We start from the raw sequence: 115,343 nt of genomic DNA on the forward strand, positions 1-115,343 counted from the left end.
GGTGCAAAGGTTTCGCTGATGCGTTTGCCGATGCCGAAAAACATCGGGTCACCGGAGGCCAGTATGACAATGCGGCGATCAAGACGCTCTGCTATCCAGCTCATCAGGCCGCTGATATCCGCATCGATGACGCGGGTTTCTGTCGTCAGCCCGGCAAATTCATCCAGATGGCGCTGACCGCCGATTAAAATGTCTGCACCGGAAATCACATCCGCTGCCCGCCGGGTCAGATATGCTTCTGAGCCGGGGCCCACGCCTGTCACATAAATCATCGGAATCCCTCCGTTATGGCGCTCAGCGGACGGTTGGTCCCCAGCACCTGATTATCAAACGAGAACAGAATGGCATCGCAGTGCGGCGGCTCATCGGAGAAACGCAGCATCTGATTAATCCGGTCACAGATTTTTTCTGCGATCCGCGGGTAAACAGCCTGCCAGCCCTGCGCATTGATCAGTTCAATTGCGGCTTCGGTGGTGGTGCAGCCGTCCACTTCCTGTAATAACGAGAGCGGGGCGCCAATCAGCGCGAGGTTGGCAATCAGGGTTTCCATCCGCGCATCCGCAATATGGCTGTGGGTGTGGAAAATCCCTGCGGCAATTTTGACCAGCTTGCCGAAATGCCCGAGGATCACCACCTGCTCAAACTTCAGCCGCGTGGCCTCCTGCAACATATAACCGACAAAGTTACTCATGGTGACGACATAGGCGCCGTCCAGTCCGAGCTGTTCGCTGACAAACCGTTCGCCGTGGTTACCCGGCACCAGGAAAACGCGGGTCATGCCCTGCGCGCGTTTCATTTCCAGCTCAATGGACAGGGAGCGTTTCCAGCTCTCTTCTGACATCGGCGTGACAATACCGCTGGTGCCGATAACAGAAATACCGCCGAGAATACCGAGGCGGCCGTTATAGGTTTTCTTCGCCCGTTCTTCCCCTTCCGGTGCGAAGATGGTGACATCCGCACCCCGGTTCGGGCCGATAGCTTCACGTACCGCTGCTTCAATGGTCTGACGCGGGGTTTTGTTGATGGCGGCATCACCGATTGGCAGTCCGACACCGACTTTGGTCACCCGGCCGACACCTTCGCCGCCGTCAAGGGTGATCACACCGCTGTCATTGAGCGCGACCCGGGCGAAAATCAGCATGCCGTGTGTGGCATCAATATCGTCGCCGCCATCTTTGCGGATAGCGGCAGTGGCGGATTGTCCGCAAATCAGCGGATCTTCCACATTCAGGTTCAGCGTCACGCCGGACGGTGTGACAATCGAAACCTGCTGAATTACTTCCTGACGCAACACCATCAGCGCCGCCACTTTGGCGGCGGCAGTGGCACAGGAGCCGGTGGTATACCCTTTTCTCAGTGCCTTGCCCTTGTGCCAGACGACGCCGGTGCCGTTATCGTCAGGGGCTGTGGTGTTTTCCTGCGTCATGATTACGCCTCCGGCATCCGGTAGAGAATGGCGTTGATAATTGCAGCGGCCACGTTACTGCCACCTTTGCGGCCGAGTGCGGCGATACACGGCAGAGAACTCTCCGCCAGGGCATCTTTGGATTCTGCCGCACCGACAAAACCGACCGGCACACCGACAACAGCAACCGGTTTTTCAGTATGTTCCAGCACGCGGAACAGGGCTGTCGGCGCATTCCCGAAAACAAAAATTTTCTCGCCCGGTTCCTGCATGGCGATATCCACTGCTGCCATGGAGCGGGTCATCTGCTGCTCTTTGGCGGCGGCGACCACACGCGGATCGCTGATGTAGCAGCGGCACTCTGAGCCGTATTTCGCCAGACGGGTTTTGTTAATCCCGGACAGTGCCATTGTGGTATCGGTATAAATAGTGCAGCCGCGCATAATGCCGTCACGGAGGGTTTCAATCACACCATCAGAAAAGTGCAGAATATCCAGCCAGTCAAAATCGGCAGTGGTATGGATAGCGCGTTTGATAATCGCCGCATGGTCATCACTGACAAAACGGTATTCCGGACGTGTTTCGCGGATAATGTCATCGATGATCAGAAAACTGTTTTTTTCGATTTCCTGCGGCTGTTGTATGTAACTCATAATTTTCCCTTACAAAATCCACTGTGCCAGAAGATGAATGACGGCAAATAACGCCAGTGCGGCTGAAGAGGCAACCCACATCAGCCGGATGGTTTTGAGAATATCGTCTGCATTGATGTCGCGGGTGTGGTCACCGATCCACGGTTTATCAACCAACTGCCCGAAATAGGTATTCGGCCCGCCCAGGCGCACACCCAGCGCCCCGGCGACCGTCGCTTCGGACCAGCCGCTGTTCGGACTGCGGTGATTCGCGTGATCACGTAACCCGGTGCGGTAAGCGTCCCGGTAACGGTATTTCAGAACAAAGGCGGCGAAAGTGAATAAAAGCCAGCTCAGACGCGCCGGGATATAGTTGGCGACATCATCCGCACGGGCGGAAAACATGCCGATGTCGCCGTACTTTTCATTTTTATAGCCGACCATCGAATCCAGGGTATTCACGGCCTTATAGGCCATCGCCAGCGGAGCGCCGCCCAGTAATAAGAAGAACAGCGGGGCGATGACACCGTCGGTGGTATTTTCCGCCACGGTTTCGGTCACGGCGCGGGTGATTTGCGGTGGTGTCAGTTCCCGCGTATCGCGCCCGACTATCCATGATAATTTTTCACGACTCTCTGCAAGGTCATCCGCTTTCAGCGCGTCATACACCCGCATTGCCGCATCCTGAAGACAGCGGGTGGCAAGCGCGGTATACGTCATCCAGACAGTCACGAGCCAGCCGAGACTGGTTTCCAGATAAAACGCCAGCGCCAGCACACCGTAACTTACCGCCCAGGTGCCGCCGGCGATCACTATCCACAATACGGCTCCGCCCCGGCGCAGTGCCGCGCCACTCTGACAGCGGCGGCGGATCATACCTTCGGTTTTACGGATGGCATTACCAATCCAGCGGATCGGGTGCGGCCAGTGCTCCGGGTCACCGAGGCGCCAGTCGAGCAGGAATGCGATCAGCCAGCTGAGCAGTGTCATAACACGCTCCGCGCCAGAGCAAACCAGTGATCCAATAACCCCGGGCGCTGGGCAAAATGCACATGCAGATACCCGGCAAAGGTATTACCGGCCTGATAACCGCCGTGCCAGCGTTTGAGGATTTCACCGTCGCGCTCTTTGACAAATTCAAAAGCCGGCGGCAGATCAGTGACAAAATCAGAATAATGGAACTCATGGCCGCGCAGGCGTTCACCGGTACGGACCAGTGTGGTGTCTGTCAGGGCAGTGCCTTCGCAGTAACCAAAGCGTTTCAGGCGGTTACCCATGGTGCTGTGCCCGGCGATGATACCGGTCATCGGGAAGGTATTGCCGCTGCTGTCTGTCAGTGTTTCACCGAGGTACATCAGCCCGCCGCACTCCGCATAAACAGGAATACCGCGCTGATGTGCCGCCAGCAGTGCGTTCCGCATGGCGGTGTTAGATGAAAGTTTTTCAGCATAGACTTCCGGATAACCGCCGCCGATGTAAATCATATGGCAGGGATCAGGCAGGGCGCGGTCATTCAGCGGACTGAATGTGACAATTTCCGCGCCGCTCTGACGCAGTAAATCGAGATTATCGGGATAATAGAAGTTAAAGGCGGCATCATCCGCCACCGCGACGGTCAGTCCGCGTCCGGCATCCGGAGTGGCCAGCGGCAGCGGCGTGCTCTCTGCCGGTGCCTGCCAGTGTGTCAGGGAAAGCAGCTTATCCACATCAACGGTTTTTTCTATCTGATCGGCCAGACGCTGCCAGCGCTCTGTCTGTTGTGCCTGTTCCTGCGGCGGGATCAGTCCCAGATGACGGGAAGGAAGTTCAATATCGTTCATTACCGGCACGTAACCGATCACCGGCACATGGCAGTAGTGTTCAATGGCGTGTTTCAGGAGCTGAAAATGGCTGTCACTGTTAACGCGGTTAATCAGTACCCCGGCGATATTCAGTGACGGATCAAAATGCTGAAATCCCATCACCGTGGCAGCAATAGAAGTGGAAACCGCTTTGCCGTCGACCAGCATAATGACCGGGCAGTCCAGCTGTTTTGCCATCGCTGCGGTGCTGCAATAGTGCGGGTCGGTGCCGAAGCCGTCATACAGCCCCATCACGCCCTCAATCACACCGGCGTCTTTGTCCTGCATATAGTGGCGGAATTGCGGGGTCAGAACAGACTCCGGCAGCATAAAGGCATCCAGGTTGCGGGAAGGCACGCCGGTGACGGCGGTATGCCAGCTGCTGTCGAGGTAATCCGGACCGACTTTGCAGGGCTGGACCCGCAGTCCGCGTGCACTCAGTGCCCGCATGATCCCGAGGGTAATCGTGGTTTTTCCGCAACCGCTGCTGGTGCCCGCGATCACGAAAACCTGTTTTTGTGCCTTATTCATACGCTACCTTTGACACGGTGTTGTTGCCAAAAAAACGTCCTGAGACCAGGAAAGCAAAAAAGGTTAATCAGATTAACCCGGTTAACTGTCTTTTTATTTTCATGATCATAAGCAGTACGAAATATTGCAGAACGGCAACATGAAAATCTTATGATCATTTAATTAACATTGCCGATTTTTGATATAGTAATTTTTTTGCGGCTATTTATATTTGTTTTTAATAAAACATAAAATGCTGTTTTTATATATCTGCTTATTACAGATTGTGAGTTTCTTCACATAAATACTTGATTTGTGATCAAGATAAATAAAAAGCAACTATTTTATTTTTATAAACATATGCAAATATGTTAATTAAATGATCTTGTTTTTATTATTTGTTAATGATAATTTCCAATATAGCGATTGTCTTGTTACGTATAATAACCTGTTTTTATGAGGTAAATGTAAAAAATCAATCATTTCAGTCTGTTGGAAGTGATTGTTATACTTGATTTTTTTTCATGAACTCTTCCGTTGTGTGAACGTATTATTGGGATATCAGTCATATATTTTTTTCTGTAATTATTTAATAATGCAAAATATTAAACAGAATTGTTTTTATTACGTATTTATCGTGAATAGATCAAAGAATAAAGTTCGTGGGTAATTAATACTGCTGTACAACGACAAAACATCATTAATAAATAGTGCTTTTTATCGCCACCAGGTATTGTGCATAACTAATAAAATGATGTGATTTTTTCATATTGATTAATCTGATTGATAAGGCAATAAAATGAGCAAAGGTAAAGTATGGCTGGTCGGAGCCGGACCCGGAGATGCATCATTAATTACCGTAAAGGGACTTCACTGTATACGTCATGCCGAAGTGCTGGTGCATGATCGTCTTGTCAATCCTGAGTTGATCGCCTGTGCCCCGGCTGACTGCAGAATTATAAATGTCGGTAAAACGCCGAATCACCATCCGGTGCCGCAGGAAGAAATCAATGCCATCCTGGTAAAATATGCCGCAGAAGGTAAAAATGTGGTGCGCCTGAAAGGCGGCGACCCGTATGTGTTCGGGCGCGGCGGCGAAGAAGCCGAATCCCTGGCGGAGAACGGCCTAGATTTTGAGGTTATTCCCGGTATCAGTTCTTCTATCGGCGGACTGGCGTATGCGGGCATTCCGGTCACTCACCGCGATCACGCATCAAGCTTCCATGTGGTTACCGGTCATATGTGTCAGGGGAATGAGCCGCAGAACTGGAATGCACTGGCTGCCCTTAACGGCACACTGGTTATCCTGATGGGAATGACCCGTCTGGCTGAAATCAGTCAGTTGCTGATCGACGGCGGAAAATCACCGGATACGCCGGCAGCCGTGGTGATGTATGCCAGCCAGCAGCGTCAGCAGGTGGTCACGGCCACCCTCGCCACATTACCGGAAGAAGCGGCGCGCCATAAATTACATCCGCCGGCGCTGATTGTCGTCGGCAATGTGGTGAATCTGCACCAGATTCTGGCATTTGCCGCCACACAAATTGATATTACGCAGGAAGCGCCATTAGAAGCTGCGTCATAGTATTATCCTTAAAATAATAAGCATCCGGCTGTATGCAGGTGATTCTGTGTGCAGCCCTTACATTTGGAGGAGGCTATGAGCGAACACGGTGGTAATGTGGTAGAGGTGGCTGAGCTCCTCGGGATCTCACCCGCATCTATCTTCGATTTCAGTGCCAATATTAATCCGCTGGGGCCGCCCGAGAGGGTTAAAGCCATCATCCGCGACAATCTGTCTGTTATTGAACGTTACCCGGATATTGAATACCGCTATCTGCATGCCGCACTGGCCCGTGGCGCGGGATGTGAGCTCGGGCAGGTCATTGCCGGTAACGGAGAGACAGAACTGATTTACTCACTGGTGCGTCATCTCAATCCGCACTGTGCATTATTATTAACCCCCGGATTTGCCGAATACCGCAGAGCACTGGAACAGCAGGGCTGCGATATTATTGAACACGCCCTGACAGAAGAAAATGATTTTCAGCCGGATGAATCCCTGCTGGCGGATATTGAAGCCCGCCGCCCGGACTGCGTCTTTATTGCCACGCCGAATAACCCGACCGGCCTGATGCCGGATACCGCGCTGCTGCACAAACTGGTATCACTGTGCGAATCCCGCCATATTCATCTGATTGTTGATGAAGCCTTTATTGATTTTATGCCGGAAGGATCACCGCTGACAGCGCGTCTGCCGGAAACCCGCTACCTTTATCTGTTACGGTCACTGACCAAATTCTTTGCGATCCCGGGTCTGCGTCTCGGCTATCTGCTGTGCGGTGACAGCCATATCATCAGCAATCTGAAAGCCTGGCGTGAGCCGTGGACGATCAACGGCCTGGCTGCGCTGGTGGGTGAGGTGCTGCTGGATGATGAAAACTATATCCGCAAAACTCAGGACTTTATTGCCGTACAGCGGGAATATCTGTGCAATGAACTGCGGCAGTTCCCGCTGCTGAAAATCCGGCAGCCGGTGGCGAACTATATCTTTATCCGCTGCCTTAACGGTGTGGAACTTCAGTCTGCCCTGCTCAAATATAAGCTGCTGATCCGCCGCTGTCAGAATTACCCGGGGCTGGATGGCTCTTACTACCGGATCGCTGTCCGCAGTCAGGCGGAAAACCGTCATCTTATCGGCGCATTAAAACAGGTATTTCAACATGGCTGAGGCACATTGTCCGGCATCCTGCGGAGAGCTGTTGCAGGGATGGGTACTCGGGGGCGAAAAACTGGTTTCCTGTCCCATCAACTGGTACAGCTATGTTTCTGTGGAAGAGGGCGTACCGCTGGGACTGGAGCGGCCCCGTATGCGGCAGATGCTTGAGCGGGTGCTGAAACATCTGGATATCGTGCCGGAAGCCACCGGTATGCTGCGGATCGAATATGAATCCACCATCCCTGTCGGCAAAGGGCTGGCCAGCAGTACGGCGGATATTGCGGCCACCGCTCAGGCGACCGCGCGTTTTTACGGCCATGAATTATCACCGGAAACCCTTGCCGAACTGTGCGTGGCGGTTGAACCGACAGACAGCACACTGTTTTCCTCCCTGACGCTGTTTGACCACCAGACCGCTCAGACTCAGATATCACTCGGCTGGGCGCCGGATCTGAAACTGCTGCTGCTGGAAAGCCCGGATGTGGTGCTGACCGAGGATTTCCACAAACGTGACCGCCGGGCCACCCTGCTGGCACGGGAACCCCTGCTTGCTCAGGCCTGGAAACAGCTTACCGCTGCCTGTGAGCAGCATGACCCGCAGCGCCTGGGCGAGGCGGCCACTCTGAGCGCGATCGCCAGTCAGGATCTGCTGCCCAAACCCGGTTTCAGCGAACTGCACGCCCTCGCAGATAAAGGAAAAATCTACGGCCTGAATGTCGCACACAGCGGCAGCGTGGCAGGGCTTATCTATGATGACACCCTGCACGACAAAGATTTTATTTATAACTGGATACAACGGCATCAGCTGGACAGATTCTACCCTCAGGTGCATGAGGTGAGTATGACGCGGGGCGGCGTCCGCTAATACTCTCCCATCTGCGTCATTCTTCAATCCGCAGCCGTGTTGGCTGCACTCAATAAACCGGGTCACATACTGGTGTATGCTCCCCGGTTTCTTTCGTTTGCCGCCTTGCTGCAAATTGAATAATTTAGCAGATGACCTCCGCGCTGATTTTTTCAAGGATCTTGCTGCCGGGCTGAATGATTTTGAGTATTTCCATCCACAGCCAAAGTAAAAGGCAGATAAGCGGCAAAGAGACGAAAAGCATGCGCGTCATGGATGACGCGCCTGAGCGCACAGGGAGGTGTTTACAGCGACTTTTCGTTTTGCCGGTTATCAGCCACGGCCCCGGTGCTGAGTATTTCCTTCTCTTTATTAATAGCAAACGTCCGAGCTGTAAATGGCTGAGAAACGAAAAGCATGCGCGTCACGGATGACGCGCCTGAGCGCACAGGGAAGTGTTCACAGCGACTTTTCGTTTTGCCGGTTATCAGCCCCGGCTCAAGTGCTGAGTATTCCGCCTTCTTTATTAACAACAGACGTCGGGGCAGGAATTCGCATCATTCTATCCGCAGCAAAAATAAAAGGCAGATAACCAGCAGAGAGACGAAAAGCATGCGCGTCACAGATGACGCGCCTGAGCGCACAGGGAAGTGTTCACAGCGACTTTTCATTTTGCCGGTTATCAGCCACGGCCCCGGTGCTGAGTATTTCCTTCTCTTTATTAATAGCAAACGTCCGAGCTGTAAAAGGCTGAGAAACGAAAAGCATGCGCGTCACGGATGACGCGCCTGAGCGCACAGGGAAGTGTTTACAGCAACTTTTTGTTTTGCCGGTTATCAGCCCTGTCCCCGGTGCTGAGTATTTCCCTCCTTTATTTACCGCGCGGCACCACAAAGTACGCGCCGCTTTGCTGCGTCCCGGCAACGGGCAGGATATGATTCAGACAACTGATTCTGACGCTGTCTGCAAAGGAGACACTATGCTGCGTTATCCGCTGTTTTGTGATTTACAGGGAAAGACCTGCCTGGTTGTGGGGGGAGGGGAAGTCGCCGCTCATAAATGCCGCACGTTGTTACAGGCCGGGGCCCATGTCACCGTCATTGCGCCCGGTTTCCACGGTGATTTCACCGCACTGGCGGAAAATCCTCACCTGACCCTGACAGAAGCTGCCTTTGATGCGGCACTGTGGCCGCAGGCGTGCTGGCTGGTGTTTGCCGCCACCGACTCGCCGGAAATCAATCAGCAGGTGCTGGAACAGGCCAATGCCCGCCACTGCTTCTGCAACGTCATTGACGCGCCGGAAAGCGCCTCATTTATCTCTCCGGCCACCATTGATGTGCCGCCGGTTCAGATTGCGCTGACCTGCGGCGGAAATCCTGTCTATACGCAGTTCCTGAAGCATCGTGTTATGCAGGCCATACCGGCAGATGCTCCGGTTAAACTGCGGGCTGCGGCACGGCTGCGTGAACAGGTGAAAGCCACCCCGGCCTCCCGGGATGCCAAACGACTGTTCTGGCAGAAATTCTTTACCGATACCGCCCTGGAACAACTCCTGCCGCTGGAAGATGATGAACTGCTGACAGATTATCTCAATTATCTGCTGGCGCAGTTTACCGAAGAGCACGGAACCCGCTGAAAAAATAAAACTCCGGAGTCGTAATAGCGGTTCCGGGGTAATTATGTGAGCTGAATGGCTTATTTCAGTGTCATAATAACAAAAGTAAATCAGCAGAATTATCATATTAATAATAAAGCATTTACTTTTTTGTATCATTTGATTTTTTATTTATCTGTGGCATCTCGTTACATACTTAAATAAGATGCGCGTCACACTATTTCGTCATTATTTATCAAAATATATTCATATGGAATATACTATAAAATATAGTTTAAACATTAAAAATTAATTGCTATTTATATTGACTTTAATAATATAACAATGATCACAAAATCAGGATTGATTTATTTATCATTAGGTTTAAATAATTGTTAATTAAAGTTTTTGTTTGTTGTTTTTAATGGTATTTAATTGATTTTAAAGGGAATTTAAGTGTGATCTGCATCTTGTTTTATCCTTCACTTAAAACCATTCCGTTTTTGCAAGATATCCTTACTTTATATCAATTGTTTTTAAACTCCCTGAATTGCACATTATCATCAGTGGAAAGTTAAGGAATTAAATAGGGATGAATACCAGATTTGTACTTAGATACTTTCTTAATTAATACCAAGCGGATTTAACCGGTTTTGTTTTAACTTTAATTCCGAATATTCAGTTTATTTAGAGGTATATCATGCAGAAGCCTACCATTGTTATGGGTGTAATTGGTGCCGATTGCCATGCCGTCGGTAACAAAGTTTTAGATCGCGTGTTTTCTCAGCACAATTTTAATGTGATTAACCTGGGTGTCATGGTCAGCCAGGATGAATATATCGATGCTGCCATTGAAACCGGTGCGCAGGCAATCATTGTTTCTTCTATTTACGGTCACGGTGAAGTGGACTGTTTAGGTATGCGTGATCGCTGCATCGAACGTGGTCTGGGTGACATTCTTCTGTATGTCGGCGGCAACCTGGTTATCGGTAAACAGGAACCGGCTGAAATCGAGAAAAAATTCTGCGACATGGGCTTTAACCGTGTGTTCTTCCCGAACACAGATCTGGAATATGTCTGCGATGTCATGAAAAAAGACATTGAAAAAAGCCCGGCACGTAAAGAAGGAATGACCGCGTAATGATCAACGTCTCGATAGATATCGGTTCAACCTGGACAAAAGGTGCCGTGTTCGACGTGGGAAGTGATGATCATATTGAATTAAAAAATTATGCCCTGACCCCCACGACGATAGAGCATCTGGCAGACGGATTTTTCACTGTACTGAATAAAATCCTCAATGTGTCCGATGCACGTCCTTTACTGGAAGCCGGGAAAGTTAACATTAACTATTCCTCTTCCGCCAAAGGCGGGTTAGCGGTAGCGGCACTGGGTCTGGTTCCGACGATTACCCTTGAGTCAGCAAAAGTTACTGCTCACTCAGCGGGCGCAAAAGTGTCTCAGCACTTTGCGTACAAGCTCAACCGGACTGACATCCGCAAACTCGAACAGACACCCCCGGATATTTTCCTGTTCACCGGCGGGACGGATGGCGGAGATGTCGGATACGGATTACAAAACGCGAAAATGCTGGCGGAATCCGATCTGAACTGCTCCATCATTTATGCGGGTAACCGTGATATTCAGGACGATATTGCTGAGATTCTCGGCCATAAAGAACTGACTGTCGTTGATAACATTTTACCAAGTCTGGATAGTCCGAACCCGTTTGATGCGCGTAAAGCTATCTGTGACATCTTTCTGAAGAAGATTGTGAAGGGCAAGGGACTGGACGTCATTGTTGAACAGACCGGCGAAGAGCCGCGTCCGACACCATTCTCTGTCTTTGAGTTAGTACAGCAAATCCGTGACAACGTTCCCGGCTGGGAAGAGTTTGTGCTGATGGATATGGGTGGCGCAACGACGGATATCTATTCGTCCTGCAACAACAGCTTACTGCCGGATACCATTTTACACGGAATTCCGGAGCCGAAAGTGAAGCGGACTGTGGAAGGTGACCTTGGCATGCGTGTTTCGGCGGTGATCGCCGGTGAGGCAGGCCGTGAATTAGCCGAAGCGCAGTTTGTGAATCATCCGGAGCAGCTGGATGCCTTTTACCGCTACACCCGTTACGTCAATGAGCACCCTGATTACCTGCCGCAGACAGACGAAGAACGTGTTTACGACCATCTGTTAGCCGGGATTTGTGTCGCACTGGGGACTGAACGCCATGCGGGCACAAAACAGCAGGTGACCACCTGTGCAGGTACAGTGGATTTGCAGATTGGCCGTGATTTATCACGGGTCAGAAAAATCATCGGTACCGGCGGCTGGTTGTCGCGGACCGCTGATTTTAACATCAAACAGTATATGCGGTACCGCAAATTCGATAACAAAGGCCGTCAGATTCTGCTGCCGGATGAATTTGAGTACTACCGGGATTCACAAGGGTTACTTCCTCTGTTAGCCAACGTCGCCTGCCGGTATCCGAAAGCAGCAGCTCAGACCGGCGTGCAGATTTTGACCAGATAGCAAGATTATTGGAGCCATTAAATGGAACTGAAGAATAAAAAAATTGCAATCGACGACTTTATGGCCGAGCGCAAAGACGTATTAAAGACCTGGGTGACAGGGAAAGACGTGGAAAACTTTGAAGATGGCGTCAAATATCAGGCGACTATCTCTGAAGATAAAAACTTTGCCAAAAAATTATTCGAAGCTGACCGCGATGGCATCACATTAAGCCAGCCGCGTGCAGGTGTTGCGTTAATCGAAGAGCACATCGAGCTGCTGAAAAAACTGCAGAAAGAGTGTGACCTGCTGCCGACCACTATCGATGCGTATACCCGTCTGAACCGTTATGAAGAAGCGGCTGTCGGTATCCAGAAATCTGTTGAGGCCGGTACCTCTAAACTGAACGGCCTGCCGGTGGTTAACCACGGTGTTGCAGCCTGCCGCCACATCACTGAATCTCTGGATAAACCACTGCAGATCCGTCACGGAACTCCGGATGCACGTCTGCTGTGTGAAATCTCCATGGCGAGTGGTTTCACCAGTTACGAAGGCGGTGGTATCTCTTATAACATCCCTTACGCAAAACGCGTCACCCTGGAAAAATCTATCCGTGACTGGCAGTACTGCGACCGCGTTATCGGTTTATATGAAGAAAACGGTATCCGTATCAACCGCGAACCATTCGGTCCGTTAACCGGTACGCTGATCCCGCCATTTATCTCCCACACTGTGGCTATTATCGAAGGTCTGGTGGCGCTGGAGCAGGGCGTTAAATCCATCACCGTCGGTTACGGTCAGGTCGGTAACTTAGTGCAGGATATCGCGGCAATCCGCTCCCTGCGTGAACTGTCTCATGAATACTTCCGTGCTTACGGCTACGAAGATTATGAACTGAGTACTGTATTCCACCAGTGGATGGGTGGTTTCCCTGAAGATGAATCCCGTGCGGCAGCAGTGATTTCCTGGGGTGCGGCGGTTGCCGGTATGTCCGGTGCAACCAAAGTTATCACCAAATCTCCGCATGAAGCATTCGGTATCCCGACCGCTGAAGCAAACTGCCAGGGTCTGCGTGCCTCTAACCAGATGCTGAACATGGTCCGTGACCAGAAATTCCCGCCGTGCAAAGACGTGGATCTGGAAGTGGAACTGATTAAACGCGAAGTCCGCGCAGTAATGAAGAAAGTCCTTGAACTGGGTAACGGCGATATTGCAGTCGGTACTGTCCGCGCATTCGAAGCCGGTGTTCTGGATATTCCGTTCGCACCTGCGATGTGTAACTCCGGAAAAATGCTGCCTATCCGTGACAACAACGGCGCAATCCGTGTGTTCGATGCAGGCGCGGTTCCGCTGCCGGATGATGTTCTGTCCATGCACCATGATTTCGTTGCGGAGCGTGCCCGCGAAGAGGGTCGTGAAGCTTCATTCCAGATGATTATTGATGATATTAACGCAGTATCTCACAGTAAATTAGTAGGAAGACCATAATGAAAATTAAACAGGCATTGTTCACAGCGGGTAACTCATCTTTCTATTTTGACGACCAGCAGGCTATCAAAGACGGCGCAGGTCACGACGGTTTCGTTTACACCGGTAAGCCGGTCACTCCGGGCTTTACCGCAGTGCGTCAGGCGGGTGAGTGTGTGTCAGTCCAGTTAATCCTGGAAAACGGTTCAGTGGCAATGGGTGACTGTGCCGCGGTTCAGTACTCCGGTGCAGGTGGCCGTGACCCGTTATTCCTGGCGGAAAACTTCATTCCGTTCCTGGAAAAACACATCAAACCGCTGCTGGAAGGCCGTGATGTCAGTGAGTTCCGCAACAACGCTAAGTTCTTCGATGAACTGAAAGTGGAAGGCAAACAACTGCATACCGCTATCCGTTATGGTCTGTCCCAGGCTCTGCTCGACGCCACCGCGCTGGCAAGCAACCGTCTGAAAGCAGAAGTCGTGTGTGACGAATGGCATCTGCCGGTTGTGGCTGACCCGATTCCTCTGTTTGGTCAGAGTGGTGATGACCGCTACAACGCTGTGGACAAAATGATCCTCAAACACGTTGACGTTCTGCCGCACGGCCTTATCAACAACGTGGATGAAAAACTGGGCCGTCAGGGTGAAAAACTGCGCGCTTATGTTGAGTGGCTGGCCAAGCGTATCGTTGAGTTACGCACTGAAGACACTTACAAACCGTCACTGCATATCGACGTTTACGGCACTATCGGTTTAATTTTCGACAAAGATCCGATTCGCTGCGCAGAATATATCGCAAGTCTGCAGGAGCAGGCCGGTGATCTGGAACTGTACATCGAAGGTCCGGTTGACGCAGGTAACAAACCAGACCAGATCCGCCTGATGAAAGGCATTATGGATCACCTGAAAAAACTGGGTTCCAAAGTGAAAATCGTTGCTGACGAATGGTGTAACACCTGTCAGGACATCATCGACTTCACCGATGCCGGCTGCTGCGACATGGTTCAGATCAAAACCCCTGACCTGGGTTCTGTTCACAACATCGCTGACGCGGTGCTGTACTGCCAGAAACACGGTATGGAAGCATACCAGGGCGGTACCTGTAACGAAACCGACGTCAGTGCGCGTACCTGTGTGCATATTGCGATTGCAACACGTCCGATGCGTATGCTGATCAAGCCGGGCATGGGCTTCGATGAAGGTATGAACATCGTTCATAACGAAATGAACCGCACACTGGCTGTACTGAAAGCGAAAGCATAAGGAAGCATTATGTCCAGGACATTTAAAATCCTGTCCCCTACTGCCATCCTGGGGTACGGATTTCCGGAAGAGAGTTTTATGAAGGCGATGGAAGAATCGCCGGATCTTATCGCTGTCGACGCCGGGTCTTCTGACCCAGGTCCTCACTACCTCGGTTCAGGTAAAGCCTTTACCGACCGTGCCGGGGTAAAACGCGACCTGCGCTATATGCTGAAAGCAGGTGTGAAAAACAATATTCCGGTTGTCATCGGTACTGCCGGTGGTTCAGGTGCACAGCCTCATCTGGAATGGTGCCGTGAAATCATTCTGGAACTGGCAAAGGAAGAAGGTCTGTCATTCAAGATGGCCCTGATCCCTGCGGATGTTGAGAAGAAAACGGTTCACGAAGCGCTGGATGCAGGCAAAATCACGCCGCTGGCTTTCGTGCCTGAACTGACGCATGAAGTGATCGACGAAAGTACTTATATCGTTGCTCAGATGGGTGTCGAGCCATTCCAGGAAGCACTGGCCGCCGGTGCGCAGGTTGTGTTGGCCGGTCGTGCTTATGACCCTTGCTGCTTCGCGGCTCTGCCGATTATGAAAGGGTTTGACGAAGGTCTGGCACTGCACTGCGGTAAGATTCTGGAGTGTGCGGCAATCGCAGCCACCCCGGGTTCCGGCTCCGACTGTGCGATGGGTATTATCGACGAAACCGGTTTCACCCTGAAAGCATTCAACCCGATCCGTAAATTTACGGATACCTCAGCAGCGGCTCACACCCTGTATGAGAAATCCAACCCGTATGTATTACCGGGACCGGGCGGCGTGCTGGATCTGAAAGAGTGTAAGTTTGAAGATCTGGGTAACGGACAGGTTCGTGTAACCGGTTCACGCCATGTATCAACACCGTATACCGTTAAACTGGAAGCAGCACGTCCGGTCGGTTACCGCACCATCACTATCGCCGGTACGCATGACCCTATCATGATCGCCGGTATGGATAAGATTCTGGTGGAAGTGCGTAAAAGTGTTGAGAAAAACCTCAGCATCGACCCTGATACCGTGAAAATGAATTTCCATCTGTACGGTAAAAACGGTGTGATGGGTGACGCAGAACCTGAAACTGTCACCAAGAGTTATGAGCTGGGTATTTTACTGGATGTTGTTGCTCCGACTCAGGAGCAGGCGGACAGTATCTGTTCCCTGGCACGTTCCACTATGCTGCACTACGGGTACGATGGCCGTATCGCCACCGCGGGCAACTTAGCCTTCCCGTTCTCTCCGTCGGATATCCGTGCCGGTAAAGTGTATGAGTTCTCCATCTATCATCTGATGGAATACACCCCGGATATTAAATTCCAGTTCCGTATGGAGAATGTAACACCTGAAGGAGTGGCGAAATGAAAAAGTCAATTTTAGAATTAGCCAAAGTTGTGCGTTCTAAAAACTCCGGTCCGTATGAAATTGTGATGGATATTTTATTCAAGGATAAAGAAACTTATACCGCGGTAAAAAATTCAAAACAATTTAATAAAGACTTAGTTGCCGGTCTGTATTGTGTGAAACCTGACTTTATCGATAATATTGTCTGGTTTGACCCGGCGAATGCTGTGAAAATTGTAATGCCGAGACATATTGTTTCTGGTGCTGTCGGAGATACCGATGTTTATGGTGCCCAGCAACACGCGCCTTTATTAAAAATGGAATTTGATATTTAACAATATCAGTCATTCAATATCTCATTAGTACGACAACTCGATGTGGCGTACGGGGCTTTCCTGTACTCCGCATCGATTTCAGAAACAGAAATCGTCATTTTTCTCAGTGTGTTGTATAAATTTATTTAATATTTAAAGCCACGGAAGGCTGGGTAAAAATAACTGAAATAAAATTTCAGAGGATATTAAGTAAGTTGAGAATAAATGCGACCCAACACAGAATGGAATTATTATGAAATCGAAGAGTTTAACCACTTGGATAGTCATTGGTCTTATTGTCGGTGTGATTGTCGGCTTCAGCTTTAATGAAATGGCATCAGCTGAATTTAATAAGGTCTATGCAAAAGATATCTCTATTATTACTGATATCTTCTTACGACTGATTAAAATGATTATCGCGCCATTGATTATATCAACACTGGTTGTTGGTATTGCGAAAATGGGTGATGCGAAAACGTTAGGTCGTGTTTTCTCTAAAACACTGTTCTTATTTATCTGCGCATCTTTTATCTCAATCCTGTTAGGTCTGGTTATTGTTAACCTGTTCCAGCCGGGCGCAGGTATTAACTTCGTTGCGGATACCGCCGCTGCGGTTGAAGGTATGGTGGAACCTGTTCCTTTCTCCTTCAAAACCTTTATTGCTCATGCGATTCCGACCAGTATCGTTGATGCAATGGCGCGTAACGAAATTCTGCAAATCGTTGTATTCTCAATCTTTATGGGTATCAGCCTCTCCGCTATCGGTGATAAAGGCCTGCCGATTGTGAATGTGCTGGAATCCCTCGTCAGCCTGATGCTGAAATTAACCGGCTACGTCATGCTGTTTGCTCCGCTGACTGTATTTGCCGCTATCTCCGGTATGATCGCCGAGCGTGGTCTGGGTGTACTGGTCAGTGCCGGTATCTTCATGGGTGAATTCTACTTCACACTGGCGATGCTGTGGGTGATTCTGATTGGTCTGGCTGCTCTGGTTGTCGGTCGTTGTATCTTCCGTCTGACCAAAGGTATCACTGAACCTGCACTGCTGGCATTCACCACATCAAGTTCTGAAGCGGCATTCCCGGGTACCCTGGAAAAACTGGAAGAGTTCGGTGTTTCCAACAAAATTGCCAGCTTCGTACTGCCAATCGGTTATTCCTTTAACCTTGTCGGTTCAATGGCTTACTGTTCTTTCGCAGTTATCTTTATCGCTCAGGCATGTAACATCACCCTGTCTATGGGTGAGCAGGTTACCATGCTGCTGATTCTGATGCTGACATCCAAAGGGATGGCTGGTGTACCGCGTGCATCTCTGGTGGTTATCGCGGCGACGCTGAACCAGTTCAACATTCCGGAAGCGGGTCTGATTCTGCTGATGGGTGTGGATCCGTTCCTCGACATGGGTCGCTCAGCCACTAACGTGATGAGTAACGCTATCGGTGCTGCAATGGTCGGCCGCTGGGAAGGTGAGCACTACGGTGAAGGCTGCCGCGGAAAACCAAAGTCAGTTATTGAACCTCCGGTGTCACAGGCAACATCAGCCTGACCGGGCGTTCAGAATAAACAAGACAGGCGCGGTACAGGGGATACCGGTACCGCGCAACAATAAAAAACCGTTTTATGTGTCATGTAATATGTATTAAGCGCAAAATGTCCTCAGTCATTTTGCGCTTTTTTTTGTACGGGGATTATTGCGGTACAGCGGAAACACTCACCGTACCGTCCGTCACCTTAACGGCAAAACGGGCAACGGAATACGCGGCATCTTCGGCGCACAGTCCGTCAGTCAGCCGGAAGCGCTGTTTTTTCAGCGGGCTGACAATCCACAGTTCACCGTCATGTTCCGCAATTAATCCGCGCGACAATACGCTGGCCTGCGCAAAGGGATCGATATTACTCAGGGCGAAAATACGGTCGTCCGGATAAGGACGAAACAGCGCTACCTGAGCATCACCAACCAGTGCACACACGCCGGTTCCGGGAGTGATATCACTGACCTGACAAACGGTTATCCATTGACTCATGATTATTCCTCTCCGATCAGTGTGACAGCAATCCGCTCTTCCGGTCTGGCCGGACGATGTTGTAAGCGCTCACTTACCATCTGAACATCCGGGTCCGGCAGCGGGCTGTTAACAAAGTGGCTGAAGCGTTTGCGGGCATGCGGGTTGTTCACTGTTTCCTGCCATTCGCAGATGACTTTTTCACGCAGTTGCGCCAGTTCCTGCTCCAGCTGTGCATTCAGCCCGAGTTTGTCGCTGACAATCACATCGCGCAGATAATCAATCCCGCCGTCGAGGTTTTCCAGCCAGGTGGATGTCCGGCTGAGTTTATCGGCGGTGCGGATGTAGAACATCATAAAGCGGTCGATGTAGCTTATCAGCGTCTCTTTATCGAGATCGGCCATCAGCAGATCACCGTGGCGCGGTTTCATCCCGCCGTTTCCGCAGACATACAGGTTCCAGCCTTTGTCAGTGGCGATAATCCCGATATCTTTTCCCTGTGCTTCCGAACATTCGCGGGTACAGCCCGAAATGCCGAACTTCATTTTATGCGGGGTGCGGATACCTTTATAACGGTGCTCCAGCTCAACGCCCAGCGCGGTGCTGTCACCGACCCCGAACCGGCACCATGCTGTACCGACGCAGGTTTTCGCCATCCGCAGAGCCTTGGCATAGGCGTGCCCGGTTTCAAATCCGGCGGCGATCAGTTTTTCCCAGATAGCCGGTAAATCCTGCTTTTGCGCCCCGAACATAGCAATGCGCTGTGAGCCGGTAATCTTGGTATACAGATGATATTCCTGCGCAATCTGACCGATGGTCAGCAGGCCTTCCGGGGTGATTTCACCCCCCGGCGAGCGCGGGATCACGGAATAGGTGCCGTCTTTCTGCATATTGGCGAGGAAGTTATCGTTGGTATCCTGTAATGACACCAGATCGTCCCGCAGAATATAGTCATTCCGGCAGGAGGCGAGGAGGGAACCGATAGTCGGTTTGCACACTTCACAGCCGTAGCCTTCACCGTAGCGGGCCAGTAATTCATCAAACGTACTGATTTTTTCCACACGGATCAGGTGATACAACTCCTGGCGTGAATACGCAAAATGCTCACAGAGGTGATGATTCACCTCAATACCCAGATTGGTCAGTTCTGCATTCAGTACCTGTGTGATCAGCGGAACACATCCGCCGCAGCCGGTTCCGGCTTTGGTTTCCGCTTTGATATCCGCCACCGTCTGGCAGCCGTTATGAATGGCCTGAATAATGTCCCCTTTGGTGACATCAAAACAGGAGCAGATTTGCGCGCTGTCCGGCAGGGACTCCACGCCGATTGCCGGTTTACTGCCGGCGTGGGCAGGCAGGATCAGAACATCCGGGTTTTCCGGCAATTCGATGCGGTTCAGTGCCAGTTGCAGCAGATTACCGTAATCTTCGGTATCCCCGACCAGCACCGCACCCAGCAGATATTTATTATCGTCACTGACAATCAGCCGTTTATAAATCTCATTGGCTTCATCAAGATAAATATAACTGTGGCAGCCGTTATCTGTCGCATGTGTATTGCCGATGCCGCCGACATCCACACCCAGCAGTTTCAGTTTTGCACTCATATCCGCGCCGGTAAACTGATTATCCTGCCCCAGCAGATGATCCGCCGCCACCTGCGCCATTTTGTAGCCCGGCGCCACCAGTCCGTAAGTCCTGCCGTGCCATGACGCACATTCCCCGATAGCATACACATCCGGGTCGGATGTCTGACACTGATCGTTGATCACCAGGCCGCCGCGCTCCGCCACAGCCAGTCCGCACTGGCGGGCAAGGCGGTCACGCGGGCGTATCCCGGTGGAGAAGACGACAAAATCGGTTTCCAGCGATGAACCGTCGGCAAAATGCAGCACTTTGCGGCTCTCCCCGTTATCGGATGCGGTGATTTCCGTGGTGTTTTTGCCGGTATGTACTCTCACACCCATCCGCTCAATTTTTTGCTTCAGCTGTTCACCGCCGAGCGCATCGAGCTGTTCTGCCATTAAGACCGGCGAAAACTCAATAACATGGGTTTCAATACCCAGGTTTTTCAGGGCACCGGCGGCTTCCAGCCCCAGCAGGCCGCCGCCGATCACCACACCTTTACGGCTGCGGCGGGCACAGGCTTCAATCGCATTGAGATCTTCAATTGTCCGGTACACAAAACAGTCGCGGGTATCACTGCCTTTGATCGGCGGAATCCACGGATAAGAGCCGGTCGCAATCACCAGCTTGTCATAATGTACGGTACGGCCGGTGTTGGTGTGCAGCACCTTTTCCTGCCGGTTAACGGTGATCACCCGCTCATTGGTCAAAACGGTAATATTGTGTTTTTCATGAAAACCGGGTTTGACCAGCGATAATTCTTCTGCCGTATGATGAGAAAAATAGGAGGAAAGATGCACGCGGTCATAAGCGACACGCGGCTCTTCGCAGAATACGGTGATATCGAACTGTCCGGCGCCCGCTTTATCGGTAAGCTCCTCGGTAAAGCGATGGCCGACCATGCCGTTACCGATGATTGCTAACTTGACGTTGCTCATTTCAGCCTCAGATTTTGTGTGGATTAAGGCTAAAAATACGGCGATCCGGGTTTTTCTCATTGATGTATATCAAATGCAGCTTAATCAATTCAGCTTGTATAAAACAAAGGTTTGATTATTTTTTGTCAATACCTCTCAGGTGGTAGATAAAAGGGCGGAATATGCCGCAGACCGGCTGCGGCATATCAGAGACAGTGGAAAAATTACTGAACGGCAGCAGCGGTCAGTGCTTTACGTTTTTTGATACTGATAATTAAAATACCGGAAGCGAAAGCCCCGCAGAACGCAAACAACGCCATCAGACCAAAGACAATTTTATAACCGGTCATGCCCGGATAACTATCCAGAATATGGCCATACAGACTGAAACAGAACATCGCAGGGGCGTAGCCGATAAAACTGCCGAGAGCCATCGCGGCACCGGTATTGGATTCTTTGATATTGGCTTCACCGATAGGCGCAAAGAAAATAGCGCGCTGGGTAAAGACGATTGTACCGAAACCTAATGTGCAGACCATGCCCAGATAAACCGGCATGCTTTCATGCGGCAGGAAAATAAAGGTTACCAGCACAATGACGCTGAGGATAAAGGTGTAAAACAGGTATCTGGTCGGTGACTGTAAAATCTTATCTGCAATAAGCCCGCCGATAGGTCCGCCGACCATTTTAAGGCAATATTGGTTAATAACACCGTAGATCCCCACCAATGCAATCGGCAGCGCATAAATATTACTGAGGAACGGAATAAAAAAGGTTAATCCGCAGTAAACCGCATAAACAAAGAATATACTCAGCGCGATCAGCCAGACGGTACGGTCTTTTAATACACTGCCGACACCGGCTTTTTCGGTAGTCTCTTTTTTATCTGTCTTTTCGGTCACAACAGATTTGTCATCTTTCAGGAACAGCAGAATAATGCCGCCGATAATAATGGCCATTCCGGAATAAAATAAGATCCCCATTTTAAACCCGAGATAACCACTGCCGAACCAGGCAAATACCGCGAGTGCGGAGAAAGCGACGACAGTATCGACCACACCACGGCCGGTTTCAAAGAAACCGAAAATACGGCCCTGCTGTGAGCTGTTACCGAGCAGGCTGACAGACTTTAATAATACCGGCCAGTTGAGCATGTCGCAGGTGACACCGAATAACGCCCAGACAAATAAAATACCCCAGTAGCCCGGCATTGTTGATAAATAAACACCCAGTAACCCGGTGGCAATTAATGAAAATGACATTGTCAGGCGGCGCGGCAATTTATCAGAAAAATAAATAGACAGAAAGAAGCCGATAGTGGTGACAATTGAGTTTACCGACATCGCATTACCAATCTGACCATTTGTCAGATGAAAGTATTCCTGCATAGGAACATAAAAGGCGTCTTTCAGTGACGGTAATTTATAGATAGTACCGCCGCATAAAACCAATAAGCTGAAAATAGCCCATCTTTTTTTGTCAAGCATAGTGCCTCCCGCCTGAGAATGAAATATTCTCAGTCAGTATGAAATGTTATTTTAAAATGCTGTGTTTATGTCAGATGCGTTTATTTACTGATGATCATGACTGCCTCTGTTTTTAATTCATTAATTATTTTCCGGACATAATGGATTTGATTAACAGCATCCTTTTTTTCACCGGCAAGACGTTCTGCTATTTCAGTTTCCGGTAACGGTGTTTCACTCATCTGACGCCACGGAATCCACGGGTCATTGCTCTCATTTTTAAAACGGAACGCCGGTGCGTAATAATCCACCTCCTCTTCCAAACCGTAAGAAATAACCTGTGGTTTATCCTCACCCAGACAAATCAGGGCGCGGAGCATGTCTTTAAACGGCAGATTGCCTTCTCCGGAACGGCAGGCTTTATGGCCGAAACCGTCACCTTCTTCCAGAATAACCGCATCTTTAATGTGCACCTGGGTAATGTATTCCTGCATATCTGCCAGGGCGTCCATCGGTAATTCACAGGCATTAATCATGTTGCCGAAATCGAATAACAGTGTCAGTTCAGGAAAATCAGCGTCTTTGATCAGACTGACCAGTTCATGGCCTTTTAAATCTTCATGTTGTTCCAGAACAAATGTCAGACCGCTGTGCTGATAATGTTCTTTTAAATACCGGATATCGGCGGCAATCAGGCGCAATACATCAGACAGCGCCCCTTCATAACGCGGATAAAACCGGACAGAGCTTGCACCGGTTTTTAATGCGATTCTGATGGCTTCATCGAGGGTTTTATTATCAGACGCACTGGTTTCAATATTAATATCGAGATGATAACGTTTTGCTTTCTCTGCAAATACCGCAAGCTGATCATCGGTCATAGCGGAAAGTGATTGGGTTTCACCATCCAGCACATGTATTTTGACGCCCGGCAAATGCTGTTCGTTTGCGATATCAAGTAAATCACCCGGTAATATTTTTTCAAAACGCATATTCAGATGATAAGCGTAAGCATGCAGATATAACGGTAACGTATCTGCACGTTCAATTATCCGGCGGGCGTCATCAGTATTCATGATTCAGATTCCTGTGTCTAAAGCTCAACAAAAAAATAAACAGATTCAAACCGCCAGTATTCAATGTCGATCTGAACAATGTTATGTGCTTCATCGCAACGGTATTTTTCCACCCGGATACCCGGGGAGTTTGCGGTACAGCCGATAGCCTTACTGGCTGCTTCCGGCATGCGTACCGGCTTAAAGGCCAGCCGGGCTGTCGTTGTGATGATGTTATATTCGTTTTCCCAGATGGCCGCAAAAGAGTGGTTATCCAGTTTCTCCGCAAAATCCGGGGCAACGGACGGATTGATGTACGTCTGGTGCCAGAAGACTTTGTGTCCGTCCAGAGCGCCCCATCCGCTGATACAGCAAACCGGTTCTCCGGTGGTCAGCCCCAGTGCCGCGGCAATATCTGCCGGTGCGCCGGTGAGCAGTTGTTTGTCAGTGTATTCCCACGACGGCAGACGGCCCTGCGCTTTGGCTGCCTGGTTGAAACTCGCCGGAGATTTCGGGTTGTAATTAAATTTCGGCAGTGCCGCGAACCAGCCACTGCGGTTTTTACGGAAAATTTTTCCGTCACCTTCCAGACTGAGCAGCGCCTGACGCAGTGACATCCGGTTGACACCAAGTTGCTCTGTCAGCGGGCGTTCGGCAGGCAGTTTATCGCCGGGGGCGATAGCACCGTTGCTCAGCAGGGTATCGAGTTGTTCTCTGGCAAGATCAGCAGCAGTTTGTGTGTTTTTCATTCGTTGCTCTATTTTTGGTTTAAACCAGATTGGTTTCTAAGTTACGTGAGTGTCATCTTTCGTTCAAGTGAGCTGCGCGGGGATAATGTCAATTTGAGAGTTACCTCACACAATGAAATACAGAAATAAAAAAGCAGAGCCGGTTTTAACAAGTGAATATTTTTACCGTTCCGTTTCTTATTTTCCGGAAAATGACGTAATGAGAATACCTTATTTTTCGTGAATTTATCTTTTTTGTCACAATAGCGCCATGGTCAGACCGTACTATTTCATGTCTGTGTTTTCCCGGTGTTAAAAATTAACAATTCTGCCAATTAGTGATCTGATTCAACATTTAATCGTGGTTGCCGATTTTTGTTATCCCCTTTTTCAGAGTGTGACTAGGATTGAATCAATTCTTATGAGGAGAGTGACGAGGTAAGTACGATGGAAAAGGAACGTATCATCCAGGAATTTGTTCCCGGCAAACAGGTCACGCTGGCGCATCTGATTGCGCATCCGGGCAGTGATCTGGCGAAAAAAATCGGGGTTCCCGGTGCCGAAGCCATCGGCATTATGACGCTGACACCCGGCGAAACCGCAATGATTGCGGGCGATCTTGCCACAAAAGCCGCCGGTGTGGACATCGGCTTTCTTGACCGTTTCACCGGTGCGCTCGTGATTTACGGCTCTGTCGGCGCAGTGGAAGAAGCATTGATCCAGACTGTTCGCGGGTTAAGCCAGCTCCTCAATTATGCCATTTGTGATATCACCCGCAGTTAACCGGGTGCAGTTAAGGATGCCGTCTGAATGAAACGAATTGTGTTTGTGGGTGATGTGGGTGCAGGAAAAACGACATTATTCAATGCGTTGCAGGGGGATTTTGACCTTGCGCGGAAAACACAGGCGATTGAATTCAATGATGAGGGCAGTGTTGATACACCGGGTGAATATTTCAGCCATCCCCGTCTCTACCACGCGCTGATTAATACGCTGGCAGATTGTGATGTGCTGGTTTATGTCCACGCGGCAAATAACCCGGAGTGCCGGATCCCTGCCGGATTACTTGATATTTATCCCCGTATGCGCCGCTTTGCGGTTATCAGCAAAGCAGATGCACCGGATGCGGATGTACCGGCAATACGCGAGCTGCTCTCCACCCGGGGATTTGAGGAACCGATGCTTGCCATCAACAGCCTTAATCCTGATGACGTCCTGAAAGTGAAACAGTTTTTGGCCACTGCCGACAGCCAATAAGAGGAATATCCGATGAAGAAATTAATAACGGCCAATGACATCCGGGAAGCACACGCAGCGGGCAAAACCCGTCTGGATGTGGTGCTGAAAGAGAGCATTGTCACGCCGGAAGCCCATGTTGTGGCTGAACAATTGGGCTTTGTGATTGGTGAGGTTGATACTGCGCAGAACAGCGCACCGGCTGCCGCACCGGTGGCAGCAACCGCCGGAACAGAACCCAATATTTCATCCGCAGAGCGTCAGAAAATCCGCGAATGCATTATCGCGCAGCTGCCTGACGGCAATGTTACCGAAACCCTGATAGCACAGCTGGTCGATAAAGTGGTGCAGGAGCGTATCGCGCAGATCAAGGCGAAAGTGGCAGCATTCAAACCGGCGGAAGAGAACACCGATACTCCGAATACCCAGAGCTACCGCAGTGTCACCGGCAAAGGCGGCATTAAAGTGGTCGACAGCAGTTCGGTTAAATTCGGTAATTTCGATGGTGCGGGTCCGCACCGTGTCGGGATTGCGGATCTGATCACCGCGCAGGACAACAGCAGCATGGCTGCCGGGTTTATGCAGTGGGAAAACGCATTCTTTCCGTGGACACTGAATTACGACGAAGTGGATCTGGTTCTGGAAGGCGAGCTGCATGTGCGCCATCAGGGCGAAACCATGATCGCGAAAGCCGGTGATGTGATGTTTATCCCGAAGGGCTCCGCGATTGAGTTCGGCACACCATCCACTGTCCGCTTCCTGTATGTGGCCTGGCCGGCTAACTGGCAGGATTGCTGAGGGGTATCGCCATGACCTTTATCACTGAAGACTGGCTGCGGGATAACTTTACGCTGAGCGACGGCAGTGAAATTCATCTGCCTGCTGACAGCCGGATGACACCATCCGCCCGTGAGCTGATCGAAAGCCGCCGTTTACAGGTGAAATTTCAGGATAAACAAGGTCGTCTGTTTGTGGAAACCCCGGATGAATCCGGTAAAACCGAAACGGCTGTCCCTGACCTGAAAGCGGTACACGGGTTAACCAGTAAGGATAAAGCGGATGTCGCGGCCTGCGAATTATGCCATCAGCCGGTGGCGAAAAAGCCGGACACGCTGACACACCTTAACGGTCACACCATGGTGGCAAAAAATGATCCGCGTCTGGCGTTCCGCGCCGCGCTGGATGCCACTATCGCTGAAGCCGTCTGGTTACAGACTGAATTTGCACAGACGCCGCTGAAAGGCTGGCTGGCGGATATCCGCTCTGTGCTCGGCAATATTATGCGTGCCGATGCGCTCAATGAGCCGCTCGCCGAGCAGAGTATTGCTGACCTGAACGCGGATGAGCTGCACAAGCTGTCTCATAACCCGCTGAAATACCTGGGCCATGACCATATCGTTCCGGATGTGAGTCACGGCCGTGATGCGGCGGCGCTGAATCTGCTGCGGACCAAAGTCCGTGAAACGGAAATCAGTGCGGCGCGTATTTATATCGATTGTTATTTTCAGGTCATCCGCCCTGACATTATGCAGGCGCTTAACCGCCTCTCCAGCGCGGTATATGTCCTGATGGTGATGGTAGTCCGCGAAGGCGGCATGATGACCACACCGGCACTGAAACAAGCTCTGATGAAAGGGGGAACACATGCTCATTGAACGATGCCGTCAGCAGGCACAACTTAACCCGCCGCGGGTGGTTCTGCCGGATGCGCTGGATGAGCGCGTGATCCACGCCGCCCGTTATCTGAAACAAAATGGCCTGGCGGAGCCCGTTCTGCTGGCGAACCCGTTTGCGCTGCGTGATTTCTCGCTGCGTACCGGTGTCATTATGGACGGCCTGACCACCATTGATCCGGACAGTGCGGATGAGTGGCGGGCAGAGTTTGCGGATGCCATCACTGCACGTCTCGGCGAAAAAGCCCCGGAAGATGCGGATGAGGCGATGCGTCAGCCGCTGTGGTTTGGTGCCGCGATGGTTGCCGCCGGAAAAGCGGATTTATGTGTGGCGGGGAATATCTCGTCAACCGCCGCTGTTCTGCGTGCCGGGCTGAAAGTCATCGGCCTGAAGCCGGGCGTGAAAACATTATCATCAATTTTCATCATGTTGCCGCCGGGAACGGAAGGCAATGTGCTGGGTTTCGCTGATTGCAGTGTCGTACCTCAACCCACTTCTGCACAGCTGGCGGATATTGCGCTGAGCAGTGCGGAAACCTTCACGGCAATCACCGGTGAAACCGCGCGTGTGGCGATGTTGTCTTTTTCAACAGCAGGCAGCGCGAAACATCCTAATGTGGCGATGGTGCAGCAGGCAGTGGAAATCATTCATGCGCGTGCCCCGCAGTTACAGGCGGATGGTGAACTGCAGTTCGACGCGGCATTTGTGCCGGGCGTCGCTGCGCAAAAAGCCCCCAACAGTGAGTTAAAGGGGCGGGCAAATGTCATGGTCTTTCCGTCGCTGGAAGCCGGCAATATCGGTTACAAGATTGCCCAGCGTCTCGGCGGTTACCGGGCACTCGGCCCGCTGATTCAGGGATTAAATGCACCGGTGCATGATTTGTCACGTGGCTGTAATGCCCGCGACATTATTGAACTGGTGCTGGTAGCACAAACACAGTTAGCTCAGGCCGGACAACCTGTCCGCCGCACTGAAGCAGAAAGCGTTATTTAAACCGGTCCCTGATGGGATCTCAATGAGAGGAAAATATCATGGAAGCATTAGGACTGATCGAAACTAAGGGTCTGGTTGCATTAATCGAAGCATCCGATGCGATGGTCAAAGCAGCACGCGTTAAATTAGTCGGTGTTAAACAAATCGGCGGTGGTCTGGTAACAGCCATGGTGCGCGGCGATGTTGCAGCATGTAAAGCAGCAACTGACGCAGGTGCGGCAGCGGCTCAGCGTATCGGTGAACTGGTCTCTGTACACGTTATTCCTCGTCCGCATGGCGATCTGGAAGAAGTGTTTCCTATCAAAATGTCCGGCGATAAATCAATCGATTAATCGTTGTTAGCGTGGCGTGCTTCTGACGCCACGCGATTTTAATCTCCCCGGTTTTTTTGCTGTCACACAGACGGCAGGGGATTTTTTTACCTGAAATCCGTAGCCGGCTGTATTCAGGCTGCTGAAATATAAAGAGAGGTGAACATGAAACTGGCTGTCGTTATCGGACAAATCGTGTGCACCGTGCGTCATCCCGGACTGGAATCCGACAAGTTATTGCTGGTGGAAATGATTGACCGCCAGGGGCGTCCAAACGGTGAGGTGGCCGTCGCAACCGACAGTATCGGTGCGGGTAATGGTGAATGGGTGCTGATCGTCAGCGGAAGTTCGGCGCGGCGTGCTCAGAGCAAAGAAGCGTCACCGGTCGATCTCAGCATCATCGGCATTGTGGATGAGGCCGTTATGGAAAGTCAGGTGATTTTTCATAAATAAATCGCCGCAACGAGTCACAGAAAGAGGCGTGGGTGAATATGGATCAGAAAGAAATTGAGAATGTGGTAAAAGCGGTTCTGGCCAGCATGAGTGCAGGCACACAACCGGCGGCTGCATCAGCGGCACCACAGCAGGCGGCAGCCTCACAGAATAACGGCTTCGGGGTATTCGAATCCCTGGACGATGCCGTCCTTGCCGCCAAAGAAGCACAGAAATCATTAAAAACGGTTGAAATGCGTAATCTCTGCATCGGCGCAATCCGCCGTGCGGCAACCGAGCATGCCCGCGAGCTGGCGGTTCTGGCTGTTGAAGAAACCGGCATGGGCCGTGTGGAAGATAAACTCGCGAAGAACTTAGCACAGGCAAACGGCACCCCGGGTGTTGAGTGTCTGCGTCCTGAAGTGTTAACCGGCGACCACGGTTTAACCTTAATCGAAAATGCGGCATGGGGTGTTATTGCCTCTGTCACACCATCCACTAACCCGGCGGCGACGGCAATCAACAATGCCATCAGTATGATCGCAGGGGGTAACAGTGTGATTTTCGCGCCGCATCCGGCAGCGAAAAAAGTCTCACAGCGCACTATCACCGTTCTGAACGAAGCCATTGTTGCCGCAGGCGGCCCGAACAACCTGCTGGTGACTGTTGCCAAACCGGATATCGAAACCGCACAGCGTTTATTCAAATATCCGGGGATCGGTCTGCTGGTCGTGACCGGGGGGGATGCGGTGGTGGAATCTGCCCGCAAACACACCAACAAACGTCTGATCGCGGCCGGTGCCGGTAACCCGCCGGTCGTGGTGGATGAAACTGCCGATATCGAACGTGCGGCGAAAGCCATTGTTCACGGTGCATCATTCGATAACAACATTATTTGTGCGGATGAAAAAGTGCTGATCGCGGTTGACTGCATCGCAGACAAACTGATCACCGAAATGCAGCGTAATCACGCGGTATTACTGACCCGTGAACAGAGCGAGAAGCTGATCCCGGTACTGCTGAAGAATGTCGATGAAACCGGCCACGGCACTGTCAGCCGCGACTGGGTCGGCCGTGACGCAGCGAAAATTGCCGCGGCTATCGGTATGACTGTCCCGGCAGATACCCGTCTTCTGATCGCAGAAACTGACTGCAAACATCCGTTTGCTGTCACGGAGCTGATGATGCCGGTTCTGCCGATCATCCGCGTGAAAGATGTGGATCAGGCGATTGACCTGGCGGTGAAACTGGAGGGCGGCTGCCATCATACCGCAGCAATGCACTCCAACAACATCAGCAACCTGAACCGCATGGCGAATGCCATCGACACCAGTATTTTCGTGAAAAACGGACCGTGTATTGCCGGTCTGGGACTGGGCGGTGAAGGCTGGACAACTATGACTATCACCACACCAACCGGTGAAGGTGTGACCTGTGCGCGGACCTTTGTCCGTCTGCGCCGCTGCACCATGGTGGATTCATTCCGCATCGTGTAAGCCGCTGCGGTGGAGCCTGCGGGCTTCACCGCCTTTTTCCCGGTTAGTGTGAGTCGCTCACGTTAACCCTGACGTTAGTTTTAAACCGGAGGAACCGATGGTTCAACGCAATCAGGAATGGCTGGCATCGCGCTTACAGCAGGCAGCGGAAATCTGTAATCAGCCGCAGGCGGGTGATCACAAAGATGCGCCGTTATGGCTGGGTATCGATCTCGGCACCTGTGATGTGGTGTCCATGGTGGTCAATGCGGATGGTCAGCCGGTCGCGGTGTGCCTGGACTGGGCAGATGTGGTACGCGACGGTGTGGTCTGGGATTTCTTCGGTGCAGTAAAAATTGTGAATAAACATCTGGATACGCTGGAAAAACAGTTCGGCTTCCGGTTTGAGGTGGCGACAACGTCGTTCCCGCCGGGTACCGATCCGCGTATCTCAGTGAATGTGCTGGAATCCGCCGGTCTGGTGGTCGCCAAAGTGCTGGATGAGCCGTCTGCGGTTGCTGACATGATGGGGCTGGATAAGGCTGCCGTTGTGGATATCGGCGGCGGTACCACCGGGATTGCGATTGTGCAGAAAGGTGAAGTGACCCGTTCCGGTGATGAAGCCACCGGTGGTCATCATATTTCCCTGACCCTGGCGGGCAATCAGCGCATTGAGCTGGAAGATGCCGAGCAGATGAAGCGCGAGCGCGGTGAAAGCATCTGGCCGGTTATTCGTCCGGTCTACGAAAAAATGACGGATATCGTCGACGATCATATCCGCGGTGAGGATGTGACTGAATTGTGGCTGGCGGGCGGCTCCTGTATGCAGCCCGGTGTGCAGTCTCTGTTTCAGGCGCGTTTCCCGCATCTTACCGTGGTACTGCCACAGCATTCTATTTTTATGACACCGCTGGCGATTGCCGTCTGTGGTGTATCTCAGGGAGAAAACCGTCATGCCGGATAATCGTTTACCCGCGGCTGAGGTTCAGTCCGCTATCTATCAGGCGCTTGATTTGGTGAATGCCCGTCAGGTGCGTGAATTTTCTGTCCCGCCGTCCACACTTATCGGTCCGGGTGCCGTCGGCCGCAGCGGGGATGTTCTCGCAGAGCGCGGAATTAAGCACGTTTTTATTATGGTGGACGGCATGTTGTTACAGGCCGGTCTGACCGATGTGCTGGAGCGCAATCTGAGCCGCAGCGGCATTGCTTATGAAATCTGGCCGTGCCCGCCGGGCGAGCCGATGGATAAAGATGTGTTCCGTACTGTTGAGCATCTGCTGAGTGTGCAGTGTGACGGTATTATCGCTCTCGGCGGCGGTTCTGTACTGGATGCGGCGAAAGCCGTGGCGGTGCTGGCAGCCAATCCGGATCTGCCGCTGGCAGATATGATGCCGGGTGCGGCGCTGAATCCGCGTCTGCCGTTTATCGCGATCCCGACCACCGCCGGTACCGGCTCGGAAGCAACCAACGTTTCCGTGATTATCACGGCGGAAAACCATATCAAACTGGTACTGGCACACAGCCAGTTACTGCCTGATCTCGCCATTATTGATGCCTGTCTGACACTCGGCGTGCCGCCGCATGTGACTGCAATGACCGGTATCGATGCCTTAACACATGCTATCGAAGCGTATGTGGCGAGCAACGTCACGCCGCTGACACAGGCGCTGGCACTGCGGGCGATCACCATGATCAGCCACGCACTGCCGATCGCTGTCGGTCAGGGGCATGACATCAAAGCCCGTGAGGACATGATGCTGGCTTCCTATATGGCCGGGATGGCGTTCTCCAATGCCGGTCTGGGGCTGTGCCATGCCATGGCGCATCAGATTGGTGCGGCATACAACATTCCGCACGGCAAGGCGAATGCCGTCATGCTGCCGCAGGTAATGCGTTTTAACCGCCTGGTCTGTAAACAGGCGTACAGCGAAATTGGTCATGCGCTGACTCAGCGTCCGATGACCGACACGGAGGCCATCGGAGCCGTGGAACAACTGATCAGTGACGTGGAACTTGCGCAGACGCTGCCATCCCTGGGCGGAAAGCGTGAGGATTTCGATGGTTTTGCCAAAGCGGCATTGCAGGATATCTGCATCAAAACCAATCCGCGCGCGGTCACAGCGGCTCAGATAACGGCGATTTACGAGTCAGCCTGAGTCAATCAATAAGAACAGCCTGCGCGACAGGCACGGAAGGAGAAGGGTATGGGCATTAATGAAATCATCATGTACATCATGATGAGTTTTATGCTGATAGCAGCCGTGGATCGTATCTTCAGCCAGTTCGGTGGCTCAGAGACAATTCTCGGTAAAATCGGCCTGGGTAAAGTCGGGAAAGGCATTGCCGGTTCCGGTGAACAGTTCGAAGAAGGCTTTATGGCAATGGGTGCGCTGGGTCTGGCAATGGTCGGTATGACTGCGCTGGCACCGGTTATCGCGATGCTGCTCGGGCCGGTGATTATTCCTGTCTATGAAATGCTGGGTGCGAACCCGTCTGTGTTTGCGGGCAGTATTCTGGCTATCGATATGGGCGGCTTCTTCCTCGCGAAAGAGCTGGCAGGCGGTGATGTGGCAGCATGGTTATATTCCGGTGTGCTGCTGGCGTCCATGATGGGTGCAACCATGGTGTTCTCCATCCCTGTTGCGCTGGGCATTATCGAGAAGAAAGATCGCCGCTTCCTGGCACTCGGTGTGCTGGCGGGTATCGTAACCATTCCGGTCGGCTGTATCGCCGGTGGTCTGGTGGCGAAATTCTCCGGTGTGGAAATTGACGGTCAGGTGGTGGACTTCAGTATGACCATGCTGCTGGTCAATATGATCCCGGTGATCATCGTGGCGGCGCTGGTGTGCCTCGGCCTGAAATTTATTCCTGAGAAAATGATCAACGGTTTCCAGATCTTCGCAAAAATCCTCGTTGGTATCATCACTATCGGTCTGGCGGCAGCAGTGGCGAAGTTCACTGTGGGCTGGAACCTGATCCCGGGCCTTGATCCGATTTTTATGACAGAAGGTGATGTGCCGGGCCAGGTGATGCGTGCCATCGAAGTTATCGGTTCTATTTCTGCGGTGCTGTTAGGGGCTTACCCGATGGTGCTGCTGCTGACCCGCTGGTTTGAAAAATCCTTTATGAAGATCGGCAGCCTGCTGAAAATCAACAACATGGCGGCGGGCGGTATGATTGCGACTCTCGCGAACAACATCCCGATGTTCGGCATGATGAAGAAAATGGATACCCGCGGCAAAATCATCAACTGTGCATTCTCCGTATCCGCAGCCTTTGCGCTGGGTGACCACCTGGGCTTCGTGGCCGCCAACATGGCTCCGATGATCTTCCCGATGATTGCAGGGAAAATTATCGGTGGTATCACTGCGATTTTCGTTGCCATCATGATGATGCCGAAAAATATTGAGCAGGAAGATGCGGCTGCAGCGGCTGAAGAAGCGGCTGAAAGTGTCGCGGAGGAGAAATAAGCATGAAAACCCTCGAACTCTTAAGTGTCGGTATTGACGTGGGCACCACCACCACACAGGTGATTTTCTCCCGTCTCGTTCTGGTAAACCGCGCGGCGGTGTCACAGGTGCCGCGTTATGAGTTTGTGGATCGCAACATTATCTGGCAGAGCCCGGTTCTGTTCACGCCGGTGGATAAAGACGGCCACCTGCGTGAGGAAGAACTGCTGGCGCTGGTGCTGGATCAGTACGCTGCCGCCGGGATGGACCCGGCGGCGATTGACTCCGGTGCCATCATCATTACCGGTGAAACCGCCAAAACCCGCAATGCACGTCCGGCAGTGGTCGCGTTATCCCAGAAACTCGGGGATTTCGTGGTCGCCACCGCCGGGCCGCATCTGGAATCGGTGATTGCCGGTTTCGGTTCCGGAGCCCAGACACTCTCTGAGCAGAAGATGGCGCGGGTACTGAACATTGATATCGGCGGCGGCACAGCAAACTACGTGCTGTTCGAAGCCGGTCATGTGGTCAGTTCCGCCTGTCTGAACGTCGGCGGCCGTCTGTTTGAAACGGACAGCAGCGGACGCGTCACTTATGTGCACGCGCCGGGCCGCCTGATCGCCCGTGACTGCTTTGGTGAGCAGACCGACCCGATGTCCCTGACGCCGGTACAGCTGAATACCATTGCCGATCGCATGAGTGAGCTGCTGTATGAAGTGATCAGCGGCAATCTCTCCCCGCTGGGACGTGAGCTGCTGATGACGGATGGCCTGCCTGCGGAAAGCAGTTATTACGCGGTCACACTCTCCGGCGGTGTCGGTGAGTGTTACAGCAATCCGGAAAGCGGCAACGATTTCCGTTTCGGCGATATCGGACCGCTGCTGGCACAGGCGATTCACCGTAATGCGGATTTCAGTGCGTTACCGATGCAGACCCCGGCACAGACTGTCCGTGCCACGGTGATCGGCGCCGGTGCGCATACGTTATCCCTGTCCGGCAGCACCATCTGGCTGGACAGCATCACACTGCCTGTCCGCAATATTCCGGTGGTACATCCGGCACTGGGCCGCGCGGATGATGAAGATCTGGTGAATACCTGGAGCCGCGCCCTGACGCAGATGGATCTTAATCCGCAGCAGGATCTGTACGCGCTGGCCTTGCCGGAATCACTGCCGACCAATTATGCCTCGGTACAGTATTGTATCGGCGCCCTGGAACGCTTTACCAAAACATACCCGAATACCATGCCGCTGCTGGTGATTGCGGGACAGGATTTCGGTAAGGCACTGGGCATGCTGCTGCGTCCGCTGATGAACGGCCGCGAACTGGCTGTTATCGACGAAGTTATCACGCACACAGGCGATTATATCGACATCGGCTCGCCGTTATTCAGCGGCTCTGTCGTCCCTGTTACTGTTAAATCACTCGCATTTCCTTCCTGAGGGAACGTAATATGAAATTAAAAACCACGCTGTTTGGTCAGACCTACCAGTTCCGGGACGTAAAAGACGTTCTCGCGAAAGCTAACGAACTCCGTTCCGGGGACATCCTGGCGGGTGTCGCGGCAAGTAACGCCCAGGAACGTGTGGCAGCAAAACAAGTGCTGTCCGAACTGACAATTGCGGATGTCCGCAACAACCCTGTCGTTCCGTATGAAGAAGACTGCGTAACCCGTCTGATCCAGGATGATATCAACGAAACCGAATACAACCGGGTCAAAAACTGGACTATCGGTGAGCTGCGTGAGCATGTCCTGAGCGACACCACCTCTCTTGATAACATCAATCTGCTGCGCAAAGGCCTGACCTCAGAAGTCATCGCCGGTGTGGCAAAAATCTGTTCCAACGCAGACCTGATTTACGGCGCGAAGAAAATTCCTGTCGTAAAACGTGCGAATAACACCATGGGTCTGCCGGGCCACTTCAGCGGCCGCTTACAGCCGAACGATACCCGTGACGAAGTGCAGAGTATCGTGGCACAGATTTATGAAGGCCTCTCATACGGCTGCGGTGATGCGGTTATCGGTGTGAACCCGGTAACAGACGATGTGGATAACCTCAGCCGCGTGCTGGATGCTATCTACGGCATCATTGATAAATACGATATCCCGACTCAGGGCTGTGTGCTGGCACACGTCACCACACAGATGGAAGCGATCAAACGCGGTGCGCCGGGCGGCCTGATTTTCCAGAGCATCTGCGGCAGTGAAAAAGGTCTGCGCGAGTTCGGTGTTGAGCTGGAAATGCTGGATGAAGCCCGTCACGTCGGTGCGCAGTATAACCGTATTGCCGGTCCTAACTGTCTCTACTTTGAAACAGGACAAGGTTCCGCACTGTCAGCGGGCGCTCACTACGGCGCTGACCAGGTGACCATGGAAGCCCGTAACTACGGCCTGGCACGTCACTATGATCCGTTCATGGTAAACACCGTTGTCGGCTTTATCGGACCGGAATATCTCTACAACGACCGCCAGATCATCCGCGCCGGTCTTGAAGATCACTTTATGGGCAAACTGAGCGGAATCTCCATGGGTTGTGACTGCTGTTACACCAACCATGCGGATGCGGATCAGAACCTCAACGAAAACCTGATGATCCTGCTGGCCTCTGCGGGCTGTAACTTCATCATCGGTATGCCGCTGGGTGATGACATCATGCTCAACTACCAGACCACTGCATTCCATGACATCGCAACTGTCCGTCAGTTACTCGGCCTGCGCCCTGCGCCGGAATTCGAAGCCTGGCTGGAAAAAATGGGTCTGATGGAAAACGGGCGTCTTACCAATCGTGCCGGCGATCCGTCACTGTTCTTCTGATTTTCGGGGTAAATCACCATGGATCAAAAACAAATTAATGACATCGTACGCAGCGTGATGGCTCAGATGGGACACACGGGCGAAAACGTACAGGCGGTTGCCGCGGCAACGCAGGCTGTACTGAATCAGGGTAGTACGTCTGCTGAATCCGTTGAGTGGGATCTCGGCTCACCGGAAGCAAAACAGTGGATCGGCGTGCAGAATCCGCACCGTGCGGAAGTGTTACAGGAACTGCGTAACAGCACCGGTTCCCGTGTCTGCTCCGGCCGTGCCGGTGTGCGTCCGCGCACCCAGAGCCTGCTGCGCTTCCTGGCTGACCACTCGCGCTCCAAAGATACCGTTCTGAAAGAAGTCCCGGCGGAATGGGTGAAAAAACAGAATCTGCTGGAATTACAGTCTGAAATCACAGACAAAAACCAGTATCTGACCCGTCCGGATATGGGCCGTATTCTGAACAAAGAATCCATCGAACTGCTGAAAACCAAGTGTGTGCAGGCACCGGATGTGCAGGTCATTATCTCTGATGGTCTGTCCACCGATGCGATTACTGCCAACTACGACGAAATTCTGCCGCCGCTGATGAAAGGTCTGGAGCAGTCCGGTCTGAAAGTGGGCACGCCGTTCTTTGTCCGTTACGGCCGCGTGAAAATTGAAGATCAGGCCGGTGAAGTGCTCGGCGCGAAAGTGGTTATCCTGCTGGTGGGCGAACGTCCGGGGCTGGGTCAGTCTGAAAGCCTCTCCTGCTACGCGGTGTACTCACCGACAGTGGCGGGCACGGTGGAAGCAGACCGTACCTGTATCTCGAACATTCACCGCGCGGGTACACCACCGGTGGAAGCTGCCGCAGTTATCGTCGATTTAGCCAAACGCATGCTGGAGCAGAAAGCATCCGGTATCAACATGAACCGTTAACGGGGAACTGAATATGCCTGCATTAGATCTTATCCGGCCGAACGTGACAGCGATGCGTCTTATCGCCAATGCGCACGAAGATTTCTGCCGTGAACTGAAGTTACCGAAACACATCCGCAGTCTGGGTCTTATTACTGTTGACTCTGATGATGTCGCGTATATCGCCGCTGACGAAGCGACCAAACAAGCCCTCGTGGAAGTGGTTTACGGACGTTCCCTGTATGCAGGGGCGTCAAACTCACCGTCACCGACTGCCGGTGAAGTGATGATTATCCTCGGTGGTCCTAACCCGGCAGAAGTGCGTGCGGGTCTGGATTCCATGATGGCAACGATTGAGTCAGGCCCTGCTTTTCAGTGGGCGAATGACAAAGAAGATACGGCATTCCTGGCGCATCTGATCTCCCGTACCGGTTCTTACCTGTCTGACGGCGACAAAATCAGACACGGTGATCCGATTGCCTATCTGGTGGCACCGCCGCTGGAAGCCACATTCGGGATCGATGCCGCACTGAAAGCCGCTGACGTGCAGCTGGCTACTTATGTGCCGCCTCCGTCAGAAACCAACTATTCAGCCGCTTTCCTGACCGGCAGCCAGGCAGCATGTAAAGCCGCCTGTGATGCATTCAGTGAAGCCGTTCTGGATATCGCGCGCAATCCTATTCAGCGCGCCTGAGTCCGGGAATACCCGACGTCATTCAGGATGCAGGCTGGCGGGCTGAGCGCAGCCAGCGAACCTGCGGTCTGAATGAATAAGGGTATAGTCAGTTCAGTCATTAACACAGGAGATAGGTCATGATCGATTCACTGGGATTACTGGAAGTATACGGCCTGGTGTCCGGCATTGATGCGGCGGATGCGATGCTGAAGTCGGCCAATGTCCGCATCCTTAACTATGAAATGGTGATCCCGGGGATGGTGACGCTTGTTGTTGAGGGCGATCTGGCGGCGTGCCGTGCGGCGGTGGATGCGGGGATTGCTGCGGCAACCCGCACCGGTAAAGTGATTGGCCATAAGGTCATCGGTCGTCCGGATGGTGATACCGAATGGCTGGTCACCGGTTTCAGCGGTGTGCCGGTTAAGGTAAAACCGCAGTCTCCGGCACCGGTTCCGGCGTCTGAACCGGCTCCGGCTCCTGCCGCGGCGGCAGTGTCTGCTGCTGCCCCGGATGCGGATGCCATGATGACGTTTGCCGCTGAAGCCAAACACCGCCACGGCGTGACCGCCGGAGAAGCGGCCATGCATTTCAGCTGCCTGATAGAGGACAGCCGTGATGTGCTGGAGAACCTGTTTAAGCAGGGCAAACTGCGTAAACGCGGCAGCCGCTACCGGGTAAAACAGGAGGGAAACCGCGATGAGTAATCTGATGCCGGGTCTGCATGAGTGCGGGCCCGAAATCATTCGTCAGCGTGTGCAGGATGCAGGGGTTGTCGGCGCAGGCGGGGCGGGTTTCCCGACCCACGTCAAGCTGGCGGCAGAGGCTGAAATTTATCTCGTCAATGCGGCTGAATGTGAGCCGCTTTTGCAGGTGGATCAGCAACTGGCCGTTTGTGAGGCGGATGCGATGATCCGCGGTTTGCTCTATGCGATGCGTGCCACCGGGGCGAAAGAGGGCATTATTGCCATCAAAGGCAAGCATCAGGCTGCCATTGATATCCTGAATGCCCGCGTGCCGGATTCTGTCCGTCTGCATATCCTGCCGGATGTTTATCCGGCCGGTGATGAAGTGATCACCATCTGGCTGGCGACCGGCCGCCGTGTGCCGCCTGCGGCACTGCCGTTGTCTGTCGGTGTGGTGGTCAGCAATGTGCAGACCCTGATCAATGTCGCGTATGCCGTTGAACAGGAGCAGGCCGTGACACACCGCGTCTTAACAGTGAACGGCGCGGTTCATCATCCTGTTACCGTTTCCGTCCCGGTCGGCACCACACTGCGTGAAGTGCTGGCACTGGCAGGCGGAGCCACCATCAGCAACCCGGCGTATATCAACGGCGGGCCGATGATGGGCAAATTACAGACATCCCTTGATGATGCTGTGACCAAAACCACCGGCGGCTTATTAGTCCTGCCGGATGACCATATTTTAATTCAGCGCCGGACCCGTTCGGAGCGCACGGTGATCAACCAGGCGCGCACCGTCTGTGAACAGTGCGGAATGTGTACCGAGCTCTGCCCGCGTCATATGATCGGCCACGAACTGCCGCCGCATCTGATTGTCCGCGCGGTTGGTTATGAGCAGATCTCTGCGCCGTCAGCCGTCGTTGCGGCGCTGACCTGTTCAGAATGTGCGATTTGCGAAGCCTGGTCCTGCCCGGTGGAAATCTCGCCGATGCGCCTCAATCAGATGCTGAAAGTGAAGCTGCGCGAAGAAGGTATCCGCTACGAAGGTGAACTGCGCCCGGAAGATCCGATGGCTCAGCACCGCATGCTGCCGGTCAAACGCCTGGTCCGCCGTCTGGAACTGACAGAATTCATGCACAAAGCGCCGATGGCTGATGAGATCTATGCGCCGCAACAGGTGATTATTCCGCTGCGCCAGCATATCGGTGCCCCGGCGGTACCGGTTGTCAGTGAGGGGGATAAAGTCACGGCGGGTATGCTGATCGCCGCTATCCCGGAAAAAGCACTGGGTGCGCCGGTTCACGCCAGTATCAGTGGTGTGGTTCGTCATATTGACAGCACGGCTGTCACGATAGAGAAGGAATAACTATGCACAGTGCAATTGCGATGGTGGAACTGTCCAGCATCGCCAAAGGGATGGAAGTCACCGATTTTATGCTCAAAAGTGCGGAAGTCACTTTGCTGATGGGCAAAACCGTGTGTCCCGGCAAATATGTGGTGATGGTCGGCGGTGATGTTGCCGCCGCACAGCAGGCAATGCAGTGTGGTGTTGAGAAAGGCGGCGCACAGGTGGTGGATGAGTTTCTGCTCAGTAATATCCACCCGGACGTACTGCCCGCTATCGGTGGCGTGACGGATGTGAATGCCCGCGAAGCCGTCGGGGTCGTGGAAACCTTTAGTGTCGCGACCTGTATTGAAGCGGCGGATTTTGCTGTTAAAGCCGCCGGCGTCACGTTAATACGACTTCATATGGCGTATGGTATCGGGGGTAAATGTTACTTTGTGATGAGCGGCGATGTCGCAGACGTCGAAACCGCCAAAAAAGCCGCATCACAAGTCGCCGCAGATAAAGGTGCGCTGGTTTACAGCATGGTCGTACCGAATCCTCATCCCGATTTCTGGCAGCAATTGGTCGCTGGTTAACATTTATGGCGGCCGTTCATTTTGGGGAAAAAATAATGATGAAAAAAATCACACCAGATTTACATCACCTTAATGATGAAGTGCCGCATGACCGCGATCTCAGACCTATCGTGATCGAGCAGAATTTTACACAACGTTATACCCATGATGCCTATGATCAGGCCTGTGCTATTACGGCCTGGCAGCAGCTTTATGATCAGCTGACGCCGGGGCGGTTTGAAGGTGAACTGACCGAAACCCTGTTTGATGGGCTTCAGGTGTTCCACGAATATACCAATCTGTCCCTGCGCCAGTCCTGTATGGTCTGGCCGAATGCGTTCTGGTTCGGTATTCCCGGAGAGCAGCAGAATACCGGTTATATCGGTAATCAGATGCTGTGCCGCCAGAAAATCGCGGTGCGTCCGGGCGGAAAAGAGTTTGAGCTGAGCACGCCGGATGACTATCACATCCAGGGGCTGGTGATCTCTCACGATATCCTGAAAAAACACTCTGTTGTGCTGCAAAACCCGGAGCGGCTGATGAATCTGCTCAGCGAAAATCCGGCTGTGGGCGTGAACCCCTTCAAAAAAGAGGCGATCTGGCAGTATATCCGTCACGCCCTCTGGCACTCCAAAATTGAGCAGGAACGTAACCGCACCGTCAGCCGTGTCCTGAGTCATAATCTGCTGACCGCATTTCTCGGGCTACTGGAAGATGCCAGCACCGTGGCGGATGAGCACTACACCAACCGTGTGAACTACCTGAAACTGGTGTCCAAAGCCCGTGAGTATCTGTTTGAGAATGCCACCGAACCGGTGACCGTCCTGGAGCTGTGTAATGAGCTGTATGTCAGCCGCCGCACGCTGCAAAATGCTTTCCAGCAGGTACTCGGTATCGGTCCGAATGCGTATCTGAAAACGATCCGCCTCAATGCTGTACGCCGTGAACTGGTCAGCCCGTACTCAAAACAGACTACCGTCAAAGACGCGGCAATGCAGTGGGGATTCTGGCATCTCGGGCAGTTCGCTACCGATTACCAGCGTCTGTTTAATGAAAAACCATCGGAGACGCTGAGCCGCCGTCTGATGTGATTGTTGTTCTGCTTCCGCTTTCTGACCTGCATCGTGTTTTTTTCCGGCAGGTCAGAACGGCTTCTTCTGAGTTATCATTTTAAAATCCCGCTTCTGATCTCATTTTTAGCATCTTGCTGTGAATATTCTCCATAAGAAGAATTTAAATATCCAATTAGTTCTATATTTATTAATTGGATATTTATAATTCTACTGAGCAATGGAGTATTCAGGTATGAAAAACCGCAACAAAATTCTGCTGTCCGCGTTGATATCTCTCTTTATGGCCCCGGCTTTTGCACTTCCTTCCGTGACAGTTCTGGCCACCGGCGGCACGATTGCCGGCGGCGGGGAATCATCTGTTTCGTCCGGCTATCAGGCCGGAAAAGTGGGAATCGATGCGCTGATTGATGCTGTACCGGAAGTCAAAGCCCTGGCTGATATCAGTGGTGAGCAGATTGTGAATATCGGCTCACAGGACATGAATGACAAGGTGTGGCTGACGCTGGCAAAGGAAATCAACCGGACCTGTGATAAAACGGACGGATTCGTGATCACGCACGGCACCGATACGCTGGAGGAAACCGCATACTTTCTTGATCTGACGGTATCGTGCCGCAAACCGGTTGTGCTGGTGGGGGCAATGCGTCCGTCCACCGCGCTGGGCGCGGACGGACCGCTGAATCTCTATAATGCAGTGGTGCTGGCGACAGATAAACAGGCGGTGGATCGCGGTGTGCTGATGGTGATGAATGACAAGGTGATCAGCGGGCGTGATGTGGTCAAAATGAACACGACGGAAGTGCAGGCATTTGAAGCGGTGAATGCCGGTGATACCGGGTTTATCCATAACGGCAAAGTGACCTATTATCAGGCTGCGCAACCACGTCAGGCCGGTGCGGTGTTTGATATCAGTAAACTCAGCGAACTGCCGAAAGTCGGCATTGTTTATAATTATGCCAATGCGTCAGATGCGCCGGTAAAAGCCCTGCGGGACGAGGGAAACGCCGGGATTGTCAGCGCCGGAGTGGGCAACGGTAATATGTATAAGGGTATTTTTGATGCATTAGCCGCGGCAGCCAAAGACGGTGTGGTGGTTGTCCGCGCCAGCAGAGTGCCAACGGGCTATACCACCCGTAACGCAGAAGTGGATGATGACGCATACGGCTTTGTGGCTTCCGGCAGACTGAATCCGCAAAAAGCCAGGGTGTTACTGCAACTGGCGCTGACACAAACCACTGATCCGCAGAAAATTCAGTCATTCTTCGAAAAATATTAATTACGCGTTTTTTCAGACCGCAACCCTCCGTATTCAGAGGGTTGCGGTTTTTTATTACCGGATCTGTTTTTATGTTATTATTGTTATGTTATAACATATCAATTAATGGGTTTAAGGAGATAGTTGTCATTAATGATAATTAACAAATGAAACAAAAAAGACACAGCAACCCACAGGAATTTAAAGAAAAAAGGGGCTGAATCTGTCCGTATTCACAAAGCGGGAAAAAGAACTGTTCTCATATTTACCCATTGAATTCGTTCAGTATATTGTCTGGTTCTGAGTCAGGGTGACTCTGTCTTCACGGCATGTATCACAACAAAATAATAAAAGAGAAAGGTATGAAATCAGTTAAGTTTGCATTGGCACCGTTATCCGCCATGGTGCTGTTATCGTTCTGTGCACAGGCCGGAACACAGGGAAATAATGACGACACGATTATTGTCCGATCTTCCACGATTGAATCCACCACCGTTAATGAACTGGCCGACTACGGGAATAAACTACAGGTTATTACCCGTGAGGAAATTCAGCGTTCAGGGCCGTCATCCGATTTAAACCAGGTATTACAGCAATATGTGCCGGGGCTATATGTTTCTCTGGGACAGGGGGCTTACGGCTACGGGAAATATTCCTTTATGGGCGGCCGCCCGGACGATACTTTAATTCTGATTGACGGTGTCCGTCTGAATAACCGCCTGTTCGGCGGGATCTATCTTGATACCCTGCCGCTGATTGCGATTGACCGCATCGAAGTGTTACAGGGGGCACAGAGCCTCTCCTTCGGTACTCAGGCGATCAGCGGTGTGATTAACATTGTCACCAAAAAACCGACTTCAGAAGTGCTGTCCGGTGAATTCAGTGTCGGCGCGGATACGGATAAAGGCCGTTACGGTGAAGGGTATATCGAGAAAGCGTTTGATAACGATATCGGCAAAACCGGCCTGATGGCGTGGGTGACCCGCAGTAAATCAGACGGTTATCAGCCGTACCGCGACAGTGATTACAACGGGACGATTGGTCAGAAAAAACGTGGCTATGACGTGACCTCAGTCGGTGTTCAGGTCACACAAACTATTGCGGATACCGCGCAGTTACAGGGATTCTACCAGTATACGCAGGCCGATCTGGATATGGTGTCCCCGAACCATCACCGCCAGGCGATGAATAAACGAGATCACCATCTGGCGACGGTTTCCTTTGAGCATTTCCTGACACAGGACACCAGTTACTCCATCCGTGCACATCTTAATGATTGGAACACCCGCTATGACCGCAGCCGTTATCTGGCTGACGGCTCTGTGGATATCCAGAATGACGATTCTTACTGGGGATTCCGCGACTACGGTATTCAGGCGCAGGTGAAATCTTACCTGTTCGGGGATAATGAGTTTGTCCTCGGTACAGATAACCAGTGGTACAAAGGTAAAGATGAAGTCATGAAGATCGAAACAGATACCGCAAAAGCGAACGCTGTTTATCTTCAGGTACGTCCGGATGTGCCGGTGTTACCGGAACTGAAACCGAGCCTCGGCGTGCGTTATGAGCGCTTTGAGGGCGGTCAGGATGCAACGGTCTGGATGGCGAGCACCAAATATGAAGTGAATGAAAAACTCAGTTTACGCGGCCAGGTGGGAACGGCATTTAAACTGCCGAACGCTGAACAGTTGTTTGTGAATGATGAAAGCAAGCAAACCATTGGTGATGCCAATCTGAAAGCGGAAACCAGTAAAAATATCGAAGCCGGATTTGATTATCTGACGCAGTGGGAAAACGGCGGAGCCTGGCAGTTCGGCGCAACAGCTTATGCGCGTGAAATCAATGATCTGATCACCACAGTGAAAGTCGGTAAATACGACAAATGGGTGAACGGTGACGGTGAAATCCGTACCAAAGGCGTGGTGCTCTCCACCAAACTGAACTTTGATGAATCCTGGTATGTCTCCGGGGATATCACCCGTAACTGGCTGGATACCAAAAACGGCGCGACACTCAACGACATCCCTGAGTTTTTTACCCGCGGCCGTGTCGGTTATGACGCCCCGGCGAAACAGTGGGGTGCGGAACTGGCTGCCCGCTATGTGGGTGAGCTGAAATCCGGCAATGATACCTACGGCCATTACACCGTGTTTGATGCCAGCGCGTATCTGTATGTGGATCATGCGCAGCAGCATAAGCTCACGCTGCTGGTGGAAAACCTGCTTGACCGCGATTATCCGGCGGGGCTGACCAGCAACGGCCTTGAAAAAGTGGATAACCTCGGTCGTCCGTTAACCGCTGAACTGCGTTACACCTACCGTTTCTGAGGATACTGAGCTATGGGAAAGAATGTCACACTGTATCTGAATACGTTGCAGAATGACGCGTGTTTACCGGCCGGTTTCTGGCTGTCGCTCAGTGAGAGAGGCTTTCCCGGTGATACCGCCTGCTGTGCAGACAGCGGGGCGGTATTACATCAGCTGGGAGAAACAGTCACACCGGATACCCGTTGTGTCCTGCTGATGGTGCTGACCGATCCGGCGCAATCCGGTGAAAAACTGATGTCCCTGACGTCGGAACTGGTTCAGGCTATTGCGGAGCATTACCCGCAGTTACGGGTATTCCGGAGTTTGTGTGTACTTACCGGGGCGGATGCGGCAGCGGATGCCAAACAGGCCGGTGATGTGATGACGGAGCTGGAAAAACAGTCAAACAGCCGTGAGCCGAAAGCAGAATCGAATCCGAACTGGGAAAAAACACCGCCGTACCGCTATCACCTTTTCTTCTGTATGGGGCCGCGCTGTGTCTGCCGCGGGGCTAAATCGCTGCTGACGCAGCTGCGCCATCAGCTGGCGGCACGCAACCTGTTTGAAAATGAAAACGGCGTACTGCTGACCCGTTCGCACTGCCAGTATCCCTGCAATCAGGGACCGCTGGTGACGGTCTATCCGGATAATTTATGGTATCGCCTGACCACGCCGGAAGAGATCCATCTGTTTGTGTCTGAACAGATAGAACAGGGAAGAGTGGTGCCGTCATTGCTGGCGGAGCACAAATAAGATGACGTTTGTCCGGTATGCTGCCGGTGCGGTGCTTCTGCTGTTGTCTGCGGGGGCGTCAGCGGGAAACCGTTGTGAGCCGCAGTGGGATCAGTCTGCACCGCCGCAGCATATTATCGCCATGAATCAGCATGCTGCCGATATGCTGCTGGCGCTGGATGCCGGGCCGCAGATGCTGGGCGTCAGTTATATTGATGATTCAGCGGAGGCGGTAACTTCCGGCCGTTACCACGGCATTCCGGTCTTTTCGGCCAAATACCCCGCAACGGAGAAACTGATCGCCTCCGGGGCGGATTTTGTCGTTGCCGGGTTTTCCTCTGCCTTTATGGCCTCAATGGGCGGACAAAACGATCTGCAACGAGCGGGGATCGGCAGCTATCTGATGGCATTTGCCTGTGAACGTCAGGCATACAGCGGATTTGACAGTATTAAAACGGATTTGTACCGGCTGGGAAAAATCCTCGGCCGGGAAAAAGAGGCAGATGCAGCAGTGGCCCGTATCGATGCCACACTGGCACAGGTAAAAGCCCTGCCGCCGCTCTCCCGTAAACCCGCGATCTTTTACCTCGACAGTCAGAGTGACACCCTGATGTCACAGGGGAAAAAAGGGTTTATGACCGAAATTATCACGCTGGCGGGAGGCGAAAATACCTTTATAAACATGCCGATGGCCGGTATTCACGTCTCCCCGGAAATCTTGCTGGATAAACAGCCGGACTATATCATCCTCGCGGATGCGGTCTGGTCACCGGCAGAAAAGAAAAAAGCCTGGCTGGCAAATCATCCGGCGCTGTCTCATCTGGAGGCCGTTAAAAACGGGCGTTACATTGTCATCCCGTTCAGCGGCGTTTATCCCAATGTGAAAAGCCCGGAGGTGTTGCTGACGATTGCGGAAGCGGTCAGAAAATAGTCCGGACACGACAGCGTGTTATTCCCCGTCCGTCTCCAGGTTACGGATAAAACGGTAGTCCTTTGATTCCGGCTTCAGACGGTACAGCGCTGCCGGACGACCACGTTCAGCCCGTTTTTCACCGGTATCAATCAGCAAATCAGCCTGTTCAAGACGGCGGCGGAATGATTTTTTCTGGATCGGCTGACCAATCAGAATTTCATGAACATGCTGCAATTCCGGCAGGGTAAAGGTGTCCGGCAGCGCAAATCCCGGCACGACAGAATAGAGGGATTTCTGGCGCAGCCGCGCTCTGGCCTGACGGATAAGTAACTGGTGATCAAACGCCAGCGTCATATTTTCCGCTTCATCCAGCGGTATCCATCTGACGGAATTAACCGTATTAATCTGTTTTTCACACGCCTGCATGGCAATCAGCGCGGTATAGCAGACCGTAACTGACCAGCCGCGTTTATCCCGCTGATCATTGCCGACCGTACATAACTGCTCAATGTACGGCGGTGTTACGCCGGTTTTTTCCCGCAGCTTCCGCAGCACGGTATCTTCCAGCGTTTTGTCCTGTGTCTCATCAACAAATCCGCCGGGCAGACCCCATTTGCCTTTTTCCGGATGTTCCGCGCGTTCGGCCAGCAGCACGTGCAGCGTTTCATTGTGATAGGTAAAAAGCACGGCATCAACGGTCACCAGGGGTGACAGAAAATCACGGCGCTGATAACCGGCGAGGTAAGTTTGTTCATCCATTTGCGTCACATCCTGAAACCGGGGTAAGTGATTCTATTGTAAGGAGAGAAATCCGGATTGCAAATTAAATGTCATTCAGACACTAATTAAGCTTGACATGAATAGTGTCAATAAGTCACTATATCGTTATTGTCATAACGACACTAATGAGGTGATACTATGTTTAATTTAAAATTCTTTAAAGCTGACCCGTCCACATTTGTTATCCGTTCCGTGAACGGTAATGTCAAACGTCAGGGGCAGGGGCTGAGTTTCTGGTACAACAGCGCGACCACATCGATCGCTGCATTGCCGTTAACGGCGCAGGAAACTCCGTTTATTTTTAATTTTCAGACCGCGGACTTTCAGAACCTCCGTGTTCAGGGACAGCTCTCCTTTCAGGTCAGTGCGCCGGAAAAAACGGCCGGGGTGCTTAATTTTGTGCTGAACCGGGACGGAAAAACGTACGCGACCGACGATCCGATGAAACTGAATGACCGGATTGTCCGTGCGGCACAAACCATTATCCAGGCAGAGATCCAATCCACGCCGCTGCGCCGTGCATTATTGCTCAGTCAGTCACTGGTGGCGCTGGTGCAGTCACGTCTGGCGCAGCAGGCAGCGGTTGAGGCACTGGGGGTCACTATCCTGGATTTCTCTGTCACCGCCATTACCCCGACACCGGAAACGGCCCGCGCACTCGAAGCGGAAGCCCGGGAATCCCTGCTGAAAGAAGCGGATGACGCGATTTATGCACGCCGCAAATCCTCGGTTGAGCAGGAGCGTACGATCAAAGAGGCCGAGCTGGAAACTGATCTCTCTGTGCAGAAAAAAGAGCAGCAGATCGAGGAATCCCGGCTGGAAAATGAACGCACACTGCTGCGCGAGCAGGCAGCAATGTCACAGGAACGGCTGGCGTCGGAGATTGGCGAGGAGCAGCAGCGTCAGACACTGGTTGCGCTCAGTGCGGATAACCAGCGGGTTCAGTCCGATGCGGATGCATACGCGATTGAAACCAAAATGAAAGCGTACCGCGAACTGCCGGTGGAAAATCTCAAAGCCCTTGCCCTGAGCCGGATGGCGCCGGAGCAGCTGATGGCGATGGCCTTTGAATCACTGGCACAGAATGCCGGAAAAATTGGTGAGCTGAATATCGCGCCGGATATGTTCAGTCAGATGATGAAAAAAGGAAGTAAAGTATGAGCCGCCGGGAGGAAGTACGGTTTGTCCTGGTCACACAGAAAACCCGGTTGCAGGAGCTGATCGCCCGTTTCAATACCTGGCCGCAGGCGAAGTTTTATCTGGAGCATAACGGTATCTCTGTCAGTGATTACCTGGCGGAACACGATCGTTACCAGGCGCAGCTGACAGAGGCGAAACGTATTTTGCTTCAGGCGGGACAGGTACAGGTTCCGGATCGCACGCTGCTGCCGGGCTATCAGTTTTCTGATCGTGATATTGTGGTGATTATCGGCCGGGACGGGCTGGTGGCAAATACCCTGAAATACCTGAACGGCCAGCCGGTGATCGCGGTTAATCCCGACCCGGCGCGCTGGGACGGCATATTGCTGCCCTTTGAACTGCCGCAGCTGGAGTCGGTGGTGAAACGGACACTGAACCGGGATATGCCGTCGAAAGTCCTGAGCTTTGCACAGGCGGTCACCAATGACGGACAGAAAATGCTGGCGGTCAATGATCTGTTTATCGGGCCGAAAAGTCACACATCGGCCCGCTATATTCTCAGTCACGGCGGACAGGCGGAATCACAGTCGTCCTCCGGTGTGATTATCTCGACGGGGCTGGGTTCCACAGGCTGGCTGCAATCGGTTCTGGCCGGTGCGCTGGGGGTGACCGGCGGCAGCTCACACCCGCTGCGTGCCGGGATTGCCTGGGATGAAAAGCGGTTGCAGTTCAGTGTGCGCGAGCCTTTCCCGGGACGGACATCCGGAACATCGATGATTTTCGGGGCGGTTGATAATACGATGACATTACAGCTTGAATCGCAGATGCCGGAAAATGGTGTTATTTTTTCTGACGGGATCGAATCTGATTTTCTGCATTTTAATGCCGGATGCATTGTCACGGTCAGTATTGCGGATATTCAGGGGCGGCTGATGTATGAATAAGAGATATAAAACGGCGCATGAAAAAAGGGACACAACGCGTGTCCCGTTTGCCTGAAAGTGAGGCGACACTTAAGCGTGTTTGATTTTGCCTGCCCATGACGAGATTATGGAAACAGACTGGTCAACGATACCACCGATAGTTTTGCCGAATTTCTCACCACGACCTGCGCTCTGCTCATTTTTTCTGTAGTAACCAACGATGCTGCCCACGCCGCGGCCGATTAATGCACCCGCATCAGAGTAAATACCGGCGCCGGAAACCATATCAATCTCAACCAGACTTAATTCTTTCATCATATATCCTTATTTTATTTTCCGTTTAATGGTTTTGTCATACAGCAGATATAACAATATTGCTGATAACAGCACTGTTTTAACTCCGGGGAAAAAAAACACAAGGTGCAAAAAGTGCTGACTCTGATTTACGTTATATACGTCGGTTTTTGATTATCTGCTGACGGTTTTCAGCGGGAATCCACTGGCCGGAGACGTTATTTGATTGGTATTTATCAACTATTGATTATTATCAGATTTGAATCTGTTCCCGGAAACAGAACAGACAATATATAAAAATGAGCGATTCAGCCTCTTTACCGGCAAATACAGGGAGTGCTTTCGCGCTCCCTGTGATGATAATAATTAACGGATATTCAGTTTGTTCTGTCAGACGGATTAAATTGCCCAGCCGCCTGCATAGAATGCGACTAACACGATGGCGATAATCACGGTGCCGGTGTTGAGTTTGCGCCACTCTTTTGCCACCAGACGACCAATCACCAGGGTGACGTAGCCCAGCATAATACCGGTAACGATATTACAGGTCAGTACGATAAAGACCGCACACACCAGTCCGGACATCGCGTCGACGGAGTCATCGAAATCCAGTTTTGCCACATTACTCAGCATCAGCAGACCGACATACATCAGTGCCGGAGCGGTTGCATACCCCGGGATCAGGTAAGAGAGCGGCGAGAAGAACAGGATCAGCAGGAACAGCACGCCGACGGTTACGGCTGTCAGCCCGGTTTTGCCGCCTGCGGCTGTCCCCGCAGCGGATTCAATATATACCGCCGCCGGAGAAGCACCCACCGCACCGGAGATAATGGAACTGACGGAGTCCACGGTCAGGGCTTTGCCGCCGTTGATAATCTGATTATCTTTATCCAGCAGATTTGCCTGCCCGGCCACTGCGCGGATGGTCCCGGTGGCATCAAACACCGCTGTCATCACCAGCGCCAGTACACTCGGCAGAACGGCCGTTTGCAGGGCACCCATAATATCCATGCTGAATATCAGAGATTTTCCGTCCTCACCGCTCAGTGACGGCATGGCGATCAGCCCCTGATACGTGACATTCGGATCAACAATCAGGCCGATAACCGAAATACCGATAATCACCAGCAGTATCCCGCCCGGCACATGCATTTTCTCCAGGCTGACAATCACCGCCAGCCCGATCAGCGACATCGCCACCGGGAAAGAGGTAAACGCCCCCATTGCCACCGGCAGACCTTCCAGCGGGTTTTTGATCACAAGGCCGACGCCGTTGGCGGCGATCAGCAGTAAAAACAGGCCGATACCAATCCCGGTGCCGTGGGCTATCCCCATCGGCAGGTTTTTCAGTATCCAGTTTCGCACCCCGGTAACGGAAATCAGGGTAAAAATGACCCCCATCAGGAAGACGGCGCCGAGCGCAACCGGAATACTGATTTGCTGCCCGAGCACCAGGCTGAATGCGGTAAAGGCGGTGAGTGAAATCGCACAGCCGATAGCCATCGGCAGGTTTGCCCACAGTCCCATCATCAGAGAACCGATACTGGCGACGAGACAGGTGGCGACAAAAATAGCGCCCGGCGGGAATCCGGCTTTACCGAGCATAGAGGGGACGACGATGACAGAATAGACCATGGCGAGGAAGGTGGTGACGCCCGCCAGAATCTCCCGTTTGACGCTGCTGCCGCGGGCGGAGATTTTAAAGTACGCATCAAGTGCGCCTTTCGCTGCCGCCCCGGTGTTATCCGGTGTTGTATTATCAGACATAATTGCAGACCCCGAGAATGAAATGAAAGTGTGTTTTAATCACAGCATTGGTGTGCGTCAGGTCCGTTCATAGACCAGACGTCCATCGATGTATGTCCGGTAAATCGTGCGGTCATCACCAAGCGCAATCATCACAAACAGTTTCTCCGCCAGCGTGCGTGAGTTGTCATAACGCAACTGCTGGAGCGGGGTCGCGGTCGGTTCAAGTACCACAAAATCCGCTTCTTTGCCGGCGGCAAAGTTACCGATACAGTTATCCAGTCCTAATGAATGTGCCCCGCCGAGTGTGGCGAGATAAAAGGCTTCAAAGGCGGTTAAACAGGTTTTCTGTAACTGCATCACCTTGTAGGCTTCACTCAGTGTCTGCAGCATGTTGAAGGTCGTCCCGGCACCGACATCCGTACCAATCCCGACTTTCACTTTTTTCGCCAGCGCTTTTTTCAGATTAAACAGGCCGCTGCCGAGATAGAGATTTGATGTCGGGCAAAATGCCACTGCCGAGCCGGTATCGTGCAGGCAGTCCCACTCTTCTTCCTCAAGGTGGATACAGTGCGCAAACACACTGCGTTCACCGGTCAGACCGTAGTGATGATAGACATCCAGGTAGTTTTTGCTGTCCGGATAGAGTTCTTTTACCCACTCAATTTCTGCTTTATTTTCATTAAGATGAGTGTGAACCCACGTGTCCGGATACTCTTCGCGCAGCCGCTGACATACCGCCAGCTGTTCCGGGCTGGAGGTCGGCGCAAAACGCGGGGTGATGGCGTAGAGCAGGCGCCCGTTCTTGTGCCAGCGTTCAATCAGCGCCTTACACTCTTCGTAGCTGCTTTCCGGTGTGTCGGTGAGATAGTCCGGCGCGTTTCTGTCCATCATCACTTTACCGGTGATAAGGCGCATATTTAGCTGGCTTGCCGCATCAAACAGGGCATTGACCGATTCCGGGTGAACAGTACTGAAGACCAGTGCGGTCGTGGTGCCGTTGCGCAGCAGTTGTTTGATAAAAAACGCCGACATTTCACGGGCGTAATCAATATCCTGATACAGCTTTTCGGTCGGGAACACGTGGCGGTTGAGCCATTCCAGCAACTGCTCGCCGTGAGCGCCGATCATCTCACTCTGCGGATAGTGAACGTGGGTATCAATAAAGCCCGGCACCACCAGTTTCCCGGTGTAGTCGCGGACACGGACAGTTTCCGGGATCAGATGTTTTCCTTCTTCCCACTCTCCGAACCACTCTATTTTTCCGTGCCGGATTAGCATTAGTCCGTCGTCGATCAGGCGGACTGCACCGGGCAGATCGTCCATCGAGGTCACTACACGGGTGATATCCAGAAACTTCCCGCGTACCGCTTTGACGGTATGTTCAGACGACATAGCTGACTCCTCTGCTTACAAAAAGCCCTCACCGGAACCGGTGAGGGCAGGTTGGTTTAATTACATTTTGCCCAGGCCGCGCAGGATTTTTTCCGGTGTGAAGTGCCATTCACGCAGCCAGACACCGCAGGCATCATGAATGGCCGTGGCGATGGCCGGTGCAGCGCCGTTAACCGCGATTTCCGAGATGGATTTCGCGCCGTACGGGCCGACCTGATCATCACTCGGCACCAGGAACGCGCGGAAATCACGCGGAATATCGCCGATCTTCGGTGCGCCGTAGGTTTTCAGATCGCGGGTCAGCGGCACACCTTTGGCGTCGTAGCGGATCTCTTCCGACATACTGTGGCCGATGGCACGCATGGAGGCACCGTAAATCTGACCCAGGGCCAGATCCGGGTTCACCGGCGTACCGCAGTCGAGCAGGGCGTAGAATTTATCCAGACGGATCTCACCGGTACGGGTGTTCACCGCCACTTCGGCAAAGTTTGCCCCGTACGGGAAGGCAAAGTCCGGGGTGATATAGCTGGCGTTAGCCACCAGCACACCAAACCCGGTACCGCCCTCGGCAGCGTGCGCCAGATCCCCGAAGCTGATTTCACCTTTCTTACCGCGCACCACACCCGGTGCCGCAAGGGTGACATCCTCCACCGGCTCACCGATTTGTGCCGCACCGTGGAACAGGATTTTTTTACGCAGATTCTCTGCCGCCATTTTCGCCGCATTACCGGAGAAACAGGTGCCGGAGGAGGCATACGCCCCTTTATCAAACAGCGCATGGTCAGTATCCCCGGAGATAACATGGATATCATCCGGGCAGCAGCACAGTACTTCGGCGGTCAGTTTTTTGACCACGGTATCCAGTCCGGTCCCGATATCCGCACCACCGGAGTGGACGATAAAGGTGCCGTCAGATTCCAGTTTGACCATACAGTTTGCCTGGTCGATATCCGGAATCCCGGATTTCTGCATGATAATCGCCACGCCACGTCCGGTTTTCCAGTCGCCGTCCTGTTTGCGCGGGGAATCCCAGTCGATAAGCTCACGGCCTTTTTTCAGGATCGGCCCGAGGGCACAGCTTGCCGCGGTCGGCACGGATGTCGGCATTTTACCTTCGCCGATAGCGCCGAGGATCTTCAGTTCCTGGCCTTCATGCACGCGGTTGGTTTCAATCAGATCCAGCAGATCGATATTCAGCTCTTTCGCCAGTTCGGCCAGGATCATGGTCAGGGCGAAGTTACCTTTCGGTGCCCCGTAACCCTGATACGCACCGGTCGGACAGATGTTGGAGTAGTAAGTCGTGACCTGAAAATCGACGTTATCACACGGGTAGAGCGGCAGTGACAGCGCCGGGCCGTTACTCGGTACAGTAAGTGAGTGGTTACCGTAAGGGCCGGTGTTCGCCAGGAATTCCATGTTGATGGCGGTGATTTTCCCGTCTTTTTTCGCGCCCAGTTTGATTTTTACTTTCGCCACATGGCGGCTGGTGTTCGCGATAAACTCTTCTTCACGGGTGTAGCGGAATGATACCGGACGGCCGGTAACATACGTTGCCCACGCACAGACCTCTTCCAGCAGGATATCCTGCTTGGAGCCGAAGCCGCCGCCGACACGCTCTTTGATCACATGTACTTTGTTCTGTTTCAGGCCGAGAATACGCGCCACCTGGCGGCGTAAGTGCCACGGCACCTGAGTGGAGGCGTGGATCACCAGACGGTCACCGTTCATATAGGTGTAGCAGATATGCGGTTCGGTCGGGCACTGCTGAACCTGGCGGGATTCATAGGTGCGTTCGATAACGGTGTCCGCTTCCGCAAAGCCTTTATCCAGATCCCCGATATGGCCGTGAACTCCGGCAGCAATGTTTTTGCACGGTTTTGCGCCGATCGGGAAGTTAATCTGCAAATGTTCGCCGCGATCTGCCGCGTTCTTATTCTGCTCTGCCAGGTCAGCCGGTGCGCCGTTAACATAAATTACCGGCTCATCGTGCACCAGCGGTGCGCCATCGGCTTTGGCTTCATCGATAGACAGTACCGGTTTCAGCACATCATAGCTGACTTCAATTAAGGATAATGCTTTCAGTGCGATAGCTTCGTTTTCTGCCACAACGGCGGCGACACGGTCACCGACGTGACGGAGTTTTTTACCGAACATCCGGCGGTCAAGCGGAGACGGTTCCGGCGCACTCTGCCCGCCCGGGGTGTAATACACATCCGGACAGTTTTTGTGGGTTATCACATGCACCACACCCGGCAGCGCTTCGGCTTTGCTGACATCGAGATGAGTGATCAGTGCGTGCGCGTGCGGGCTGCGCAGCATTTTGATGACACAGGTATTGGCCGGAATACGATCTTCCACATAGCACGGTTTTGCCTGCACCATCACAGCAGCGTCGGTTTTCGGTGTGACTTTCCCGACAACAGTCAGGTCATCACGGAACGCCGGGGCGTTATCGGCTTTGTAGTGCGGATCTTTGCGGCGTTTCACCAGCAGATCAATAACTTCATAGAATTGCTGATAACCGGCGTCACGGCTGAACAGACCGGAAAGCGCATCATCAATCTGATCGCGATCCGGTTCCGGGATGCGTTTAATCAGGTCAGTCAGGATCAGGGCAGCCGCCGGGTCGTTATAACCGGACTGGATCACCCCCACATCGACCATGGCCTGCTGAACATCACTCAGTTCATTCCATTTGCCGAGTGATTCGGCGGTTTCAATCACTGCGCCTTCCAGTTGTGCGGCGATCAGCAGCGAGGCGTTAACAATACGGCCGTTGAATAAAATGGCGTCAGAGCCTGCGAAGCCGTAGCCGTCATCACTGTTACGCACAGAGTGCATACCCAGGCTGAACAGAATAGTGCGGACATTTTCGCCCGGAATGCAGTCAAGCGAATGCGGGGTGCCGTTAAGTATAAAATGGACGTTCATGTCTTATTCCTCCCCCATTTGCCGGCAGTCTGTCAGCAGGTCTGAAACTAAAATTCCGGTGATATAGCGTTTATATTCTTCACTGCCCAGCAAATCCGCTTTCGGCTTCACCGCCTGACTGACGGCTTTTTCCAGCGCTTCCCCGCTGAGATTTTTTGCCTCGATCTGTTGCAGGCGGCTGATACCGCAGCCAACACCATCAACCGCAATCCGCTGCTCATTATTGCCGGTCAGAGCCACCGCGGCGGTGACGACAGACCAGCCGTCCGCTGTTTCGCGGACCGTGCGGGTGGCGCAGCGGCGGAACGGGTCCTGTAAAATCAGATGGGTGATCAGGCGGTCTTCCGGGGCGGCAAGATAGCTTTCCAGCGAAATGACATCATTGCTGGCCAGCTGAACCTGTGCATCCAGCACCAGCAGCACCGGCAGCAGAGCATGTTCGCGCTGACAGGCGGCGATCTCCCCGCCGATGGTGGCCTGATTACGGATGTGGCGTGAATAAACGAAACCGAGCGCATCATACAGCGCACGCGGGATAAGCGGGCTTTCACGCAGCGCTTCCAGCGTGACAACCGCACCGATACGCAGAATACCGTCCTGCCACTCAATAGATTGCAGCGGCAGCAGTGACAGTGAGATAGCGACAGTGCGGTCAGTTCCGGTCGGTACCGCATTCAGTTTACTGCCGCCCGCAAACCAGACGGCGCTTTCCTGAAAGCGTTGTTTCAGCTCAGTTGCCTGCGCTAAGGTGGCAGGGCGGAAAAATTGTTCGATCATGGGTTACCCCTACATTGCTCTTCAGACCTGCGGCACTGCCGCAGGTCATGGTTTTTTTATTACAGTGCGTCCATCCGGGCCCACATCTTTTTCGCGGCTTTGCGTGCTTCTGCAAAGAGCGGTCCGGTATCAAACGGGAACTGACGGTTTTCATACACCATCACACCATCGACCATCACGCTGTTGACACTGTCGGAGCCTAAACCGAAGGCCAGGTGGCCCGGCAGGTTATCCCCGGTGAACGGTGTCGGCGGTGTGTAATCACAAATGGTCAGGTCAGCCTGATAACCGGCTTCCACGCGGCCGAACTGTTTGCCGAAGTTGCGTGCCAGCAGGCGGTTACCGTTCCACAGGAAACGGGTAAAGCTGTCCGGCCACATTGAACCGCCCGCATCGCGGTGTTTGAAGAAAGCAAACTTCATTTCTTCTAACATATCGGAGCCGATACCGTCCGTGCCGAGCACCACGTTGTTGTAGTCACCCAGGCGGTGGTTGTAGCCGACGTGGTTGTTCATATTGGAGCGGGCGTTGTGAACCAGGAAGCCATCTTTTTTATTCAGCAGCTCAATATCTGCGGAAGAAAGATACAGGCCGTGGGCGATCAGGGTTTTTTCATCAATCAGATCAAATTCACCGAGGCGGATCAGCAAATCCTTACCGTATTTGTCATGGCTGAAAGAGACGTCATAACTGTCTTCCGCCGCATGGATGTGCAGGCCGCGGCCGGTTTTTTTAATCGCTTCGCGCAGCATTTTCAGACCTTCATCTGCCACGGTAAACGGTGCGTGTGCCCCGATATGGGCTTCCACCAGATAGCGGGATTTACCGCTTTTGCGTTCATTGTCGATAAGCTCCGCAAAGGCGATATTTTCCTCCACCCCGGCTTCCAGCTCTTTCAGGCCGCCGTTACGGTCAGTGGTTTCGTAGCAGGTCATGCCGCGCAGGCCGGCTTTCAGGAAGCCGTCACGCAGAGTTTTCAGGGAACCGGCGATATAGTTTGGTGAGGCGTGGTGATCAATCACCGACGTACAGCCGCTCTTAATTGCTTCGAGGGAACAGATCAGGCCGCTGTAATAAAGGGATTCCTCATCCAGCGCACGGTCGAGCCGCCACCACAGGTTTTTCAGGGTGGAGATAAAATCCGGGCTTGGCGCGATATTCGCCATGATGCCGCGTGATAAACCGGAATAGAAGTGGTTGTGGGAGCAGACAATTCCCGGCATCACCAGTTTGCCGTTCATCTCTTTGACTTCCGCGCCCGGGTAACGGGAATGAAGCCCGTTACCCACAGCCGCAATTTTGTCACCCTCAATGGCGATATCGATCCCTTCGCGGATTTGCGCCGGTTCGAACTCAGTGATGGTGGCGTTTTTCAGAATCAGCATAATTATTTCTCCACCCGGCCTAACAGATAACGATAGTGTTTATGAACATGGCTCATGATGCGGCACATCTCTTCCAGCTCCTGCGGAACCCGGCTGAATTCCCCGTCAGCATCGAGCTGCAGTTTGCTGACTTTGCCGTCCAGGCGGACAGTAAAGGTGCTGCCGTCAGCCAGGAAGCCCGGGTTGGTGCTGTTTTCGAAGTCTTCCGGCAGGCTGAAGATAGTGACTTTGTCTTTGTACGGCTTGCCCTGCCACGGACAGAACTGGGCACAGTTACCGCACTCGTTACACATCGCATCCAGGTGCAGGGTCTGATAACGGTTACGGAAGCCCGGAATCGCGACGGAAATATTGGCGCGGTTCGGGCACACATCCACACATTTCGCACAGATGTAGTTACATTCCAGGCAGCGCTCTGCTTCCTGTTTCACGAACGCTTCGCGGTCGTCGCTGTCCACCATCTGCACGGCGATAGCGCCTTTGCGGTCAGTGATATCCTGCGGGTCGACATTGAGCCAGTATTTATCACTGTAGTGAGAGAGGATATTTTCGCGCTCCAGAATGGCATCCGTCGCACGGCCCGCATCACCGATAGCCGCCACGATAGAGGACGGGCCGCTCTGCACGTCACCAATCAGGAACACATTGGCGCGGGTGGTTTCACCGCTGTTGCGGTACACCGCAGGCCAGCCGTCATCGCCCATCGGTACACCGATTTGTGACAGCACTTCGCAGTCCTGCTGCTCGCCGATAGCGGTGATCACGCTGTCGATTTTCAGGGTGACAGTTTCTTCTGTCGCCACCGGACGGCGGCGGCCTGACTCATCCGGCTCACCCAGCTTCATGGTACGGACCAGCAGGGTGCCGTCAGCATTGAACTGCTCCGGATTGTGCAGGAACATGAATTTCACATCATCTTCCACTGCTTCTTCATATTCTTCCGGCCAGGCAGGCATTTCTGCCTGAGAGCGGCGGTAGATAACGGTCACATCTTCCACACCGGCAATCCGTTTGGCGGCGCGGGCGCAGTCCATCGCGGTGTTACCGGCACCGATAACGGCAACATGTTTGCCCATTTTCAGCGGTGCGTTGTTGTTGTAATCATGCAGGAACGGCAGGGATTTATAGACGTTACGGTTATCCCCGGCGAGTTTCACGCCGCTGTTTTTATCTGTCCCGATCCCGACCAGCACATAGGTGAAACCCTGCTCCATCAGCTTATCGACGGTCAGACGCGGGTCACAGCCGTATTCAAATTTCACGCCGTGGTCGGCGACGAACTGAATATCGTGCTCAATGGTTTCACGCGGGATACGGAAGTGCGGGATGATATTCGCCACCACACCACCGGCATTGGCTTCTTTCTCAAATACCGTCACCGGATGACCGGCACGGGCGAGGAAATACCCGGCCGCCAGACCCGCAGGACCGGCACCAATCACCGCTACCGGATTTTTATCACCGGAACCGGCCGGTTTGTGCCAGCGGGCTTTGTACTCTTTCCAGCCTTTTTCCACCGCCACTTTTTTCAGTTCGCGGATATTCAGCGCGCTTTCGTAATCCAGACGGGTACAGTTGTACTGGCACTGGTGATCACAGATATGACCGGTGATAGCAGGCAGGGCGTTGCGCTGGTAAATCAGTTCCAGCGCATCCGCATAGCGTCCTTCGCCCAGCAGACGGATATACTCAGGGATATCCTGTTTGATGGCACAGGCGGTCACACACGGTGCGACATAGCAGTCGGTCAGCGGCAGCGGGCCGCCCGCATCGATTTCCTGATCTGATTTCCAGTGTTTCTGGGTATATTCCATACTGACGGCGCGTTCTGCCAGCGCATTCAGTTTACCCACATCAATCTGCGTCATGCCCCACGCATCAGATTCATCCAGCTCGCGCAGGCACTCGGTCTGACGCATATAGCCGCCCGGTTTCAGCAGGTCAGTTGCCATGGTGATAGGGCGGATACCGGATTCAAAAATATCGCGGATATTGAACTTGCTGGCGCCGCCGGAATAAGAAACCGGCAGTTTGCCGTCAAAATGGCGGGAAAGCAGTGCGGCAACGTTGATGGAAAGCGGGAACAGGGCACGGCCTGACATATACATCTCGCCGCCCGGCAGACGTCCTTTGTTATTGATGGTGCCGAGGGTGTTGGTCAGTTTTACCCCGAAACCGCGCTTCACTTCTTTCGCCAGATCCAGCAGGCGCTGTAACATTTCCAGGGCGCGATCCAGTTTCAGGTCATGAGAGAACGACTCCTCACTCAGCCCGATATAATCAAAGCCGCAGGTGTCGAGGATTTCACGGACACGCGCGAAGCCGAGCAGTGTCGGGTTCAGCTTCACATAGGTGTTGATGCGTTTCTCTTCCAGCATGTAGCGGCAGATAGCCTCGATTTCATCCGGCGGACAGCCGTGCATGGTGGAGAGGGTCACACCTTTGGATAAATCACCCGGTACACGGTCAGTCATGGCCAGCAGATCGGCTTTGCGATCGTCAAGACCCAGCTCTTTCAGGAAGCCCGGACGGGAAATAAAGGCTTTCATTTCCTCACGGTATTTCGCGAAGACCGGCAGCTGAGAGGAATCCATCATCGCGTGGATATACTGCTGCATACGCGGCTGTTTAATCCCTTCCAGGTTATAACCGACACTCATATTAAAGATGAAGGATTTGGCCTCGCCTTTGGTGCGCGGGTCAAAAATGGCTTCTAACAAATGAAGGGCAAACCAGGCTTTGAGGTATTCGTCGTGGGCTTTCGGCAGGGTAAATTCGGTGGACCATTCGGTGTTGAAACATTCGTCCTGAGCATCGATACACGGCTTTTCGAGCTCCAGTTCATCGAGGATCTGAACCGTTTTCACCTCGATAAAACGGCCGCCGGTCAGCCAGGAAACCACAATATTCTGAGCAAGCTGAGTATGGGGACCGGCCGCAGGGCCGATCGGCGTCTCGCAGGTTTCACCGAAGACGGACATCAGAGGATGCTGATGCTCTCTGCGGTAAAACTGCCGTTCATTGATACCAAAAATGGAACGGCTCGCCTTATATTCTTCAAAGATCCGGTTCAGAAGTTCGCCGAACGGGACGGGACGCATTATATCTCCCATAAAACTCTCCTTGCTGCAATATGAGGGGGCATGCCGGTGGAGCGGGACATGCAACTGTATGCACTCACAGTTGCAACAATTACGCCAGGATTGTTTGCAGCCGCCGATTTCGCGTTCAGAGAAATAAAAAAATGTGAGATAAATCTAATCTTAGAAGCAAAGTGTGAAACAGCTCGCACAGCGCTAAATGAGAATATGAATCAATAAAAAATATCTTTATTACCATGGGATTAACATGTGAATAAGATTCTCAAAAAAAGAAAAAACGTATCACATTGATAATGGAAAAGTGATGTTAACAATTAATGTTATTAATGGGATGGATGTAATAGTGTACATCCGGATTACCCGCGATAATGCTGATAAATCTCCGGCGTATCGATATCGGTAATCACCGCATCACTCGGCATATTCAGGAAACGGTGCGGACCGGCCAGCAGCCGTTTTTTCATGGTATTACCCGCCGGATGTGACAGTGCCGCGAGCAGACATGCGCGGGAGAGCAGCACGGGATGGCCCGGAACTTGCTTGTAACAGGGAAGGAGTGCGGCATCACCGCGCTGTGCCCACAGCGTCTGCCAGATTTCCGGGGTGAGGAACGGCACATCACCGTGGGTGAGAAAACAGTATTCGCTGGTCACCGCCTGTGCGGCCAGGCGCTGTGAGGAGAGCAGTCCGGTTTCATATTCCGGATTATAAAGAATATGAATGCGTTTTACGGACTGATAACGCTCGGCCAGTTCCGCGCCGCGAAAGCCGGTCACCAGGATGACCCTGTGACAAAAATGCAGTGCATTAGCCAGACTGGTATCCAGCAGGGTGGCCCCGCCGCGGCCCCACGGCAGCATCATTTTCCATTCACCCATTCGTGAGGAGAGCCCGGCGGCCGTCATGATGCAGTCTGTTTCCTGCGGGCAATACGGCTTACGGATCGATAAATAGGATAAAGCGGTATCGGCTGAGGTCAGGTGAGACGGCATAATGGATATACACTCCGCTGATAAACATAGAAAGTGACTGATATTCAAAGGATTCGGTAATGACGATGACAACGGCTCTCAATACACAGATCCCTGTCCGAAGTTGCGCCACTATACCTGAACCGCTGCGCCGGTTATGTGATACACATCCGGGCGGCCATGCAATGGTGATCAGTATCGTCGGTGCGGGCGGCAAAACCAGCTGCCTGTTCTGGCTGGCACGGGCTTTTTCCCGGTTAGGAAAAAAGGTGATGATCACCACCACCACGCATATGTTTCTGCCCCGGGAGGGGTTTCCGGTTATTCTCGCCTGTCATCCGGTCCGCCTGCCGGATGCGGTGACAAATCGCGGATCATTTGCCTGTTATACCGGCTGGAACCCGCAGAATAATAAGGTCAGCGGTTTCTCCTCTGCGGATATTAATGCCCTTGCGGAGCAGAATGCCGTTGATGTTATTTTAGCCGAAGCTGACGGAGCTCGCGGTTTTGGTATAAAAGCGCCGGCTGAGCATGAACCTTGCATACCTGATTACAGTGATTGTGTTATTGCTGTGACAGACGGCCGTCTTCTGGGGACGCCTGTCGGGCCTGATAATGTACACCGGTGGTCACATTTCTCTGCCGTTACCGGCTTAAACAGCGGTGATACGCTGGATTTGGGGGCGATAAGCCGCCTGATCCGGCACCCGCAGGGGATGTGGAAATCAGCACCGCCGGATGCATTACGGATCTGGCTGATAAACCGTTTTTCTCAAAATGAGAATTTTTCGCCGGACATACTGGCAGACTGGCTCCGCGGCACTCCGCTGAACGCAGTATGGTTCGGTGCCGTCAGGGAAGATCCCGCAATTACACACATATTGCAGCGACAATAATATCAATGATAAATGCAGGGATATCCATTGAGGTCTGTTTATGAAAATTTTTACCGAAGCAGCGAAGTTGGTTGAGAAAAATTGCCCGTTTGCCATGGCGGAAATTATTGAATGTTCAGGCAGCACCCCCCGTCACAGCGCACAAATGCTGGTGCTGGGGGACGGAAAAACTATCGGTACCATCGGCGGTGGTATGGTGGAGCGCAAAGTGATCGAAGAGGCGGTGGAAGCGCTGCACGAGGGGCGTTCCCGTATGTTTCACGGCCGGATGGCCCGCAACGGGCAGCATGCGGTCGGCTCCGACTGCGGCGGTGCGATGTCGGTATATATTGCGGTACACGGTGTGCGTCCGCGTCTGATCCTGCTCGGCGGCGGTCACGTCAACCGCGCCATTGCGCAGCTGGCGGCTTTTCTGAATATTGATATTCATGTGGCGGATGTGTATGCCGGGAGCCTGGAGCCGGATCTGTTCCCGCCGTCAACCCGCCTGTGGCACGTACCGTCATTTACCGATGCGGTGAATCAGCTCGATCCGCAGCCGGAAGATTATGTGATTATCGCCACTAACAGCCAGGATCTGGAATCCCTCAACTGCCTTATCGAAAAACCGGTGAAATACCTCGGATTGCTCGGCAGCCGACGCAAAGTACAGACTTTCACTAAACAATTAAGCGAATCGGGGGTGTCTGAAGCGCAGCTTTCACGGCTTCATGCTCCGATCGGTTATGATATCGGCGCGGAAACGCCGCATGAAATCGCGATCAGTATTCTGGCCGAACTGCTGCAGGTGATGAATGACGCACCGGGCGGGGCAATGAAACAGAGCCCGGCGGAGATCCGCAGAGTCAGACGGGTGGTGATCCGCGGCGCGGGTGATCTGGCAACCGGCGTGGCTCTGCGTCTCTATCACAGCGGGTTTGATGTGGTGATGCTGGATGTCTGCAAACCAACGGTGATCCGCTGTACGGTCTCTTTCGCCCAGGCACTTTATGACGGCGAAAGCTGCGTGGAAGGTGTTTGTGCCCGCTATGCTCATGATATTGATGAAGTAAACCGCTATCTGAAAGAAGGGGTGATCCCGGTACTGGCAGATGAACGCGGTGAACTGTTACCGGCGCTGCATCCGGATGTGGTGGTGGATGCGATTATCGCCAAACGCAACGTTGCCGGTACACACCGCAAAATGGCACCCTGCACGATAGCGCTCGGGCCGGGCTTTGAGGCCGGTGTGGACTGTGATGCGGTCATTGAAACCCAGCGCGGCCATCATCTCGGCCGGGTGATCACTCACGGCTGTGCAGCACCGAATACCGGTATTCCCGGCAATATCAACGGTAAAACCACTGAACGGGTGTTACGCGCGCCGCACAGCGGCATGATGACCCGTCATGTGAATATCGGTGATCTGGTACACGAGGGGGATGTGATTGCCCGCATCGGCGACACGGAAATTCTCTCACCGATGGACGGCATGGTGCGCGGCCTGCTTAATGAGGGGTTGTGTGTGCCGGAAGGCTTTAAAATCGCCGATGTTGACCCGCGCGGGGCACTGGCTGATTTCCGTTCTGTTTCTGATAAAGCCCGCGCTATCGGCGGCGGCGTGCTGGAAGCCATCATGACCCGGCTGAACAAAATGGACAGCGCACCGGCGTGCTGATAACGGACTTTCCGGGTACGGCAGCGTACCCGGATGATTCAGGCACGGAACAGCATCCCGGCCACTTCCCGGATCAGCTGTAAATTGAGCACAACCAGCACCACAGTGGCGACGGTCCCGAGTACGATCGTCAGCCGTGAGTTAACAAACACCCCCATGATTTTTTTGCTCGAGGTCAGCAGCAGCAGCGGGATCATCGAGAACGGCAGGGCGATACTCAGAAATACCTGAGTATAAATCAGCAGTTTTTCCACCACATCTTCGCGATCACCCCACAGATAAATACAGATAATCACCGGAATCACCGCCAGGCCGCGGGTGATCACACGGCGCAGCCACATCGGCAGGCGCAGATGAATAAAGCCCTCCATCACAATCTGGCCGGTCAGTGTGCCGGTGATTGTGGCATTCTGTCCGGAGGCCAGCAGCGCCACGGCAAACAGCGTCGCTAAGGTGGAACTGGCAATCACACCGACGATATCCGGGTTTTTCAGTGCATCATACAATTGGGTAAACCGCCCCAGATCCGACGGGTCATTACCGAAAAACAGCGCCGCCCCCAGTACCAGCAGCAGGCAGTTGATAATAAATGAAAACCCGAGCTGGATATTGGAATCGATAGTGGCAAAGCGGATGGCCTCGCGCAGTCCGGTTTCGCTGCGGCGATCATACTGACGGGTCTGTACAATCGAGGAGTGCAGATAAAGGTTATGCGGCATCACGGTGGCACCGACAATCCCCAGCCCGATCAGCAGAGCGGAATCCTGTCCGGCGAGTGTGGCGGTAAAGATTTTTTCAGACGGGATAAATCCGCGCATCATATCGCGCAGATTCGGATCAGACAGCGCCACTTCATAGGCGAAAATCACGAAAATCGTTAAAATCAGGACAAACACGAACGCTTCAATTTTGCGGAAACCGAGCTTCATCAGCACCAGCAGCAAAAACACATCCAGCACCGTCAGCAGGACACCGGCCATCAGCGGAATATCAAACAGCAGATTCAGCGCCACCGCACTGCCGATCACCTCTGCGATTTCAGTGGCCATAATTGCCAGTTCAGTGGTTATCCACAGCAGGGCGGCTGTTTTCGGCCCGACCCGTGAACGGGTGGCCTGAGCCAGATCCTGCCCGGTCACGATCCCGAGTTTCGCGCACATCGCCTGTAACAGCATCGCAATCAGGCTGGACAGCAAAATCACCGACAGCAGCAGATAGCTGTACAGCGCCCCGCCCTGAATCGAGGTGATCCAGTTACCCGGGTCCATATAGCCCACCGCCACCAGCGCCCCCGGGCCGGAAAACGCAAACAGCTTGCGCAGAAAACCGGCTTTTGCCCCGGCGACAGGGACGGTATTATTAATTTCAGCCAGACTGAGTTGCGGTGTATTCAGCATGATAAATCCGTCCGTGATCGTAATGATAACCATTATCACTATATCCCTTATCGTGATGCGGGATTATCACATTTGTGCGATCGCCGTCCGGTCAGATTTAGGATGATACCGGGTACGGCGCCTGCCGTAATGCGCTACCCTCTCCGCGCAGGCTCTGTCCAAAAGGAAGAAACATGAAAATCGGCAAGTACACGGTTTATGCCCCGTTTCTGGCGGATGATAAACCCAGTGAGGCGGAAATCTGGGGTGCATCGGTCTGGTTATGGATGCTGTCTCCGCGGCACAGTAAAACACCGCTGCGTGCCCTGGGAAAGCTGCTGCTGCCGCTTATCAAACAAAAACAGTACGTTCTGGTACTGGAAAACAACCAGCCCTGTTTTTTCCTCAGTTGGGGAGCGCTGAGCGCAGAAACGGAACAGCGTTATCTGTCCGGATGTGATGAGTCTGAGTTGTATCAGCAGCTGCGCAGCGGTAACCGTATCTGGTTATTTGACTGGATAGCACCTTCTGATGAGGATAATGAGATGGCGGAGCTTATTATGAGCACGATTTTTCCGGATCAGTGTTTTCGCATGCTGCGCCTGAATGAAAGTGAAAAAAGTATCAGAATCATCGAATTCAAAGGCCATAAACTCAGCGAAAAACAGGCGGCTGAATGGCGTGCCGCACATCCGGTTATGTATCCGCAGAAAGCGCAGCAGAATCAACAGGAGCAGCAATGAAGAAAATCGGTCTGGCCGTTATTATTGTATTATCCGCGGGATGTGCGGATGAAAATATTTATCCTGCCTATACGCCGGATTCCCTGAAAATGCATGCACAGGCCGCGATTAACCGCGATTTTCAGACCGGGGATATTGCTGATCTCACTATCAGTAATATAAAAGAAAATCCGCCGTCCGTAACTGGTAAGCGGAATATCGTTTTTTCGGTATCGTCTGCCGCGACAAACCGGGTTTATCACTGTATCCGTTCTGATTATTCCGTCCGCCGCTTCGGCACCCGCGATCTGAATCCGGAATCACCGGGGCATATGGTGTGTGAGCTTCAGAAAAAATCCTGAGTTTCCCGCCGGAAACCACCCGCAGGGTGTTATCCGTCAGTGAAGGGTGAAAAAAATCAGGGAAATTCCGAGCAGCATTAATAAGACGCCGATAATTTTGTCCGCCAGAAGCTGGCGGCTGAGGATCTTATTACGGATAACCGGATTGGAGAAAAACAGCGCAATTAAGCTGAACCACAACCAGTGAGCAAAAGAAATAAAGGCACCGTAGCCGAAATTTATCATCAATGTGTTATCACGGCTGATCACCTGGGTGTATACCGATACCACAAATAACATGGTTTTCGGGTTCAGGGCGTTCACAAAAAAGCCGTTACGGAATGCCCCGGAAGCTGACAGCGCGGGGCTGTCTGAACTGCTGACGGAAATCCGGGTTTTATTGGTAAATGATTTAAACCCGAGCCAGATAAGATAAATAATCCCCAGCGATTTAATCACGGTAAATAACGCCGGTGACTGCATAATTAACAGCGTCACGCCAAATACCGTATAAATCACATGTAACTGCACACCAAAGGCAATACCGAGTGCTGAAAACAGGCCGGTTCTTGTGCCGTACAAATAACTGTTACGGGTGACGGCAGCAAAGTCCGGTCCCGGACTGATCACCGCCAGAGTGGTGATCACCGCGACTGCAATAATTTCATTCATTGTGAATATCCCTGATAAAAACTGACCGGAATAATGAGTATTATTTTTCTCATTATTGTTTCTGTATCTTTATTATCAGTCGTTTGTGAAAGGGATAAAAACGATATATCCTGTCATAAATACGTCAGTTTTTCTCACAGATAACGAGAATGAAATTACCGCCACTTTCCGCATTACGCTTTTTTGACGCCGCCGCCCGGAGCGGCAGTTTTGTCCGCGCCGCAGAAGAATTGCATGTCACTCACGGTGCTGTGAGCAGACAAATCCGTCTGCTGGAAGAGGAACTGGGGATTTCATTGTTTGAACGGCGCAACCGCGCCGTATTCCTGACGCCGGCGGGACAGACGCTGTTTCAGACCACCGGGCGGATCTTCAGTCAGCTTGCACAGACCGTGGAAAAAATACAGCATCAGCAGCGCGATAATGTCATCACGCTTTCCTGTGAGCCGACGATCGCCATGCGCTGGCTGATCCCGCGCCTCAGTCATTTCTATCAGCGTTATCCGGCGATTACCGTCCGGCTGGTCACTGCCGGCGGTGCGATTGATTTTCAGAAAACCGGTGCGGATATCGCACTGCGGCGCAATGATTTCAAATGGCGGCCGGATATTCATGCGGTGAAATTGTGCCGGGAATTTATCGGCCGGGTACAGCGGCCGGGCACCGGAGCCGGTGATGCTCTGCTGATACCGGCGACACGACCGGATGTCTGGCAGACCTGGCAGCACTTATCCGGGGACGATTCTCACCGGCTTCGGACCGTTTCCTATGAACATTTTTATATGTGTATTCAGGCGGCGCTGGCGGGACAGGGGATCACCGTGGCTTCATTTCTGATGGCGGCGGATGAATTACTGTCAGGGCAACTGGCAGCGCCGGGCGGATTTATGACGGACAACACATCGTATTATCTGTTATTTCCGTCAGCGCCGGAAAAAGAGAGTCCGGAATGGATTTTCACATCGTGGCTGCGGACGCAAATTAATGAGAGTCTGGCCGGATTGTCATTACCTGTCAGCGGATAACCGGTAATTGCCTGATACCACCCGTAATCAAACACACATATTTTACCTGTGTCAGACTCATCAGCTGATATTTTGATGTATGCTGTGAGATATGATGGAAAAATTATCTGAATTATATCATTTTATTACCGCGAGCTCCGTTTTATCGGCGGCGATTCTGGTGGTTATTCTGCTGGTCACCTGGTTTCTCGGGCGGCTCATATTTCTGCGCGTGGCAAAACGTCTGCTGTCATTATTTACCAACCTGACTGACGACAGCATGATCCACAGTATTGCCAAGAAGAGCGCATCTGTTGTGTCTGTCACGCTGGTGCTGTATCTCAATAAAATGCTGCCGACGTTCTCAGCAGAAATGAATATTCTGTTTAATACGGTGTGCACTGCATTTCTGATTATTAATCTGGCTTCACTGGTCAATGACGGGCTGGATATCTTTATTCTGCGTCATACCGGACGCTCATCGTACCGGAACAGCTCAATAAAAGGGTATATTGAGATTGCTAAAATCGGGGTGTGGATTGTTTCCTTTATCCTGATTATTGCCTTAATGACCTCGCAGTCACCGCTGATTATTATTTCCGGTTTCGGTGCCGTTGCTGCGGTGCTGATGTTTGTCTTTCAGCACACCTTATTATCCTTTGTGGCCAATATTCTGGTATCCAACGGTAAGGTGCTGAAACTGTATGACTGGATAGAATTACCCGGCAGTAATATCAGCGGTGAAGTGATTGATATTGCACTGCATACCATTACTGTCCGTAACTGGGATAATACAATTTCACGTATCCCGACAAAAGATTTCCTGACTGAAAAATACACCAACTGGCAGCCGATGTTTTCTTCCGGCGGCCGCCGGATTAAACGCAGTTTTTATATTGACCAGTCCTCGGTGTCGTTTGCGGATGAAACCTTATTAGCGGAACTGCGGAATCAGGAAGCCTTTCGTCAGTCTCTGGATGACATTCTGTCGGAAAATACCGGTTACGATGACGTGAAAGAGTGGATGGCCGCAAAAGGCGTCACCAATTTACAGTTATTCCGTAAATATCTTCTCAGCTGGATAAAAATGCGCGGCGATGTGCGGACAGATATGTATCTGGTGATCAGAACAATGTCACCGACACCGGAGGGATTACCGGTTGAAATATACTGTTTTACCCGCTCCACAACCTGGGTTGATTATGAGGAAACCCAGTCGCAGATATTTGAATATGTGAATGCGTCGGCAAAATATTTCCGGCTGGATATTTACCAGCAACCGTCCGGTCATGACCTGGCGAATCTGCGATACAGAGCCGGACGGTGATGTGTCCCGCCCGCAGATAACGGGCAAAAACGAAAAGCCGCTGTAAATACATCCCTGTACGCTCAGGCGCGTCATCCATGACGCGCATGCTTTTCGTTTTCTTTTCCCGTTATCGCGGACTCTGTCCTGAGTGGGTTAACTGCACCTCAAACCCCAGAATCAGGCTCTCCAGGCCGTGCAGAAAGGCCTGTTCACCATCATCACTGTCCATAATGTGCAGGGCTTCCCGCAATAACGGCGGCAGAGTGTCATCCGCTGCTGCGGGACGATCACCCGAAGCCGCGTTGTGCTCCTGCTGCTCCAGCACGGCACCCAGCGTAAAATGACTGACCGCCGAAATCGCATATAACCCGTCCCGCAGGGAAAAGCCGTTGTCGGTCATAAACCGTAACTGGGTTTCCACCGTATCATACTGCTTTTCATCCGGGCGTGTACCGAGATGCACTTTTGCCCCGTCACGGTAACACAACAGCGCCCGGCGGAAACTCATCGCATTATTGCGCAGAAAAGATTGCCAGGACTCACCTTCCGCAGGCAGTGAATAGTCATGATGACGCGCCAGGATTTCCACCGCCAGCGCATCCAGCAGTGCCCGTTTATTTTTCACATGCCAGTAGAGTGTCGGTTGTTCTATACCCAGCTTCTGCGCCAGCTTGCGGGTCGTCAGCCCGTCAATGCCTGTCTCATTCAGCAGTTCCAGTGCTGCATCAATAACCGATTCTCTGTTCAGCCGTGCCATGACTATCTCCTCTGATTTCAGATTGACACTCTATCACTGATAGGGATATATTCCAACTCTATCAATGATAGAGAATTAACACAGGATCTGAAAAATGAATAAACCCGCCGTTATCGCGCTGGTGATTACACTGCTGGACGCGATGGGTATTGGTCTGATCATGCCGGTATTGCCGTCACTGTTGCGGGAATATCTCCCGGAGGCGGATGTGGCAAATCATTACGGCATTCTGCTGGCGCTGTATGCGGTGATGCAGGTCTGCTTTGCACCTCTGCTGGGCAGATGGTCAGATAAACTGGGACGCAGACCGGTACTGCTGTTATCGCTCGCGGGTGCTGCGCTTGATTACACGCTGCTGGCACTGTCCAATGTGCTGTGGATGCTGTATCTCGGGCGGATAATCTCCGGGATCACCGGTGCCACCGGCGCGGTTGCGGCTTCCGTGGTGGCAGACAGCACGGCGGTCAGTGAACGCACCGCCTGGTTCGGACGTCTCGGCGCGGCGTTCGGGGCGGGGCTGATTGCCGGGCCTGCTGTCGGCGGGCTGGCGGGAGATATCTCGCCGCATCTGCCGTTTGTGATTGCGGCGATACTGAATGCCTGCACGTTTCTGATGGTCTTTTTTCTCTTTAAACCGGCGGTTCAGGCAGAAGAGAAACCGGCAGAGCAGAAAGCGGAAAGCGCAGGTATCAGTTTTGTCACACTGCTTAAACCGCTGGCGCTGCTGCTGTTTGTCTTTTTTACCGCACAGCTTATCGGGCAGATCCCGGCCACGGTCTGGGTGCTGTTTACGGAGAGCCGTTTTGCCTGGGACAGTGCGGCAGTCGGGTTTTCACTGGCGGGACTCGGGGCAATGCATGTTCTGTTTCAGGCGGTGGTTGCCGGGATACTGGCGAAACGGCTGAGTGAAAAAACGATTATCTTTACCGGGTTTATCGCCGATGCAACCGCATTTTTACTGATGTCCGCCATCACTTCCGGATGGATGGTATATCCGGTGCTGATCCTGCTGGCGGGTGGCGGGATTGCCCTGCCTGCATTGCAGGGAATTATCTCCGCCGGGGCATCGGCAGCAAACCAGGGCAAATTACAGGGCGTGCTGGTCAGCCTGACCAATCTGACCGGGGTGGCAGGCCCGCTGCTGTTTGCCTTTATCTTCAGTCAGACACAGCAGAGCGCGGACGGAACGGTGTGGCTGATTGGTACCGTACTGTACGGCCTGCTGCTGGCAATCTGCCTGCTGATCAGAAAACCGGCACCGGTGGCGGCAACCTGCTGACCGGCGCTATACAGGCAGCGCTGTTGTGCGGTATGGTGGACGGCATTCGTGCTTATCACCTGCCATGATAAGCCTCAGACACAGAGGAACCGTTATGAAATCACGCGCAGCAGTCGCCTTCGGGCCTGGTTTACCCCTTGAAATTGTTGAAATTGATGTGGCACCGCCGAAGAAAGGTGAAGTGCTGGTGAAAATCAGTCACACCGGGGTATGCCATACCGATGCCTACACGTTATCCGGTGATGATCCGGAAGGTCTGTTCCCGGTAGTGCTCGGCCATGAAGGTGCCGGGGTGGTGGTTGAGGTCGGCGAGGGCGTAACCAGTGTGAAACCGGGCGACCATGTGATCCCGCTGTACACCGCCGAATGCGGTGAGTGTGATTTCTGTACCTCCGGCAAAACCAACCTCTGTGTCGCGGTCCGCGAAACCCAGGGCAAAGGCGTGATGCCGGACGGCACCAGCCGTTTCTCCTATAACGGTCAGCCGCTCTATCACTATATGGGCTGCTCAACATTCAGCGAATATACCGTTGTCGCGGAAGTCTCACTGGCGAAAATCAATCCGCAGGCCAATGCGGAACAGGTTTGTCTGCTCGGCTGCGGCGTGACCACCGGGATCGGTGCGGTGCACAATACCGCGAAGGTACAGGAAGGGGATTCCGTGGCGGTATTCGGCCTCGGCGGTATCGGGCTGGCGGTGGTGCAGGGGGCGCGTCAGGCAAAAGCCGGACGTATCTTTGCTATCGATACCAATCCGTCCAAATTTGAACTGGCAAAACAGTTCGGTGCCACAGACTGCATTAACCCGAATGATTATGACAAACCTATTCAGCAGGTGCTGGTCGAAATGACCAAATGGGGTGTTGATCATACCTTTGAATGTATCGGTAATGTCAATGTGATGCGGTCGGCACTGGAAAGTGCGCACCGCGGCTGGGGACAGTCGGTGATTATCGGGGTGGCGGGTGCCGGAAAAGAGATTTCAACACGTCCGTTCCAGCTGGTCACCGGGCGGGTCTGGAAAGGCACGGCGTTCGGCGGCGTGAAAGGCCGTACTCAGTTGCCTGGAATGGTGGAAGATGCCATGAGCGGTAAAATCGAGCTGGCACCGTTTGTCACGCACACCATGGAACTGGATAAAATCAACGAGGCGTTTGATTTGATGCACGATGGTAAATCCATCCGCACAGTTATTCATTACTGATAACGTATTCAGGGAGATAATATGGAACGGATTGAACACCACGCTTGTTTCGGCGGCAGCCAGGAAGTCTGGCGTCATCACTCTGCGGTAACCGGCACACCGATGACGTTTTCGGTGTTTTTGCCGCCGCAGGCAAAAACAGAAAAATGTCCGGTGCTGTACTGGCTGTCCGGGCTGACCTGTAACGAGCAGAATTTTATCACCAAAGCCGGTGCGCAGCGTTATGCGGCAGAGCACGGTCTGGTGATTGTCGCGCCGGACACCAGTCCGCGCGGCAGTCAGGTGGCGGATGATAAAGAGTATGATCTCGGGCAGGGCGCCGGGTTTTATGTCAATGCCACACAGGAACCGTGGCAGGAACATTATCAGATGTATGATTACATTCTGGATGAGCTGCATACCCTGGTGACAGGGCATTTCGGCACGTCGGAAAAACGCAGTATCTGCGGGCACTCGATGGGCGGACACGGCGCACTGGTACTGGCGCTGCGTAATCCGGAGGCGTTCCTCAGTGTGTCGGCGTTTGCGCCGATTGTGTCACCGTCACAGGTGCCGTGGGGCGAAAAAGCGTTCTCTGCCTATCTGGGACAGGATAAAGCGGTGTGGGAACAGTATGATGCGGTCAGACTGATCGAATCCGGCCACCGCGTCGCGGATGTATTGGTTGATCAGGGGCTTGCGGATACGTTCTTCAGTAAGCAGCTGAAAACCGGGTTACTGAAATCGGCCTGCGAAACACACGCTATCCCGCACACTATCCGTGTGCATGCCGGTTATGATCACAGCTATTACTTTATTGCGAGTTTTATCGCGGATCATATCGCCTGGCATGCGGCACGTCTCAACGCATAAACCCGGTCAGCCGGGTTTTTTCTGCGACAGGTATTTTATCGGTACATGCGGCGTCAGCCAGACGCCGTTATCCGCCAGATAGAACGGATAACCGGTTTTATACATCTCTCCGGCGGCAATGGTGAGTACCACCGGTTTGCCGTGGCGGGCACCGACCGTCAGCGCGGTATCTTCATCCGCACTGAGGTGGACATAATGCCGTGATCCGGCAATCAGCCCCAATTCACAAATATCACTGATAAACCGGATAGCGGTGCCGTGATAAAGTGTGTCCGGCGGTGTCTGCGGCGGATAATCTATCGCCACCTGCCCGGCGGAGTGTCCCTGTGCCGCGCGGATGTACATACCATCGGATGAGATCGTAAACCGTTTTTTATCATTGGTCTGCACTATTTCATCCAGTGTTCCGCGATCAAACGGCGTGCCGTGAACTGTGGCCTGACGCAGCAGTGCGGCAATCTCTGTCCAGCCCTCACCGTCGAGGCTGATCCCGATGGATTCCGGTTTGTGCCTCAGGACATAGCTCAGAAATTTACTGATTTTATCGTATTGATTCATCGTGTTTATTTTATCGTGTTTGCCGGTGATCCGGCGGTGATATCATGGATGAATTATACGCGTCTGCGGCGGTAAAAGGGAGAAAGGACTGCGATAACCCTGCGCTGTATCAGATACTGACGGCGGAATAACCGCCGTCAGTCTGTTTTTAAATAGTACTGAGTTCGCGGTTACGGGTTTCCGCGCCGAGGAAGAGCACCGCGAGAATAGCGATCACTACCGCGGCACTGAAGATCAGGAAAATCGTGCTGACAGCAAACTGATACTGAATCAGGTAACCGGCCAGCAGCGGCCCGAGAATCCCGCCTATCCGTCCGATGGCTGTGGCAGTTCCCGCACCGGTGGCACGGACACTGTCCGGATACTGCTCCGGGGTGTAGGCGTAGAGCGCGCCCCAGGCACCGAGGTTAAAGAATGAGAGCAGCATACCGGAGATGACCAGTGCCGTGGCGGTTTCCGCGCAACTGAAGCCGTACGCGCTGATTGCTGTCCCGGCGAGATAGGTCACCAGCACGAATTTGCGGCCGTAACGTTCAATCAGCCAGGCGGCACTGAAATAGCCGGGCAGTTGGGCGAGTGTCATGATCAGCACATACTGGAAGCTTTTTATCAGACTGAAACCCTTGAGGATCGCCACGCCGGGCAGCCAGAGAAAAATACCGTAATAGGAAAACACCACACAGAACCACAGGATCCACAGCATCAGGGTGGCACGGCGGTATTGCGGCGACCAGATCAGCGCCATTGACTGCGCCACCGTAAGTTTCGGGCGCTCCTGTGCGGTATAGCGGGATACCGGTTCCGGCAGTTTTGCCCGCAGCCAGAGCGCATACAGCGCAGGCAGGGCGCTGAGCAGCATCGCCGTGCGCCAGCCGTAATCCGGGATAACATAATAGGCAATCAGCGCCGCAATCAGCCAGCCCACAGCCCAGAAACTTTCCAGCAGCACAACCACGCGGCCGCGCTCGTGAGGGGCCACGCTCTCACTGACCAGCGTGGACGCCACCGGCAGCTCCCCGCCCAGCCCCATGCCGATAAAAAAGCGCAGCACCAGAACCACCGCCAGCGAACCGGCGACAGCCGTCAGGCCGGAACCGAGACTGAACAGCAGCAGGGTGAGAATAAACACCGGTTTACGGCCTTTTCTGTCCGCCATAATACCGAAAACAAAGGCACCCACAGCCATTCCGGCAGCATTGAGACTGCCGATCCAGCCGAGCTGCGAGGCACTCAGCCCCCAGTCTGCCTGTAAGGCCGCCAGCAGAAATGCCAGCAGTCCGACATCCATGGCATCAAATGTCCAGCCCATCCCGGCTATCCATAACAGCTTGTTACGTGAGGTGGCTGACGCCGCCGTGTGTGTCCGGAGTGTCGTCATGATTGCGGCCTTTTTTATCCGTCAGAAGAAATGTGTTTAGTATACTAAACAATAAAAGTATAAATGTTAATCATAAAATACCGTTTTAAAGAGACGGCAACATATAAAAAGAACGGAAACCGGTGGACAGCGCTGTTTTTAAGGTTATTCCGTTATCTTCATCCGGGGGGCTGTTCTATTATGAAGTGTTATAGTGCTCACAGCCGTCTGCCGGTCTGCGATGCCGGAATTGTGATGATAATAATCAGGGAGTTAAGCAATGGGATTAACCTTTGGCATTAAAAGTACCCTGCTGATCGCCGGTATGGCGGTAACAGCCGGTGCGGCGGGTAAACCGAATGTGATTGTTCAGGATGTAAAACTTAACAAAGCAACGATTTTCCTGCGCGGGGCAGAGCTGAGTAACAGCGCAACACTCAATCTGCCTGCCGGTGACAGTGATATCATCCTGACCAATGTGGCCGGAAACATTAATCCGAGCAGCTTATCCGTTATGCTTGATAATGATGATGTCATTATTCAGTCAATCAATCTGCGCAGCGAAATTGAAAAACCGGTGTATTCAGATGACATCAATGCCATGAAAGCGCAGATTGAGGAACAGGATCTGGCTATTCAGAAGCTGAATATGCAGACTGAAATCAATAACGAGCAGCTTGGCCTGTTGCGTGACCAGAATTTCTTCGGTACCGGCGGTGCGCCGCTGACACAGGAACAATCGGTGCAGAAGCTGGATTTTATCCGCAGTCAGATGGCAAAAATCTATGCGGAACAGCTGGAATACACTCGGCAAATTAATGAAAAAACCGAAGCACTGACTCTGCTGAAAGCGCAGTATGAAGAGAAGATTGCACAGTTTAAGGAACGCCGCACTCAGCTGGTGCTGAATGTGTCAGCGAAAAAAGCGGTAACTGCGGCACTGGATATTGACTATATCACGCCGGATGCGGCCTGGGCGCCGTCCTATGATATCCGCAGCACCGGTATGGATAAGCCGGTGACGCTGACCTATAAAGCGGATGTGATTCAGAATACCGGTATTGACTGGGATCAGGTGGATCTGGTGCTGTCATCCGCTGACCCGGTGCAGAGCATCGCGCCGCCGCAGCTTTATCCGTGGTATTTATCGATGATGAAAGACTACGGTGTGCTGGCCGAAATGACGGCTGCCCCGGCACCGGCGATGATGGCCGATGCGGAATACAGCCGTAACCGTATGGCGAAAAAAGCCCCCGCCGGCGGGATCTCGTCGTTTGTTACCGCAGAGAGTAACGGTATCAGCCTGACCTATACTATCGATAAGCCGTATTCCCTGCCGTCCGTTGCGGAATCCCGTTCACTGACTATCAAGCAGACGGATCTGGACGGAAAATATCGCTATATCACACGGCCTAAGATAGATGAACATGTGTACTTACAGGCGGTTGTGGAAAATGCACCGGCGCTGAATCTGCTCAGCGGTAAGGCGAATATCTATTTTGATAACCGCTATATCGGGCAGACCTATATTGATTCCGGCCTGATCACCGATGAGCTGGAAGTACCGTTTGGTATGAATAAAGATATTCAGGTCAGCCGTAAGGTGGACAATAAGATGACAAAACAGCCGGGTATCCTGGGCTCTGCGGTTGAACAGACCGAAGGGTATGTGATCACGCTGTCATCCTTTGCCAAAGCGCCGCTGGTGGTAACGGTTTTTGACCAGATCCCGGTCAGTCAGGATAGCAATATCCTGGTGAAAGATGTCTCAACGGGTGAAGGTAAAGTGAACAAACAGACCGGTGAAGTGGAATGGAAAGCGGAACTGAAGCCGCAGCAGACAACAGAACTGCCGCTGAATTACACACTGAAATACCCGAAAGATAAACCCGTTAACGGTTTATAATTCCCGCAGGTAACAAAGCAAACGGCCGGGAACCCCGGCCGTTTTTCACAGAAAGAAAAGAAAGATTAGTCGCCGATAACGGTACCGGTTTTACCCTCAATACCCTCTTTGGCTTTATCCAACAATGTAATCAGTGCCTGACGGCCTTTTTTACTGCGGCTGAAAGAGAGCGCGGCTTCCACTTTCGGTAACATCGAGCCCGGCGCAAAATGTTTTTCATCGATATAGCGCTGCGCATCCGCAGAGGTCAGTTTATCCAGCCACTGCTCGTTTGGTTTGCCGAAATTGATGGCAATTTTCTCTACTGCGGTCAGGATAATCAGCATATCCGCATCGATCATCTCCGCCAGTTTGGCACTCGCCCAGTCTTTGTCGATAACCGCGTTGGCACCGTGCAGTTTGTTGCCGTCGCGGATCACCGGAATTCCGCCGCCACCGACGGTGATCACCAGCTGATCGGCATCCAGCATTGCTTTAACTGTTTCTTTTTCAATAATATCAACCGGTTTCGGTGATGACACCACACGGCGGTAACCCCGGCCCGCATCCTCGCGCATCTCAAACCCTTTCAGGGTCAGTGCATCCGCTTCTTCTTTGGTATAGAACGCGCCGATAGGTTTGGTCGGGTTTTTGAATGACGGATCGGCGGCATCGACTTCCACCTGTGTCACAATCGTGGCGACCGGCTTATTGATCCCCCGGCTCAGCAGCTCTTCACGCAGCGCATTCTGTAAATCATAACCGATATATCCCTGGCTCAGAGCCACACAGACTGACATCGGCAGAACCGGCGATTTGGCTTCGGTTTTGCTGGCCGCCTCAAAGGCGCCGGTTATCATTCCGACCTGCGGGCCGTTGCCGTGTGTGACCACAACGCGGTATCCCTGAGCAATCAGGTCGGCGATCACGACAGAGGTGGTTCTGACAGCAACCCTCTGTCCCGGAAGATCATTTCCCAGTGCGTTGCCGCCCAGTGCTAATACGATTGTTTTTTTCATCCTTTTTTACCCGTAATAAATGAGTTGAAACGATAATCGGAAAAATTAATAACACCGGTGCGGTGTTTTAAACGGACGGCGTTTCAGGAAACGGCCGCGGCCGGGTTCAGCCGTAAATTCACCGTCACGGTAAACAATATCACCGCGTGACAGTGTGCAGCGGACAGCACCCTGTACGGTCATACCCTCGTACGGGCTGTAATCTGCGTTATCGTGCAGATCCGCGTGGCGGATCGTGGTTTCCTGTGCCGGGTCGATAATGGTGATATCACCGTCTGAGCCCGGGCGGATCACGCCTTTTTCCGGCCAGATACCAAACAGTTTTGCCGGCATCGCACTGGTCAGGGAAACAAAGTGTTCCGGCGAAATCCGTCCCTGCATCACGCCCGCAGAAAACAGCAGTAACATGCGGTTCTCAACGCCCGGCAGGCCGTTCGGACAGCGGGTGAAATCCCCGCCGGACAGCGCCAGACGCTGCTGATACGGGAACGTGCAGTGGTCGGTGGCGACCACATCAATATCGCCGTCATCAATACCCAGCCAAAGCGCATCCGCTTCCCGGCGGTTACGCAGCGGCGGGCTGAGAATAAATTTCAGGCCGTCATCACGCTCATAACAGCGCTCATCAAGGAACAGATACTGCGGACAGGTTTCTATCCAGACCGGCTGATGACGGTCTTTCGCCATCTTCAGGTAATCAAGACCTGATCCGTTGGAAAGGTGAACAATATAGAGCGGCGCATTGCCGCAGATCCGGGCCAGGTTGATCATCCGGCCGATAGCTTCTGTTTCGCATTCCGCCGGACGGCTCAGGGCATGGAAAATCGGCGAGGTCTGACCTTTTTTCACAAATTCCGCCTTGCGCTGCGCAATCACCGCGTCATTTTCCGGATGCACGGTGGTCAGTGCCCCGGAACGGTTAAGCTGTTGCAGAGCGCGTAAGATATCCGGATCATCCAGTTTGTACTGATAGGTCAGATAGAGTTTAAAACTGCTGATCCCGTCCGCCACCATCAGCGGGATTTCCTTTAAAATATCGTCATTGATATGCTGGATGACGCCGTGAAAACTGTAGTCGATAACGGCACGTCCTTTGGCGTAGCGGTGATAATTCTCGAGCTGGTGGTGCAGTGAACAACCCGCCGGACCAAATCCCATATGATCGATAATGGTGGTGGTACCGCCGCAGGCTGCCGCACGCGTGCCGGTGTAAAAATCATCACAGCTGCGGGCAAGGCCGACATCAATATTAAAGTGGGTATGAACATCAATACCGCCGGGAAAAACATAACATCCCTGTGCATCAATAATCCGGTCATTTGTCTCCGGTACAATATCCGGTGCAACCTGTGAGATCAGGCCGTTTTCAATCAGAACATCCTGCCGGTATTGTCCGTCCGCATTGACAACGGTGCCGTTGATAATAACTGTGCGCATAGGGGGTACTCCTGAAAAAGCCCCGCACATCTGTACGGGGCCGGTAAGACATAATTATTTTTTCAGTTCAGCCATGTAGCTTAACGGAATGGCCGCATACATTGCCGCACAGGTCACCAGGTGATCTTTCCATGTTTTTTCGTTTGGTGCGTGTGCTTCAGGCTCTTTACCCGGACCAAAACCGATGACCGGAATGCCGTGACGACCCATGATAGAAACACCGTTGGTGGAGAAAGTCCACTTATCTACAACCGGCTCTTTATTGAACAGGCCGCGGTAAGCGCGATCCAGCGTCTTCACGGTGAAGTGATCTTCTTCCACTTTCCAGGTCGGGAAGTAGCACTCTGTCGGATAGACCAGACCGGTCCAGGACGCACGCTCATAGGTGTACATAGACACGACGCCTTTCGCGGCTTTGACTGCCGGTAATGCGCGGATTTCGTCCAGTGCGCCTTCCCAGGTTTCGCCCCAGGTCAGACGGCGGTCGATAGAAACCGCACAGCTGTCAGCAACGGCACAGCGGCTTGGTGAGGTGTAGAAAATTTCAGAAACAGTCAGTGTGCCCTGGCCGAGGAAATCATCGTGTGCCAGACGTTTTGACAGCTCCTGCAATTCGCCCAGAATCGGTCCCATTTTGAAGATAGCGTTATCACCGCGCTCCGGTGCGGAGCCGTGGCAGCTGATCCCCGGAACATCAATGCGGATTTCCATACGGCCGCGCTGGCCGCGGTAAATCTGACAGTCTGTCGGTTCGGTACTGACCACGAATTCCGGTCTGATTTTGTCCTGCTCGATAATGTACTGCCAGCACAGACCGTCACAGTCTTCTTCCTGAACGGTCCCGGTCACCAGCAGGGTGTACTGATCTTCCAGACCTAAGTCTTTGATAATTTTACCGGCATAAACCATCGATGCCATGCCGCCTTCCTGGTCAGACGTACCGCGTCCGCCGATGATTTCATCGTTTTCCATACCTTCGTACGGGTCGAATTCCCAGTTTTTGATGTTACCGATACCGACGGTATCGATATGCGCATCCATTGCGATCAGGTGCGGGCCGTGACCGATATAGCCCAGAATGTTCCCCATCGGGTCGATATCCACTTTATCAAAACCGACTTTTTCCATCTCTTCTTTGATGCGGTGAATCACGCGTTTTTCATCACAGCTTTCGCTGGGAATTGCCACCATATCGCGCAGAAAGCGGGTCATGTCTTTTTTATAGTGTTCAGCTTTTTTGACAATTTCATCGAACGGGATTTGCTTAGCCATGTTTCAATACTCCAATTAGTTAATATTTCTGCGCCGGGTTTTTACCTTCCCAGACAACTTCACGGTAATGTTTGGTATCTGTATCACCTTCGGTATTGATCACGAGGATGACGGAATCACTGTTCAGGCCGAGTTTTGCCATCAGTTCCGCACGTTCCGGATGATAGTTAACCGCCGCCAGCACACCGAGACCGACGGCGCCGGATTCACCGGAAATCACACGGTGGTCTTTGCCGTACGGGTTACCGAGGACACGCATGCCGAGGGCGGCCACCGCATCTTCACAGGAGATAAACTGTGTTGCGCAGTTACGCATCAGATCCCAGCCGATAGGGTTCGGCTCGCCGCAGGCCAGACCGGCCATGATGGTGGCCATATCACCGCCGACATTGACGATTTCGCCTTTCAGGCTGGAGCGGTAGAGGCAGTCAGCCAGATCCGGCTCGACGATAATAGAATGCAGATCTTTTGCCCCGAACTCATCGACCAGATAGCCCAGCACGCCGCCGGCCATCGCACCCACACCGGCCTGTAACAGCACGTGGGTCGGACGCTGAATCTTCATCTCTTTCATCTGGGCAACGGCTTCGGCAGCCAGCGTGGTATAACCCTGCATAATCCAGGTCGGGATCTTGGTGTAACCTTCACAGGCGGTATCCTGAACCACGAGCCAGCCGTGTTTTTTGGCATTTTCCATGGTGAGACGGACGGTATCGTCGTAGTTCATGTCTGTGACGATACACTCCGCCCCGAGGCCGGTAATGTGATCCACACGTTCCTGTGCTGAGCCTTTCGGCATATACACCACTGCTTTCTGACCCAGAGCGCGTGCCGCCCAGGCCACACCACGGCCATGGTTGCCGTCAGTGGTGGTGGCGAACGTCATTTTTTCAGTCAGGGTGTTTTTGAGTTTCTCGAAAGAGAAATCATCAATATCCATGTTGTACTTTTCGCACAACAGATGGGCGATGGCATAAGAGCCGCCCAGAATTTTGAATGCATTCAGATCAAAACGCTGTGACTCATCTTTCACCAGGATGCTGCGCACGCCGAACAGAGCGGCGAGATCGGTCATGTCATACAGTGGCGTCGGATGGTAACCCGTAATTTTCTCATGAAACTTCAGCGCTTTATGTGCTTCTTCACGGGAAAAAAGCGGGGAGTGTTTACCGTTGAAATAACGGTTATCTGAAATATCTAACTTCAGTGAGAAGACAGACATAGAGCCTCACCTCATATCATCGGGAAAATAACCCGGCCGGTGACGGCCGGGCTCCGGATTTATAAAATACGTTTACGTGCGTTTTTCAGCAGCTGCTCAAGAACCAGGGCCGGCTGCGGGAATTTGCGGGCCAGAATCATGGCGGAGATGATATACGGCTTCCAGCTGGCTTCTTTGTAAGTGGCGATACGGTATTTTTCGAATACGGCTTCTTCCACTTCGCCTTCCTTACAGGAAACGCCGGTGATATCCGCAGGCAGACAGTGCATGTACAGCGCTTCGCCGCCTTTGGTCAGCTTCATCATCTCTTCAGTGCAGTGCCAGTCTTTGTGGTTGGCGTTCTGTGCCAGGCAGCGCTGCTCAAGGGCTTTCAGGCCGTCATGGTCATTGGCGCGCAGCAGTTCGGTACGGGTTTCCATGACTTTGTAAGGCGCCCAGGATTTCGGATACACGATATCCGCATCTTTGAACGCTTCTTCCATGGAGGTGACTTGTTTAAAGCTGCCGCCGGACTGTCTGGCGTTATTTTTCGCCACATCGATAACGTCAGGGATCAGGTCATAACCTTCCGGATGCGCCAGGGTGACATCCATACCGTAACGGGTCATCAGACCGATGATGCCCTGCGGTACAGACAGTGGTTTACCGTAGCTTGGTGAATACGCCCAGGTCATGGCGATTTTTTTGCCTTTCAGGTTTTCCAGTGAACCGAAGTGCTCACGTAACCAGGCCAGGTCAGCCATAGACTGTGTCGGGTGGTCGATATCGCACTGGAGGTTAACCAGTGCAGGACGCTGCGGCAGTACGCCTTCTTCAAAACCTTCATCCAGTGCCGCGCCCACTTCACGCATATAGGCGTTACCGGCGCCGAGGTACATATCATCACGGATACCGATAGCATCCGCGCAGAATGAAATCATATTGGCCGTTTCACGTACGGTTTCACCGTGGGCAATCTGTGACTTACCTTCGTCGAGGTCCTGCTGGGCCAGGCCGAGCATATTCAGTGCAGAGGCATAAGAGAAACGGGTACGGGTGGAATTGTCACGGAAAACAGAGATGCCGAGGCCATTTGTGAATACGTTGGTTGCGATGTTATCGGCACGCAGCCCTTTCAGTGCGGCTGCAATATCAAGCACCATCGTCAGTTCATCCTGACTCTGTTCCCAGGTAAGTAAAAAATCCTTCTGATGAAGATTCGATTTCAGTCTGGCGATATCTTTCAATAATTCATTAACGTTTTTCATCTTTAAATCCTATGTGAAATGGCCGGTGACAATTGAATATGCAGTGAGAAGAAGGCATTTCTGCATGTGTACTGTGACTATTAACAATAAGCATGCCAAATCAGCCGGAATGATCTGCCGGGGGTGAAACGCAGGGCGAAATCGGGAGGGTGATCACAATTATCAGGGCGTAATGACCTGTTTATGTGTGACAAATACGAATAAATCTTATTTTCATCAGCGGCGAAAAGTCACCGGAGTCAGACCGGTGAGAGAGCTGAACCACCGGAACCGGGGCCAGAATGATAAACAGCCGGGCGGATTTATCATATTGATAAAATAGAGTGACGGAGATTCCAGTTTCATTATCAAATCTGAAGAAAAGTGTGATTTTTGTACATACGTTGGAGTTTCGGTGATAAAAATCTGGCAGTCTCGTGCTATCAGCGGGTGGTAATTCAGCCTGTTGATAAATAACTATAATAAAATCATTAAATTGTCGCGTTATGTACTTTCTTTTAGTTATGTCGTTTTAAGAGCATAGGAAGTCGTAAGCATGATTACTGAAAAATCACTATCTGTACTGATGCAGATACAGCCGACGATTGTTCACTTCAGCAAGATGCTCGCCAGTGTGTTACAGCTTGATGTTGAAATCGTTGATGACAAACTGACAAGGATTGCCGGAACGGGGCTGTTTAACCAGCACCTCGGACATCGTCTGACCAATAATTCCCAGCTGCTCCGCTATGTGCTGGACACCAAAAAAGAAAAGATCGTCACGCACTCCTGTTTTGATCCGCTCTGTATGAATTGTGCGGATAAAGATAACTGCAAGGAGAAAGCGTTTATCGGTACACCGATCATTTTTCAGGATCGCTGTATCGGGGTTATCAGCCTGGTGGCCGTCACATCCGAACAGCAGGAGCGTATCCGGGATAACATCCATGACTTCTCGGATTATGTGCAGCATATTTCCAATATTTTTGTTGCCAAACTGCTGGATGAGCAGGAAGGACGTAATGCCTCGCAGAAGGTATTACTGAGCCTGATAGAGTTTATGGATCAGGGCGTTCTGATCCTGGATGAGGCAAATCACCTGAAATTTGCCAATCCGCATGCTCTGAAAATCCTCAGTGTCCCGTACGAGAAGATTTCCGGCAAAACCATTGCCATCCGCCCGCTGACCTATTTCAAAAGTCTGAACCGCGGGCATTTGCAGCATATTGTCTCCTGGGAAGGGGAGAGCAATATTATTATCGGGCAGCTTCATGTGGTTAACGGCTGTCAGATGTTCCTGATGGCGTTCCATCAGTCTCATGCGGCGATTGATATGAATGAAGTGCGCCGCGATGAAAACGGATTGATGATTGAACATCTGGTCGGGGAATCCGAGCCTATCCGTCAGCTGAAACACCTGATTTCCCGTGTGGCACCCAGCCCGTCGAGTATTCTGGTCACCGGCGAAAGCGGCACCGGAAAAGAAGTGGTGGCACGGGCGATTCACAAACTGAGTAACCGCAGTGAAAAACCGTTTATCGCCATCAACTGTGCGGCGATACCGGAGCAGTTACTGGAAAGTGAATTATTCGGCTATGTGAAAGGCGCCTTTACCGGTGCATCCGCCAACGGAAAACAGGGTTTGATCCAGGCAGCGGATAAAGGCACGCTGTTCCTTGATGAAATCGGCGATATGCCGCTGATTGTTCAGGCAAAATTATTACGTGCGATAGAATCACGTGAAGTGCAGCCGATTGGCTCAAGCCGGACAATTCCGGTGGATATCCGGATTGTTTCCGCGACCAACCAGAATCTGGAGCAGTTTGTCAGCGAAGGCAAATTCCGCGAGGATCTCTATTACCGCCTCAATGTTATCCCGATTGCCCTGCCGCCGCTGCGTGAGCGTTACGGCGACGTGGAACTGCTGGTGCACCATTTCCTCAATGTGCATACCAAGCGCCTCGGCCTGGTGTATCCGGGGATTTCGGATGAAGTGATGGCGGTCATTAATGCATGGCCGTGGCCGGGTAACCTGCGTGAACTGAGTAACCTGATGGAATATCTGGTTAACGTGGTGCCGCCGGGAGAAGTGATTGATATTTCGCTGCTTCCGCCGAACTTCGCCAGACATGCGGGACAGATGATAAGCGGGACGGCCGCACCGGTTCAGAATACCGGGGATATCCACCGCAGTGAAATTACCATTCCGGTCAGAAGCGTACCTGCGGCAGCAGCGGATGAGGACCCGGCACTGCACGGGGAAACCATGCTGGAAGAGATGGAAAAACAGATGATCCGCGAGGCACTGCAACGCTATGACAATAAACGTCAGGCGGCAGAAGAACTGGGGATCGGTATCGCCACGCTGTACCGGAAGATTAAAAAGTACGAGTTATCCGCCGGGTAGCAGTAAGCGGAAGAAAAAATGTGTGCCAAAGCCGCACGGAAGTTACCGTGCGGCTTTTTTGTATCAGATAACGGTCATGATCTGCTCTTCCGGCAGACGGGATTTCGGCAGTGCGGCGTTAAAGTCATCCTCTTTGCGGTAACCGAGCGACACAACAGCCACCGGTGCCAGCCCTTTGGCAGACAAACCAAATTCGGTATCCAGGGTATCAAAATCCATCCCTTCCATCGGAACGGCATCCACACCCAGTGCGGACGCACCCAGCAGTAATGTCCCCATGTTCAGGAAAACCTGTTTTGCCGCCCAGTGCGGCAGATCACCGAGTGTCTCTTTATGGAGATTAACAAAGAAAGTCCGGCCGCCGTTATTCATGGCTTTGTGCTCCGGCGTGGCGTAACGGCCGTCTTTGTCTTCCTGCTCCAGCACGCTGTTCATATAAGCTTCATCAACATCTGTTTTTGCGCACAGCAGCACAACGTGAGAGGCATCAGTGATTTTTGCGGTATTAAACTCAAAACCCGGGCGGGTGGATGCCGCGATCCGGTTTTTTCCTTCCTCACTGGCCGCAATAATAAAATGCCACGGCTGGATATTGACGCTGGACGGACTGTAGCGCAGCAATGTCTTGATACTGTTCATTACCTCATCACTGATTTTTTTCGCCGGATCGAATGATTTGGTGGAATAACGCTGCATTACAGCCTGAGTGATGGTCATGATGACGTCCTTATAAGGTAATTTACATTAATAGGCGCAATGATAAACTACGATATGTTTTTAACAAGTACGTACATTTTTGGTATATAGGTACAAAATGGATACTGTCAGAAAGACGCGTTATGAATCGTATGCCTATGAAGCCTGCCCGGTTGAGGCAACACTGGAAATGATGGGCGGAAAGGGCAAGGGAATGATCCTTTACCATCTGATAAGCGGCACCAAACGCTTTAACGAGCTGAAACGGCTCCTGATATTTATTACCCCGCGTATGCTGACAAAACAGTTACGGGAGCTTGAGATGGCGGGGCTTGTCCACCGTAAGGTCTATGCGGAGGTGCCGCCGAAAGTGGAATACAGCCTGACAGACGCCGGGCAGTCGCTGGTGCCGATATTACTGATGCTGAAAAGCTGGGGGGAAGAGCATGCTCTGCCGGTACTTTTACAGCAGCAGACACCGCAACCCTGACGCCGGGCGCGGTATCTGTTTTCTGCGGTTTACTGATTCCGCTGGAGTTTATCTGCCGCATCGGCAACCATCTGATAACCGGTGCAGCGGCACAGGTTACCGGCCAGGCCGTGGCGGATCTGACGGATGGTCAGGGTCTGCCCTTTGTGTTTTTCCAGCAGAGCGGTGGTCATCATAATCAGGCCCGGGGTGCAGAACCCGCACTGTACTGCGCCGCCGTCCGCATATGCCTGCTGTACCGCAGACGGTTTCCCGTGTTTCATCTCACCTTCGGCGGTACGGATCTGTTTACCATCTGCCCAGACCGCCAGATAGAGGCAGGTATCCACCGCGATACCGTCGATAAGCACCGTACAGGCACCGCATTCACCGACAGAACAGCCGTGTTTGACACTGATAAGCCCCTGTTCACGCAGGACGTCCGATAACCGTGCCGCCGGTGATACTGTCAGTTCCCGTAACTGGCCGTTCAGTGTGCAGCTGATGGTTTTCCATTCTTTGATATTCATGCGATTTTTTCTCCCGTACGTTCAGCCGCGGCGCGGATCACCCGTTCGCTCAGGACACGGATCAGGTGTAAACGGAACTCTTTTTCTGCCCGCCACGAAGTACGCGGGGCGACATCCTGCTCAATGGCCTGACTGACAGCTTTCAGGGTGTCTGCGGTGACCGGTTTCCCGATCGCGGCCGCTTCCGCGTGTTCACAGCGGACCGGCGTCGGTGCCGCAACACCGAAAGCAAGGCGCAGTTCCTCAAAACGTCCTTCTCTGATATCACACAGCGCCGCGCAGTTAATGGTGGCGATATCCATCGCGCCGCGCATGGCATATTTGTAAGCGGCAGAGCCCTTATTGCGGTAATTCTCCGGTGAAAAATGGAACGCAATCAGCAGTTCACCCGGTTCAAAGGCCACTTTTCCCGGCCCGGTATGGAAACCGCGCAGCGGTCTGCGGCGGATGCCGTCCGGGGTTGCGATTTCCAGTTCTGCCTGATAAATCAGTGACGGGCAGGCGGAGTCACCGCTGGTGGCGCCGTTACAGATATTGCCGCCGTAAGTGGCAACGTTGCGGATCTGCGGTCCGGCAATCGTGGCTGCGGCTTCACTCAGCGCCGGCAGACACTGATTGATCACCGGGCTGTCAATCAGTTCGGAGAAGGTGGTTGCGGAGCCGATGCGGATATGTCCCGCCTCATCACAGCTGATCCCGCGCAGTTCCGGTAAATCATGGATATCAACAATATGACGGAAGCGTTCATTGAGGTGATGAAGCTGGATCAGCACATCCGTTCCGCCCGCCAGCAGTCTGGCCTGCGGATTGTCCGTCAGCAGTGAGACTGCGTGTGCGATACTCTCCGCGCGGTGATACGTTTCAAAATCATACATGGCAGTTACCCCCTGATTAGTCCGGCATTGACAAATTCCCGGTACAGCCGTTTTGGTGTCAGCGGGATAGTATTGACAGAAATCCCCGTCGCCATGCGCAGGGCATTACGGATAGCGGCCGCCGGTGAAATAATCGGCGGTTCGCCCAGGGATTTATGGCCGTAGGCGGACTGCGGCTCGTAGGTTTCGACAAACCCGCACTCCAGATCCGGCAGGTCAACCATGGTCGGCATCTTGTAGTCGAGCAGGTTCGGGTTATGGACAACCCCGGATTTTTCGTTGATCAGCATCTCTTCAAACAACGCCCAGCCAATCCCCATTCCCATCCCGCCGTGAACCTGGCCTTCTGCCAGCTGCGGATTCAGAATACGGCCGGAGTCGTGCATATTAATGATCCGGTTAATGGTTATCTGACACATCGGAATATCCACGGTGATATCCACAAAGGTACAGCCGAACGCCGGCGGGTTGGTCTGTGTTTTGTGAGAGGATTCGGCAGAGAGCTGACCACCGATCTCCTGATGATAAAAACTGTGCATGGCCACTTCCGCGACGGTGGTGACAACCACATCCGGCTGTGCCTCAAGCACCACATTGCCGTTAAGAATCGTCATATTAAAGGCGGCCTGATGTGTCATCAGCGAGGCGTGATCGAGAATTTTCTGCCGCAGTGACAGCGCCGCTTCTTTCAGTGCCGGTGCGGTGACATAACTCTGCCGTGACGCGAAGGCGCCGGGATCAAACGGGGTGATATCGGTATCCTGGGTGGAGATCATCTGAATGGTACTGACCGGCACACCAAGGGTTTCCGCCACCATCTGTGAGAACACGGTATCCGAGCCCTGACCGATCTCCGTTGCGCCGACCTGCACATTGATATTACCGTCCTGGTTCATCAGCAGACGGGCACTGGCGATTTCCACGCCGACCGGATAGGTATTGGACGAATAACTGAAGCAGGCCACGCCGACTCCCCGGCGGATATCCCCGCGTGTTGCCAGTGCTTCCGCTTTGCGTTCATCCCAGCCGAACAATTCTTTACCGCGCTCCAGGCACTCAACCAGCCCTGCACTGTAAATGGTTTTTTTATTAACCGGATTACAGTCTCCTGACCGTGCCGCATTGCGCAGACGGATATCCACCGGGTCGATATTCAGCTGTGCGGCGGCATCATCCATCAGGCATTCGAGAGCAAACGTGACCTGCGGGGCGCCGTAGCCGCGCATTGCCCCCGCTGACGGGTAGTTGGTATAGACGGTGGCGGCGGAATAGCCGTAGTCGCAGCGCGGATAAAGATACGGGATCTTATTACCGCCGGCGGCGGCAATTGAGTGTCCGTGAGAGGCATAGCCGCCGGTATTGGACAGCACATCAAGATGATAGCCGTTCAGGGTGCCGTCAGCGGTCAGTCCCATTTCCGCATCGATATGAAAGGCGTGACGGGTGCGGGAGGCAAAGAAACACTCTTCGCGGCTCAGTTCCACTTTCACCGGAATACCGCCGAGTTTCAGGGTCAGCCAGGCTGCCATCGGCTCTTCCAGCACATCCTGTTTGTTGCCGAATCCCCCGCCGATATAAGGCTTAATCACCCTGATATGCGACCACGGTATATCCAGCGCCTGACCTGTCACACGGCGGACAATGTGCGGGATTTGTGTGCTCGACACCACGGAAATCTTATTATCCGCCTCCTGCCAGGCATAACAGGTGACGCCTTCCATATGGCAGTGCTGGACAACCGGGGTATCAAAATGGCCGCGGAACTGAAACGGCGACCGGCCGACCGTTGCTCTGGCACTCTCCGCATTGATGGCAGTGCGTTTCAGCAGGTTACCGCTGCTGTGGATTGGCGGGGCATCTGCGGCCAGCGCCGCTGCCGGTGAGGTGATAACCGGCAGTTCGTCATAAGTGACGCTAACAAGCGCCGCCGCTTTTTCGGCGGTCAGTTCATCGCGGGCAACCACAATCGCCACACCATCACCGTGATGGCGCACATGGCGGTTCAGCAGCAGGCGGTCTGCCACATCCCGTTTAGACGGCTCCAGGGACCAGGCGTGACCGGCGGTGGCGAACGGGATCTGCGGTACGTCATCACAGGTAAATACCGCGACCACGCCCGGCATGGCCAGCGCCCGGGAGGTATCAACGGAGGTCACTGTCCCGTGAGCAATAGTGCTGCGGACATATTTGGCGTAGTGCATACCCGGCATCGGCAGATCATCCGTGTAGCGCGCCCGCCCTGATGTTTTGCTCAGAGCATCAACGCGCAGGTACGGTGTACCCAGCACGCGTTTTCCGACTGCTTCAGACATTATTATTTCTCCGGTTTCAGGAAAAAGTAAGCATGTACAAAAACAAGCAATAAATACGCCAGCAAAGAGAAAAACAGTAAGTTATCGGGGGATTTGTGACTGAGGTAAAAAAAATAAGAGGAGCGGGCAGGGAACAGCGGATTTTCCTGCCGGTCTTTCTCTCATATTGAGAGAAATATATATCTGAATTGATAATTTCGGGAGGACTGAGAAGCAGAATGATAATTTACAGTTTGATAGTGTTACTAATCATATTATGTGTAATAAACCTGATAAATTCTGTCACTTTTTAATTATGAAGAGATAATAGATTGCTAAGAAAATAATGATAGTAATCAGCCTGAAAAAGGAACTGAATCCCGCTCGCATAATTGAAAAAAAGAGAATCCATAACAGGATAATTCATTTATACTTCTGCAAATCATCTCGGATAACAGCCGGTTATCTGTTTATTCTGTAAGTGTCATTTTATTTTCGTATTTACAGAATAGTTGTCTGCGGCTGTTAATCGATTTTATCCGTGAATAAGATATAATGCCGCTTCCGGTACAATTATGCCCCTATTCTTTTTCTGACATACGGATACCGGTTGATACTTATTTTTAAGAATTGTTACAGGCTGTCCGGTAAATGTCCGGGACGGTTTTGTACAGTAAACTGACTAATTTATGTTCTCGGCCTGTGATAAACAGACAGGCAGAACAGAATAATAACGACGCCAAATCGTTGACGCTGACAAGCGCGGAAATTCAGATTGTGCGGCTGCAGTAAGGTGTTCGGATAACAAAAAACGAATAGTTCAGACTCGCCCGCGACGTAGTGTATGTTACATAAGCCTGAGTTGTGACACGTCAGAGTTTATTTTCCCAGGCTCTGGCTATACAATTGGTGCCTATTTTTGCACAACGCAGCAGTGGCCAAATTATTTCTCTAAGGTGAAACTATGTTATCCAAGACAGCACTGAACAAAATGGCGGGGATACTCCTGTTAGGAGGCGTTGTAACCCTGTCCGGCTGTTCATTAATGACACCCCCTGCGCCGAAGCCTGCGGCACAACCGGTTCAGCCGGTAATGCAGGAGCCGGTGAGAACAACAGCACCTTTGCCAAAACCTGAATTACAGCAACCTTCCGGACAGATTTCGCCTGAGCTGAGTATGTGTGTCAAAGAACTCGATTCGCTCAAAACTATCTCTCCGAAAGATTACAGTCAGATGGTCGCCGGTTTCAGTGAAATCAGCCAGATCAACAGGCTGTATCGTCAGCTCGAAAGAACCGCCAGCCCGGATACGCTTAAATTACTGAAAATGTCGATTGAAGCGAAAACCAAAGTGATGTGCGCGCAGGTTCGTTATTATTCTGTTCTGTCTATTGAGAATACCCTGGAGAAGGTTAACGGGTTATGAGACTGAACATTAGGTTGTGTATTACTGTCGCGTTATTTGCGGCAGTGCAACCGGCAACTGCATCTGAATTTAATCAGGTTATCGAAGATTTTGACCGTTATATTCAGACTGAAAACGAATCAGGCAATTTTCCGGTATCAGTAAAGCAACCTAACAGGCAACCCGAAAGACGGGTTACACCGGCAGTAAAAAAGGCAGGGAAAGCCACTCAGTCACAGCGTAAGCGCGAACGTAGTACCGTCCGCACAGAAAAACGCACGGTTTCATCCGTGCAGGAACGCAGCACAACGACCCCGGTATCCGTACCGGCACAATGCGAAACCATTGTGGTCAGGGAACCGGTTGTTGTGACAAATCCTGTTCCGGTCGGATATCCGCAGTGGTCACCGGCTTATCTGATTCGCGACAGTCAGAAATGGAGCGGGAAACACCGGGGGTTTGTGTTCTCACCTGTTCCCGGCCGTATGACCTCCTCACTGACACTCACACCGGAAGTCCTGTTTGCCGTCCTGGGTGAACCTTTCCGTTCAATGACGTATTTCTCTGATTTACCGCTGACGGTTGCCCGTGTGCTGGAACCGCAAACCTGGTTTATCCCGTCGGACCCGCAGAAAAAACTGCGTATCACCCGCCTGAAACTACAGGATGTGAAACGCGAGCTGGCGTCATTGAACGAAAAGTACCGGAATGTTCAGCGTGATTATGAACAGGCCCTCGCCGATATTGCGAAAAAAGAGACAGAACTGAAAAGTCTGACTCTGGCAAACAATGAGTTACAGGCTGCGGCACAAGGGAATAACGCCAGCCTTACCGCAGAGCTGGAAAAAAACCGGAAAACCATTGATTCACTCAATCAGCAGATAAGTGAAAACCTGGCGCGTCATGGTCAGGCGGAAAGTCAGGTGACGGTTCTGACATCAGAAAAAGCAGATCTGGAAAAACAGATCGCGGCACTGAATCAGGAAAAAGTGCAGTCAGATAAAAATCTCGCACTGCTGGCAGACAAAAATGCTGATATGGCAAACGTTATGCGCAAGCTGGCTGATCTGGAAAAACAGCTGACACAGCGGGATGCGGAAAAACAGCAGCTGAATGATAAGATTCTCGCGCTGACCGGCGAAAACAGTAAACAGAGTAATGCACTGAAAAAAGATCTGGTCACACTGACATCAGAAAAAGCGGATCTGGAAAAACAGATTGCGGCACTGAATAAAGAAAAAGCGCTGTCAGATAAAAACCGTGCACTGCTGGAAGATAAAAATGCCGATATGGCAAAAGTGGCGCAGAAGCTGACTGAGCTGGAAAAACAATTGAAAGATCAGGATGCGGAAAAACAGCTGCTGACAGCAAAACTGCAATCTCAGGAAACGGAAAACAGCAAACAGTCGGCGGATCTGAAAAAACAGATCACGACGCTGACAACGGATAAATCCGCGCTTGAAAAACAGATTGCACAGCTGGATTCAGAGAAAAGCCAGGCAGAGAAAAACCTCGCACTGCTCGCGGGTAAAAATACCGATCTTGCAAAAATTACGCAACAGCTGACGGCTACAGAAGATAAGCTGAAACAAAGCGATGCGGAGAAAAATGCGCTGGCTGCACAACTGGCAGTGCAGGGTAACGACAGTACAAAACAGGGTGCGGAACTGAAAAAAGTTCTCGATGGCCTGACGGCAGAAAAAGCCGCACTGGAAAAACAGATCACAGCACTGACGGCAGATAAAAGCTCAGCTTCAGCTAAAAATACAGAACTGCTGAATGTAAAAACCGCAGAAATGCAGAAAGCCGCAGTACAGATTGCTGAGCTTGAAAAGCAGCTGAAAACCGCTGAGGCAGAAAAACAGCTGGCCGCGCTTGAATTATTGCAAAAAACGACCGATAACCAGCAACTGAATACACAACTGCAAAAAAATCTGACGGCACTGACCGCAGATAAAGTGGCGCTGACCGGGCAAATCTCCCGGCTGACAGAAGCGCAGGCACAGGCTGAGAAAAATATTGCGCAGCTGAGTAATAAAAATGCAGATATGGCAAAAATGGTTCAGCAGCTTAATGCGCTGGAACAGCAACTGAAACAGCGTGATGCAGAAAAACAGAAACTGGCAGATCAGCTGGCAAATCAGAATAAAGACGCAGCAGCACAGAGCGATAAGCTGAAAAAAGAACTCAGCACGCTGGCCGCTGATAAAACGGCACTGGAAAAACAGATCTCACAGCTGGACGCCAAAAATAGCGGTAATGCAAAATTAACCGCTCAGTTGCAGACACTGGAAAAAGAATTACAGCAGCGTGAAGCGGATAAGCTTAAGCTGACGGCTCAGTTACAGAGCAGTGAGGCGGATAATATCCGTCAGCGGGATAATCTGAAAAAAGAAGTGTCCGTACTGACAGTGGATAAAGCGACACTTGAACAAAAAATTGCGCAGCTGACGGCGGATAAACAATTATTGTCGTCAAAAGTATCCGGTTCAGATAAAGAGAATAGTGCTGTTCAGGATGATAACGCCGGGCTGAATAAAAAATTAGCCGCAGAACAGCAGCGGACCGCTCAGCTGGATAAAGCGTTAAAAGAGAAAACGCAGCAGATTGAAGCTATGGCGAAATCAGATGCGGAATTAACCAGGCTGAATGCTCAGCTTGATAGTCAGAAAAAATTGCTGGCAGATAAAGATGCTGAACTCACCAAAGCCACTGCGAAGCTGAAGGAAAATGCGGATCTCTCAGCAAAATATGCAGCATTACAGAAAGAAATAGATAAGCAGAAAGCGGTTGTCAGTACACAGCGGACTGAAAATACCAATCTGAATACGCAGATTGCAAAAGCAGAAGAAAAGAATAAAGCTGTGGTCGCTTATACTAATCAGCAGGTTGGTGAGCTGAATAAACGGAAAAATCAGGAATTGGTTGCCCGGCTGGAGCGGCAGAATTACGCTAAAATGACGCCGAACGTGTATTACCGCATCACCAAACAGGGACAAAAATATAAGGCCCTGAAAGATAAAACTATCACGTTTGCAATGCATGAAGAGTTAACTAACGGTAAAGTGACGGTTTCGCATCCTGTAAACGCACCTGCGGTTATCCCGTTCAATGAATTACCGGGTGATCTGGCAAAATTCGTTGCTCTTGTGGGAGCCGGCGGCTCTGTGGACGTTTATATTAAACCGGAAGGGGGCTATGGTGTTGAAGGTATTGCAGGACAGGTCCCGCCGAACTCAATGTCTATTATCAAACTGAATGTGCTGAAAATAGAATAATCCGGTAACTATGTAAATACTGAAAGCATCCTGCAACGGATGCTTTTTTTATAGAGAATGATTGCAGAAAAGAAGACAATACAGGAAATAACAGCGAAGGTATCATTGTTGCTGATCAGTAACGTCAGCATAAATGTACTCAGAAGAGAAGGGGATAAACAGAGAGAGTAATTTCAGGCAGGGTATGGCATCTTTTTACTTACCACGAGGGCAGAGTACATTGCATCCTATTTGTAACAAAATATTAAAATGAGTACATTAACATTAAATTCTGTTAATTAAGTTTTATATCTTTATCGCAGCCTTTCATAGCTCATTATATCCGGCTTTCCGGAATATGTGACTACCAGTATGTGTTATTAATATTTGAGCAAGACCCTGGTGGATCATCACTATATTACAAATTGTCACTAATGGTAACAAAGTTGTAATCCGGAATGTGGTAACAATGAAACTCTGTATTAACAGTGAAGCATCAGAAGCAGCTAAGTAAGCAAAAAAAAGGTAAAATCATCGGTATTTTTATTAACTACAAAAATGAAATATATAAGGCATCATAAAACCGGAAATACTCAGACTGAATCTGAATAGTTTTTATAAAAATCATATTCCTGAACCAGCTGCGGTAATGATTTAATGCGCAGTTTGGTATACATATTAGAACGATGTACTTCAACAGTACGCGGAGACAGTGACAATTTCTGAGCCGCTTCTTTGCTGGTATTTCCTTCCAGAATCATATCCATGACTTCTTTTTCACGGGCGGATAACTTACTGAATTTATCCTTAAGGCGCTGATAGGTATGGTATTTATTGAGACTTTTTTCATACTGATGAAACGCATCGTGAATTGCATTAACTAACAACTCAGAGTTAATTGGTTTTTTGAAAAACTCCAGAATACCGGCTTTAAATGCCCGGCGGCAGGTTTCAAAAGACGGATAGGCCGTGATGACAATGACCGGGATAATACTTCTCAGACGTTTAAGTTCATCGATAAGATAGAATGCTTCAGCAGATGATTCTCCGACCTCCAGAATAATACATTCACGGGCATGTTCTTTTGGTGTATTGATGTAATACTTCAGAAAAGTCTGCTCAGATGAATAAGATTTTACTTCGCAATTCATATCGTCAAGCATAAAATTGATATTGTTGCTTGGCAAATCCGCACAATTGATTAAATGGATAACAGCATCCATAAGTTACTCCTTAATTAAAATAGAAAACAGAAATAAAGTGATATTAATGGATAAAAATAAGGGAATAATTACTTAAGCTTATCTACAAAAATTTTGAGTATTGTAGATAAAATAACGTCGATAAAATGTTTAAATGGATAAGTAAATTTCATTGCTTAATCGGTGTGTTTTGGAGCAGTAAAGCCACAGCAATGTAGTGGTTTTTTTATTTTATCTTTATAAAATAAAGGGTTAAATTCATTTTCGTATCGTTTCATTTAGGGTTTAACAGGACTTTTTATGAAATAAACATTTACATTTGCCCTTGGGGTTAAAGACGTAATATGTTATAAGTGTCAGTTCATGTTTTTCTTTTTTTCTTACTACAGAACAAACACTTATTTTCTACTGACAATAATATGGCATCACTGAAAGATGTTGCCCGGATGGCATCAGTCTCACTGATGACTGTTTCAAGGGCGATAAATAATCCTGAGTTACTGAAGCCTGAGACGTTGAAACAGGTTCAGCATGCTATTGATGTTCTGAATTATGTGCCGGATTTATCAGCCCGTAAAATCAGAGGTAAAAATACAAATTTGTCATGCGTGGGTGTATTAGCAATCGGTACAGCCTCAGCACCATTTTCTGTCGAAATACTGCTTGCTATTGAACAGTGTGCAGAAAAATACGGCTGGGACAGTTTTGTTGTTAATATTCCGTCCGGAGATGAACTGACCCGCGCGGCCCGCCAAATTCTTTCCCGCCGTCCTGACGGTATTATTATCACCGGTGCACAACTCTGTGAGATAAACATCCCTGAGTTACTCCGCGATAAAAAACTGGTATTAACAAATTGCTTTGACCCCGGTAACCGCGTATTACCGGCCTATATTCCGGATGACTACCATGGCCAGTATGATGCGACTGAATATCTTATTCAGCGGGGTTACCGCCGTCCGCTTTGTCTCTGGCCGCCTGCAGAATGCCTTTCATCCGGTTTGCGCCGGGATGCGGTTCAGCATGCGTGGCTGAATGCGGGGTTGTCAGTCAGTCAGTTAATCCAGCACAACATGGCATTATCCGATATCCATTACCGGGATGTTGTAACACTGATAGATCATTACACGGAAGGTAACTCTCCGTTATTTGACTGCATTATCTGCGGTAATGACCAGATAGCCTTTGTGGCGTATCAGGTGTTATTAACCCGCGGTATTTCTATTCCGGAACAGGCCGGTGTCCTCGGCTTTGAAAATATGGCCGGCACAGGTGAATTTTTTTATCCCCCGCTGACAACTATCCGCTCTCCGTATCACCTGCTGGGTGAAACGGCGGCACTGCATCTTATTGAAGAACGGGAACCATCCGGGATGACTTATGTCCCCTGCCGGATACTCAGCAGAGATTCTCTCTGACACTCCGGTGTCTCCGTTATCCTTTCTCTTTTTTTACCTGCATTTGCCTGTTCCCGTTTGGTTAATTTTTTTAATTAACCCAAAGGGGGCTGCCGGAGAAAATCAGTGCACTGCTATTTTTGCAATTACGGATTTATCTGTTGCTTTGAGCGCAACATTAAGTATTAATCCCGCTCCGGCTAAACACAAAACTTTTAATTGCATACTTTAATGTTGTTTCTTTGTTTTTGGCGACAAAAGAGTTGGTTATTATTACTTATCTCTTAATGTTAACGTTAAAATAATCAATTAAAAAAAGGAAACGACATTTTTCAGAGACAAAGCTACCGCACGAAAAATTTTTCAATCTCCGGAGGTAAATGTCTGATGTGTTACTCTGTTTGTCATTAAAATGAACATTAAATGATTATTTATCTTTTATCATCAATACATTATGAATGACTCTGATTTTAAGGGTATAAAAAATCAGGGGATCTATCTAGCTATAACTACTCAAAGTTAACGTTAACATCAAATATTAGGAATTATACCCAAAAACAGACTGTTAATAATACTTATTATGTTAACGTTACCAGTGTGAAAATCAAGCGAAATTGATATTTCATAGTTATATCTGCGTGGTAAATGTATCAGTCCCGGTGAATATAATATGACGTGTCCGGAGTCAAACTGAAGCAGGTAATAAATTGAGCAGGCTCATGGGATTTTTAAGGCAGGGGGGTATGATAACCATAACATAATGATAAACAGGACTGGCTGAACCATGTTTTTACGATCCGGCGCAATGCTGGCGATTTTTTCTTATTTTCTCTGGGGGATCACTCCGCTTTTTTACCGCCTGCTGCCCGGTGCGCAGCCCGCAGAGTTGTTATCCCAGCGTGTTCTCTGGTCAATTCCGCTGCTATTGTTTGTTCGTGTCTTTTTAAAAAACCGTAGCCGGATAAAAGCGGTATGGGAGGATAAGCGTTCATTGCTTCTCTGTTTGCTCAGTACCAGTGTGATGGCGATATCCTGGTGCACATTTACCTACTCAATGACACATGATTTGGTGCTGGAAGCCAGTATGGGGTATTTCATTACGCCGCTGTTTTCTATTTTACTGGGCGTGACTTTCCTGCATGAACGACTGAAACCGGCAGAAAAAACGGCTCTGATTTTTGTCTGTGCCGGTGTCGGTTATCAGCTTTATCAGTATGGCAGCCTGCCGAAACTGGCACTGATAATGGGATCCGCTTTTGCGCTTTACGGGTTTATCCGCAAATTTATCCGCTATGATCTGACAACCTCACTGCTGATTGAAAGCCTCTGGCTGCTGCCGGTGGCGATTGTACTGTATTTCTGGCCGGCAGGCAGCGGAACGGGTACGTTCAGCACAGCGGATACCTTTACCCGCATCTGCTTTATTCTGACAGCCCCCGTCACACTGCTGCCGCTGCTGTTCTTCACGGCGGCGGTGCGTTCCACCACACTGACGACGATTGGCCTGGCACAGTATCTGGAGCCGACCATTCAGTTCCTGCTGGCGGTATTCCTCTTTAATGAGCATTTTGATTCCGTGAAAGGTGTCAGTTTCTCATTAATCTGGCTGGGATTACTGTTTTGTATTCTGTCGCTTATCCGTCATCACCGGAGAAATACGGCCAAAGCTGCTCTGGGGATACGATCCCGCCGATCACTGTGATGGCCGGCTATCTGCTTATTTCGTGACTAAGGCAAACGATTGCGTATATAATGGCGCGCAATTTTCCGGTATTCATGAACAGGTGACAGTGATGACAACATTAGGTACGGCATTACGCCCGGGTGCAACAAAGGTGATGTTGCTGGGTGCAGGTGAACTGGGTAAAGAAGTGGCGATTGAGTGTCAGCGCCTCGGTATTGAGGTGATCGCGGTGGATCGTTACGACAACGCACCGGCGATGCATATCGCGCACCGCCGCTATGTGATCAATATGCTGGATGGCGCGGAACTGGAAGCGGTTATCCGGAAAGAACAGCCTGATCATATTGTGCCGGAAATTGAAGCCATTGCGACAGACACGCTGTACCGGCTTGAGCAGGAAGGCTTTCATGTTGTGCCCTGTGCCAATGCGGTAAAACTGACGATGAACCGTGAAGGTATCCGCCGCCTGGCCGCAGAAGAGCTGGGGCTGATGACATCAGAATACCGTTTTGCTGATGATGAGGCGTCTTTTATCCGTGCCGCCGGTGAAATCGGATTTCCCTGTATTATCAAACCGGTGATGAGTTCATCGGGTAAAGGGCAGAGCATCATCCGTGATGAAAGTACACTGCATGATGCCTGGCTTGCATCCCAGGAGGCGGGACGTGCCGGTAAAGGGCGGGTTATTGTCGAGCGGATGATTGATTTTGATTATGAAATTACCCTGCTGACTGTCCGTGCGGCAGATGGTGTGCATTTCTGTGCGCCGGTCGGTCATCGTCAGGAGCGCGGGGATTACCGTGAATCCTGGCAGCCGCAGGCCATTCCGGAGACGGTTCTGGCGCGGGCGCAACAGGTGGCGGCGACGATCGTTAACGGCCTGGGCGGCTATGGTTTGTTTGGTGTCGAACTGTTTGTCCGCGGTGAGGATATCATTTTCAATGAAGTGTCCCCGCGCCCCCACGATACCGGACTGGTTACACTGATTTCACAGAATATTTCTGAATTTGCCCTGCATGTGCGGGCGTTTCTCGGATTACCGGCCGGAGAGATAATTCAGTACCGTCCGGCAGCCTCAGCGGTCATTCTGCCGTCACTGAGCAGTGATGATGTCCGTTACAGCGGGCTGGAACAGGCTCTTACAGGGACAGTGCAACTGCGTCTGTTTGCCAAACCGGCGATTGACGGTCACCGGCGCATGGGCGTGGCGCTGGCACTGGCACCGACCGTGCAGGAAGCGGTGGCGGCGGCAAAACAGGCTGCGGCGTCGGTGGTCGTCACCGGCTGACCGGGGTAATATCGGTGATGGCCTTCCCGTATATATAAGGAGGAAGGCATCACAGACCGTGGTCAGGCAGAGGAATAACCGATGAAATGCAGAATACCGGGAATCGTATTTGTGATGTTGCTGCCGCTGACCGCGTTTGCCGGTACGGATGTGCAGGCTGAAAAAGCCCGCGGCTGGGTGCGGGCACATACGGAAAACCCTGACGATGCGGATAATTGTTTCAGGCCGGAAAATCCGTATCAGCTCTGTCTGTATCAGGATAAGAAGAGCTACGGCTTTCATTTTAAGGATGTCTTGCTTCAGGAGCCTTATGAGCCGTATTTTTTCGATAACGGGCCGGATTATGCGTCAGAAGGGCGATACAGGATAAAGATCGGCGATAAAATCGGCTTCGCGGACAGCGTAACCGGGAAACTGGTGATTCCGGCGATTTATGACTGTGCGCATCCTTATAAGAATGGTGTGGCTGAGGTCGGTGTGCGCTGTGTGACAAAAGGGGACGGCGAACACTCCTGGTGGACCGGCGGCCGCTGGTTCCGTATCGATACCAATGGCCTGATCACCGGATTTGACCGGACGCCCCTCCCGTTATGACGGGCTGCCGTAACGGCGGCGCGCGAGAATACGCAGCCGCCGGCTGTGCAGAATATAGGTCACCAGCAGAATAAAGGCGATCACACTCCAGACAATGATTTCACCGTAACGCGCACCGAAGTCTGCAATCTGCGCTTTTCCCGGATTATCCTTCTGATAATAAACACCAATCGTGCCATTTTCGCACTGCGTCTGACATAACAGATGATCCGGTGAGGTAAATGTCACGATTTTATTATCCGCCGTCACGAATTTCACCACCGGCCAGCCAACCAGCTGCTGCCCTGAACGGGTATCACGCACTTCTGTTTTCAGGTAACCGGTTATCTGCCCGTCCGCATAGACATCGTTCTGCTGTGTCTGCCATGTCTGATAAATGATAAAGCCGGCCAGAAAAAGCACACTGAACGTCAGCAGGCGGAGAACACGCTGAAACAGCATATTACGTTGTGTCTGCTTATCGGCATAAGCACGGAGATTGCCGGAAGGTGTGCCGGATTTTTTAGTCATATCGGTTACGGTCTTCTGTCGGTTTCTGGTCATAAATTACGGAGAAAAACGGATAAAAGCACAGTTTCATAAAAAATTAACAAAAAGCATTAAAAAATTTAAAAAACATAACGTTAACCCGATCACAAATTTTACCGCCCCGGGGGACGGATAAAACCGCCCGGCGGCAAAAAGTGACCGCTTAATCGGCTATATAACCGCTTACGGGATAATCCCCGTTTCCCGCCTTGATTTTCCTATCATAAAACACACTTGCAGGAAGTTTCTATTTTATTCGGGCTGAAACACTTTTTCCGTACGGATACGGATCATTTTGATTATCACAGTCACATTTAAGGTGCGTTATGAACTCTAATCGCTTATTTAAGCACATACCCTGGTTTATCCTGGGGATTATAGGTGCTTTCTGTCTCGGCGTTGTGGCTTTACGCCGCGGCGAGCATGTCAGTGCATTATGGATCATTGTTGCATCGATATCAGTCTATCTGGTGGCGTACCGCTACTACAGTCTGTATATCGCAACAAAGGTTATGAAACTGGACCCGACCCGGTCAACACCGGCGGTTATCAATAATGATGGTCTGAACTATGTTCCGACTAACCGTAACGTTCTGTTCGGTCACCACTTTGCCGCGATCGCCGGTGCGGGTCCGTTAGTCGGGCCGGTACTTGCCGCGCAGATGGGGTATCTGCCGGGCACACTCTGGCTGCTGGCCGGTGTGGTACTGGCAGGGGCGGTACAGGACTTTATGGTGCTGTTTATCTCCTCGCGCCGTAATGGTGCATCTCTGGGTGAGATTGTTAAAGAAGAGATGGGAAGCGTGCCGGGCACTATCGCGCTCTTCGGCTGTTTCCTGATTATGATCATCATCCTCGCCGTGCTGGCCCTGATTGTGGTGAAAGCACTGGCAGAAAGTCCGTGGGGTGTGTTCACCGTCGTATCGACCGTACCGATTGCCCTGTTTATGGGGATCTACATGCGCTATCTCCGGCCGGGACGGGTTGGTGAAGTGTCTGTCATCGGTATTGTGCTGCTGGTTGCCGCTATCTGGTTCGGTGGCGTGATTGCCGCAGATCCGTACTGGGGCCCTGCACTGACCTTTAAAGATACCACGATCACCTATGCACTTATCGGTTATGCGTTTGTTTCCGCACTGCTGCCGGTGTGGCTGATTCTGGCACCGCGTGACTACCTGGCGACCTTCCTGAAAATCGGGGTTATCGTCGGTCTGGCAGTGGGTATCGTAATTCTTAACCCTGACCTGAAAATGCCGGCAATGACACAGTTCGTTGACGGAACCGGTCCGGTCTGGAAAGGTGCTCTGTTCCCGTTCCTGTTTATTACCATTGCCTGTGGTGCGGTTTCCGGCTTCCACGCCCTGATTGCATCCGGTACCACACCGAAACTGCTGGCCTGTGAAACTGATGCCCGCTATATCGGTTACGGCGCCATGCTGATGGAATCCTTTGTGGCGGTGATGGCGCTGGTTGCAGCATCCATTATCGAACCGGGTCTCTATTTTGCGATGAACACCCCGCCTGCCGCGCTGGGTATCACCATGCCGGATCTGCATAACCTCGGCACCGCTGATGCACCGATGATCATGGCGCAGCTGAAAGATGTGACCGCGCAGGCCGCGGCAACAGTCAGTTCCTGGGGCTTTGTTATCTCGCCGGAAGAGATTTTACAGACCGCCAAAGATATCGGTGAGCCGTCTGTCCTCAACCGTGCGGGTGGTGCACCGACACTGGCGGTCGGTATCGCGCATGTGTTCCACAAAATCATTCCTGCGGCGGATATGGGCTTCTGGTATCACTTCGGTATCCTGTTTGAAGCACTGTTTATCCTGACCGCACTGGATGCGGGTACCCGTTCCGGACGCTTTATGCTCCAGGATCTGCTGGGTAACTTCGTTCCGTTCCTGAAGAAAACTGACTCCTTCATTGCCGGTGTGATCGGTACTGCCGGTTGTGTGGGTCTGTGGGGTTATCTGCTGTATCAGGGTGTGGTTGATCCGCTGGGCGGCGTTAAGAGCCTGTGGCCGCTGTTCGGTATCTCCAACCAGATGCTGGCCGCTGTTGCACTGGTTCTGTCCACCGTTGTCCTGATTAAGATGAAGCGCAGCAAATATATCTGGGTAACCACTATCCCTGCGGTATGGCTGCTGATTTGTACCACCTGGGCGCTGGGCCTGAAACTGTTCAGTGACAACCCGCAACTGGAAGGTTTCTTCTGGCTGGCAAGCGAGTACAAACGCCGCATCGCGGAAGGCGGGGCATTAACCCCTGAACAGGTTGCCAATATGCAGCACATCGTGGTGAATAACTACACCAACGCAGGGCTGAGTATTATCTTCCTGGTCGTTGTGTACAGCATCATCTTCTACGGTATCCGTACCGCGATGAAAGCAAGCAAAAATCCGGAACGTACTGACAGCGAAACACCGTATATTCCTGTTCCGGAAGAGGGAATTAAAGTCTCCTCCTCACACTGATAACAGCATGCAGTAACGCTGAAATCTCATCCCCCGTATGATGTCAGTCACATTGTGCGGGGGATATTTTTTATTATCCGTGTTATTTGTTACTCTGACAGCCTTTGTTCCGCTGTCTGTCTGTAAGAAGGACCCGATTATGCAACCTATCTCCGTGACCATTCTGACCGGTTTTCTGGGAGCCGGAAAAACCACACTGCTGCGCCATATTCTCCACGAGGAGCACGGGCAGAAAATTGCCGTGATTGAAAATGAATTCGGTGAGGTGCCGATTGATGATGAAATTATCGGTGATCGCGCCACGCAGATAAAAACCCTGAGTAACGGGTGTATCTGTTGCAGCCGCTCAAGTGAGCTGGAAGATGCATTACTCGACCTGTGTGAAAACCTGGACAGCGGTAAAATCGATTTTGACCGTCTGGTGATTGAATGCACCGGGATGGCCGACCCCGGCCCGATCACACAAACGTTTTTCTCCAATGAGAAACTGTGTGAGCGTTATGTGCTGGACGGCATTATCACGCTGGTGGATGCGGTGCATGCACAGCAGCAGCTGGATCAGTTCACTATCGCTCAGGCGCAGATCGGCTACGCGGATCGCATTCTGCTGACCAAAACAGACGTTAAGCCGGATAATGAGGCACTGCTGGCCCGTTTGCAGCGGATTAATGCCAAAGCCCCGGTATATAAAGTGGTTAACGGCGAAATCGACATGAACCTGCTGTTTAATGTCGGCGGTTTTATGCTGGATGATAATGTGGAAATCAGCAAACCGCTGTTCCGCTTTGCACCAAAACAGCAAAATGATATTCAGTCGCTGGTGATCACCATGGATAAACCGGTGGAAATCAGTGCGATTTCCCGCGCCATGGAAACTCTGTTACTCAGCTATGCCGATAATATGCTGCGTTACAAAGGGTTACTCTGGATTAAAGATGAGCCGCGCCGCTTATTGTTCCAGGGCGTTCAGCGCCTGTACAGTGCGGATTTTGACCGTGAATGGCGTGAGGATGATGTAAAACAGAGTGTGCTGATTTTTATCGGTATGCAGCTGCCGGAGCAGGAAATCCGCAATGCGTTTGCCACTCTGACAGCGTGATAACAGCGCTGAAAGCATGAAAAAACCGGCCGGTGCGGCCGGTAAAGGAAAGGGGGCTTCCTTAAAAAGCCAAACCCGGAAAAATCAGGCTGATTTTGCCTTGTTTGCCATGATTTCAATAATCTGCACATCGGTGTGCTGCATAGATAGGCTGGCCAGCGCACAGAGGTTAGCGATGGATTGATCCACACCGTTGCAGACGATGCCGTCGTTACCGCCGACACACTGCTGATTCATTGCCATCAGCACCGCTTTATAGGCTGCGCTGACGCCGCTGGAGACTTTCATCGCGCAGCTGTTGGATGCACCGTCACAGATAATCCCGCTGATATCACCAATCATGCTGCTGATAGCCATCGCCACCGGCTCGTATCTGCCTTCAAATAACCATGCAATACCGGCTGCGGACCCCATGGAGGCTGTGGTGGCCGCACACAGCGCGGAAAGCGGCGGGAACTGGCTGTGAATATAAATCGCCATCAGATGGGATAATGTCAGGGCCCGGATAAGCTGCTCCTCATCCGCCTGTAAATATTCCGCTACCACCACTACCGGCTGGGTTGCGGCGATCCCCTGGTTACCGGAACCGGAGTTACTCATCGCAGGCAGTTGTGCGCCGCCCATACGGGCATCCGAGGCCGAAGAGGTACGGATCATAATGTCGGACAGCAGGTCTTTTGACAGCAGTCCGCGCTCACGCTGTTTCTCCAGCGAGCGGCCGATTTGTAACCCGTACGGGTTAGACATCCCTTCGCGGGCCAGTGCGTCATTCAGATCAGCGGCCTGCCGCATAAAATTGATCATCGAAACCGGTGCCTGAGTGGCGAAATCATAAATATCACGGGTGCAGGCACCGGCAAACGGATCATCACTGCCGCTCTGATGCGTGATGGCATCATCCCGGTAAATAATGGTGCCGTTGTGACTGATTTCTGTCACATGGGTATGATCACCGCAGATAGTAACTGTCGCCTGTTCGTCACCGCTGTATACCGTGGCTTCGGAGTACAGGACGTGGCTGCACGGTTCTTTGATTTCCACCGATACCGCACCGGAGGCGAGAAAGGCTTTTCCGGCCGCGATATCGTCTGCGGTCACACCACACAGCACATTCAGACCGGCATCCGGTTGTCCGCCGATAGCCCCGAGTGCTGCCGCGACCGGCAAGCCGGTCATACCTGTTCCCGGAACGGTGACACCAAGACCATTTTTCATCAGGTTCGGAGATACAAAGCAGCGGATCTGTTCCGGTGCACCGCGCAGGCATGCGGCTGCTTTTGCGGCAGCCAGCGCCAGTGAAATCGGTTCTGTGCAGCCTGTCGCCGGTTTGACTGACTGACGCAATACTGCGACAAAATTATTCCATTGGTCAGGGGTGTGATGTGTTGCCATTTTTCAGCCTTAAATACGCGAATCCGTTATGTGGCTCAGTGTACCGAAAGGGCAGCAGAAAAATCCTTTCACAATTCAGGGGTATTTTCAGAATCCGGAGAAAAACTTTCTCCGGAGAATAAAAAATAGGGCGGATAAGGGGGAATGAAGCAAGAAATCGTCCGGAGGTGAAAAGAGACAAAAATACTTATCTAACTATTTGATTTAAATATCTTATTGAATGTGATTTGTATGCATTATGTTATGCATAAATAAAAAAGTGTGATGTGAACCCGTGATATCAGTCACGAAAAACTGCGTATCCGGCCATTTATCAGCACATAATCCCGTATTTATTCTTTAAACTGATGTATTTTGGTGTAATAAGCTGGTGGTTGAGGTGGTTCCCGCTGCACAATTGCAGCGGGGATTCTGACGGATTTATCAGCCTTCAATATCCAGCCGTTTTGACTGCCATTTTTTCGAGCGCCAGCGCCATGTATTCACAAGCCCGCGCAGCCACTCATCACACAGAAAACCAATCCAGATACCGAGTATTCCCATCTCCAGTTTGATGCCGAGCACATAGCCGACCGGCAGCGCGACACACCACATAAAGAACAGGGCGGTACAGAGCGGGAAACGGGCGTCACCGGCGGCACGCAGGGCGTTTACCATCACAATATTCAGCGTGCGTCCCGGCTCTAAAAAGACTGACAGCAGGAACAGCGGCAGCAGCAGTTTAATCACCGCCTGATCATCACTCAGCCCGTAAGCAAGGTGATCACGGAACAGCCAGAACAGAAAGACAATCGGAATGGTGCTGAAGAAGCCTGTTTTCAGGCTTTTCATGCCGCGCTGATAAGCATCCTCAAAGCGTTTTGCCCCGACCAGATGCCCGACCAGAATCTCATTTCCGATACTGATGGTTATCCCGAACAGCATAATAAACAGTGATAACTGGAAGTAGATGGTCTGCGCCGCCAGCGCGGTCTCGCCCATCAGCCCGATAAAGGCGATGGCAACCATATAATGCAGCATCCAGACCAGGTTTTCCCCGGCAGACGGCAGACCGACATGCAGGATCTGCCTCAGCATATTTTTAGACCAGTGAAACAGCATGCGCGGCACGAATTTGATCCGCAGGCCGTAAAAGAGCAGGCCGCACAACAGCGCCACGGCAATCAGGCGTCCGGCCACGGTGGACCAGGCAACACCGACCAGCCCGTACTGCGGCAGACCGAACAGGCCGTACAGCACAATACAGTTACCGACAACGGTCACCACGTTTGCGACCAGCGTGACATACATTGCCGGTTTGGCTCTGCCGTACACCCGCAGACAGGCCGCCAGAATGATGGTCACCGCTTCCGGAATTAAACAAATTCCCAGAATATGCAGATAGTTAAAGGCATCTTCCATCAGATGTTCCGGCGTATTCATCAGTTCCAGAATTTTATAACCGAAAATAATGGTAAACCCGGCGGACAATAATCCGAGCAACAGATTGAACGCGATGGAGATATGGATTGCCTGACTGGCCTTATCCCGTCTTCCCGCCCCGATATACTGGGCGATGACCACGCTGCATCCGACACTGATAAAGTTAAAAATAGTGATAAACAGGTCAAATGCCTGGTTACCGACCGCCATCGCCGCCAGATATTTTGACGACACATGGCTGACCATCCAGGTATTAATCAGGAAGGTGGAAAAGTGTAATAACAGGTCGATAAAAATCGGCCAGCTTAAGGAAAAGAGCCCGCGCTCTGTCACATCAGACTGATGCATGACGACCTTCTGTAAAGAGTGTGATTTTTGTTCCGGGACGGATACAGGGAGCCGGATTCTACCAGGATAATATTACTGAGAATAGCGAAAGGTGAAAAATAAAACATTTTTTTCATAACTAATTAAGAAATCAATGTTTCCTTTCATAAATAAGTATGATTTCCTTATCTGACTAATCAATGATGACAGAGAGAATTCCGTGAAAAAAATACGAGCCGCCGTCGTTGGTTACGGCAATATCGGACAATATGCGATTGAGGCGCTGGAAGCTGCCGCTGATTTTGACATTGCAGGGATTGTACGACGCAATCCGTCTGCTGCTGATGCACACTCTGTGTATCCGGTGGTGGCGGATATCCGTGAACTGGGCAATGTGGATGTGGCACTGCTGTGCTCACCGACCCGCGCTATCTGTGCGGTTGCCTCAGAGATCCTCGCACTGGGGATTAACACCGTGGACAGTTTTGATGTTCACAGTGATATTGTCGCGCTGAAAACACATCTTGACCCGATTGCCCGCGCCGGTGAGTGTACTGCCATTATCTCGGCAGGCTGGGACCCGGGTTCCGACTCCATCATCCGCACACTGATGCAGGCGATGGCACCGAAAGGGCTGACTTACACCAACTTCGGACCGGGAATGAGCATGGGCCACAGTGTCGCTGCCAAAGCGATCCCCGGTGTAAAAGATGCGCTTTCCATGACCATCCCGCTGGGTACCGGCGTCCATCGCCGCATGGTTTATGTTGAGATTGAGCAGGGGCATGATATTGAGACCGTGACCGCCGCGCTGAAAGCCGACAGCTATTTTGCCTCCGATGAGACACATGTCCGTCAGGTGGACAGCGTGGATGCCCTGAAAGATGTGGGACACGGGGTATCGATGACGCACAAAGGGGTTTCCGGTAAAACGCATAACCAGCTGTTTGAATACAGCATGCGTATCAATAACCCGGCACTGACCTCCCAGTTTATGGTGTCTGCGGCACGTGCAGCCTGCCGTCAGCAGCCGGGGGCATACAGTGTGATTGAAATCCCGCCGGTAAATTTCCTGGCCGGTGATGTTAACAGCTGGATCAGTAAACTGGTGTAGTGATATTTCAGTCACAAAACAGCGCTGAAAAAAGTGGTGAAAACCACTTTTTTATTATCTTTAAAACGGATAATTAAATTAACTGTTATATCTGTAATGTTATTGTCGAAACTATTTTTTTATGAATATAAAAACACACTTATTTTCGGTGCGGTATCCGGCACGTCTGATGTCCTTGTGAATAAATAAAAAGGAAGACTATCAGGCGTGAAATTGATAACGACAGCAATTGATTAATAGTGCTTACATAATGTAATAACTTAGTGGAATAATTATATTTAATTAATACATATAATTATAATAAGTGAGAAGTTGATCATGGACAAAAGGATTATTCAATGTAATTTTGTGCGTTACTTATCCACTCAGAGGGCTTTGTGTATGAATTTCTTATCCATCCCAAGTCATCTTGCCGGTGTCTGCCTCGTGCAGGCATGGTTCAATATTGATCATCGTATTTCAAACTTCTTCCCTGAGTAATTCTCCGTCCGCGTATTACCACAAAAATTAATTAAAAACACGCTGATATAACGTGGCTGTATTTCTGTATTTTCTTCTCAGGAAAATGCAGCGGATAAATATATCCGGCAGCCCGAAACCGGAGAGTAAAATAATGAAACGTATTCCTGAGCCGTTCCGTATTAAAATGGTCGAAAATATCCGGATGACAACCCGTAATGAGCGGGAAGTTGCCCTGAAGGAAGCCGGATATAACCCGTTTTTATTACCGGGTGATGTGGTCTTTATTGACCTGCTGACCGATTCCGGTACCGGTGCGATGAGTGACCGCCAGTGGGCCGGGCTGATGATGGGGGATGAGGCGTATGCAGGCTCCCGTAACTATTACCATCTCTGTGATCAGGTGAAAAAACTGATTGGCTATCCGTTTACTATCCCGACACACCAGGGCCGCGGTGCCGAGCAAATTCTGTTTCCGTCACTGATCGCCCGCCGCCGCAAATCCGGGGCGGATAAGCCGGTCTTTATCTCCAACTTCCACTTTGATACCACGGCTGCCCATGTGGAGTTAAACGGCGCGAAAGCGATTAACGTGGTTACACCAAAAGCCTTTGATACAACAACCTATTATGACTGGAAAGGCGATTTCGATTTAGATCTGCTCAATGCGGCGATTGCAGAGCACGGCGCGAAAAATGTGGCGGCGATTGTTACCACCGTGACCTGTAACAGTTCCGGCGGTCAGCCGATTTCACTGGCAAACATGAAAGCTGTGTATGAGATCGCCAAAAAGTACGATATCCCGGTGGTGATTGACTCAGCCCGCTTCTGTGAAAATGCCTGGTTTATCAAACAGCGCGAAAAAGGGTATGCGGATAAGTCAGTGAAAGAGATCGTCAAAGAGATGTATAAATACGGCGATATGCTGACAATGTCGGCGAAAAAGGACTCATTGGTCAATATCGGCGGTCTGTGCTGTTTCCGTGATGACGAAGATCTGTTTAACGAAGTGCGCACCCGCTGTGTACCGATGGAAGGCTTTGTCACTTACGGCGGTCTTGCCGGACGTGATATGGAAGCACTGGCTATCGGGCTGGAAGAGGGGATGGATGAGGATTACCTCCGCTACCGTATCGCTCAGGTGGAATATCTGGGTGAACGCCTGCGCGAAGCCGGCATTCCGATTCAGTATCCGGTCGGCGGCCATGCTGTCTTTGTCGACGCGAAGAAAATGCTGCCGCATATCCCGGGGGATCAGTTCCCGGCACATGCGCTGAATAATGAGCTGTTCCTGGAGTCCGGTATCCGCGGGGTGGAAATCGGTTCGCTGCTGCTGGGACGTGACCCGGAAACCGGTATTCAGAAGCCGTCACCGATGGAATTGCTGCGCCTGACGATCCCGCGCCGTGTCTATACCAATGACCATATGGATTATATAGCGGATGCCTTTATCCGGCTGAAAGAAAAAGCCGCAGATATCAAAGGGCTGACATTTACCTATGAACCGCCGGTTCTGCGTCACTTTGTCGCCCGCCTGAAACCTGTCATGTAACCCTGTCGTCTTACAGGAGGATGCACTGCATCCTCCTGATTTCAAACATAACGATAATATTAAGCCACCAGAGGTACTCTTATGGCTACTGTTCCTGCGTCCTCTGTTTCGCCGTCAGTATTCGGCGGAGCAATGATTATCGGCGGAACTATCATTGGTGCGGGGATGTTTTCCCTGCCGGTGGTAATGTCCGGTGCATGGTTTTTCTGGTCGATTGCAGCACTGGTATTCACCTGGTTTTGTATGCTGCACTCAGGATTAATGATTTTGGAAGCCAACCTGAATTACCGGATTGGCTCCAGTTTTGATACGATCACCCGCGATCTGCTGGGAAACGGCTGGAATATTATTAACGGCCTGACTATTGCGTTCGTATTGTATATTCTGACCTATGCCTATATTTCGGCCAGCGGTTCGGTGCTGAGCCACACCTTTGCGCAGGCGGGAATTGCACTTCCGGCACGGATGGGCGGGTTTCTGTTTGCCCTTGCCGTCGCGTTTATTGTCTGGCTGAGTACCAAAGCCGTCAGCCGGATGACGACGATTGTGCTCGGTGCCAAAATCCTGACATTCTTTATGACATTCGGCGGTCTGCTGTGGAATGTCAAACCGGCGGTCTTACTGAATGTGGCGCAGCCGGACGCCTCTTATCTGCCTTATGTCCTGTTTACCCTGCCGTTTTGTCTGGCCTCGTTCGGGTTCCACGGTAATGTGCCGAGCCTGATGAAATATTACGGTAAAGAGCCCGGCAAAATCCGCCGCTGTCTGACGATCGGGACGCTGATGGCGCTGGTGCTCTATATTATCTGGATGCTCGGTACGATGGGGAATATTCCGCGTCCGGACTTTATTCCGATTGCGGAAAAGGGCGGTAATATTGATGTGCTGGTTCAGGCGCTGAGCGGAGTGCTGCACAGCCGCGGTCTGGAACTGCTGCTGATAGTGTTCTCTAACTTTGCGGTGGCCAGCTCATTCCTTGGTGTGACGCTGGGGTTATTTGACTATCTGGCGGATTTATTCAAATTTGATGACAGTAAGACCGGCCGTCTGAAAACAGCAGTAGTGACATTCTCCCCGCCGATGCTGGGCGGATTGCTGTATCCGGACGGCTTTATTTATGCCATCGGCTTTGCCGGTCTGGCGGCGACGGTCTGGGCCGCGATTGTCCCGGCACTGCTGGCCCGCGCATCCCGCAAACGCTTCGGCAGCCCGCAGTTCCGGGTCTGGGGTGGTGAGCCCATGATCTGGCTGATCCTGAGCTTCGGGGTACTGAACGCGGTGGTGCATATTCTGTCAAGCTTCAGCCTGTTACCGGTCTACCGGTAAGCCTCACTTTAAACGGCAGGGTTATCAAGTTTAATAACCCTGTCCGCTGACTCAATGGTCGATTCACGGTGAGCGATAATAATCCGGGTGATCGGCAACTGACTGATCGCCTGGTTGACGTAAGATTCACTCTCTTTATCCAGCGCACTGGTCGCCTCATCCATAAACAGGATACGCGGTCTGCGGTACAGCGCCCGGGCAATAAATACCCGCTGTTTCTGCCCGCCGGAAAGCCCTTCACCCAGTTCACCGATCAGCGTTTCATATCCCATCGGCATCGATGTAATCACGTCGTGAATATAGCTGGCCTGTGCACAGGCTATCATTAACTCCTCGTCGGGATTTTCGGTGAATCCGCAGATGTTCTCGCGGATCGAGCCGGAAAACAGTTTGTCATCCTGCATCACGCAGGCGATCATTTTGTGGTAGTTATTGACGCCGAGCTGGCGGATATCGATGTTATCAATAAACACTTTGCCGTCAGAGGGTTCAAACAGACCGCACAGCACTTTCATCAGCGTGGTTTTCCCCGAACCGGACGGCCCGGTGATCGCCACACTTTCGCCGGGCGCGACCGACAGATTAATATCGCGGAAAATCGGCGCGGACTGGCTGTCATAGCTGTATGCCAGACTGCGGGTTTCCAGCCCGGCGGCCTGCATCTGCGGCTCGTACGGCACATCCGGCTTTTTATTTTCCTGCTCATTCAGAGCGATATCGGAAATACGCTCGTTATGCAGGCTCATGATCCGCAGTTGCAGCAGGAACTCAATGATGGATGCGGCACGGTCAGAAAACTGCTCACGATAGGCACTGAACGCAACAAACATCCCGAGGGTCATCGTATTGTCGATCACCATCGTGGCGCCGATCCACAGAATAACGATCTGATCGCAGGCCATAATAAAGGTGTTTACCCCGCCGAACATCAGATCCATTTTGGTCAGGCGGATGCCGGTGTTGATGGAATCCACTTTCAGATTCAGCCAGTG

At 51.9% G+C, this 115,343-nt stretch carries 98 protein-coding genes (2 of these 98 cut by a window edge); 60 read left to right on the top strand and 38 right to left on the bottom strand.

Going from position 1 to position 115,343, the window contains the following annotated elements; genetic code table 11:
- The 5 genes in view from R5268_RS16835 to R5268_RS16855 are tightly spaced (at most 9 nt apart) and all read right to left on the bottom strand, a layout consistent with a single transcriptional unit that may run on beyond the window.
- Positions 1-272: the beginning of a cobalt-precorrin-7 (C(5))-methyltransferase gene (locus tag R5268_RS16835; protein ID WP_052926969.1), read on the bottom strand. The gene continues 340 nt to the left of window position 1, outside the view; 272 of the gene's 612 nt are visible here — the first part of the coding sequence; the start codon lies at positions 270-272; the stop codon falls past the left edge of the window.
- Positions 269-1,426 (bottom strand): cobalt-precorrin-5B (C(1))-methyltransferase CbiD, encoded by a 1,158-nt coding sequence (cbiD, locus tag R5268_RS16840; protein ID WP_046892002.1) that lies wholly within the window; start codon positions 1,424-1,426, stop codon positions 269-271. Before cbiD ends, R5268_RS16835 begins: the two co-directional genes overlap by 4 nt.
- Positions 1,427-1,428: 2 nt before the next feature.
- Positions 1,429-2,058, bottom strand: a complete 630-nt coding sequence (locus R5268_RS16845; protein ID WP_218455045.1) for a cobalt-precorrin-8 methylmutase — start codon at positions 2,056-2,058, stop codon at positions 1,429-1,431.
- Positions 2,059-2,067: 9 nt separating this feature from the next.
- Positions 2,068-3,027: an adenosylcobinamide-phosphate synthase CbiB gene (gene cbiB / locus R5268_RS16850; protein ID WP_317419857.1), complete on the bottom strand. Its 960-nt coding sequence runs from the start codon at positions 3,025-3,027 to the stop codon at positions 2,068-2,070.
- Positions 3,024-4,409 (bottom strand): cobyrinate a,c-diamide synthase, encoded by a 1,386-nt coding sequence (locus tag R5268_RS16855; RefSeq protein WP_317419858.1) that lies wholly within the window; start codon positions 4,407-4,409, stop codon positions 3,024-3,026. Before R5268_RS16855 ends, cbiB begins: the two co-directional genes overlap by 4 nt.
- 778 nt (positions 4,410-5,187) lie before the next feature.
- Between R5268_RS16855 and cobA the strand changes: the two genes are divergently transcribed.
- From cobA to R5268_RS16910, 11 genes are all read left to right on the top strand, one after another.
- Positions 5,188-5,973 carry a uroporphyrinogen-III C-methyltransferase gene (gene cobA / locus R5268_RS16860; RefSeq protein WP_046892006.1) on the top strand — a complete coding sequence of 262 codons (786 nt, stop codon included), beginning with the start codon at positions 5,188-5,190 and terminating at the stop codon, positions 5,971-5,973.
- A gap of 63 nt (positions 5,974-6,036) precedes the next feature.
- Positions 6,037-7,119 (top strand): threonine-phosphate decarboxylase CobD, encoded by a 1,083-nt coding sequence (gene cobD / locus R5268_RS16865; protein WP_282101128.1) that lies wholly within the window; start codon positions 6,037-6,039, stop codon positions 7,117-7,119.
- Positions 7,112-7,972, top strand: a complete 861-nt coding sequence (locus tag R5268_RS16870; RefSeq protein WP_218455049.1) for a GHMP kinase — start codon at positions 7,112-7,114, stop codon at positions 7,970-7,972. The genes cobD and R5268_RS16870 overlap by 8 nt, the downstream gene beginning before the upstream one ends.
- Before the next feature lie 913 nt (positions 7,973-8,885).
- Entirely contained in the window at positions 8,886-9,587 is a 702-nt protein-coding gene (locus R5268_RS16875; RefSeq protein WP_317419860.1) for a bifunctional precorrin-2 dehydrogenase/sirohydrochlorin ferrochelatase, read from the top strand.
- Between the two features lie 658 nt (positions 9,588-10,245).
- A complete protein-coding gene (gene glmS, locus R5268_RS16880; RefSeq protein WP_046892010.1) occupies positions 10,246-10,686 on the top strand; it encodes a methylaspartate mutase subunit S in 441 nt (146 codons plus the stop codon).
- Entirely contained in the window at positions 10,686-12,077 is a 1,392-nt protein-coding gene (gene glmL, locus R5268_RS16885; protein ID WP_107679480.1) for a methylaspartate mutase accessory protein GlmL, read from the top strand. The genes glmS and glmL overlap by 1 nt, the downstream gene beginning before the upstream one ends.
- A 21-nt stretch (positions 12,078-12,098) precedes the next feature.
- Complete coding sequence (locus R5268_RS16890; RefSeq protein ID WP_107679479.1) at positions 12,099-13,544, top strand: methylaspartate mutase subunit E; 1,446 nt, start codon at positions 12,099-12,101, stop codon at positions 13,542-13,544.
- The gene (locus R5268_RS16895; protein ID WP_046892013.1) at positions 13,544-14,785 is read left to right on the top strand and encodes a methylaspartate ammonia-lyase; all 1,242 of its coding nucleotides are present in this window, start codon (positions 13,544-13,546) and stop codon (positions 14,783-14,785) included. The genes R5268_RS16890 and R5268_RS16895 overlap by 1 nt, the downstream gene beginning before the upstream one ends.
- Positions 14,786-14,794: 9 nt before the next feature.
- On the top strand, positions 14,795-16,168 hold the full coding sequence (locus R5268_RS16900) for an acyclic terpene utilization AtuA family protein (protein ID WP_046892014.1): 1,374 nt from the start codon (positions 14,795-14,797) through the stop codon (positions 16,166-16,168).
- Positions 16,165-16,482, top strand: a complete 318-nt coding sequence (locus tag R5268_RS16905; protein ID WP_004236121.1) for a DUF4387 domain-containing protein — start codon at positions 16,165-16,167, stop codon at positions 16,480-16,482. Before R5268_RS16900 ends, R5268_RS16905 begins: the two co-directional genes overlap by 4 nt.
- A gap of 232 nt (positions 16,483-16,714) precedes the next feature.
- A complete protein-coding gene (locus R5268_RS16910) occupies positions 16,715-18,007 on the top strand; it encodes a dicarboxylate/amino acid:cation symporter (RefSeq protein ID WP_218455050.1) in 1,293 nt (430 codons plus the stop codon).
- A gap of 142 nt (positions 18,008-18,149) precedes the next feature.
- On the opposite strand, the gene nirD is transcribed toward R5268_RS16910, so the two are convergent.
- The 5 genes from nirD to R5268_RS16935 form a co-directional block, all read right to left on the bottom strand.
- Positions 18,150-18,485, bottom strand: coding sequence for a nitrite reductase small subunit NirD (gene nirD / locus R5268_RS16915; protein WP_052927083.1), 336 nt, complete (start codon positions 18,483-18,485; stop codon positions 18,150-18,152).
- 2 nt (positions 18,486-18,487) lie between these two features.
- On the bottom strand, positions 18,488-21,028 hold the full coding sequence (nirB, locus tag R5268_RS16920; RefSeq protein ID WP_317419868.1) for a nitrite reductase large subunit NirB: 2,541 nt from the start codon (positions 21,026-21,028) through the stop codon (positions 18,488-18,490).
- Between the two features lie 203 nt (positions 21,029-21,231).
- Positions 21,232-22,494 carry an MFS transporter gene (locus R5268_RS16925; RefSeq protein ID WP_182107493.1) on the bottom strand — a complete coding sequence of 421 codons (1,263 nt, stop codon included), beginning with the start codon at positions 22,492-22,494 and terminating at the stop codon, positions 21,232-21,234.
- 80 nt (positions 22,495-22,574) lie between these two features.
- Positions 22,575-23,549 (bottom strand): sugar phosphate isomerase/epimerase family protein, encoded by a 975-nt coding sequence (locus R5268_RS16930; RefSeq protein WP_317419871.1) that lies wholly within the window; start codon positions 23,547-23,549, stop codon positions 22,575-22,577.
- 17 nt (positions 23,550-23,566) lie between these two features.
- Entirely contained in the window at positions 23,567-24,277 is a 711-nt protein-coding gene (locus tag R5268_RS16935; protein ID WP_317419872.1) for a UTRA domain-containing protein, read from the bottom strand.
- Between the two features lie 426 nt (positions 24,278-24,703).
- On the opposite strand from R5268_RS16935, the gene eutS reads away from it, so the two are divergent.
- The 23 genes from eutS to R5268_RS17050 all read left to right on the top strand — a co-directional run bounded on the left by eutS (position 24,704) and on the right by R5268_RS17050 (position 47,090).
- On the top strand, positions 24,704-25,039 hold the full coding sequence (gene eutS, locus R5268_RS16940; protein WP_025154316.1) for an ethanolamine utilization microcompartment protein EutS: 336 nt from the start codon (positions 24,704-24,706) through the stop codon (positions 25,037-25,039).
- Between the two features lie 27 nt (positions 25,040-25,066).
- Positions 25,067-25,513, top strand: a complete 447-nt coding sequence (gene eutP, locus R5268_RS16945) for a EutP/PduV family microcompartment system protein (RefSeq protein WP_046892021.1) — start codon at positions 25,067-25,069, stop codon at positions 25,511-25,513.
- A gap of 12 nt (positions 25,514-25,525) precedes the next feature.
- Positions 25,526-26,290 (top strand): ethanolamine utilization acetate kinase EutQ, encoded by a 765-nt coding sequence (gene eutQ, locus R5268_RS16950; protein ID WP_046892022.1) that lies wholly within the window; start codon positions 25,526-25,528, stop codon positions 26,288-26,290.
- Between the two features lie 11 nt (positions 26,291-26,301).
- Positions 26,302-27,147 (top strand): ethanolamine utilization cob(I)yrinic acid a,c-diamide adenosyltransferase EutT, encoded by an 846-nt coding sequence (eutT, locus tag R5268_RS16955; protein ID WP_046892023.1) that lies wholly within the window; start codon positions 26,302-26,304, stop codon positions 27,145-27,147.
- Positions 27,137-28,159 (top strand): phosphate acetyltransferase, encoded by a 1,023-nt coding sequence (gene pta / locus R5268_RS16960; RefSeq protein ID WP_046892024.1) that lies wholly within the window; start codon positions 27,137-27,139, stop codon positions 28,157-28,159. The genes eutT and pta overlap by 11 nt, the downstream gene beginning before the upstream one ends.
- A 38-nt stretch (positions 28,160-28,197) precedes the next feature.
- Positions 28,198-28,491, top strand: coding sequence for an ethanolamine utilization microcompartment protein EutM (gene eutM / locus R5268_RS16965; protein WP_004236103.1), 294 nt, complete (start codon positions 28,198-28,200; stop codon positions 28,489-28,491).
- Positions 28,492-28,635: 144 nt separating this feature from the next.
- Complete coding sequence (gene eutN, locus R5268_RS16970; RefSeq protein WP_004236102.1) at positions 28,636-28,923, top strand: ethanolamine utilization microcompartment protein EutN; 288 nt, start codon at positions 28,636-28,638, stop codon at positions 28,921-28,923.
- Positions 28,924-28,961: 38 nt separating this feature from the next.
- Entirely contained in the window at positions 28,962-30,398 is a 1,437-nt protein-coding gene (locus R5268_RS16975) for an aldehyde dehydrogenase family protein (protein ID WP_025154312.1), read from the top strand.
- A gap of 97 nt (positions 30,399-30,495) precedes the next feature.
- Entirely contained in the window at positions 30,496-31,341 is an 846-nt protein-coding gene (gene eutJ, locus R5268_RS16980) for an ethanolamine utilization protein EutJ (RefSeq protein WP_046892025.1), read from the top strand.
- On the top strand, positions 31,331-32,533 hold the full coding sequence (locus R5268_RS16985) for an iron-containing alcohol dehydrogenase (protein WP_046892026.1): 1,203 nt from the start codon (positions 31,331-31,333) through the stop codon (positions 32,531-32,533). The genes eutJ and R5268_RS16985 overlap by 11 nt, the downstream gene beginning before the upstream one ends.
- 48 nt (positions 32,534-32,581) lie before the next feature.
- Complete coding sequence (gene eutH, locus R5268_RS16990; RefSeq protein ID WP_107679474.1) at positions 32,582-33,847, top strand: ethanolamine utilization protein EutH; 1,266 nt, start codon at positions 32,582-32,584, stop codon at positions 33,845-33,847.
- A 2-nt stretch (positions 33,848-33,849) separates the two neighbouring features.
- Positions 33,850-35,268: an ethanolamine ammonia-lyase reactivating factor EutA gene (gene eutA / locus R5268_RS16995; protein WP_107679473.1), complete on the top strand. Its 1,419-nt coding sequence runs from the start codon at positions 33,850-33,852 to the stop codon at positions 35,266-35,268.
- Positions 35,269-35,279: 11 nt separating this feature from the next.
- Complete coding sequence (locus R5268_RS17000; protein WP_107679472.1) at positions 35,280-36,641, top strand: ethanolamine ammonia-lyase subunit EutB; 1,362 nt, start codon at positions 35,280-35,282, stop codon at positions 36,639-36,641.
- Between the two features lie 18 nt (positions 36,642-36,659).
- Positions 36,660-37,553: an ethanolamine ammonia-lyase subunit EutC gene (eutC, locus tag R5268_RS17005; RefSeq protein WP_046892030.1), complete on the top strand. Its 894-nt coding sequence runs from the start codon at positions 36,660-36,662 to the stop codon at positions 37,551-37,553.
- A 13-nt stretch (positions 37,554-37,566) separates the two neighbouring features.
- Entirely contained in the window at positions 37,567-38,226 is a 660-nt protein-coding gene (gene eutL / locus R5268_RS17010) for an ethanolamine utilization microcompartment protein EutL (protein WP_107679471.1), read from the top strand.
- A gap of 119 nt (positions 38,227-38,345) precedes the next feature.
- Entirely contained in the window at positions 38,346-38,912 is a 567-nt protein-coding gene (locus R5268_RS17015; RefSeq protein ID WP_182107486.1) for a BMC domain-containing protein, read from the top strand.
- Positions 38,905-40,257 carry a 4Fe-4S dicluster domain-containing protein gene (locus R5268_RS17020; RefSeq protein ID WP_046892033.1) on the top strand — a complete coding sequence of 451 codons (1,353 nt, stop codon included), beginning with the start codon at positions 38,905-38,907 and terminating at the stop codon, positions 40,255-40,257. Before R5268_RS17015 ends, R5268_RS17020 begins: the two co-directional genes overlap by 8 nt.
- A gap of 2 nt (positions 40,258-40,259) precedes the next feature.
- Complete coding sequence (locus R5268_RS17025; protein WP_046892034.1) at positions 40,260-40,814, top strand: BMC domain-containing protein; 555 nt, start codon at positions 40,260-40,262, stop codon at positions 40,812-40,814.
- A gap of 35 nt (positions 40,815-40,849) precedes the next feature.
- Positions 40,850-41,884 carry an HTH-type transcriptional regulator EutR gene (gene eutR / locus R5268_RS17030; RefSeq protein WP_230059469.1) on the top strand — a complete coding sequence of 345 codons (1,035 nt, stop codon included), beginning with the start codon at positions 40,850-40,852 and terminating at the stop codon, positions 41,882-41,884.
- Between the two features lie 214 nt (positions 41,885-42,098).
- On the top strand, positions 42,099-43,142 hold the full coding sequence (ansB, locus tag R5268_RS17035; protein ID WP_317419878.1) for an L-asparaginase 2: 1,044 nt from the start codon (positions 42,099-42,101) through the stop codon (positions 43,140-43,142).
- A gap of 341 nt (positions 43,143-43,483) precedes the next feature.
- Positions 43,484-45,448, top strand: coding sequence for a TonB-dependent receptor plug domain-containing protein (locus R5268_RS17040; RefSeq protein ID WP_247719156.1), 1,965 nt, complete (start codon positions 43,484-43,486; stop codon positions 45,446-45,448).
- A 12-nt stretch (positions 45,449-45,460) separates the two neighbouring features.
- Entirely contained in the window at positions 45,461-46,180 is a 720-nt protein-coding gene (locus R5268_RS17045; protein WP_046892037.1) for a (2Fe-2S) ferredoxin domain-containing protein, read from the top strand.
- 1 nt (position 46,181) lies between these two features.
- Positions 46,182-47,090: an ABC transporter substrate-binding protein gene (locus tag R5268_RS17050; protein WP_317419884.1), complete on the top strand. Its 909-nt coding sequence runs from the start codon at positions 46,182-46,184 to the stop codon at positions 47,088-47,090.
- A gap of 18 nt (positions 47,091-47,108) precedes the next feature.
- Here R5268_RS17050 and R5268_RS17055 read toward each other — a convergent pair whose 3' ends face one another.
- On the bottom strand, positions 47,109-47,831 hold the full coding sequence (locus R5268_RS17055) for an NUDIX hydrolase (RefSeq protein ID WP_218455056.1): 723 nt from the start codon (positions 47,829-47,831) through the stop codon (positions 47,109-47,111).
- A 159-nt stretch (positions 47,832-47,990) separates the two neighbouring features.
- Between R5268_RS17055 and R5268_RS17060 the strand changes: the two genes are divergently transcribed.
- Complete coding sequence (locus tag R5268_RS17060) at positions 47,991-49,013, top strand: SPFH domain-containing protein (protein WP_218455057.1); 1,023 nt, start codon at positions 47,991-47,993, stop codon at positions 49,011-49,013.
- The gene (locus R5268_RS17065) at positions 49,010-49,936 is read left to right on the top strand and encodes a sugar kinase (RefSeq protein WP_218455058.1); all 927 of its coding nucleotides are present in this window, start codon (positions 49,010-49,012) and stop codon (positions 49,934-49,936) included. Before R5268_RS17060 ends, R5268_RS17065 begins: the two co-directional genes overlap by 4 nt.
- A 69-nt stretch (positions 49,937-50,005) precedes the next feature.
- On the opposite strand, the gene R5268_RS17070 is transcribed toward R5268_RS17065, so the two are convergent.
- From R5268_RS17070 to R5268_RS17105, 8 genes are all read right to left on the bottom strand, one after another.
- Positions 50,006-50,233: a hypothetical protein gene (locus R5268_RS17070; RefSeq protein ID WP_141651494.1), complete on the bottom strand. Its 228-nt coding sequence runs from the start codon at positions 50,231-50,233 to the stop codon at positions 50,006-50,008.
- 375 nt (positions 50,234-50,608) lie between these two features.
- The gene (locus R5268_RS17075) at positions 50,609-51,976 is read right to left on the bottom strand and encodes an NCS2 family permease (protein ID WP_046892043.1); all 1,368 of its coding nucleotides are present in this window, start codon (positions 51,974-51,976) and stop codon (positions 50,609-50,611) included.
- Positions 51,977-52,033: 57 nt separating this feature from the next.
- The gene (gene guaD / locus R5268_RS17080) at positions 52,034-53,350 is read right to left on the bottom strand and encodes a guanine deaminase (RefSeq protein WP_046892044.1); all 1,317 of its coding nucleotides are present in this window, start codon (positions 53,348-53,350) and stop codon (positions 52,034-52,036) included.
- Between the two features lie 60 nt (positions 53,351-53,410).
- On the bottom strand, positions 53,411-56,281 hold the full coding sequence (locus tag R5268_RS17085) for a molybdopterin-dependent oxidoreductase Mo/Fe-S-binding subunit (protein WP_107679463.1): 2,871 nt from the start codon (positions 56,279-56,281) through the stop codon (positions 53,411-53,413).
- A gap of 3 nt (positions 56,282-56,284) precedes the next feature.
- Positions 56,285-57,058 (bottom strand): molybdopterin-dependent oxidoreductase FAD-binding subunit, encoded by a 774-nt coding sequence (gene ygfM / locus R5268_RS17090; RefSeq protein WP_218455061.1) that lies wholly within the window; start codon positions 57,056-57,058, stop codon positions 56,285-56,287.
- 59 nt (positions 57,059-57,117) lie between these two features.
- Positions 57,118-58,443 (bottom strand): putative aminohydrolase SsnA, encoded by a 1,326-nt coding sequence (ssnA, locus tag R5268_RS17095; RefSeq protein WP_317419889.1) that lies wholly within the window; start codon positions 58,441-58,443, stop codon positions 57,118-57,120.
- A 2-nt stretch (positions 58,444-58,445) separates the two neighbouring features.
- Positions 58,446-61,556 (bottom strand): putative selenate reductase subunit YgfK, encoded by a 3,111-nt coding sequence (gene ygfK / locus R5268_RS17100; RefSeq protein ID WP_218455063.1) that lies wholly within the window; start codon positions 61,554-61,556, stop codon positions 58,446-58,448.
- 344 nt (positions 61,557-61,900) lie between these two features.
- Positions 61,901-62,536, bottom strand: coding sequence for an NTP transferase domain-containing protein (locus R5268_RS17105; protein ID WP_317419890.1), 636 nt, complete (start codon positions 62,534-62,536; stop codon positions 61,901-61,903).
- 59 nt (positions 62,537-62,595) lie between these two features.
- Here R5268_RS17105 and yqeC point away from each other — a divergent pair, with 59 nt between their 5' ends.
- Together yqeC and yqeB are read left to right on the top strand one after the other, a co-directional pair.
- Entirely contained in the window at positions 62,596-63,411 is an 816-nt protein-coding gene (yqeC, locus tag R5268_RS17110) for a selenium cofactor biosynthesis protein YqeC (RefSeq protein WP_052927099.1), read from the top strand.
- Between the two features lie 40 nt (positions 63,412-63,451).
- Entirely contained in the window at positions 63,452-65,068 is a 1,617-nt protein-coding gene (yqeB, locus tag R5268_RS17115) for a selenium-dependent molybdenum cofactor biosynthesis protein YqeB (RefSeq protein ID WP_046892050.1), read from the top strand.
- A 38-nt stretch (positions 65,069-65,106) separates the two neighbouring features.
- Here the strand turns inward: yqeB and R5268_RS17120 are convergent, their stop codons facing one another.
- Positions 65,107-66,498, bottom strand: coding sequence for an Nramp family divalent metal transporter (locus R5268_RS17120; protein WP_317419893.1), 1,392 nt, complete (start codon positions 66,496-66,498; stop codon positions 65,107-65,109).
- 140 nt (positions 66,499-66,638) lie between these two features.
- Here R5268_RS17120 and R5268_RS17125 point away from each other — a divergent pair, with 140 nt between their 5' ends.
- Together R5268_RS17125 and R5268_RS17130 are read left to right on the top strand one after the other, a co-directional pair.
- Complete coding sequence (locus R5268_RS17125) at positions 66,639-67,187, top strand: toxin-activating lysine-acyltransferase (RefSeq protein WP_052927101.1); 549 nt, start codon at positions 66,639-66,641, stop codon at positions 67,185-67,187.
- A complete protein-coding gene (locus R5268_RS17130) occupies positions 67,184-67,528 on the top strand; it encodes a hypothetical protein (RefSeq protein WP_230657377.1) in 345 nt (114 codons plus the stop codon). Before R5268_RS17125 ends, R5268_RS17130 begins: the two co-directional genes overlap by 4 nt.
- Positions 67,529-67,564: 36 nt before the next feature.
- Here the strand turns inward: R5268_RS17130 and R5268_RS17135 are convergent, their stop codons facing one another.
- Complete coding sequence (locus R5268_RS17135; RefSeq protein WP_317419898.1) at positions 67,565-68,179, bottom strand: LysE family translocator; 615 nt, start codon at positions 68,177-68,179, stop codon at positions 67,565-67,567.
- Between the two features lie 149 nt (positions 68,180-68,328).
- Here R5268_RS17135 and R5268_RS17140 point away from each other — a divergent pair, with 149 nt between their 5' ends.
- Together R5268_RS17140 and R5268_RS17145 are read left to right on the top strand one after the other, a co-directional pair.
- Positions 68,329-69,204, top strand: a complete 876-nt coding sequence (locus R5268_RS17140) for a LysR family transcriptional regulator (RefSeq protein ID WP_317419899.1) — start codon at positions 68,329-68,331, stop codon at positions 69,202-69,204.
- Between the two features lie 94 nt (positions 69,205-69,298).
- The gene (locus tag R5268_RS17145; protein ID WP_166708915.1) at positions 69,299-70,510 is read left to right on the top strand and encodes a mechanosensitive ion channel family protein; all 1,212 of its coding nucleotides are present in this window, start codon (positions 69,299-69,301) and stop codon (positions 70,508-70,510) included.
- 109 nt (positions 70,511-70,619) lie between these two features.
- Here the strand turns inward: R5268_RS17145 and tetR(D) are convergent, their stop codons facing one another.
- Positions 70,620-71,249, bottom strand: a complete 630-nt coding sequence (tetR(D), locus tag R5268_RS17150; RefSeq protein ID WP_218455066.1) for a tetracycline resistance transcriptional repressor TetR(D) — start codon at positions 71,247-71,249, stop codon at positions 70,620-70,622.
- Between the two features lie 94 nt (positions 71,250-71,343).
- On the opposite strand from tetR(D), the gene tet(D) reads away from it, so the two are divergent.
- From tet(D) to fghA, 3 genes are all read left to right on the top strand, one after another.
- Positions 71,344-72,528: a tetracycline efflux MFS transporter Tet(D) gene (gene tet(D) / locus R5268_RS17155; RefSeq protein ID WP_317419901.1), complete on the top strand. Its 1,185-nt coding sequence runs from the start codon at positions 71,344-71,346 to the stop codon at positions 72,526-72,528.
- A gap of 94 nt (positions 72,529-72,622) precedes the next feature.
- A complete protein-coding gene (locus R5268_RS17160) occupies positions 72,623-73,732 on the top strand; it encodes an S-(hydroxymethyl)glutathione dehydrogenase/class III alcohol dehydrogenase (protein WP_004236057.1) in 1,110 nt (369 codons plus the stop codon).
- A gap of 21 nt (positions 73,733-73,753) precedes the next feature.
- Complete coding sequence (fghA, locus tag R5268_RS17165; protein WP_317419904.1) at positions 73,754-74,584, top strand: S-formylglutathione hydrolase; 831 nt, start codon at positions 73,754-73,756, stop codon at positions 74,582-74,584.
- Positions 74,585-74,590: 6 nt separating this feature from the next.
- Here fghA and R5268_RS17170 read toward each other — a convergent pair whose 3' ends face one another.
- Positions 74,591-75,142: an RNA 2'-phosphotransferase gene (locus tag R5268_RS17170; protein ID WP_218455069.1), complete on the bottom strand. Its 552-nt coding sequence runs from the start codon at positions 75,140-75,142 to the stop codon at positions 74,591-74,593.
- Between the two features lie 148 nt (positions 75,143-75,290).
- Positions 75,291-76,520, bottom strand: coding sequence for an MFS transporter (locus R5268_RS17175; protein ID WP_218455070.1), 1,230 nt, complete (start codon positions 76,518-76,520; stop codon positions 75,291-75,293).
- A 259-nt stretch (positions 76,521-76,779) separates the two neighbouring features.
- Here R5268_RS17175 and R5268_RS17180 point away from each other — a divergent pair, with 259 nt between their 5' ends.
- Positions 76,780-78,405, top strand: a complete 1,626-nt coding sequence (locus R5268_RS17180) for a DUF4139 domain-containing protein (RefSeq protein WP_317419907.1) — start codon at positions 76,780-76,782, stop codon at positions 78,403-78,405.
- 65 nt (positions 78,406-78,470) lie between these two features.
- On the opposite strand, the gene arcC is transcribed toward R5268_RS17180, so the two are convergent.
- From arcC to ygeW, 5 genes are read right to left on the bottom strand one after another with little or no spacing between them, the layout of a single operon-like run.
- On the bottom strand, positions 78,471-79,403 hold the full coding sequence (gene arcC, locus R5268_RS17185; RefSeq protein ID WP_107679449.1) for a carbamate kinase: 933 nt from the start codon (positions 79,401-79,403) through the stop codon (positions 78,471-78,473).
- A 45-nt stretch (positions 79,404-79,448) separates the two neighbouring features.
- A complete protein-coding gene (hydA, locus tag R5268_RS17190; protein ID WP_317419909.1) occupies positions 79,449-80,840 on the bottom strand; it encodes a dihydropyrimidinase in 1,392 nt (463 codons plus the stop codon).
- Between the two features lie 54 nt (positions 80,841-80,894).
- Positions 80,895-82,112: a YgeY family selenium metabolism-linked hydrolase gene (locus R5268_RS17195; RefSeq protein ID WP_046892061.1), complete on the bottom strand. Its 1,218-nt coding sequence runs from the start codon at positions 82,110-82,112 to the stop codon at positions 80,895-80,897.
- Positions 82,113-82,131: 19 nt separating this feature from the next.
- On the bottom strand, positions 82,132-83,334 hold the full coding sequence (dpaL, locus tag R5268_RS17200) for a diaminopropionate ammonia-lyase (RefSeq protein ID WP_107679446.1): 1,203 nt from the start codon (positions 83,332-83,334) through the stop codon (positions 82,132-82,134).
- 59 nt (positions 83,335-83,393) lie between these two features.
- Positions 83,394-84,581, bottom strand: coding sequence for a knotted carbamoyltransferase YgeW (ygeW, locus tag R5268_RS17205; protein WP_046892063.1), 1,188 nt, complete (start codon positions 84,579-84,581; stop codon positions 83,394-83,396).
- A 535-nt stretch (positions 84,582-85,116) separates the two neighbouring features.
- Here ygeW and R5268_RS17210 point away from each other — a divergent pair.
- On the top strand, positions 85,117-86,967 hold the full coding sequence (locus tag R5268_RS17210; RefSeq protein ID WP_182107446.1) for a sigma 54-interacting transcriptional regulator: 1,851 nt from the start codon (positions 85,117-85,119) through the stop codon (positions 86,965-86,967).
- 63 nt (positions 86,968-87,030) lie between these two features.
- Here the strand turns inward: R5268_RS17210 and nfsB are convergent, their stop codons facing one another.
- On the bottom strand, positions 87,031-87,684 hold the full coding sequence (nfsB, locus tag R5268_RS17215; RefSeq protein WP_214222318.1) for an oxygen-insensitive NAD(P)H nitroreductase: 654 nt from the start codon (positions 87,682-87,684) through the stop codon (positions 87,031-87,033).
- A gap of 97 nt (positions 87,685-87,781) precedes the next feature.
- Here nfsB and R5268_RS17220 point away from each other — a divergent pair, with 97 nt between their 5' ends.
- Positions 87,782-88,153, top strand: coding sequence for a winged helix-turn-helix transcriptional regulator (locus tag R5268_RS17220; RefSeq protein ID WP_052927114.1), 372 nt, complete (start codon positions 87,782-87,784; stop codon positions 88,151-88,153).
- Between the two features lie 29 nt (positions 88,154-88,182).
- Here the strand turns inward: R5268_RS17220 and xdhC are convergent, their stop codons facing one another.
- The 3 genes from xdhC to xdhA are packed head-to-tail and all read right to left on the bottom strand — an operon-like array spanning position 88,183 to position 91,849.
- Positions 88,183-88,662, bottom strand: a complete 480-nt coding sequence (gene xdhC, locus R5268_RS17225; protein ID WP_054425041.1) for a xanthine dehydrogenase iron sulfur-binding subunit XdhC — start codon at positions 88,660-88,662, stop codon at positions 88,183-88,185.
- Complete coding sequence (xdhB, locus tag R5268_RS17230) at positions 88,659-89,537, bottom strand: xanthine dehydrogenase FAD-binding subunit XdhB (RefSeq protein ID WP_046892068.1); 879 nt, start codon at positions 89,535-89,537, stop codon at positions 88,659-88,661. The genes xdhC and xdhB overlap by 4 nt, the downstream gene beginning before the upstream one ends.
- Positions 89,538-89,542: 5 nt before the next feature.
- The gene (gene xdhA / locus R5268_RS17235; protein WP_317419915.1) at positions 89,543-91,849 is read right to left on the bottom strand and encodes a xanthine dehydrogenase molybdenum-binding subunit XdhA; all 2,307 of its coding nucleotides are present in this window, start codon (positions 91,847-91,849) and stop codon (positions 89,543-89,545) included.
- A 943-nt stretch (positions 91,850-92,792) separates the two neighbouring features.
- Here xdhA and R5268_RS17240 point away from each other — a divergent pair.
- Together R5268_RS17240 and R5268_RS17245 are read left to right on the top strand one after the other, a co-directional pair.
- Entirely contained in the window at positions 92,793-93,254 is a 462-nt protein-coding gene (locus R5268_RS17240; RefSeq protein ID WP_046892070.1) for a hypothetical protein, read from the top strand.
- On the top strand, positions 93,251-96,511 hold the full coding sequence (locus tag R5268_RS17245; protein ID WP_317419917.1) for a hypothetical protein: 3,261 nt from the start codon (positions 93,251-93,253) through the stop codon (positions 96,509-96,511). Before R5268_RS17240 ends, R5268_RS17245 begins: the two co-directional genes overlap by 4 nt.
- Before the next feature lie 572 nt (positions 96,512-97,083).
- Here the strand turns inward: R5268_RS17245 and R5268_RS17250 are convergent.
- On the bottom strand, positions 97,084-97,713 hold the full coding sequence (locus R5268_RS17250; protein ID WP_046892072.1) for a response regulator transcription factor: 630 nt from the start codon (positions 97,711-97,713) through the stop codon (positions 97,084-97,086).
- Positions 97,714-98,111: 398 nt separating this feature from the next.
- On the opposite strand from R5268_RS17250, the gene R5268_RS17255 reads away from it, so the two are divergent.
- From R5268_RS17255 to R5268_RS17270, 4 genes are all read left to right on the top strand, one after another.
- Positions 98,112-99,110, top strand: a complete 999-nt coding sequence (locus R5268_RS17255; protein WP_317419920.1) for a LacI family DNA-binding transcriptional regulator — start codon at positions 98,112-98,114, stop codon at positions 99,108-99,110.
- Positions 99,111-99,873: 763 nt separating this feature from the next.
- Entirely contained in the window at positions 99,874-100,791 is a 918-nt protein-coding gene (rarD, locus tag R5268_RS17260) for an EamA family transporter RarD (RefSeq protein WP_218455077.1), read from the top strand.
- 91 nt (positions 100,792-100,882) lie between these two features.
- Positions 100,883-102,061 carry a formate-dependent phosphoribosylglycinamide formyltransferase gene (gene purT, locus R5268_RS17265; protein ID WP_317419921.1) on the top strand — a complete coding sequence of 393 codons (1,179 nt, stop codon included), beginning with the start codon at positions 100,883-100,885 and terminating at the stop codon, positions 102,059-102,061.
- Positions 102,062-102,142: 81 nt separating this feature from the next.
- Positions 102,143-102,655 (top strand): WG repeat-containing protein, encoded by a 513-nt coding sequence (locus R5268_RS17270; protein WP_317419923.1) that lies wholly within the window; start codon positions 102,143-102,145, stop codon positions 102,653-102,655.
- Here R5268_RS17270 and R5268_RS17275 read toward each other — a convergent pair.
- Positions 102,650-103,165, bottom strand: a complete 516-nt coding sequence (locus R5268_RS17275; protein WP_107679436.1) for a DUF3592 domain-containing protein — start codon at positions 103,163-103,165, stop codon at positions 102,650-102,652. The two genes, R5268_RS17270 and R5268_RS17275, sit on opposite strands and share 6 nt — an antisense overlap.
- A 344-nt stretch (positions 103,166-103,509) precedes the next feature.
- Here R5268_RS17275 and R5268_RS17280 point away from each other — a divergent pair, with 344 nt between their 5' ends.
- On the top strand, positions 103,510-105,660 hold the full coding sequence (locus tag R5268_RS17280) for a carbon starvation CstA family protein (RefSeq protein WP_107679435.1): 2,151 nt from the start codon (positions 103,510-103,512) through the stop codon (positions 105,658-105,660).
- Positions 105,661-105,799: 139 nt separating this feature from the next.
- The gene (gene yjiA, locus R5268_RS17285) at positions 105,800-106,759 is read left to right on the top strand and encodes a GTPase (RefSeq protein WP_317419925.1); all 960 of its coding nucleotides are present in this window, start codon (positions 105,800-105,802) and stop codon (positions 106,757-106,759) included.
- Positions 106,760-106,843: 84 nt separating this feature from the next.
- Here yjiA and R5268_RS17290 read toward each other — a convergent pair whose 3' ends face one another.
- On the bottom strand, positions 106,844-108,151 hold the full coding sequence (locus R5268_RS17290) for a serine dehydratase subunit alpha family protein (RefSeq protein WP_317419927.1): 1,308 nt from the start codon (positions 108,149-108,151) through the stop codon (positions 106,844-106,846).
- A gap of 423 nt (positions 108,152-108,574) precedes the next feature.
- Positions 108,575-109,921, bottom strand: a complete 1,347-nt coding sequence (locus tag R5268_RS17295; protein WP_052927122.1) for an MATE family efflux transporter — start codon at positions 109,919-109,921, stop codon at positions 108,575-108,577.
- A 199-nt stretch (positions 109,922-110,120) separates the two neighbouring features.
- Here R5268_RS17295 and R5268_RS17300 point away from each other — a divergent pair, with 199 nt between their 5' ends.
- The 4 genes from R5268_RS17300 to mtr all read left to right on the top strand — a co-directional run bounded on the left by R5268_RS17300 (position 110,121) and on the right by mtr (position 114,351).
- Positions 110,121-111,014: a diaminopimelate dehydrogenase gene (locus R5268_RS17300; protein ID WP_317419928.1), complete on the top strand. Its 894-nt coding sequence runs from the start codon at positions 110,121-110,123 to the stop codon at positions 111,012-111,014.
- A 381-nt stretch (positions 111,015-111,395) separates the two neighbouring features.
- Positions 111,396-111,494: a tryptophanase leader peptide gene (tnaC, locus tag R5268_RS19490; protein WP_072056840.1), complete on the top strand. Its 99-nt coding sequence runs from the start codon at positions 111,396-111,398 to the stop codon at positions 111,492-111,494.
- Positions 111,495-111,627: 133 nt separating this feature from the next.
- Positions 111,628-113,025 carry a tryptophanase gene (gene tnaA / locus R5268_RS17305; RefSeq protein WP_107679515.1) on the top strand — a complete coding sequence of 466 codons (1,398 nt, stop codon included), beginning with the start codon at positions 111,628-111,630 and terminating at the stop codon, positions 113,023-113,025.
- An 81-nt stretch (positions 113,026-113,106) separates the two neighbouring features.
- Entirely contained in the window at positions 113,107-114,351 is a 1,245-nt protein-coding gene (gene mtr / locus R5268_RS17310) for a tryptophan permease (protein ID WP_107679431.1), read from the top strand.
- An 8-nt stretch (positions 114,352-114,359) separates the two neighbouring features.
- Here the strand turns inward: mtr and R5268_RS17315 are convergent.
- Positions 114,360-115,343: part of a peptidase domain-containing ABC transporter coding region (locus R5268_RS17315; RefSeq protein ID WP_317419929.1), annotated on the bottom strand (this coding region is incomplete at its 5' end). 190 nt of the annotated region lie beyond the right edge of the window; the window shows 984 of its 1,174 annotated nt.

The sequence above is a fragment of the Morganella sp. BCCO 40_0007 genome (genome assembly GCF_032989665.1).
GTDB lineage: Bacteria > Pseudomonadota > Gammaproteobacteria > Enterobacterales > Enterobacteriaceae > Morganella > Morganella sibonii.

Coding starts and splice junctions, on each gene's coding strand:
- cbiD (WP_046892002.1), bottom strand. CDS start 1,426: ATGACGCAGGAAAACACCACAGCCCCTGACGATAACGGCACCGGCGTC.
- R5268_RS16845 (WP_218455045.1), bottom strand. CDS start 2,058: ATGAGTTACATACAACAGCCGCAGGAAATCGAAAAAAACAGTTTTCTG.
- cbiB (WP_317419857.1), bottom strand. CDS start 3,027: ATGACACTGCTCAGCTGGCTGATCGCATTCCTGCTCGACTGGCGCCTC.
- R5268_RS16855 (WP_317419858.1), bottom strand. CDS start 4,409: ATGAATAAGGCACAAAAACAGGTTTTCGTGATCGCGGGCACCAGCAGC.
- cobA (WP_046892006.1), top strand. CDS start 5,188: ATGAGCAAAGGTAAAGTATGGCTGGTCGGAGCCGGACCCGGAGATGCA.
- R5268_RS16870 (WP_218455049.1), top strand. CDS start 7,112: ATGGCTGAGGCACATTGTCCGGCATCCTGCGGAGAGCTGTTGCAGGGA.
- R5268_RS16875 (WP_317419860.1), top strand. CDS start 8,886: ATGATTCAGACAACTGATTCTGACGCTGTCTGCAAAGGAGACACTATG.
- glmS (WP_046892010.1), top strand. CDS start 10,246: ATGCAGAAGCCTACCATTGTTATGGGTGTAATTGGTGCCGATTGCCAT.
- glmL (WP_107679480.1), top strand. CDS start 10,686: ATGATCAACGTCTCGATAGATATCGGTTCAACCTGGACAAAAGGTGCC.
- R5268_RS16890 (WP_107679479.1), top strand. CDS start 12,099: ATGGAACTGAAGAATAAAAAAATTGCAATCGACGACTTTATGGCCGAG.
- R5268_RS16895 (WP_046892013.1), top strand. CDS start 13,544: ATGAAAATTAAACAGGCATTGTTCACAGCGGGTAACTCATCTTTCTAT.
- R5268_RS16900 (WP_046892014.1), top strand. CDS start 14,795: ATGTCCAGGACATTTAAAATCCTGTCCCCTACTGCCATCCTGGGGTAC.
- R5268_RS16905 (WP_004236121.1), top strand. CDS start 16,165: ATGAAAAAGTCAATTTTAGAATTAGCCAAAGTTGTGCGTTCTAAAAAC.
- R5268_RS16910 (WP_218455050.1), top strand. CDS start 16,715: ATGAAATCGAAGAGTTTAACCACTTGGATAGTCATTGGTCTTATTGTC.
- nirD (WP_052927083.1), bottom strand. CDS start 18,485: ATGAGTCAATGGATAACCGTTTGTCAGGTCAGTGATATCACTCCCGGA.
- nirB (WP_317419868.1), bottom strand. CDS start 21,028: ATGAGCAACGTCAAGTTAGCAATCATCGGTAACGGCATGGTCGGCCAT.
- R5268_RS16925 (WP_182107493.1), bottom strand. CDS start 22,494: ATGCTTGACAAAAAAAGATGGGCTATTTTCAGCTTATTGGTTTTATGC.
- R5268_RS16930 (WP_317419871.1), bottom strand. CDS start 23,549: ATGAATACTGATGACGCCCGCCGGATAATTGAACGTGCAGATACGTTA.
- R5268_RS16935 (WP_317419872.1), bottom strand. CDS start 24,277: ATGAAAAACACACAAACTGCTGCTGATCTTGCCAGAGAACAACTCGAT.
- eutS (WP_025154316.1), top strand. CDS start 24,704: ATGGAAAAGGAACGTATCATCCAGGAATTTGTTCCCGGCAAACAGGTC.
- eutP (WP_046892021.1), top strand. CDS start 25,067: ATGAAACGAATTGTGTTTGTGGGTGATGTGGGTGCAGGAAAAACGACA.
- eutQ (WP_046892022.1), top strand. CDS start 25,526: ATGAAGAAATTAATAACGGCCAATGACATCCGGGAAGCACACGCAGCG.
- eutT (WP_046892023.1), top strand. CDS start 26,302: ATGACCTTTATCACTGAAGACTGGCTGCGGGATAACTTTACGCTGAGC.
- pta (WP_046892024.1), top strand. CDS start 27,137: ATGCTCATTGAACGATGCCGTCAGCAGGCACAACTTAACCCGCCGCGG.
- eutM (WP_004236103.1), top strand. CDS start 28,198: ATGGAAGCATTAGGACTGATCGAAACTAAGGGTCTGGTTGCATTAATC.
- eutN (WP_004236102.1), top strand. CDS start 28,636: ATGAAACTGGCTGTCGTTATCGGACAAATCGTGTGCACCGTGCGTCAT.
- R5268_RS16975 (WP_025154312.1), top strand. CDS start 28,962: ATGGATCAGAAAGAAATTGAGAATGTGGTAAAAGCGGTTCTGGCCAGC.
- eutJ (WP_046892025.1), top strand. CDS start 30,496: ATGGTTCAACGCAATCAGGAATGGCTGGCATCGCGCTTACAGCAGGCA.
- R5268_RS16985 (WP_046892026.1), top strand. CDS start 31,331: ATGCCGGATAATCGTTTACCCGCGGCTGAGGTTCAGTCCGCTATCTAT.
- eutH (WP_107679474.1), top strand. CDS start 32,582: ATGGGCATTAATGAAATCATCATGTACATCATGATGAGTTTTATGCTG.
- eutA (WP_107679473.1), top strand. CDS start 33,850: ATGAAAACCCTCGAACTCTTAAGTGTCGGTATTGACGTGGGCACCACC.
- R5268_RS17000 (WP_107679472.1), top strand. CDS start 35,280: ATGAAATTAAAAACCACGCTGTTTGGTCAGACCTACCAGTTCCGGGAC.
- eutC (WP_046892030.1), top strand. CDS start 36,660: ATGGATCAAAAACAAATTAATGACATCGTACGCAGCGTGATGGCTCAG.
- eutL (WP_107679471.1), top strand. CDS start 37,567: ATGCCTGCATTAGATCTTATCCGGCCGAACGTGACAGCGATGCGTCTT.
- R5268_RS17015 (WP_182107486.1), top strand. CDS start 38,346: ATGATCGATTCACTGGGATTACTGGAAGTATACGGCCTGGTGTCCGGC.
- R5268_RS17020 (WP_046892033.1), top strand. CDS start 38,905: ATGAGTAATCTGATGCCGGGTCTGCATGAGTGCGGGCCCGAAATCATT.
- R5268_RS17025 (WP_046892034.1), top strand. CDS start 40,260: ATGCACAGTGCAATTGCGATGGTGGAACTGTCCAGCATCGCCAAAGGG.
- eutR (WP_230059469.1), top strand. CDS start 40,850: ATGATGAAAAAAATCACACCAGATTTACATCACCTTAATGATGAAGTG.
- ansB (WP_317419878.1), top strand. CDS start 42,099: ATGAAAAACCGCAACAAAATTCTGCTGTCCGCGTTGATATCTCTCTTT.
- R5268_RS17040 (WP_247719156.1), top strand. CDS start 43,484: ATGAAATCAGTTAAGTTTGCATTGGCACCGTTATCCGCCATGGTGCTG.
- R5268_RS17045 (WP_046892037.1), top strand. CDS start 45,461: ATGGGAAAGAATGTCACACTGTATCTGAATACGTTGCAGAATGACGCG.
- R5268_RS17050 (WP_317419884.1), top strand. CDS start 46,182: ATGACGTTTGTCCGGTATGCTGCCGGTGCGGTGCTTCTGCTGTTGTCT.
- R5268_RS17055 (WP_218455056.1), bottom strand. CDS start 47,831: ATGGATGAACAAACTTACCTCGCCGGTTATCAGCGCCGTGATTTTCTG.
- R5268_RS17060 (WP_218455057.1), top strand. CDS start 47,991: ATGTTTAATTTAAAATTCTTTAAAGCTGACCCGTCCACATTTGTTATC.
- R5268_RS17065 (WP_218455058.1), top strand. CDS start 49,010: ATGAGCCGCCGGGAGGAAGTACGGTTTGTCCTGGTCACACAGAAAACC.
- R5268_RS17070 (WP_141651494.1), bottom strand. CDS start 50,233: ATGATGAAAGAATTAAGTCTGGTTGAGATTGATATGGTTTCCGGCGCC.
- R5268_RS17075 (WP_046892043.1), bottom strand. CDS start 51,976: ATGTCTGATAATACAACACCGGATAACACCGGGGCGGCAGCGAAAGGC.
- guaD (WP_046892044.1), bottom strand. CDS start 53,350: ATGTCGTCTGAACATACCGTCAAAGCGGTACGCGGGAAGTTTCTGGAT.
- R5268_RS17085 (WP_107679463.1), bottom strand. CDS start 56,281: ATGAACGTCCATTTTATACTTAACGGCACCCCGCATTCGCTTGACTGC.
- ygfM (WP_218455061.1), bottom strand. CDS start 57,058: ATGATCGAACAATTTTTCCGCCCTGCCACCTTAGCGCAGGCAACTGAG.
- ssnA (WP_317419889.1), bottom strand. CDS start 58,443: ATGCTGATTCTGAAAAACGCCACCATCACTGAGTTCGAACCGGCGCAA.
- ygfK (WP_218455063.1), bottom strand. CDS start 61,556: ATGGGAGATATAATGCGTCCCGTCCCGTTCGGCGAACTTCTGAACCGG.
- R5268_RS17105 (WP_317419890.1), bottom strand. CDS start 62,536: ATGCCGTCTCACCTGACCTCAGCCGATACCGCTTTATCCTATTTATCG.
- yqeC (WP_052927099.1), top strand. CDS start 62,596: ATGACGATGACAACGGCTCTCAATACACAGATCCCTGTCCGAAGTTGC.
- yqeB (WP_046892050.1), top strand. CDS start 63,452: ATGAAAATTTTTACCGAAGCAGCGAAGTTGGTTGAGAAAAATTGCCCG.
- R5268_RS17120 (WP_317419893.1), bottom strand. CDS start 66,498: ATGGTTATCATTACGATCACGGACGGATTTATCATGCTGAATACACCG.
- R5268_RS17125 (WP_052927101.1), top strand. CDS start 66,639: ATGAAAATCGGCAAGTACACGGTTTATGCCCCGTTTCTGGCGGATGAT.
- R5268_RS17130 (WP_230657377.1), top strand. CDS start 67,184: ATGAAGAAAATCGGTCTGGCCGTTATTATTGTATTATCCGCGGGATGT.
- R5268_RS17135 (WP_317419898.1), bottom strand. CDS start 68,179: ATGAATGAAATTATTGCAGTCGCGGTGATCACCACTCTGGCGGTGATC.
- R5268_RS17140 (WP_317419899.1), top strand. CDS start 68,329: ATGAAATTACCGCCACTTTCCGCATTACGCTTTTTTGACGCCGCCGCC.
- R5268_RS17145 (WP_166708915.1), top strand. CDS start 69,299: ATGGAAAAATTATCTGAATTATATCATTTTATTACCGCGAGCTCCGTT.
- R5268_RS17160 (WP_004236057.1), top strand. CDS start 72,623: ATGAAATCACGCGCAGCAGTCGCCTTCGGGCCTGGTTTACCCCTTGAA.
- fghA (WP_317419904.1), top strand. CDS start 73,754: ATGGAACGGATTGAACACCACGCTTGTTTCGGCGGCAGCCAGGAAGTC.
- R5268_RS17170 (WP_218455069.1), bottom strand. CDS start 75,142: ATGAATCAATACGATAAAATCAGTAAATTTCTGAGCTATGTCCTGAGG.
- R5268_RS17175 (WP_218455070.1), bottom strand. CDS start 76,520: ATGACGACACTCCGGACACACACGGCGGCGTCAGCCACCTCACGTAAC.
- R5268_RS17180 (WP_317419907.1), top strand. CDS start 76,780: ATGGGATTAACCTTTGGCATTAAAAGTACCCTGCTGATCGCCGGTATG.
- arcC (WP_107679449.1), bottom strand. CDS start 79,403: ATGAAAAAAACAATCGTATTAGCACTGGGCGGCAACGCACTGGGAAAT.
- hydA (WP_317419909.1), bottom strand. CDS start 80,840: ATGCGCACAGTTATTATCAACGGCACCGTTGTCAATGCGGACGGACAA.
- R5268_RS17195 (WP_046892061.1), bottom strand. CDS start 82,112: ATGGCTAAGCAAATCCCGTTCGATGAAATTGTCAAAAAAGCTGAACAC.
- dpaL (WP_107679446.1), bottom strand. CDS start 83,334: ATGTCTGTCTTCTCACTGAAGTTAGATATTTCAGATAACCGTTATTTC.
- ygeW (WP_046892063.1), bottom strand. CDS start 84,581: ATGAAAAACGTTAATGAATTATTGAAAGATATCGCCAGACTGAAATCG.
- R5268_RS17210 (WP_182107446.1), top strand. CDS start 85,117: ATGATTACTGAAAAATCACTATCTGTACTGATGCAGATACAGCCGACG.
- nfsB (WP_214222318.1), bottom strand. CDS start 87,684: ATGACCATCACTCAGGCTGTAATGCAGCGTTATTCCACCAAATCATTC.
- R5268_RS17220 (WP_052927114.1), top strand. CDS start 87,782: ATGGATACTGTCAGAAAGACGCGTTATGAATCGTATGCCTATGAAGCC.
- xdhC (WP_054425041.1), bottom strand. CDS start 88,662: ATGAATATCAAAGAATGGAAAACCATCAGCTGCACACTGAACGGCCAG.
- xdhB (WP_046892068.1), bottom strand. CDS start 89,537: ATGTATGATTTTGAAACGTATCACCGCGCGGAGAGTATCGCACACGCA.
- xdhA (WP_317419915.1), bottom strand. CDS start 91,849: ATGTCTGAAGCAGTCGGAAAACGCGTGCTGGGTACACCGTACCTGCGC.
- R5268_RS17240 (WP_046892070.1), top strand. CDS start 92,793: ATGTTATCCAAGACAGCACTGAACAAAATGGCGGGGATACTCCTGTTA.
- R5268_RS17245 (WP_317419917.1), top strand. CDS start 93,251: ATGAGACTGAACATTAGGTTGTGTATTACTGTCGCGTTATTTGCGGCA.
- R5268_RS17250 (WP_046892072.1), bottom strand. CDS start 97,713: ATGGATGCTGTTATCCATTTAATCAATTGTGCGGATTTGCCAAGCAAC.
- R5268_RS17255 (WP_317419920.1), top strand. CDS start 98,112: ATGGCATCACTGAAAGATGTTGCCCGGATGGCATCAGTCTCACTGATG.
- rarD (WP_218455077.1), top strand. CDS start 99,874: ATGTTTTTACGATCCGGCGCAATGCTGGCGATTTTTTCTTATTTTCTC.
- purT (WP_317419921.1), top strand. CDS start 100,883: ATGACAACATTAGGTACGGCATTACGCCCGGGTGCAACAAAGGTGATG.
- R5268_RS17270 (WP_317419923.1), top strand. CDS start 102,143: ATGAAATGCAGAATACCGGGAATCGTATTTGTGATGTTGCTGCCGCTG.
- R5268_RS17275 (WP_107679436.1), bottom strand. CDS start 103,165: ATGACTAAAAAATCCGGCACACCTTCCGGCAATCTCCGTGCTTATGCC.
- R5268_RS17280 (WP_107679435.1), top strand. CDS start 103,510: ATGAACTCTAATCGCTTATTTAAGCACATACCCTGGTTTATCCTGGGG.
- yjiA (WP_317419925.1), top strand. CDS start 105,800: ATGCAACCTATCTCCGTGACCATTCTGACCGGTTTTCTGGGAGCCGGA.
- R5268_RS17290 (WP_317419927.1), bottom strand. CDS start 108,151: ATGGCAACACATCACACCCCTGACCAATGGAATAATTTTGTCGCAGTA.
- R5268_RS17295 (WP_052927122.1), bottom strand. CDS start 109,921: ATGCATCAGTCTGATGTGACAGAGCGCGGGCTCTTTTCCTTAAGCTGG.
- tnaC (WP_072056840.1), top strand. CDS start 111,396: ATGAATTTCTTATCCATCCCAAGTCATCTTGCCGGTGTCTGCCTCGTG.
- tnaA (WP_107679515.1), top strand. CDS start 111,628: ATGAAACGTATTCCTGAGCCGTTCCGTATTAAAATGGTCGAAAATATC.
- mtr (WP_107679431.1), top strand. CDS start 113,107: ATGGCTACTGTTCCTGCGTCCTCTGTTTCGCCGTCAGTATTCGGCGGA.